The sequence below is a fragment of the Chryseobacterium lathyri genome (genome assembly GCF_019970085.1).
Taxonomy (GTDB): domain Bacteria; phylum Bacteroidota; class Bacteroidia; order Flavobacteriales; family Weeksellaceae; genus Chryseobacterium; species Chryseobacterium lathyri.
Map to the genome: position 1 here is coordinate 461,374 of NZ_JAHXYG010000004.1, position 115,343 is coordinate 576,716.

The 115,343-nt window shown below is 38.0% G+C and carries 77 protein-coding genes (2 of these 77 only partly in view); 16 read left to right on the plus strand and 61 right to left on the minus strand.

The annotated features are described in order from the left end of the window. From LC418_RS15205 to LC418_RS15325, 25 genes are all read right to left on the minus strand, one after another. Window positions 1-1,396: the 5' portion of a sodium:solute symporter family transporter gene (locus LC418_RS15205; RefSeq protein WP_223559749.1), read on the minus strand. It extends 332 nt beyond the left edge of the window; the window shows 1,396 of its 1,728 coding nt (coding positions 1-1,396); its start codon is at window positions 1,394-1,396; its stop codon lies beyond the left edge, outside the window. Between the two features lie 3 nt (window positions 1,397-1,399). Continuing rightward, entirely contained in the window at window positions 1,400-2,560 is a 1,161-nt protein-coding gene (locus tag LC418_RS15210) for an aldose epimerase family protein (protein WP_223559750.1), read from the minus strand. Window positions 2,561-2,581: 21 nt separating this feature from the next. Then, window positions 2,582-4,078: an L-arabinose isomerase gene (araA, locus tag LC418_RS15215; RefSeq protein ID WP_223559751.1), complete on the minus strand. Its 1,497-nt coding sequence runs from the start codon at window positions 4,076-4,078 to the stop codon at window positions 2,582-2,584. Window positions 4,079-4,241: 163 nt separating this feature from the next. Then, window positions 4,242-4,940 (minus strand): L-ribulose-5-phosphate 4-epimerase, encoded by a 699-nt coding sequence (locus tag LC418_RS15220; RefSeq protein ID WP_223559752.1) that lies wholly within the window; start codon window positions 4,938-4,940, stop codon window positions 4,242-4,244. A gap of 228 nt (window positions 4,941-5,168) precedes the next feature. After that, on the minus strand, window positions 5,169-6,866 hold the full coding sequence (locus tag LC418_RS15225) for a ribulokinase (RefSeq protein ID WP_223559753.1): 1,698 nt from the start codon (window positions 6,864-6,866) through the stop codon (window positions 5,169-5,171). Between the two features lie 248 nt (window positions 6,867-7,114). After that, entirely contained in the window at window positions 7,115-9,088 is a 1,974-nt protein-coding gene (locus LC418_RS15230) for an alpha-L-arabinofuranosidase C-terminal domain-containing protein (RefSeq protein WP_223559754.1), read from the minus strand. 151 nt (window positions 9,089-9,239) lie between these two features. Then, window positions 9,240-11,867 (minus strand): glycoside hydrolase family 3 C-terminal domain-containing protein, encoded by a 2,628-nt coding sequence (locus LC418_RS15235; RefSeq protein WP_223559755.1) that lies wholly within the window; start codon window positions 11,865-11,867, stop codon window positions 9,240-9,242. 193 nt (window positions 11,868-12,060) lie between these two features. Then, window positions 12,061-14,799 carry a T9SS type A sorting domain-containing protein gene (locus tag LC418_RS15240; RefSeq protein WP_223559756.1) on the minus strand — a complete coding sequence of 913 codons (2,739 nt, stop codon included), beginning with the start codon at window positions 14,797-14,799 and terminating at the stop codon, window positions 12,061-12,063. A gap of 137 nt (window positions 14,800-14,936) precedes the next feature. Then, entirely contained in the window at window positions 14,937-17,468 is a 2,532-nt protein-coding gene (locus LC418_RS15245) for a glycosyl hydrolase 115 family protein (RefSeq protein ID WP_223559757.1), read from the minus strand. Window positions 17,469-17,629: 161 nt separating this feature from the next. Continuing rightward, window positions 17,630-19,573 carry a glycoside hydrolase family 97 protein gene (locus tag LC418_RS15250; RefSeq protein WP_223559758.1) on the minus strand — a complete coding sequence of 648 codons (1,944 nt, stop codon included), beginning with the start codon at window positions 19,571-19,573 and terminating at the stop codon, window positions 17,630-17,632. Window positions 19,574-19,579: 6 nt separating this feature from the next. Continuing rightward, on the minus strand, window positions 19,580-20,947 hold the full coding sequence (locus LC418_RS15255; RefSeq protein ID WP_223559759.1) for a glycoside hydrolase family 43 protein: 1,368 nt from the start codon (window positions 20,945-20,947) through the stop codon (window positions 19,580-19,582). A 15-nt stretch (window positions 20,948-20,962) separates the two neighbouring features. Further along, window positions 20,963-21,850 (minus strand): alpha/beta hydrolase, encoded by an 888-nt coding sequence (locus LC418_RS15260; RefSeq protein WP_223559760.1) that lies wholly within the window; start codon window positions 21,848-21,850, stop codon window positions 20,963-20,965. 88 nt (window positions 21,851-21,938) lie between these two features. Continuing rightward, on the minus strand, window positions 21,939-23,564 hold the full coding sequence (locus LC418_RS15265) for a glycoside hydrolase family 43 protein (RefSeq protein ID WP_223559761.1): 1,626 nt from the start codon (window positions 23,562-23,564) through the stop codon (window positions 21,939-21,941). A gap of 113 nt (window positions 23,565-23,677) precedes the next feature. Then, window positions 23,678-25,396 carry a glycoside hydrolase family 43 protein gene (locus LC418_RS15270; RefSeq protein WP_223559762.1) on the minus strand — a complete coding sequence of 573 codons (1,719 nt, stop codon included), beginning with the start codon at window positions 25,394-25,396 and terminating at the stop codon, window positions 23,678-23,680. Between the two features lie 68 nt (window positions 25,397-25,464). Further along, entirely contained in the window at window positions 25,465-26,739 is a 1,275-nt protein-coding gene (locus LC418_RS15275; protein WP_223559763.1) for an MFS transporter, read from the minus strand. Beyond that, the gene (locus LC418_RS15280; protein ID WP_223559764.1) at window positions 26,740-27,366 is read right to left on the minus strand and encodes a bifunctional 4-hydroxy-2-oxoglutarate aldolase/2-dehydro-3-deoxy-phosphogluconate aldolase; all 627 of its coding nucleotides are present in this window, start codon (window positions 27,364-27,366) and stop codon (window positions 26,740-26,742) included. 5 nt (window positions 27,367-27,371) lie between these two features. Further along, window positions 27,372-28,379, minus strand: a complete 1,008-nt coding sequence (locus LC418_RS15285; RefSeq protein WP_223559765.1) for a sugar kinase — start codon at window positions 28,377-28,379, stop codon at window positions 27,372-27,374. 4 nt (window positions 28,380-28,383) lie between these two features. Continuing rightward, on the minus strand, window positions 28,384-29,802 hold the full coding sequence (gene uxaC, locus LC418_RS15290; RefSeq protein WP_223559766.1) for a glucuronate isomerase: 1,419 nt from the start codon (window positions 29,800-29,802) through the stop codon (window positions 28,384-28,386). Between the two features lie 117 nt (window positions 29,803-29,919). Then, window positions 29,920-30,735 (minus strand): SDR family oxidoreductase, encoded by an 816-nt coding sequence (locus tag LC418_RS15295; RefSeq protein WP_111952746.1) that lies wholly within the window; start codon window positions 30,733-30,735, stop codon window positions 29,920-29,922. Between the two features lie 37 nt (window positions 30,736-30,772). Next, the gene (gene uxuA, locus LC418_RS15300) at window positions 30,773-31,948 is read right to left on the minus strand and encodes a mannonate dehydratase (RefSeq protein ID WP_223559767.1); all 1,176 of its coding nucleotides are present in this window, start codon (window positions 31,946-31,948) and stop codon (window positions 30,773-30,775) included. A gap of 80 nt (window positions 31,949-32,028) precedes the next feature. Further along, complete coding sequence (locus LC418_RS15305; RefSeq protein WP_223559768.1) at window positions 32,029-33,978, minus strand: RagB/SusD family nutrient uptake outer membrane protein; 1,950 nt, start codon at window positions 33,976-33,978, stop codon at window positions 32,029-32,031. An 11-nt stretch (window positions 33,979-33,989) separates the two neighbouring features. After that, window positions 33,990-36,848: a SusC/RagA family TonB-linked outer membrane protein gene (locus tag LC418_RS15310; protein WP_111952740.1), complete on the minus strand. Its 2,859-nt coding sequence runs from the start codon at window positions 36,846-36,848 to the stop codon at window positions 33,990-33,992. 79 nt (window positions 36,849-36,927) lie between these two features. After that, complete coding sequence (gene xylA, locus LC418_RS15315; protein ID WP_223559769.1) at window positions 36,928-38,256, minus strand: xylose isomerase; 1,329 nt, start codon at window positions 38,254-38,256, stop codon at window positions 36,928-36,930. Window positions 38,257-38,364: 108 nt separating this feature from the next. Beyond that, window positions 38,365-39,849 carry a xylulokinase gene (locus LC418_RS15320; RefSeq protein ID WP_223559770.1) on the minus strand — a complete coding sequence of 495 codons (1,485 nt, stop codon included), beginning with the start codon at window positions 39,847-39,849 and terminating at the stop codon, window positions 38,365-38,367. A 17-nt stretch (window positions 39,850-39,866) separates the two neighbouring features. Further along, the gene (locus LC418_RS15325) at window positions 39,867-40,592 is read right to left on the minus strand and encodes an NUDIX hydrolase (RefSeq protein WP_111952731.1); all 726 of its coding nucleotides are present in this window, start codon (window positions 40,590-40,592) and stop codon (window positions 39,867-39,869) included. A 607-nt stretch (window positions 40,593-41,199) separates the two neighbouring features. Here LC418_RS15325 and LC418_RS15330 point away from each other — a divergent pair. Beyond that, the gene (locus LC418_RS15330) at window positions 41,200-42,795 is read left to right on the plus strand and encodes a sigma-54 interaction domain-containing protein (protein WP_223559771.1); all 1,596 of its coding nucleotides are present in this window, start codon (window positions 41,200-41,202) and stop codon (window positions 42,793-42,795) included. Between the two features lie 20 nt (window positions 42,796-42,815). Here LC418_RS15330 and LC418_RS15335 read toward each other — a convergent pair whose 3' ends face one another. The 14 genes from LC418_RS15335 to LC418_RS15400 all read right to left on the minus strand — a co-directional run bounded on the left by LC418_RS15335 (window position 42,816) and on the right by LC418_RS15400 (window position 57,132). Next, complete coding sequence (locus LC418_RS15335; RefSeq protein WP_223559772.1) at window positions 42,816-43,442, minus strand: TMEM175 family protein; 627 nt, start codon at window positions 43,440-43,442, stop codon at window positions 42,816-42,818. A 114-nt stretch (window positions 43,443-43,556) separates the two neighbouring features. Then, window positions 43,557-44,909 (minus strand): sigma-54-dependent transcriptional regulator, encoded by a 1,353-nt coding sequence (locus LC418_RS15340; RefSeq protein ID WP_223559773.1) that lies wholly within the window; start codon window positions 44,907-44,909, stop codon window positions 43,557-43,559. A gap of 21 nt (window positions 44,910-44,930) precedes the next feature. Further along, window positions 44,931-47,201 carry a histidine kinase dimerization/phosphoacceptor domain -containing protein gene (locus tag LC418_RS15345; RefSeq protein ID WP_223559774.1) on the minus strand — a complete coding sequence of 757 codons (2,271 nt, stop codon included), beginning with the start codon at window positions 47,199-47,201 and terminating at the stop codon, window positions 44,931-44,933. 46 nt (window positions 47,202-47,247) lie between these two features. Further along, the gene (locus tag LC418_RS15350; RefSeq protein WP_111960327.1) at window positions 47,248-47,913 is read right to left on the minus strand and encodes a YoaK family protein; all 666 of its coding nucleotides are present in this window, start codon (window positions 47,911-47,913) and stop codon (window positions 47,248-47,250) included. A 6-nt stretch (window positions 47,914-47,919) separates the two neighbouring features. After that, window positions 47,920-48,393: a Dps family protein gene (locus tag LC418_RS15355; protein WP_111960325.1), complete on the minus strand. Its 474-nt coding sequence runs from the start codon at window positions 48,391-48,393 to the stop codon at window positions 47,920-47,922. A 1-nt stretch (window position 48,394) separates the two neighbouring features. Further along, window positions 48,395-48,820: a DoxX family protein gene (locus tag LC418_RS15360; protein WP_223559775.1), complete on the minus strand. Its 426-nt coding sequence runs from the start codon at window positions 48,818-48,820 to the stop codon at window positions 48,395-48,397. A gap of 12 nt (window positions 48,821-48,832) precedes the next feature. Beyond that, on the minus strand, window positions 48,833-50,722 hold the full coding sequence (locus LC418_RS15365) for an amidohydrolase (RefSeq protein ID WP_223559776.1): 1,890 nt from the start codon (window positions 50,720-50,722) through the stop codon (window positions 48,833-48,835). A 5-nt stretch (window positions 50,723-50,727) separates the two neighbouring features. After that, the gene (locus LC418_RS15370) at window positions 50,728-51,474 is read right to left on the minus strand and encodes a M17 family peptidase N-terminal domain-containing protein (RefSeq protein WP_223559777.1); all 747 of its coding nucleotides are present in this window, start codon (window positions 51,472-51,474) and stop codon (window positions 50,728-50,730) included. 21 nt (window positions 51,475-51,495) lie between these two features. Beyond that, on the minus strand, window positions 51,496-52,884 hold the full coding sequence (locus tag LC418_RS15375) for an alginate export family protein (RefSeq protein ID WP_223559778.1): 1,389 nt from the start codon (window positions 52,882-52,884) through the stop codon (window positions 51,496-51,498). 20 nt (window positions 52,885-52,904) lie between these two features. Beyond that, on the minus strand, window positions 52,905-53,537 hold the full coding sequence (locus LC418_RS15380) for a hydrolase (protein ID WP_223559779.1): 633 nt from the start codon (window positions 53,535-53,537) through the stop codon (window positions 52,905-52,907). Between the two features lie 62 nt (window positions 53,538-53,599). Beyond that, on the minus strand, window positions 53,600-54,523 hold the full coding sequence (locus LC418_RS15385) for an alpha/beta fold hydrolase (protein ID WP_223559780.1): 924 nt from the start codon (window positions 54,521-54,523) through the stop codon (window positions 53,600-53,602). Window positions 54,524-54,701: 178 nt separating this feature from the next. Continuing rightward, complete coding sequence (locus tag LC418_RS15390) at window positions 54,702-55,190, minus strand: MaoC family dehydratase (protein WP_223559781.1); 489 nt, start codon at window positions 55,188-55,190, stop codon at window positions 54,702-54,704. 50 nt (window positions 55,191-55,240) lie between these two features. After that, window positions 55,241-56,062, minus strand: coding sequence for an alpha/beta fold hydrolase (locus LC418_RS15395; RefSeq protein WP_223559782.1), 822 nt, complete (start codon window positions 56,060-56,062; stop codon window positions 55,241-55,243). Window positions 56,063-56,379: 317 nt separating this feature from the next. Further along, complete coding sequence (locus LC418_RS15400) at window positions 56,380-57,132, minus strand: SDR family oxidoreductase (protein ID WP_223559783.1); 753 nt, start codon at window positions 57,130-57,132, stop codon at window positions 56,380-56,382. A 393-nt stretch (window positions 57,133-57,525) separates the two neighbouring features. Here LC418_RS15400 and LC418_RS15405 point away from each other — a divergent pair, with 393 nt between their 5' ends. The 5 genes from LC418_RS15405 (at window position 57,526) to LC418_RS15425 (ending at window position 61,762) form a co-directional block, all read left to right on the plus strand. Then, complete coding sequence (locus LC418_RS15405) at window positions 57,526-57,882, plus strand: winged helix-turn-helix transcriptional regulator (protein ID WP_223559784.1); 357 nt, start codon at window positions 57,526-57,528, stop codon at window positions 57,880-57,882. 198 nt (window positions 57,883-58,080) lie between these two features. After that, a complete protein-coding gene (locus LC418_RS15410) occupies window positions 58,081-58,836 on the plus strand; it encodes an alpha/beta hydrolase (RefSeq protein ID WP_223559785.1) in 756 nt (251 codons plus the stop codon). Window positions 58,837-58,839: 3 nt separating this feature from the next. Further along, the gene (locus LC418_RS15415; protein ID WP_223559786.1) at window positions 58,840-59,751 is read left to right on the plus strand and encodes a helix-turn-helix domain-containing protein; all 912 of its coding nucleotides are present in this window, start codon (window positions 58,840-58,842) and stop codon (window positions 59,749-59,751) included. Window positions 59,752-59,964: 213 nt separating this feature from the next. After that, on the plus strand, window positions 59,965-60,858 hold the full coding sequence (locus LC418_RS15420) for a helix-turn-helix domain-containing protein (RefSeq protein ID WP_223559787.1): 894 nt from the start codon (window positions 59,965-59,967) through the stop codon (window positions 60,856-60,858). A gap of 157 nt (window positions 60,859-61,015) precedes the next feature. Further along, entirely contained in the window at window positions 61,016-61,762 is a 747-nt protein-coding gene (locus tag LC418_RS15425) for a glucose 1-dehydrogenase (RefSeq protein ID WP_111960299.1), read from the plus strand. A gap of 38 nt (window positions 61,763-61,800) precedes the next feature. On the opposite strand, the gene LC418_RS21150 is transcribed toward LC418_RS15425, so the two are convergent. Next, complete coding sequence (locus tag LC418_RS21150) at window positions 61,801-61,923, minus strand: AraC family transcriptional regulator (protein WP_223559866.1); 123 nt, start codon at window positions 61,921-61,923, stop codon at window positions 61,801-61,803. A 256-nt stretch (window positions 61,924-62,179) separates the two neighbouring features. Between LC418_RS21150 and LC418_RS15435 the strand changes: the two genes are divergently transcribed. The 6 genes from LC418_RS15435 (at window position 62,180) to LC418_RS15460 (ending at window position 72,408) form a co-directional block, all read left to right on the plus strand. Beyond that, the gene (locus LC418_RS15435) at window positions 62,180-63,583 is read left to right on the plus strand and encodes a glycoside hydrolase family 28 protein (protein WP_223559788.1); all 1,404 of its coding nucleotides are present in this window, start codon (window positions 62,180-62,182) and stop codon (window positions 63,581-63,583) included. Between the two features lies 1 nt (window position 63,584). Next, window positions 63,585-67,148, plus strand: a complete 3,564-nt coding sequence (locus LC418_RS15440) for a DUF4450 domain-containing protein (RefSeq protein ID WP_223559789.1) — start codon at window positions 63,585-63,587, stop codon at window positions 67,146-67,148. Window positions 67,149-67,154: 6 nt separating this feature from the next. Continuing rightward, window positions 67,155-69,293: a hypothetical protein gene (locus LC418_RS15445; RefSeq protein ID WP_223559790.1), complete on the plus strand. Its 2,139-nt coding sequence runs from the start codon at window positions 67,155-67,157 to the stop codon at window positions 69,291-69,293. A gap of 184 nt (window positions 69,294-69,477) precedes the next feature. Then, window positions 69,478-70,569 carry a glycoside hydrolase family protein gene (locus tag LC418_RS15450; RefSeq protein ID WP_223559791.1) on the plus strand — a complete coding sequence of 364 codons (1,092 nt, stop codon included), beginning with the start codon at window positions 69,478-69,480 and terminating at the stop codon, window positions 70,567-70,569. A gap of 292 nt (window positions 70,570-70,861) precedes the next feature. After that, a complete protein-coding gene (locus LC418_RS15455; RefSeq protein ID WP_111960287.1) occupies window positions 70,862-71,908 on the plus strand; it encodes a GntR family transcriptional regulator in 1,047 nt (348 codons plus the stop codon). Window positions 71,909-71,964: 56 nt separating this feature from the next. Beyond that, a complete protein-coding gene (locus LC418_RS15460; protein ID WP_223559792.1) occupies window positions 71,965-72,408 on the plus strand; it encodes a nuclear transport factor 2 family protein in 444 nt (147 codons plus the stop codon). A gap of 146 nt (window positions 72,409-72,554) precedes the next feature. Here LC418_RS15460 and LC418_RS15465 read toward each other — a convergent pair whose 3' ends face one another. The 13 genes from LC418_RS15465 to LC418_RS15525 form a co-directional block, all read right to left on the minus strand. Next, entirely contained in the window at window positions 72,555-73,703 is a 1,149-nt protein-coding gene (locus LC418_RS15465; RefSeq protein ID WP_223559793.1) for an alpha-hydroxy acid oxidase, read from the minus strand. Window positions 73,704-73,706: 3 nt separating this feature from the next. Next, window positions 73,707-75,092: an FGGY-family carbohydrate kinase gene (locus LC418_RS15470; protein ID WP_223559794.1), complete on the minus strand. Its 1,386-nt coding sequence runs from the start codon at window positions 75,090-75,092 to the stop codon at window positions 73,707-73,709. A 340-nt stretch (window positions 75,093-75,432) separates the two neighbouring features. Then, window positions 75,433-76,713, minus strand: coding sequence for a sugar isomerase (locus LC418_RS15475; RefSeq protein ID WP_223559795.1), 1,281 nt, complete (start codon window positions 76,711-76,713; stop codon window positions 75,433-75,435). A 224-nt stretch (window positions 76,714-76,937) separates the two neighbouring features. After that, window positions 76,938-79,040, minus strand: coding sequence for a bifunctional aldolase/short-chain dehydrogenase (locus tag LC418_RS15480; RefSeq protein WP_223559796.1), 2,103 nt, complete (start codon window positions 79,038-79,040; stop codon window positions 76,938-76,940). 310 nt (window positions 79,041-79,350) lie between these two features. After that, window positions 79,351-81,429: a RagB/SusD family nutrient uptake outer membrane protein gene (locus tag LC418_RS15485; protein WP_223559797.1), complete on the minus strand. Its 2,079-nt coding sequence runs from the start codon at window positions 81,427-81,429 to the stop codon at window positions 79,351-79,353. Window positions 81,430-81,446: 17 nt separating this feature from the next. Continuing rightward, entirely contained in the window at window positions 81,447-84,488 is a 3,042-nt protein-coding gene (locus LC418_RS15490; RefSeq protein ID WP_111960273.1) for a SusC/RagA family TonB-linked outer membrane protein, read from the minus strand. A 328-nt stretch (window positions 84,489-84,816) separates the two neighbouring features. Continuing rightward, window positions 84,817-85,905, minus strand: coding sequence for an L-rhamnose/proton symporter RhaT (rhaT, locus tag LC418_RS15495; RefSeq protein ID WP_223559798.1), 1,089 nt, complete (start codon window positions 85,903-85,905; stop codon window positions 84,817-84,819). A gap of 129 nt (window positions 85,906-86,034) precedes the next feature. Then, window positions 86,035-87,198 (minus strand): glycoside hydrolase family 88/105 protein, encoded by a 1,164-nt coding sequence (locus LC418_RS15500; protein ID WP_223559799.1) that lies wholly within the window; start codon window positions 87,196-87,198, stop codon window positions 86,035-86,037. Window positions 87,199-87,266: 68 nt separating this feature from the next. Next, window positions 87,267-89,072, minus strand: coding sequence for a rhamnogalacturonan lyase (locus LC418_RS15505; RefSeq protein ID WP_262901803.1), 1,806 nt, complete (start codon window positions 89,070-89,072; stop codon window positions 87,267-87,269). Between the two features lie 146 nt (window positions 89,073-89,218). Further along, on the minus strand, window positions 89,219-91,996 hold the full coding sequence (locus LC418_RS15510; protein ID WP_223559801.1) for a glycosyl hydrolase: 2,778 nt from the start codon (window positions 91,994-91,996) through the stop codon (window positions 89,219-89,221). Window positions 91,997-92,007: 11 nt separating this feature from the next. Beyond that, window positions 92,008-93,330: a rhamnogalacturonan acetylesterase gene (locus LC418_RS15515; protein WP_223559802.1), complete on the minus strand. Its 1,323-nt coding sequence runs from the start codon at window positions 93,328-93,330 to the stop codon at window positions 92,008-92,010. Between the two features lie 2 nt (window positions 93,331-93,332). Continuing rightward, window positions 93,333-96,137, minus strand: coding sequence for a glycoside hydrolase family 2 TIM barrel-domain containing protein (locus LC418_RS15520; protein ID WP_223559803.1), 2,805 nt, complete (start codon window positions 96,135-96,137; stop codon window positions 93,333-93,335). Between the two features lie 47 nt (window positions 96,138-96,184). Continuing rightward, window positions 96,185-97,564 (minus strand): rhamnogalacturonidase, encoded by a 1,380-nt coding sequence (locus tag LC418_RS15525; RefSeq protein ID WP_223559804.1) that lies wholly within the window; start codon window positions 97,562-97,564, stop codon window positions 96,185-96,187. Window positions 97,565-98,061: 497 nt separating this feature from the next. On the opposite strand from LC418_RS15525, the gene LC418_RS15530 reads away from it, so the two are divergent. Continuing rightward, entirely contained in the window at window positions 98,062-99,090 is a 1,029-nt protein-coding gene (locus tag LC418_RS15530) for a LacI family DNA-binding transcriptional regulator (RefSeq protein ID WP_223559805.1), read from the plus strand. Between the two features lie 241 nt (window positions 99,091-99,331). Here LC418_RS15530 and LC418_RS15535 read toward each other — a convergent pair whose 3' ends face one another. The 8 genes from LC418_RS15535 to kduI form a co-directional block, all read right to left on the minus strand. Further along, window positions 99,332-100,945 carry a UxaA family hydrolase gene (locus LC418_RS15535; RefSeq protein WP_111960261.1) on the minus strand — a complete coding sequence of 538 codons (1,614 nt, stop codon included), beginning with the start codon at window positions 100,943-100,945 and terminating at the stop codon, window positions 99,332-99,334. A gap of 6 nt (window positions 100,946-100,951) precedes the next feature. Beyond that, on the minus strand, window positions 100,952-102,415 hold the full coding sequence (locus LC418_RS15540) for a tagaturonate reductase (RefSeq protein WP_223559867.1): 1,464 nt from the start codon (window positions 102,413-102,415) through the stop codon (window positions 100,952-100,954). Window positions 102,416-102,417: 2 nt separating this feature from the next. Further along, entirely contained in the window at window positions 102,418-103,947 is a 1,530-nt protein-coding gene (locus LC418_RS15545; RefSeq protein WP_223559806.1) for an MFS transporter, read from the minus strand. A gap of 15 nt (window positions 103,948-103,962) precedes the next feature. Next, window positions 103,963-104,628, minus strand: coding sequence for a beta/alpha barrel domain-containing protein (locus LC418_RS15550; protein ID WP_223559807.1), 666 nt, complete (start codon window positions 104,626-104,628; stop codon window positions 103,963-103,965). A 79-nt stretch (window positions 104,629-104,707) separates the two neighbouring features. Next, window positions 104,708-105,715: a sugar kinase gene (locus tag LC418_RS15555; protein WP_223559808.1), complete on the minus strand. Its 1,008-nt coding sequence runs from the start codon at window positions 105,713-105,715 to the stop codon at window positions 104,708-104,710. A gap of 271 nt (window positions 105,716-105,986) precedes the next feature. After that, the gene (uxaC, locus tag LC418_RS15560; RefSeq protein ID WP_223559809.1) at window positions 105,987-107,384 is read right to left on the minus strand and encodes a glucuronate isomerase; all 1,398 of its coding nucleotides are present in this window, start codon (window positions 107,382-107,384) and stop codon (window positions 105,987-105,989) included. Window positions 107,385-107,402: 18 nt separating this feature from the next. Continuing rightward, window positions 107,403-108,185 carry a gluconate 5-dehydrogenase gene (locus tag LC418_RS15565; protein WP_223559810.1) on the minus strand — a complete coding sequence of 261 codons (783 nt, stop codon included), beginning with the start codon at window positions 108,183-108,185 and terminating at the stop codon, window positions 107,403-107,405. 8 nt (window positions 108,186-108,193) lie between these two features. Then, window positions 108,194-109,030, minus strand: coding sequence for a 5-dehydro-4-deoxy-D-glucuronate isomerase (gene kduI / locus LC418_RS15570; RefSeq protein WP_223559811.1), 837 nt, complete (start codon window positions 109,028-109,030; stop codon window positions 108,194-108,196). 948 nt (window positions 109,031-109,978) lie between these two features. Between kduI and LC418_RS15575 the strand changes: the two genes are divergently transcribed. From LC418_RS15575 to LC418_RS15585, 3 genes are all read left to right on the plus strand, one after another. Then, window positions 109,979-112,936 carry a SusC/RagA family TonB-linked outer membrane protein gene (locus LC418_RS15575; protein WP_223559812.1) on the plus strand — a complete coding sequence of 986 codons (2,958 nt, stop codon included), beginning with the start codon at window positions 109,979-109,981 and terminating at the stop codon, window positions 112,934-112,936. Window positions 112,937-112,948: 12 nt separating this feature from the next. Next, window positions 112,949-114,763, plus strand: a complete 1,815-nt coding sequence (locus LC418_RS15580; protein ID WP_223559813.1) for a RagB/SusD family nutrient uptake outer membrane protein — start codon at window positions 112,949-112,951, stop codon at window positions 114,761-114,763. 81 nt (window positions 114,764-114,844) lie between these two features. Next, window positions 114,845-115,343, plus strand: partial view of a pectinesterase family protein gene (locus tag LC418_RS15585; RefSeq protein WP_223559814.1) — the 5' end (the start) only. 524 nt of this gene lie beyond the right edge of the window; the window shows 499 of its 1,023 coding nt (coding positions 1-499); the start codon lies at window positions 114,845-114,847; the stop codon falls past the right edge of the window.

Below are 115,343 nucleotides of genomic sequence, written 5' to 3' on the forward strand. Positions count from 1 at the left end.
CTACCAAAGCTGCCGTTCCTGTTGTTCTTTTCCAGAACATTCCCAAAAGGAACATAGCAAAAACTCCGGGACTGATAAATCCGGTATATTTCTGGATGAATGTGAAACCACCTTCTCCTCCAATTCCCAGGACATCTGTCCATGTAAATGCCAGAGCTACAAACATTGCGATAATGATTGCCCAGCGTCCTGTTCTTACCATCTGGATTTCAGTCGCATCTGCTTTCAGGTATTTTTTATAGATATCCAAAGTAAAAATGGTCGAAATACTGTTTACTTTTCCTGCCAAAGATGCTACAATTGCTGCAGTAAGCGCTGCAACCGCAAGGCCTTTCAGCCCTGTTGGCAAGAAGCCTAAAATGGCTGAATAGGCGCCATCTTTTACACCGTTGAAACCTGGCAGATGCCCTTTCGTATATAAAACATAGGCTGCAATTCCCGGAAGCATCACGATAATCGGCATAAATAATTTTAAAAATCCCGCGAACAAAATTCCGGTTCTTGCCGTTTTTAGGTCTGCTCCCAAAGCACGCTGCGTAATGTACTGGTTACATCCCCAATAATTCAGGTTAACAATCCACTGACCAGCAAAGTACATTGCCAATCCAGGTAAAACCACATATTTCTGAACATTCACGTTCTCCGGCATTGCCAGAGTTGTGGTGGTTGTAGTCGGTTTATCAAGAATGAGCTTAAAATGCTGTGGTGCTTCTTTAATTAATGTCTGGAAACCTGCGAAAGCATTTCCTACAGCGGCTCCGTTAATTCTCTGGTCAACAATCTGAAGAGCCATATAAACCGTGGCAAAACCTCCGATAATTAAAACCGCTACCTGAATAACGTCGGTGTACCCGATTACTTTCATTCCTCCCAGACCAATCAGCAAGGCCATGAGCAGTAACCCAATCATAATGATATGAAGATTATCTCCGCCCAGCAATGTATCAATGGCCAAAGCTCCCAGATAAAGAATAGAGGTCAGGTTTACAATCACATACAGAAACAGCCAGAAAACCGCCATAATCAGTGAAACCGATTTGTTGTAACGGGTTTCAAGGAATTGGGGCATCGTATAAATCTTATTTTTAAGGTAAATAGGAATGAACCAGACCGCAATAATAATCAATGCAATGGCTGCAATCCATTCGTAAGCTGCGACAGCAATGCCTACGAAGAATCCTTCGCCACTCATTCCTATAAACTGTTCGGCCGAAATATTGGACGCAATCAGGCTGGCACCAATCGCCCACCAGGTAAGTGAACCTTCTGCCAGGAAATAATCTTTACTGCCTGTAGCTGCAGATTTTTTCCTGTTGTAGATCCAAATTCCGTAACCGGCTACCACCACAAAATAAATCAGAAATATGATGATATCAATAGTTGCTAAGTTTCCCATAATTTATTTTTTAACTGAGAATTTATAAATCGTTTTAGTCTGATATTTCTGTCCCGGCTTAAGTTCTGTTGAAGGGAAAGAAGGTTGATTTGGAGAATCCGGAAAATGTTGGGTTTCTAAACAAAAGCCTGTTCGGAATTCATTTTTCCCTCCTGTTTTCGTATCAAACTTTCCATCAAGAAAATTTCCGGAATAGAACTGAACACCCGGTTCATCCGTAAGAACTTCCATCACTCTTCCTGACTCAGGATGATAGACTTTTGCGATGCTCCTCATTCCGTTTCCATTCAGAATCCAGTTATGGTCGTAACCTTTTCCTTTTTTCAGCTGATCATCATTTGTAACATTGATGTCTTTTCCGATTGGTTTTGAAACCGTGAAATCAAACGGACTTCCCTTTACAGGTTTTTGTTCACCTGTTGGAATCAGCGTTTCACTGACAGGTAAAAATTTATCTGCATTAATTTGCAGTTCGTGATCAGTAATCGTTTTTGTAAAATTCCCTGAAAGGTTGAAATATGAATGTTGAGTAAGGTTAACAAATGTTGCTTTATCCGTCGTTGCTTCGTAAGAAATCTCCAAAGCATTGTCGTCTGTCAACGTGTAGAATACCGTGGTAGATAATTTTCCCGGATAGCCTTCTTCGCCGTCTACACTCGTGTAAGTCAGCTTTATAGTTGGAAATTTCGCATCTTTAACAGGTTCAATGTTCCAGAATTTGGTGTGAAAACCTTCTTTTCCACCGTGAAGACTGTTGGGTCCGTCATTTTTATCAATATCATAGGTTTTGCCTTCCAAAATGAATTTCGCGTTGGCTATTCTATTTCCAAAACGTCCGATCAATGCTCCGAAATAATACGGATTTCCGTTGAAATAGTCTTCAGGCTTTGTAAAGCCCAAAACGACATCTTCATAGTGACCATCTTTATCAGGAGCTGTCAATGAGGTGATAATTCCTCCAAAATTGATGACTTCCACTTTCATCCCGTTTTTATTGGTTAAGGTGTATTTTTTAATGGAATCGCCTTTTGCAGTCACTCCATAATCTGAAACCTGTATCTTTTCCATATTTTCTTTTTGAGGCTGATTAATGTTTTCTTTTTTGCTGCATCCGAGAATACATAAAACTGCAACAATAATCAGATTATAGTTTATTATTTTCATAGTTTGAATAATATTGCAAGATTAACGATAATAAATTTCATTCCAGCGAAGACTGTTCTTAAAATCACGGATTTTTGTATCTTCATCAATAACCAGGGATTCAATTCCTGCAATCTCCGCAAAATCTTCCAACTGCTCTGCACTGATGTTTTCACTATAGCACGTATGATGTGCTCCACCAGCCAGAATCCATGCTTCTGCAGCTGTATACAAATCCGGAAGTGGTTTCCAAAGAACTCTTGCTACAGGAAGTTTTGGTAATTCTTCGGTAATTTCCAATGCTTTTGTTTTATTGATTAACAGTCTGAAATGATTTCCGAAATCCATAAGAGCAGCATTCAGAGAATCAATATTTCCTCTGGAATTGAAAACCAGACGGACCGGATCTGATTTGCCTCCAATTCCCAACGGATGAATTTCGCAGGATGGTTTATCAACCGCTAAAACAGGGTCAACTTCCAGCATATGAGAGCCTAAAACTGAAGGATTTGCAGGATTGAGATGATAAGTATAGTCTTCCATAAATGCGTTTCCGCCTTCCAGACCCTGTCCCATTGTTTTCATTGCACGGACTAAAGCTGCTGTTTTCCAATCGCCTTCTCCAGCAAAACCGTAGCCTTTTTCCATTAACCTTTGAACAGCAATTCCAGGAAGCTGCTCCAATCCGTGAAGGTCTTCAAAAGTATCTGAAAAACCTTTGAAATTTCCGTCTTTCAGGAACTTTTCCAGTCCTAATTCTATCCTCGCAGCAGTTTCAAGTGATTTTCTGTTGCTTCCTCCCGAAAGCAGAGAATCTGCCATTTTGTAAGAAGCTTCATATTCTTCAATTAAAGTTTTAACTTCACCTTCACCAATAGCATTGACAACGCTCACTAAATCTCCGATTCCCCAGGTATTTACTGAAAATCCGAATTTCGTTTCCGCTTCTACTTTGTCACCATCTGTAACGGCTACATACCTCATATTGTCTCCAAAACGGGCAAATTTCGCTCCCTGCCAATCGTCCCAGCCTGCTGCAACACGGCTCCAGTCTCCGATTTGTTTCTGAACTCTTTCCTCTGCCCAGTGTCCTACAACTACTTTCCTGTTTTTACGAAGACGGCTTACCATAAACCCAAATTCACGGTCACCGTGAGCAGCCTGGTTCAGGTTCATAAAATACATATCCATTGTAGACCAGGGAATATCCTGATTGAACTGTGTATGTAGATGCAGCATTGGCTTTTGTAAAGCCGTCAATCCGCGAATCCACATTTTTGCAGGTGAAAATGTGTGCATCCAGGTCACTATTCCAATACAATCTTTTGCAAAATTGGCAGCTGTAAGCGTTTCAAAAATTTCTTCTGTAGTTTTTACGGTTGGCTTCAGAACCACTTTTACAGTAATTGATGAAGATTTATTGAGCGCTTCAACAATTTTTCTTGAGTGTTCAGAAACCTGAGCTAATGTTTCAGGTCCGTATAAATGCTGGCTTCCGGTGATGAACCAGATTTCTTTGGTATTGAGAGGTGTTAACATATAATATAAATGATAATTGATAAATAATTGTTATATATTTTACCATAGGTTTTACCTACGGCTATTGATATTAAACCCTTCGGGTTCTGTTTAAATAATTTGTTTTATTAAACCTTATAGGTTTGCTTTCCGTTAATAAAAAAATTTTCATAACTCATGTCATTTACTGTCCGTAGTAGGCATTTTTTCCGTGTTTTCGTTCGTAATGTTTTTTGATGAGGGAATCTTTCAGCCGGGCTGCATTGGGATTGATCTGCCGGGTGAGATAAGCCATTTCCGCAACTGTTTCCAGAACTTTACTGTTATAAACCGCTTTATCAGCATTTTTGCCCCAGGTAAAAGGTCCGTGGTTTCCAACGAGTACCATTTCCACTTCTTCGTAAGACAATTTTTTTTCTTTGAAGCAATCGAGAATCTGGATTCCGGTATTGTATTCGTAATTTCCCTCGATCAAATCATCGTGCATTGGCGGTGCACAGGGAATATCTGCCGTTAAATGATCTGCATGTGTAGTTCCGAAAATCGGAATATCCAGCTGTGCCTGGGCCCAGGCTACCGAATAGATCGCGTGAGTATGAGAAATTCCGCCAATGCTTTCCCAGTTTTGGTAGAGATAAGCGTGGGTTTTGGTATCGGATGACGGCCTTAATTTTCCTTCCACCACATTGGCATCGTAATCTACAATCACAATGTCTTCAGGCTTTAGAATCTCATAAGGAACACCGCTTGGTTTGATCGCAAAAATTCCTTTTTCACGGTCAACGGCACTTACATTTCCGAAGGTATAAACGACAAGCTTCAAAGCATCCAACTGCATATTGGCTTCGTAACACTCTCTCTGAAGTTCTTTATAGATGCTCATTTTATTTTTATTAAATGATTAAATAATTTTAAAATTACAGGTCTTTGTTTCGGGCTAAAGCCCATTCCTATTGATTTCCGTTATCCTTGTCAAGGTTTTGAACCTTGACAAGGATGTCCTGTTGAATTATCCCTTATTTATTTTTATTTGAATCGATGAATCTAGTTCCTCGTTTCACGCAGTGCACTCCTACGGAGCTACTAAATCCGGGTTGAAAATTTCTATCAACTATACACTGCCAGCGATCACCTTCTTTTTTGATTTCATATTGTTTTCAGTAAAGTCGGCGAGAATCTGATACTGGCTCATTAATTCTGCATACTTTTCAACCTGATCTGCCTGAGGAAAATATTCAGCTTCGAAATCGGAGCCCATTTTACGGCTTGCTTCCTGAACAGTCGGATAAATACCTGCCGAAACTGCCGCATAAATCGCTGCTCCCAAAGCCGGAGCCTGGTCAGATGCCGCTATGACGATCGGCATATTCAGGACATTTGCCAATGTCTGCATAATAAATGGGGATTTTCTGGCAACGCCACCAATTCCGATTACTTTATTGATCTTAACGCCTTCTTCTTCAAAACGGTCGACAATTTTTTTGGATCCGAAACAAATGGCATTAACCAAAGCCTTGAAAATATGAGGTGCTTTTGTTCCCAAAGAGAGCCCGGAAATTGCTGATTTCAACTGCTGATCCGCATCTGGTGTTCTTCTTCCGTTGATCCAATCCAGGGCAACAGGAATTGTTTCGGAAAGTGGAATTTTTTCAGCTTCCAAAGTAAGATTGCGGATGAGATTATTTTCTATTTCTTCTTTTAAGCGCTGCTTTTGATCTTCATCGATACTATCAGAATCCATAAGCACATTATGAATTGGCCAAGTGAGAATGTCTTTATACCATGCCAAAAGATCTCCGAATGCGGACTGACCGGCTTCCAGACCAATCAGTCCTGGAATAACAGAACCGTTCACCTGTCCGCAAATACCTTTTACGGTTTTATCCCGGATGATTTCATTGGGTGCAACCATAATATCACAGGTGGACGTGCCCATAATCCTAATGAGGGTGTTCTCTTCAACTTTTGCCCCGACGGCTCCTGAATGGGCATCGAAAGTCCCTACGGCAATCACAGTATTGGTTGTCAGTCCTAACTTAGCCGCCCATTCTTCGTTTAAACTGCCTGCAATCTCATCGGAAGTATAGGTTTTATCATATAATCTGTCCCGAAGCTCAGCTAAAGACGGATCCAGCTGCCCAAGGAAATCCTTAGACGGAAGTCCGTTCCATGACTCGTGCCACATTGCTTTATGCCCCGCTGCGCAACGGCTTCTTTTGAATGTTTCCAGATCCTGATGACCGGAAAGCAGAAAAGTAATATAATCACAGTGTTCCATCCAGCTGTAAGCGGAATTTTTCACTTTTTCATCCTGTCTGTTGATATGCAGAATTTTTGCCCAAAACCATTCGGAAGAGTAAATTCCGCCCTCGAATCTGGTGTAATCTTCGCCGCCCCAGTTTCTTGCCAAATGATTAATTTCTTCAGCCTCATGAATAGAGGTATGATCTTTCCATAAAACCATCATTGCATTGGGATTTTCTTCAAATCCGGGTATTAAAGCCAGTGCTATTCCTTCTTTGTTTACAGGAAGTGGTGATGAACCTGTAGTATCAATGCAGATGCTTACAACAGTTTCCGGTGCCACTCCGCTTTCTTTTACTACATTAGAAATGGTTTGTTCCAAACCTTCAATATGGTCTAAAGGATGTTGGCGAAACTGATTTTTTTCCGGCAAACAGAATTTTCCCTGCTTCCATCGTTGATAGTAGCTGACTGATGTAGACAGTTCTGCACCGTTTTCTGTATCAATCAGTACAGCACGAACGGAATCTGTACCATAATCCAGTCCGATAACATATTTCTTCATTTATATAATGAGTTAAGTTTTTAACAATATTTTGATAGACCCCTTCGACAAGCTCTGGGTGAGATTTCTAATGCTAAATGTTTAAGCTTAGGTTTAATTTGATGACTAAAAAGAATCATTTTTAATTAAGCCTTAATAAATCCATTACATTTCTGTTCTTGAGATAAAACAAATATAAGATTCTATTTTAAATAAATGTATAAAATACACTTAATTTTATTTTTTATTTCTATGTTTGTATCTGAGGCTTATTTAATCTTTAAAACAACCAGCGAATAGGCAGGAATTTCCATTGAAAATATCCTTTTTTTTATGACTGAATTATCTTCAACAGGCTGTATATTTTCTGTTTTAAAATTATTCTCGGCAGAAAGTGTAGGAGCTTTTAAGACCGTTTTTGTCAGTTTTTGTCCCAGTTTTATATTTTTAGGATTAATTTCTATTAATGCTGTCTTGCTGTCTGTATTGACAATTTTAATGATCACCTCATTATTTTTACTGTCTTTTACTGCAGTTGCATAGAGTTTATCCTGTCCACTGACCGGAGTCTTATTGTGGTAAATCTTCAGTAAATCAGTCCCTTTATTATTCGAAAATAACTTCTGAACATAATAATTGGGAGTTGCGTATGACTGCAGATTATTGAACCAAATCAAATCCGGAGTCCATTGCCAGCCATCGGCGTGTGCAAAAAGCGGCGCATAAGAAGTCATGGTTACCACATCTGCATTTCTTTCCAGCCCTGTCATAAAAGCAGCTTCCGAAAGTGCCGATTCCCAGTTATTTTTATTGTCCGGACTTACTGTTTTTACTGACTGAACTGCATATTCACCTGCAAAAACTTTAGGCCCGTTTCTATCATATTTATCATATCTCGCTGCATTTTCCTGAAACCATTTTGCAGGATTGTAATAATGCTCATCGACAATCTGTGCATTGAGCTTTTTAAGCTCTTTCCAGCCGTATTCGAAAAATTCTCCGTCAGGCAATGGTCCGCTTCCGGAAATGATTGTAATATCGGGGTATTTTGAATGAATGGCTTTTTCAAAAATTTTGTACCGTTCGATATAGTCTTCACCCCACTGTTCGTTTCCGACGCCAATATATTTCATATTAAAAGCCTTGGGATGTCCCATTTCTACACGTATTCTTCCCCATTTAGTATTGGCATCTCCGTTAGCAAATTCAATTAAATCCAAAGCATCCTGAACAAAAGGGTTTAATTCTTCAAGGTTTACCAGCTCACCTGTGTTAAACTGGCAGGCCATTCCACAGCTAAGAATCGGTAAAGGCTCGGCTCCCAAATCTTCGGAAAGCTGGAAATATTCATAAAAACCTAATCCGAACGATTGGTAATAATCGGGAGTCAGGCGATGCGGGAAACCCGAACTCCATTTGTTGATGAGATATTCTCTGTCTGCTACATTTCCCAATGTTTTTTTCCACTGATACCTTTCGGCAAGTGTTCTGCCTTCCACAATGCAACCTCCCGGAAAACGCAGAAATCCAGGCTGTAGATCGTATAATTTCTGAACTAAATCTTTTCTTAAGCCACCTTTTCTTCCTTTCCAGGTATCTTGCGGGAAGAGGGAAATCATATCCATATTTATAACGCCGTTTCCTGTAAAAGTGATCTGCAGTTTTGCTTTTTCTACCGTTCCTAAAGGAGAAAAAACAGCCGAATATTTGTGCCATCCTTTTCCTTTGATGATTATCGGAACTGTAGAAATTACCACTCCTTTTTCGTCAACCAAGCTTGCATTGACCGCAGAAATATTTCCAGATACATTTTCTAAATCAAAGCTGAAATCATATTTAGCATCTTTATGAAGTCCAATTCCCCGGAAGCCTTCATTTTCAAGTATATACTTTTTATCGTTGTGAACGGTAATTCTAGCGTAGTTTTTATTGGTTTGGGAATGATCAGAATAAATGGTCAAAAACCCGGAATCCAGATTATGAGAAAGGGTTTGTGTATTTTGCTGTTTCCAGCCCGTCAAGGGTTCATCGAATTCAAAGCTTCGGTTTTTGATTAATTCGGCATAAATACCACCATCGGCTGCAAAATTGATATCTTCAAAGAAAATCCCATACATTGTCGGCTGGATTTTAATGTTGGTAGGAGTTCCATCAAGATCTAAAGTGAATTTTGAGTTTTGCGCTGATGAAAATGCAACGCAACTTGAAAGAAAAAAGGTAAAGATTTTATTTTTAGTTTTCATTGATACTATTTTTGATTGTCCAGATAAACACTTCGACTACAGTCAGTGTGGCATCTATAATCGTGAACTTTTAAATTGAATCTATTATTCTTCTATTTATTGATAAACCTTAGGTTTTAAAAATCTATAAGGTTCCTACATTGAGAATAGTTTACTTGACTTTCAACTGAATACTTTTTAAATCTGAGTTTTTTGAAGTTCCTCCGTAGAAAATGGTATAATCTCCTGATTTTGAAACTAAATCATCTGCTTTTTCATCATAAAATTTAAAAGACTCTTCAGAGATGTTTAGCTGGATGTTTTTTGTTTCTTTAGATTTAATCAATTTTTTTTCAAAAGCTCTCAGCGTTTTTACGGGTGCTAAAGGATCATTATTTCTTTTCACATATATCTGCACCACTTCTTCGCCATCTCTTTCCGAAATATTGGTAACCGGAATTGTTATCGTGATTTTCTCATTAGAATTAATGCTGTTTTTGCTCAATTTAGCATTGCCATAGGCAAATTTTGAATAGCTTAAACCATGTCCAAATGCATATAAAGGATCTTCGGTCATATAGCGATAGGTTCTGCCTTTCATATCATAATTCTCAAAACCCTGATGCTTACTCGTTGTCGAAAGTGCATTATCCAATTGCTCAAGATTCCTGTAAAAAGTAATTGGTAATTTTCCGGAAGGGTTGTAATCTCCCGCTAAAACATCGGCAACAGCGGTTCCACTGGATTGACCGCCGTACCAGGCATTCAGCAGAGCGTCATAATTTTTTTCATCCTGCTCCAAACCGAGCGCACTTCCCGTGCACAGTACGAACACAACAGGTTTTCCTGTTTTTCTTAATTCTGCTAACAGTTCACGCTGAACTTTCGGAAGCTCTATTGAAGTTTTATCACCACCTTTAAAACCTTCTGCATTAACCATCATTTCTTCCCCTTCAAGGCTCGGGGACAATCCGCCGACAAAAACAATTACCTCAGCGTCTTTTACTTTTTCTTTTACTGAATTAAAATTCACCGGATCTTTTCGGTACACTTCGAAATCAATGCTTACATATTTTCCTTTCTGGCTGTGTCGAAATTCTATCTGATACTCCTTCCCTTTCTCCATTTTCACCGGAAATTCAGAAGGATGTCTTGCATCCGGCCCTTTTCTGGTAGCGATCTCTTTATCGTCAATCAAAAGCGTATAAATATCCGATGTTGCAGCAGAAAATATCACTTCACCAGAATAACTGCTTTTAAAAATACCTGATATTTTTGCTGACGTATTTTCTCTGGCAACTCCCGGCGCAAGTTGAGTCCCCCCAAAACTGCTGTAGGAAATCCTCGTTGTATTGACCGAAGTATTGACCGGTTTTTCTTTGAATTCATTATTATTAAAAAATTCAACCTTCATTCCCTTCTCACCGTTTTTCTGGCTTACAAAATTCTGGTAAAGAGTTGTTCTGGACGATGGGTCTGCCACCTCGGTTCCTTTTTCGTAAATGATTTCAGCATTTGGAAATTTTGTTTTAATTCCACTTAAAATGGTCACCGTTGAAGAAGGTGTTCCGTTGTAATTTCCGAGCTGCATAATTCCATCATCGGCATTGGGACCGACAACAGCAATTTTTTTAATATTCTTATTTAAAGGCAGAACATTTTTCTCATTTTTCATCAGTACAATAGACTTTTGAGCCATTTTCAACGCCTGTTCTTTATGTTCTTTAGAATCTACCGTAGAATAAGGAATATTGTTCCAGTGAACAGACGATTTGGGATCAAGCATCCCTAATTCAAACCACCCTTTGAGGATTCTGCGCATCGAAATGTCGAGGTCTTTTTCGGTAATTAATCCGCTTGCCAGAGATTTGTTAAGATTATTGTAAGTATCTCCACATTCCAAATCTGTTGAATGTTTTAATGCATCTGCAGCGGTTGTTTTTTCGTCAGGATGTGTTCCGTGGTATTTTTCCTGATAGAAATCGGCCAAAGCCCAACAATCTGAAACCACCATTCCGTCGTATTTCCATTTACCACGAAGAATTTCATTAAGCAACGTATTGTTGGCACAACAAGGCTGTCCGTCAAAAGCATTATAGGCACACATTACTTCTCTCACATTTCCTTCCAAAACCAGTGCTTTAAAAGCCGGAAGATAGGTTTCATAAAGATCTCTCCTGGAAATTTCAGCATTATAGGAATGCCGGTTCCATTCCGGACCGCTGTGAACGGCAAAATGCTTGGCACAGGCATGGGTTTTAAAGTATTTAGGATCATTTCCTTGCAAACCTTTTACAGCAGCAACGCCCAAAACAGAGGTTAAATAAGGATCTTCTCCATAGGTTTCCTGACCTCTTCCCCATCTCGGATCTCTGAAAATATTGATATTGGGGGTCCAGAATGTAAGACCTTCATAACGTCCGGTTTTATGAGCTTCATCGAAAGATTTATTGTATTTTGCCCTGGCTTCGTCAGAAATCATTTCAAAAGTTTTGAAATGCTCTGAAACATCCCATGTTGCCGCCATACCGATTGCCTGTGGGAAAACAGTAGCCGTTCCTGCTCTGGCAACACCGTGAAGCGCCTCGTTCCACCAACCGTAAGCGGGAATTTCAAGTCTTGGGACAGCCCTGGAATTATCCATCATCATTCCAATCTTTTCGTCAACCGTTAATAACCCTAAAAGATTTTCAATCCTTTGCTCAACCGGAAGACTGGGATTTCGAAACGGATATTTGAAATTCTGAGCATGACTAAAGGTACAGACTACAACTGACAGGGTTAATAAAATTTTGTTCATATGGTTAATTTTAAAGCAGTCTTCTGTTAAAACATTTTGATTATTACCATTGAATATTGCTTTCCAATGTGATAAAGACAAAGATAAGATTCTATTTTAATAAATGTATATAATACACTTAATTTAAAGTAAAAAGGTTACCTGAAAAGGCGGTAACCTTTTTAAAGGAATTTTTAATATAATCTCTTTGGGATTATTGTTTTATAAATTTACTTTTAATGCTTTTTCCTGAGTCGGATATTTCAATAAAATAAAGCCCTGCCGGAAGTTTTGAAACATCAATTCTGTTTCTTCCTTTGGTTAGCTTTACCTTATTAGTTATGCTTCCCCTCGAATTATTGATAGAATAGAATGCATCATCCGATTTCCAGTCAATGAAAATTTCTGTTTTGGCAGGATTTGGATAGAGGAAAATCTCGTCCTTTGCTGTAATTACGTCATCAGTCTTAAGTGTAGCAAAACTTAACGGAAGAACGTTGTTGGTATAGGTATTATTTTCAGTAAGATATCCCTGGAAAGGACTGACTGAGAGCTCGTTACCCGCCGTTACCTTATAAAAACCTGTCACTCCGCTTTCTGTTTTCAGCACATATCCTCCTGCAGCTACTTTTACAGACTGATAAACGCCGTTTATCTGGTTGACCGTAATTGCTTTTGGTGTAGATACAGCACCTGATCCTGTGAATGTCTTGCTTCCTGTAGCATTGATCAATACAGGAGTATTTGCAGGAATTATCCCGTTGGAAATCTGTGAACAAACCACATTTCCGGAACCGGGCTGCATCATGTATGCGGTAACTCCGGAAGGAATGGCTGACTGGAAAGGTAAAAGAAGGATCCCGTACCCATTAAAAGTTCTTGTGTACGTAGCAGAACTTGCTGTAAAGCCAAAAGGCACCTGAAAATCTTTACCCAAATCCGAAAGAGTCAGGTTCTGACAGGAATTGCCTGAAATTACATTTATATTATTATTGCTGACGCTTCCGTTAACATAAAAAATACTGTTCCGGTTGGCAGAAGCATTGCTCCAGGTGTCTGTAGAAGTATTTCCTGTAACGTCTCTGAAATCAATAGATGTATAATATTCATTTTCGAGGGCATCCATAAGACTGCTGTCTGTAAGAGAGTAAGCCGCTGCAAATTTTGAAGCTCTTTCATTACCAACATTGAAATAAACATCACCCAAAGTCAGGGTGAGAATTGAGCTGTAATTTCCGCTTCGAAGCCCGATAATCCCTTTGCAGCCATACGGAAGAACCGTTCTGGAAATATCAAATACCAGATTGAAACTTCCGGAACCCGGAGCAGGAAATGCTACACTGCCATAATTATGAGATCTTACCGTTCCGTTGCTATCAACATAATACAATGTCGTATTGGATGAAGTCGGCAAGTTGCTTGTTGTATAATTTAGTACATTAAAAATTAACTTGTTGTAACGGTCATCCAAATTTAAATATCCGCTGTTGGCATCTGTATTTGAGCTTATCAACGGTGTAGAATTATAGAAGGTAACTGTTTTTCCGCTCAGTTGATAATTAGTACCAAACGATGAATTGGTTGGAACCTGAGTTTCAATTTTATTATAATGAACATCACCTCCCGTCATGAATGATACCGGTCTGTCGCCACTTTTATTAAATACAAAAGTCATTACACTCGAAGGGCTCACCTGAACTGTGGGGCGGAAACTCGCTGTACTGAAAGAGAAAGGTGATGAAGCTATATTCACAGATTGTGAAGTGGTTGTCTGTACTCCTGAAGTTGTAAAGAATGGCAGATCAACTTTAAGATCATATGTGCTGGAAGAAGAATTGATAACAACAAGGGTGATCTGGTTTCCGTCCAGCGAAATATAAGAAGAACCTTCCAAAGTTCCGCTTGAGGTTTCCCATTTGGCATCAATTCTGGTTTTTCCCGTAGTATTTTTGGCATATTGGGATAAAATATATCCTCTTTTGGTCATATCTCCGTCAACGGTTCCGTATGAGCCATCCCCCATCAGCCCATAAAATCTTTTTGAGGCATAATGAATCCACGCATTTACATTTCCAAGCAATGCATTATTTACACTTCTTGCAAAAGTGAAACCATCCGTATTCCAGACGAAATCCCGTGGAGCCGAACTACTTGATGAATTCCAGTTGATCAGATATTCTGTCTGCCATATTTCTTTATTATAATTCTGAAACTGCTTGTACACAGACTGCATCGAACCGTATTGATGTCCTCCGTACACCTCAAAATTCGCCATTACCGCGGGATCTAAGAATGCATTGGCAAAATTATCTGTAAAACCAACACTTTCGGGTGCTATTACCTTGCAATTGATAAGGTGGCCGTAATTTTTAACAAAGGTGGCTATTTGTGTTGGCGTCCAGATACACCCTTGATACTGCGCCATTTCATCGGGTTCATTTTGTATAGATATGTAATCTAATGTTACCCCATTATTTTGCATATAAGTTACAAAACTGTTTAGATACAAAGCATAATCCTGATAATTTTCAGGTTTCAGATAGCCGATTTGCTGAACACCGTTCGTATCAGTATACACAGCATTGACATGGTTATTGGTTTTCCATGCTGCCGGCATTGTCCATGGACTGGCAAATAGGGTAAGACCCATTGATTTAGCCAGCTGAGCCGTTGCAAGAGCCGTGCTCCAATTACTGCTTTGCTCGGGAATATAAAGGCGCATGATATTATACCCTCCTTCACTGCCTGCACCCCAAAGTTTTTGGATCTCTGTGGTAGTCATATGGTTGTATCCAAACTGTGGACTGCAGACAAAGCCGCCGAAGCCTGTTATTTTCTGATAAGCAATATTCTTATCAATTTTTACTTTTGCCTGTAGATTTTGTGCATTCAGCTGTACTGAAATTGCAATACCCGTAATCATTACAAGTATTAATTTGAAGATTTTTTTCATAGTAATAAGTTTTAATTCTGATGTTAAATGTGTCTAATGAATAGATTTATGATGGTCGCTAAGTAGTTATTTCAGCTCTGAAAATTATCTCTTCATAAAATTCACCATCATCAATTTTCAACAATTACCCTCTTCATTTATTTTTCTGAATAATCACTTTGAGGAGCTCCCAGATAACTTGGTTTAAGGCCTCCCGTATCAATTAGTATTTTCTCTAAAACAATTCCCGGCTCCAGAATCCTGAATCTTAACGTATGTTTGCCTGGTTGTGAAATCTGATGCTTTGTCACCGATTTAATGATGTGTTCCGACTGCCATTTTCCCAATTCTCCACGGTAATGTCCATTGAAATTGACAGTCTCAGGTTTTCCTCCATCGAAGGAAATCTCATAACGCAATCCTTTGTTATGGTTGAAATTTAAAGTCGGAGCTAAAAGCAGCTGAACTTCAACTTCACCTTTAGATTTAAAATTAATATCATATTCCAGATAGATATTTTCATCGGATTTCGGGTAGGCATTCTGGGGAAAAGTCGTTATCCCGGATTTTGTTTTCCCGAAATCAGGAATCACTTCCCAATGAATCCTGTCCGAATTATTCATTCTCGCAAAATTTTCCGCTTCAATGGAAACATAGCCGTTTTCTTCTGCAAATATTTTATCTTTCGGAGTGGCAGTTGCTTCGGAGATATAGATTACGTCAGGCAATACATTTACTTTTCCGTCGAACCAGGCTTTGTACCCTATCTTCATTTGATCCATCATATGCGTCCATTTTCCTTTGGCAATTTCATTGTTATATTTATTGTCGAGATAAGCATTTCTTTCAAAACATTCCTTCACTTTATCAGCATAATAATTGGCTTGAATATTTTTTTTGGCAGCCAGTTCTTTATTTTTAGCCACTGCATAATACATTTCATATAAATTGCTGCACGCGTCGATTGGGTATAGAACCAACTGATAATAGACATCCTGATATTCTGCCGGAATCTGGTCTTTTAAACGTAAAGCATCGACTGCTAATGATCTGTAGTCATTCAGTACTGTTTCAAATTCATGATAGTTTTCGAGGCTGAATGTTTTGCTGTCAAGCGTTTCAGGAGTAACTCTTCGATTATATTTGGCATAGAGATTAATCATTCGGCCAATTTCCTTTGAATGTTTCTCGCCAAACTGCTGTGCAGCCCATTTTTCGGTATATTCCAGAAGATTTTTAGCGTTAAACTGTTTGGGATTCCAGGCCATTTCAAGGAAAAAACTGATCGGAAATTCCATCGGCTTTAGATCGCCCACATTGACTACCCAGACTTTATCGACTTTATGTTCGTACGAAAGATTCATCTGCTCCCAAACTCTCTGTATGGGACTGATATTAATCCATTTAGAATTTCTCGGCCCACCTACGTAATCAAAATGATAATACATTCCGTAACCGCCTTTATGCAAGGGTTTTGAAAGATCCGGAAGTTTTCTCACATTGCCCCAGTTATCATCGCAAAACAGCAAAATAACATCGTCGGGAACCCTCATGCCTTTATCGTAATAATCCTGAACCTCTTTGTACAAAGCCCAAATCTGAGGTGTTTTATCCGCTTTTTTACCGGTTACCTCAGCAATAATTTTGCGTTGATCTTTTACGATTTTTTCAAGTAAAGAAATATTGGTTCCCTCTCCCATTGCTTCATCACCATCGCCACGCATTCCAACAGTAATGAGTTTTTCCCAGCTTTTGCTTCTCACAATTCCTGCTTTCCAGAATTCCTGCAAAACTTTAGAATTTTTGGAATAATCCCAGACATTCGGGAGGTTATTTCTTTTGATATACCGGTGCCAATCGGTCTGCGCCTGCGCCATCGGCTCGTGATGAGAAGTTCCCATTACGAGTCCCATTTCGTTGGCTAATGGTCCGCTCAAAGCATCATCGTCATAAAATGCTTTTCCCCACATGGCTGGCCAAAGGTAGTTGCCTTTCAGACGAAGGATCAATTCAAAAACCTTTTCGTAAAATTTTGAATTGATGCCGCCAAAAGTGGCTCTAGCCCAACCGCCAAGAGATGGTTCTTCGTCATTCAGGAAAATCCCGCGGTACTCTACAGCAGGTTCTCCATCGGTATATATTCCTTTTTTGAAATATAAATTTTCTTTCGTTTCAACCGGAACATCTGCCCAGTAATACCAGGGTGAAACACCAATCTGCTGCGAAACTTCATAAATTCCGTAGATGGTTCCTCTTTTATCACTTCCGGCAATCACAATAGCTTCCGAAACTCCGGGAAATGGATTGCTGATATTCTGGATGACGTATTTTTCTGTTTTCCCGATTAATGATTTCCCGTCGATCTTTTTTTGTCTGATTAAATCATCGATCACAGATTTTGTTCCGACTGTTCCGATGATAATTAAAGGAGAAGTCGTTCCGGAAATCTGATTCAGAATGTTGGGTTGTTCACCTGTGACTTTCTGAAAATCTGTTTGGAGGTTCTTTACGGCTCTCATAATTCCTGCATCCATCTGAGCATCTGCATACAGGGAAATTCTGACTGATTTGTCTTTCAGAAGAATAACATCATTGGTTTTTTCTGCCGTGATAAACCGTTCGGTTGCCTGTACATTACCAAAAGTACCAAACAACAGTACAAAGAAAAATAGTATAGGGAATCTGTTCATAATCTTATCTTTATCTGATTGAAACCTTCAAGGTTTAAGTTTAACATTTATCAGTTGCGAATCGCACGCAGCCCGACCTGAGTGGAGCTCTTTTTGTGGAGCGAAGCGGAACAAAAAAGCGGGAACGGAGGGCGGATAAAGCTGCCCAAATTATTCATGCATTAATTCTTCAACACAAAACCGCCATTCGGCTGAATTTCAATTTCATAGACTCCTTTTTTACTAATGGAAATATGTTTTGTAAATGTGGTTCCCGATTTATCATCATTGATAAGGTCGACATTTTTGCCTGCCAACATCGGGAGATTAAGTTTAAGTTTCTTAACCGTTTTTTCTGCATTCACCCCAGCAACATACCATTTATCCTGATGCCTTCTTGCAATGACAGAATATTTCCCGGGATAGCCGTCGATAAAAACCGTCTCATCCCAAAGTGTCGGAACATCTTTCATAAAATCAATCTGAAATTTTGGAGCATCAGCCAGGTTATTCGGCATTACTGCAAACATCTGAACGGGATTTTGAAATAACACGGCAGTAGCCAGCTGGAAACCGTCTGTTGTATGTCTTTTATTTTTATCCTTGTTTGATTGGGTTAAAAATTTATTGAGAAAAGTGCCGCCAAACTCCATACTTCCGACCGTATTCCTGATAAACGGATGCAAGGTTGCAAAGAACGCTTCCTGCTTACGGACATCTTCTGAGAAATAGAGCATTTCCGAAGCTAAAACGGCTTCACTTCCCGCATAATTCGGGTACATCACTTCCCAGCCTCTTGGTAAAGTGGCGCCATGGAAAATAATCGTTAATCCGAAATCATTAGCATCAGACAAAATATCTTCGTACAGACGCATGGTTTCCTGTTTGTCTCCGCCGAAGAAATCGACTTTCAGACCTTTTACGCCAGTTTCCTTTAGCCATTTCATTTCTTTTTTCCTTTCTACGGCATTGCTCATTTTGTTTCTTGGGCCCATCGGTGCATCGTTGGCAGCTCCGTTGGAATTGTACCAAAGCATAACACCCACATTTTTGGATTTCGCATACTGAACGAGTTGTTTCATCCGCTCTTTCCCTATATTTTTATCCCAAAGTGCATCGATCAAAATAAATTCATATTGTAAAGAAGAGGCAAGATCTATGAATTTCACCTGATCATCATAGTTCATGCTTGCATCCTGCCATAATATCCAGCTCCAGGTAGAACGCCCAAACTGATATTCCTGCGAAGGCTCGTAAAGCGGTTCTACCACATCAAAAGGAATCGTAGTTTCTACGATCGGTTTCAACGAATCTCCAATGCTAATGGTTCTCCACGGTGTTTTTCCCGGAAGTGAAATCGCTGCTCCGGAACTTCCGAAACCGTTGTTTTCCGCCATATCTGGATACGCTACCTGATAAAGATTTTTTTCTGAGGTGGTGCTGAGATGTGAAGCGCAGTACAAACTCGTCACGCCAGTCTCCGAAAGCAAAACCCAGCCGTCATTTCCGATATGAAAAAGTCCTGGGAAAACATAACCATAGTCGGCTTTTGTTCCTAATTCTGCATCCGCTTTGTATCCGCTTTCGTAGCTTGGCGCTGTTCGGGCGAAACCGGTCATCGGCTTCATCATCGGTGAGAGAAAAGTTGTCGTTTGAGCTGGAAACCGGTATCCGGTAACTTCCGATTCTACCACCGCACTGAAACGATCCTTCATTGACGGAATCTCATAACGGAAAGCAATATTATTATCGCTAACCTGAAACTCAATTTCAAGATCGAACTGATCTGCATTCATAAAGCTGACCATCAAAGTATTGGCTTTATACTCAACTTCAGATTTTTTTATTTTTTTGTTGCTGTATTTTTTAGAAACAACATCTTTTTTACTATTGATGAATTTTAAATTCTTAGAAAAATCAGATTCATTGGTGATCAACCCCAACGGAGACTTGTCGAGCATTGTTTCTCCCTGAAAACTTACAGAGTATAATGCTTTTCCTTCTTCTGAAAATACATTCAGCTTCAATTTGCCATCCGGACTGGAAATTTCAGCAATTTGTGCTTTAACTTCTGATAAAAGACAGAAAATTATTAATGACAGAAATATAAGTGTTACTTTTTTCATTTTAAATTATTTTGAAAACATCCAATAATCGAAAAACATAATATCTTTTTCCGCTTTACCATTACACACGAAATAAAGATTGTGAATGCCTGTAATTTTGTTGGATAGATTAGTCGTAACTGTCTCGAATCGATCGTCTCCACCGGTAAGAGGAACTTTTATGGTGGCAGCAACCGGCCCGTTTAAACCGTCTAAATGAACATCCATTGTGACACCGCTGTTATGCGTAGTTCCAACACGGGCAGAAAAAGATGATGCGCCATCTTTTCCAAAATCAACATTCTTTACACTGGTGTAAGCGCCATTTTTCTTTGCTTTAATGAAAACTCCCGCTGCTTTGTTCTGATAAGATTTTACGTTCTCTGACCACGCAATCATTTCTGCCTGATTGAATGCGTAAGGATTGACGTTTGCAATGGCATCCGTAATACCGTTGGTCATTTTAAAAGGCGAAATAGAGCCGTCTTTATTAAAATTAAGTTCCTGCACGCTTACCGATCTTGTAAATCCACTTCCGCCCGGCAATGCACCGTTGTGGTAGAAGAAATACGTTTTCCCTCTGAAATCAATAACTCCGGGATGATTGGTAAAGGATTTTCCTTCCGCAGGCATTATGATTCCACCGTATTTCCAAGGACCTTGTGGACTTTTGCTTGTCGAATAGCCGATAAATTCGGGAAGCGGACCGCCCGGCCAGAAAAGATAATATAAATTTTTGCGTTTGTACAGCCACGGACCTTCTTCATATTTGGTGGGTCTTTCGGGATTTCCTTCTCTTTTACCAAAAGATTCTTCGGTCATTGGAACCTCAACAATATCGCCGGAATAGGAAATCATATTTTCATTTAATTTTACATATTTAAGCTTCGGATTCCCCCAGTACATATGGGTCTGACCATTGTCATCAATAAAAACCGTAGGATCGATATCCCCCCATTCGCTCTGAACCAATGGCTTTCCCAACGGATCATGAAACGGACCAAAGGGACTGTCGGCAACAGCAACTCCAATTGCGCCTTTGTTATTGGTCTTAGAAATCATCGGTACATACATAAAAAACTTTCCGTTTCTTTCGATGCACTGTGCTGCCCATGCATCACGTTTTGCCCAATCAAAATCATTGTAGGAAAGGATAACGCCGTGGTCTGTCCAGTTGACCATGTCATTAGTAGAAAATACCTTCCAGTTGTTCATGGTAAACCATGTAGAATCATCTTCATCGTGACTGGTGTAAACATATAAACGGTCATTGAACACCATCGGAGCCGGGTCCGCGGTATAGGCAGTCTGAACGATGGGATTTTGGGCAGAGAGCGATAATCCTGTTAAAACTAATCCGATATTCAGAACATACTTTAAAACCTTTTCCTTCATGACTTTGATTTTAGATTAGTTCTTTACTGATTGGGGCACAATGGTAAACTCAGAAAATTTGCTTTTGTCAACAGGCTTAAACAACAACTGCGAAAAAATATATAAATCATTTTTCCAGACTTTGAAATCGTGACCACCCGGTTCTACATAAAAAATGTGAGGAATATTATTTTGCGTCAGATAATCACTTGTCCTTTTACTAAAAGGCATCAGCCTGTCCTGATCGCCACAGGAAATCCAAAGCAATTTTAATTCTTTAGCTTTGGCAGGATCTGGAAGCAGCTGTTGAGGTTCTTTGGTATTCGGAGCGGAAGAAAAACTGCCTACCCAAGCAAATTTGTCTATATTTCCTAATCCAAAATTCAGGGATTGTCCACCACCCATGGACAGTCCGGCTATTGCTCTGTTTTCTCTGTCCTTTTTTACAGGATATTTTTTTTCAATGAAAGGAATAAGATCGTTCAGCAAATCTTTTTCAAATGTTGCAAAAGCTTCGACTTTATCTTTTGCCATAATATCACCCGTGGCTCTGTCGTCTTTCATCGCCCGCCCATTGGGTAAAACAACGATCATTGGAGTCAACTTTCCCTGTGCATACAGATTGTCAAGAATAATCTGGGGTGTTCCGTTCCTGAACCATTCTTTTTCATCTCCACCAATGCCGTGGAGTAGATACAAAACCGGATATTGAGCTTTTTTTTCAAAACCCGGAGGTGTATATACCAAAGCTTTTCTTTGGGTTCCTACCGTTTTTGATTCATAGGTTACGGTATCAATTTTCCCGTGAGAAATTTCTTTCTTTTCAATATCAAAACCTTGCGATGCCTGTTTATCAAAAGTTTGTGCAGAAATAAATATTCCTGACAAGATAAAACCTAAGGCTAATACAACTGATTTATTCATGAATTTTTTATTTGTATTTTTAACACTTATTAATTGGGATAAAAAAATATTACGATTAGTAATTATTTCACCATTTATGTGATCTTATCTAACGTATATATTTTATGTTTAATGAATCCGTTATCCTGAAAAAATCAACATCTACAAAACCTCCTGTACTTTTTGTGGCATAATTAAAAACCGCGAATTTAGAACCCATAAATAATCTTCTGTAATCGAAAATCATTTTATATTCTTTTTCCATAACCGTCCAGTTTTTTTGATCGGTGCTGTAAGAAAAATCCGCCAGATCTTTTCCAAGATTAAAATCAGCTTCAATACGAAGATAAACGGTATCTGAAGTGAGAGGAAAACGCTTCTTTTCTTCTTTTCTCGCTCCTAAAATGGCTTTTGTTTTGTTATCAAGACTGACATCACTGGTAGAAAATGTGATAAATTTCTGATTGCCTTCTTTTATAACTGAAAGCAAGCCGGAATCGCCGTTAAATGCACTGAAACCTGTAACATCACCATCCTTCATTCCTCTTAAATCTAAAGCAACCACAGCGCTGGATTTCGGACCTGTCATTCTTTGCGTTAATGTATTCGGAGCAGCGTAAACATTATCCACTACCCGACTCGTTTTCAACCTTATAAATCCTTTTCTTTCGGATAAAGACCAGGCTTCGTTTACAGGATTATGGTTCCACTGCCACTGGATTTTCAATTTTTCACCAGAAAATTCGTCACTTTCTACGATGTTATTTTTAGGCTTAAACGGAGGAAACGGAACTTCACCATTCAAAGGGATTTTTCCATTATTTCCCAAAACCGGCCAGTCGTTTTCCCATTGTACAGGAATCAAAATCGGGACACGCCCCACTCCACCTCTGTCCTGAAAAATAAGCGAATACCAGTTACCGTTCTTATCATCGATCAAAGCCCCTTGTCCGGCATATGAAAATCCTAAAAAATTATCTTCCAGAATGATTTTTTTCTCATAAGGTCCGGTCACTTTATCTGCTCTGTAAACTTCCTGACGGCGCTTTTCACCTTTAGGCCAGGAAATCATCATCATATAATATTTTCCGTTTCTTTTAATAATCTGATTACCTTCTAAAAGTCCGGTTTCCGTAGAGTCTTTCTGAAAAACAACAGTTCCGTCAGAATTTCCGATGACTTCTTTAAAATCAGGACTTAATTCAAAAACTTTATTGGAAGTAAAAACATATACCTTGTCATCATCAAAAAACAAAGAAGCATCGTGAAAATGTCGGGTTCTGGTAATGAGTTTCCAATTGCCTTTTTCAGGATTATCTGTTACATAGAAATAGGATTTGAAAGGCTCATCATTCGGAGAAAACAAAACGTAATATTTCCCTTTGTGATAGCGGATGGAAGAAGCCCATTGCCCTCGACCGTAAACTGTTCCGTTAAGTAAATCATACTTAGAATTATCATTCAGCGTATTAAAAACATAGCTTGCCATTTCCCAATGCACAAGATCTTGGGAATGCATGACCGGAGCTCCCGGCATCAGGTGCATGGTGGTACTGATAAGATAAAAATCATCCCCGTTTCTGGTCACTGATAAATCCGGAGCGTCTGCCCAGATAATGGGATTGGTAAATGCTGTCGTCTGCGGCTTCTGAGCAGGATTTACCTGGGCTGAACAATAATTCAGCCCGATAAACCCCAAAAAAGAAACTATATAAAACGATTTTTTAGTTTTCAAAACTTTAATAATTTTGCTTGGTTATTTAAATTTTTTCTCTCGCCGATTTTATGGATTTGGTAGATGATTGTGTTATTAAAATCGGCTTAATCCGGAGCTTATCATTTTTAATGTTAATTAGGTACAATATCATTAGACGAAGTGCTGTACAAACCAATCAAACTTCCGGTAAATCCGCCTGCAACATCGGTAGAAAGAATATCTCCGGAAACCGGACCTCCAAGGTTTTTGAAGTTTTTGCCATCCAAAGAATAATTAAATTGATGTTCATCTTTTTCACCAACGACTTGTAATCTGACCGTTTTAGAAAGCGAAATCTTTTCGCTGGCCACCAGTTTTGATTCTCCTTTTTCTGTTCTTTCCAAAACAATGTAAAAATCTTTGTCTTTTTTTGTGATTCCGAATACATAGTTAAATCGTTCACTTTGGTAACAGGTAATTCCTGATAATTCTTTTTCTGATTTCGGCTTGAAATCCAGCGTTACAGAAGTTTCAAAATCTTCGTGCTGTAGTCTGTGAAATAATGCCGAAACCGGAGCGAGAGCTTTGATATTCGTTTCAAAAGGATTTATTTTTACTCCGTTTTTAGAAATATTGATAAAATTCTCACGGGGTCCGCGCATCGCAATCCATCTGTAATCCAGTTTTTTTTCGGTCAGTTTATCATTATACGTGAAGTTTCCGTTCGGGAAAAATCCATTTTGTCCGGTCTGATTTTCTACACCTTCCGGCAATTTTAATTTTGGTTTCATTGGTACCAGTCCGTTTTGGAAAACAGGATATGTTCCGCTCCAGTCAACAGGAAGAATGAAAGTTTCGCGGCCACTGTTCACCCTGTTATTTACATTCGGACGAATAGCTAAAAAGACACCGTAATATTTACCATCCGGAGTTTCCACCAAATCGGCATGGCCCGCCCAATCCACTTTATCTTTTCTGTCTTTCGGAAAATACCGCTGTGTCAGAATGGGATTATTCATTGCAGGAACAAATGGGCCTTTCGGAGAATCTGACATAAAAATAACTTCGCTGTGGTTACCGCCTGTTCCACCTTCTGCACACATCAGAAAATATTTTCCATTCTTTTTATATAAATGTGGCCCTTCTATCCAGATCGGTTTTTGGGAAAGATCAACGCCTCCATTCACAATAATTTTATCTGAACCCGCTACAACCTGGTCTTTTTCCAGATCGTAATCCCACATTTTGATCACACGGTGACCGTTGTACTGCTCAGTTCCTTTCGGCGGTGCATCATTGTGGACGATATAAGCTTTGCCATCATCATCAAAGAAAATCGAAGGATCGATACCATCAAAATTCAACTTTTGCACCTCACTCCAGCCTTTTGCAGGATCTTTGGTTTTCACAACCATATTTCCGATTCCACTGGCAATCTGCGTGGTGATCATATAAAAAGTATCGTTGTGCTTATTATATTTGATATCCGGAGCATAAATTCCTTGTGAAACACCTGATTTTTCCACTTTCAATTGGGAAGGTCTGTCCAAAACGTGCCCTAACTGTTTCCAGTTGACCAAATCTTTTGAAGTGAAAATAGGAACTCCGGGAAACATTGAAAATGAAGAATTGACCAAATAATAATTGTCTCCTTTTCTGGTAATACTCGGGTCGGGATAGCACCCCTGAAGAATCGGAGAATAAAATTCATTTTCTTTCAGTGGGTTGTTTGTGTAAATTTTATCATTTCCACGATAGGAAAAGTCTGAGAAAGTCTGTGCTGAAACGTTGGCAAAAGATAATAAGGCAACAGCAGCCATCAACGTTGTTTTCTTTTTCAAAAATATCGGATTCATTGTTCTCTGTCTCATAGTATATTTTTTAGTTTATTATTTAGTTTTTAATGTGTTACGTTTTTTTCCAAAATGAATTTTGATCTTTATACTGGTTTTCTTCTGTTGATCAACCAGATAATTCCCCAAGCCGCAACGTAAGAAACACCGGCAATAAAAAATATGATGTTGTATCCGCCGTTGATGTTTCCTGCTTTTTTGAAGGTATCCAAGACAATTCCGATGAAAAGCGGAAAAATAATTCCTGCTGTTGAACCGAGCATTCCGCCAAAACCGATAACCGAACTTACATAGTTATTAGGTAATTTATCTCCAACTGTGGTCATCAGATTGGCTCCCCAACCTTGGTGCGCTGCAGTGGCGAAAGCAATGATGATGGTAATCAGCCACATATTGTCTACATATTTTGAGAACATCACCGGAACGACCATCAACGCAAACAAGAGCATTGTCAAACTTCTGGCTCTTCCGATGGCCCAGCCTTTTTTAATCAAAAATGAGGAAAGATAGCCACCCCCGATGCTTCCAATCGTGGTTCCGCTGTAAATGATAATCAACGGAATGGAAGGTTTTGTCATATCCATCTTGAATACGTCTGAAAAATAAGCCGGCAGCCAGAACATAAAGAAATACCAGATTGGATCGGTCAGAATTTTTCCGATGGCAAATGACCAGGTGACTTTGTATTTTAATATTTCAGACAACGGAACTTTGGACTGTTCCTGTGTTTTTCCGTCCTGATCACTTTTAATATACTGTAATTCTTCCTTGCTCAGCTTTTTTGTTTTTTCCGGAATGCTGTAGAATCTCCACCAAAGGACAATCCATAACAAACCTAAAGCCCCGATCCAGACGAAGGTTTCCCGCCATCCGTAATGTCCCAGAATGAACGGCACAAGAAGCGGTGCTAAAATGGCTCCAACCGTTGCTCCGGAGTTGAAAATCCCCGTTGCCAAGGCTCTTTCTTTTTTCGGAAACCATTCTGCAACAGATTTTATCGCTGCCGGAAAATTTCCTGCCTCACTGATTCCGAGTGTACTTCTCGCAATGATAAATCCAACGGTGCTTTTCACAAAACCGTGTCCTATGGAAGCCAGACTCCAGACAATCAACGAAACGGCATACCCTATTTTGGTTCCTACCCTGTCTATAAATCTTCCCATCGCAAGATATCCGATGGCATAAGTAGTCGTGAATGCCATTACAATGTAGCTGTAATCTTTTTCGTCCCAGATGAACTCTTTTTCAAGAACAGGTTTCAGTAAACCCATTACCTGACGGTCAAGATAATTGATCGTGGTGGCGAGAAAGACCAAAGACAGCATCAACCATCTTATGTTACGGTTTTTAGGAGCCTGCATTTAGTTTTGATTAAGTTGTTGCAATAAGTTCTGAACTTTTTCTGTGAGCTGTTCTGATGTAAAATCTGTTCTGACGAGTGAACTTCCTAAACCGACAGCAACGGCGCCACCTTTCATCCATTCTGTAATGTCAGCAAAGTCAGCATTGATGCCTCCGGTCGGCATAAAATTCATTCCCGGAAAAACAGGTTGAATGGATCTGATATAATTTTTGCCTAAAGCATCTGTCGGGAAAATCTTCACTAACCGAAGTCCGCTCTGAAAGGCTACATTGACATCGGAAGGAGTAAAACATCCTGGAATTAAATTGATATTTTTTGCAACAGAATGTTTTACCAGTTCTTCGTTAATAACAGGTGTAATGATGAAATCTGCTTTTGCATCGGCATAATCATCCATTTCCTTTATATTTTTCACGGTTCCGATTCCCAGTAAAAGTTCTGGAAATTCGTTGGCTGAGATTTCTTTTAATTTAGTAAAATTCTCCAGTGCCTGAATACCTCGGTTGGTATATTCTATCACACGGATTCCTGCTTTGTACAAAGCTTTTACGGTATTTTTTGAAACCTCAAACGATTCATTGTAAAACAACGGAACTATTTTCTGGTCTTTTATTTTTTGTAGCATTACACTCATAATTTTTCAATATTAATACTGTCATTAATGGTATCGCCCTTTACAAAAAGTTTTTTGAAAGCGACTTTTGTAGCATCTTCTAAAATCTGCTGTAAGGAATTTCCTTTTAAAGTTCCGTGAATCAAAGCAGCCATAAAGGAGTCGCCGCTTCCTATTCTTTCCTCAATTGTTGTTGAATGATAATGTTCAGAAATCAAAAGTTTTTCATCAGCAAATAAAGTCGCAAAATAATTAACCTCTTCACCCTTCGTAAACCGAAATGTATTGGCAATCATCTTTACATTTGGATATATTTTCTGAATTTCTAATGCTGATTTTTCAGCCTGTTTCAGAAGATTTCTGTCGTCAAAATTCCCATTTAATTCATATTCAATCGGAATTTCCAAAAATTGTTGAATGGACCAGATATTTCCCATCAGAACATTGACAAAAGGCATCAATGCAATAATTTTTGCAGACGGATTTCTGTTCTGCCAAAGGGCGGAACGGTAGTTCAAATCAAGAGAAACCGTGATGTTTCTGGTCGCTGCCTCTTTCATTAAATCCATACATTTCTGATAGGCATTTTCGCTCAATGCCGGCGTAATGGTGCTGATGTGAAGCCACTTTACCTCTGAAAATATTTCATCGAAACTAAATGTTTTAAAATCCGACTGTGTGAAAACCGAAGGAAAACGGTCGTAAACCACCGAAGCATTCTGCATATCGCCATCCGAAGAGAGGTAAAACGTTCCGATTCTGCCGTTACTTTTCTCAGCAAGCATCTCAATTCCTTTATTTTTGAGCTGTGATTCCAATTGGTTTCCCAGAAAATTTTCAGGCAAAGCTGAAAGAAGTTTTACAGGATTGTTCCATTGTGCAAGAGCTGCAGCTACATTATATTCTGCACCGCCCACGAAAATCTTCAGAGATTGGTCATTGAGCCAGTTTCCTTCGGAATCCGGAGCGAAATGCAAAAGCAATTCTCCGAAACATACTATTTTATTGGAAAATGAATCTTGCATTCTATTAAATTTCAAAATAATTTTTCGTGTTGTGATAACAGATGTCCTGAATAATCTTCCCTACCCATTCTTCGTCATTGGGAAGCAATCCTCTTTCCATCTCGCTACCAAACATATTGCACAAAAGCCTTCTGAAATAATCGTGTCTTGAGAATGACAGGAGACTTCGGGAATCGGTCAGCATCCCGACAAAAGTGCTGATGAGACCAATGTTGGAAAGTGTGTTCATCTGCTTTTTCATTCCGTCTAATTGGTCGAGAAACCACCAGGCTGCACCAAACTGTACTTTGGACTTCATTCCACCTTCATTAAAATTTCCTGCAAGTGTCGCTAAAACTTCATTGAAGGTGGGATTAAGATTGTAAATAATGGTTTTGGTAAGTTGTCCGGTAGAATTCAGTTCGTCCAGAAGCATGCTCAATCTTTGTGCAAAATATTGTTCGCCGATTGCGTCATAACCTGCATTGATGCCAATTTTACTAAGCATTAAAGAATTATTATTTCTGGTTGCTCCCACGTGAAACTGCTGTACCCAGTCTTTTTCAGCGTACATTTTGCAAAGCTCTTTTAGTAAGTAGCCACACAACGCTTCCGGATTGGAGAATGTTGGATTATTTCCTTTTAAAAATTCTGAAAATTCGTTTTCTAATTCTATATCCCATTTTGTGGTATCGGGAAAATATTCAAACCCGTGATCGGCAACCTTGGCTCCTACTTCTGCAAAATAATTAATTCTGGATTGAAGCGCATTTAATAAATCGGAAACTGATTCGATTGAAATTCCACAAACATTTTCAAGTTTTTTTATTCCTGAAAGATATTGTTCCGGATTGTTGATATTGATGTAAGAATCCGGTCGGAAAGCAGGTAAAACCTGGGCTTTAAAACGGCTATTCTTTAATGCTTTATGATAAGCCAAATCATCAGCAGGATCATCAGTTGTGCAAAGTGCTTCCACTTTGAAATTCTGAATGATGGATTGTGGCAAAAAATCTGAAGTCTGCAAACTTTCATTCATCTGTTGATAAACAGAATCTGCATTTTTCGGGGAAAGATATTCTTTGATTCCGAATGGATTTTTAAGTTCCAGATGGGTCCAGTGAAATAAAGGATTTCGAAGGGTGTACGGTACCACTTCCGACCATTTTCTGAACTTTTCCAAGTCTGAAGCTTTGCCGGAAATGAATTCCTCATCAATCCCAAAATTTCTCATTGCCCGCCATTTGTAATGATCATCATCCAGCCAAATTGCTGTCGGGGAACGGAAATTCTGATTATTTGAAATCACGTCAGACTCAAGATGATTATGATAATCAATAATCGGCATTTCTTTCGCAAAGCCGAAATAGAGATTTTCTGCCTTTGCCGATTCCAGCAAAAACGATTCTCCGAAAACGTCTTTATTTTTAAGGGAATGAGTCATTATTCAATTTAAAAGTGATTTGATTTTGTGAAAATCTTTAAAAACAAGACCTTAATTGAAATCTATAAAATCATCTAAGGCCTTGTAACTACTGTATGAAGAAAAATAATATTAATCTTAAACACCACTGAATGCACTGAAACCACCGTCAATAGGCAATAATGCACCCGTGATAAAACTTGCGGCATCTGAACAAAGGAACTGGACGGCTCCGTTGAGTTCATCTGCATTTCCAAAGCGTCCCATTGGCGTTTTGGCGATGACTTTTTTGCTTCGATCAGTTAAAGAACCATCCGGATTCAATAAAATCGCCCGGTTCTGATCTCCTATAAAAAATCCGGGAGCGATTGCGTTGACACGGATTTTATCGCCAAATTTCAACGCTACATCCGAAGCGAGCCATTGGGTAAAATTGGTAATTGCAGATTTTGCTGCTGAATAACCAGCAACTCTTGTGATTGCAGAATAAGCTGCCATTGAGGAGATATTCACAATACTTCCATTTCCCTGCTCTGCCATCACTTTTCCGAAAACATAGCTTGGATAAACGGTTCCGTTGATATTCAAATCGGTTACTTCGTTCCAGGCTTCCATTTTCAGGTCGAAAAAAGATTGGTCGGGAGCTAATGTTGCAGAAGGTATATTTCCTCCGGCAATATTGAGCAAAATATCAATTCTACCGTATTTTTCAAGGATTGTCTTTGAAGCAGCTTCAAGACTTTCCACATTCATTACATTGGCTTCTACGGCAAATGCATCACCACCCGATTCTGTCAGTTCTTTAACACGAGCGTCCAGAGTTTCCTGGTTTCTTCCCAATGCTACAACTTTGGCTCCGGCTTCTATGAAACTTTTAGCCAGACTTCCACCCAACACCCCTGAGGCGCCTGTAATTACGGCTACTTTATCTTTTATGCTGAATATTTCGTTCATTTTTACTTTTTATAATAATTTATTGCAAACCTTAGATTTAATTTCTTTGCAATTCTGACTGTACAGTAGCCATTACTCCTTCGATTTGCCCTAATGCAAGCATTCTTCCGAGAAATGAATATCCTGGATTGTAACCTTTATCAATATCGTCTGTCAGTAATCTTCCATGATCTATACGCATGGGCAAGTCCGGATTTTCTTTTTCAAATATCCGGATAACCTCTATCAATTTTCCTCTTCCACCCAAGTGATGGGCTTCGATGAAATCCCCGTTTTCAAAAACATTAGTGCTTCTTAAATGGACAAATTTTGTGCGGTGAGCATATTTTTGGGCAAGTTTCGGAACATCATTCTGAAGCCCTGCACTTAAAGAACCTGTACAGAATGTAAGCCCGTTGTGAGGATTGTCGACAGCATTTAAGAGCCAGTCGATATCTTCTTCATTGGTTACGATTCTTGGTAGACCTAACAATGAAAATGGCGGGTCATCGGGATGTACACACATCTGGATATTCCATTTTTCGCAAACGGGCATTATTTTTTCAAGGAAATATTTCATATTCTGACGGAGCTGGTTTTTATCAATCCCATCGTATAATGCCAGTAAACTTTTGAAAATAGCTACCGGATTCTGGTCTCCTTCCTTAATGTTTCCATTAACAAAACCCTGTGTTTTTACAATGATCGAGTCTATCAGATCATTGTTATCTTCTTCCGTTAAAGTATTTTTTAATTGTTCTACTTTTTGAAGAATCTCTGAATTATAATCGTTTTCTGCACCTTTTCTTTGCAGAATATGAATTTCAAAATAAGCAAATTTAGCTTTATCAAAATATAATGATGACGAGCCGTCTTCCCACTGATAAAACAAATCTGTACGGGCCCAGTCTAGAACCGGCATAAAGTTGTAGCAAACTGTTGTTACTCCAGATTTTCCCAGGTTTTCAAGACTCTGGATATAATTTTCTATTAATTGATCTCTGTTTTCGCCTCCGTATTTTATGGCCTCACTTACAGCCAGACTTTCTACAACAGACCAGCGAAGTCCGAAACTTTCTATATAATTTTTATAATCATTAATCGCGGCCAACGGCCAGATTTCTCCGTTCGGAATATCGTGAAGTGCAGAAACAATACCTTCTACCCCAATTTGACGGAGCATATCTAATTTTATTTTGTCTTTTTTACCGAACCAACGCCAGGTTTTTTCCATAAATTTTATTTTTTTCATTAAAGCAAAGCAGGTGTAATAGAACACCTACTTTGCTTCTGTTAACATGAATGCATATAATATTAATTGTAACCAGGATTCTGATATTTGTCCTTGATATCTGCAGAGACTTCCATAGCATCCAATTGCCCCCGAGGGATTGGTCTCAGATAATGAAATTTCTGAATATTACGCGTTACAGTCTGCGGGGTATGATCTCCGTAAGCAGTTCCTGCAATTTTATAAGTAGCTGCATATTCTTCCCACTTCTGTGTACGTACCAGATCATACCATCTGTATCCTTCACCATAATACTCACGGGATCTTTCTGCCAGAATGTAATCTATGGTAATGGTATTGGGTGTAGCAGCAATCATTGCAGCACTGTTATCCTGTACTTTTGCAACATTTCCGCTAACACTCCAAACCCATTTTCCTGCTCTGGCTCTGATTACATTGATAAGATCTCTAGGGCTCATAGATCCGGAAGCTCCTTTAACTGCTGCCTCAGCTGCCAGGAAATAAAATTCTGAAAATTTAGCGGCTACAAACGGACGGGTTAAACTTGGATTTGGATAGCCTAAACCGTTACCGTTATCTGTACGGTAAGTTCCTATTTTCCATATACCAGGATATACCACTCTGCTGATTCCATTTGGTGCCACTACCCAGTCTGCTCTTCCCGGAAGCGTTCCTGCTCCAATATTACTATTCCCTGCATTGGAACTATAAGCCGGCACTGCAGAATCATCATTGAGAAACGTTAAAATAGGGTCACCAGGATGTACGGGAAGACTATTGGCATTATACAGGGTAGTCTGAGTCATCCCTGCTTTGTCCCAGTTACCACGGTAGGTCGTAACGAATGTACCGTCATATCTGGAATCATTGGTTTTATCAGCAAACGTATTTTTAATAACTTCAATGGTAGGAGCCATACGTGTCCAGGGACGCCCTAGATCTTGTGTAGCTGCTCTTTGTACAGAACTGACAGCAGACCAGGATGTACTGGAAGTACTGCTTCTGATATTAGGGTAATTCCAGGTCATCATCCAGGCAGCAAAATTATTTGGAGACCAGCCATCGCCGTAACTTGCCTGAATAACCCCTTCATTATAATAAGCACTTGTCTCTGTATGATCTGCATACAGCATACATTCCTTGTTACGGTCATTTGATCCTACATTTAAATTATAATAGGTAGGCTGTAAAGCATACGGTCCGGGACTGTTGATCCCGTCTAATGCAATATCATAAGCTTTTTGGAAGTACCATTGTGCATTGTGACCATCAGGATCTGTTCTTGTTGCCTCCGGATAGGTTGGAATGTTGTTTGGATTTTGCAGCCACCATGCATACGTTAAATAGGCTTTTGAAAGATATAATCTCGCAACATTTTTAGTAACACCGCCGGTTACTCTTGGGCTTGCAGGAAGATTTTCAATGGCTTTGATCAAATCAGGGAAAATGGCCTTTGTGTAAACTTCTGAAACCGTATTTCTAACTGAAGTGGTGGTTGGCGAAATATTGAAGGCCAGTTCTCCTGAACCTAAATCAAGTGGTGCGCCACCGTACGTCTGAACCAGTAAGAAATAATAAAATGACCTGAAAAATCTTGCTTCTGAAATCAGTGATTCGGATACATTAATTAACGGACCATTTTGTATAACTCCATTTGCAGAATTGATGGCAGGAAAGACAGATCCCCACACCATACTTGTTGGGAAAGTTGAACTGTCAATATTCCCATTATTGGACATATCCATAGCTTTAAAGTTGCCATCGGCATCTTTTCCCCAGGTTGCCTCATCAGTACCCGTCATGGTAGAATTTAAGAAGTAGCCGTTTCCATACAGCATTCTCAGTTGTCTATACAAAGACGTAACCCCTTGTGTAATTCCTCTTTCTGTAGTAAAATCTTCCGGTGTATAAATACCTCTTGGCTGTTCATCCAATATCTCATTACATCCTGTACTGAATGTTAATGATGCTAAAAACAGAGCAGCGATAAATTTTTTATTTAAATTGATCATGATTTTTTCTTTTAAAAGGTTAGATTTAGCCCCATCATATAGTTTCTTGTAGAAGGATTATTCGTACCAATTACCAGCTGATTGCTTTTGTATGAGTTTACAGCCTGATTTTCATTCCCTCTCGAATTCGGTTCAGGATCCATCCCTGATTCTCTGTAATAAGGAGAACCGAAAACAAATGGATTCTGTACTGTTACATATAGTCTCAGACTGCTTACGCCTAAATCATCCAGGGTATTTTTATTAAAATTGTACCCTAATGTGATGGTTCTTATTTTTACGTATGAGCCATCAAATAAGCCTAAAGTTGAACCGTATTTCGGGTTATCTCCGCTCATCATTCCACCTGGTTTCGGATAGCGCACGTCTGGATTTTCTTCAGTCCAGTAATCAACATCCACGTTATTTCCTCTTCCCGATAATCTGTTGAGATACCCTGAAGAGCCGTATAGTGTACTGATTAACACTCCCCCTTTCTGAAATGCTCCAACCACACTAAGATCAATATTTTTATATGCTAACCTTGTATTGAAACCTCCCATAAAATCCGGATTGGTATCGATAATCTGTCTGTCAGCTGGCCCGATAGCTCTGGTCGGAGTTCCGTCTGCATTGTATCCACCTGTATATAAAACTTTGATCATTCCCACATTTCCTCCAGGTTCCAATACGCTCAGATAAGGATCTCCATGCTGCCACAAACCTATATACTGGTAATCATATAATGCGTTGATATTATGACCAACAAACCATAAATTCCCCTCGTTTCTGTCAGTTCCGGAAGCTAATGCTGTAATTTTATTTCTGTTGGCATATAAATTACCTCCAACTTCCCAGCTAAATCCATCAGGATTATTAAAAATAGTACCATTAAGAGATATTTCGAAACCCTTATTCTCTGATGCTCCCACGTTCTCGGTCACTGATCCCAAACCGCTGGATGATGGCAACCCTTTACTTAACAATAACTGTTCTGTCTTCGTAACATAATATTCTACGGTACCGCTGATGATTCTGTTGAATAAAGTAAAATCTAATCCATAATTCCAGGTTTTTGAAAACTCCCAGCCCAAATTTGCATTTGAAGCTGTATTTACATAATTCCCGATGACAAATTCATTTCCAAAATTATAAGGCACCGTACTTAAACTCCCAAAAGTGGTATAAGGCCCGACAGACTGGTTGGAAGTCTGTCCAAAACCGGCTCTCAGCTTAAGCACATTGATATATTTTGAATCTTTAAGAAAGTTTTCATTGGCAATATTCCAACCCACAGAAATTGCAGGATAGGTATGCCACTGGTGCCCTTTCGCTAAAACTGAGGCTCCGTCTGAACGGACAGTAGCCGTAAGCATATAACGGTTATCATATTGATATAAGGCTCTTCCCATAAAAGACATAAGGCCTCTTTTATAATATCCCTGATTATTTGGATCAATGGTTACCTCACCTTGTGCATGGCCTAAATTAAAGTATTGAAAGGCATCGATAGGAACATCTCTCGCTGATATGTAAGAGCTGTTATACTTGGTCTGTTCCGCAGAATATAATGCCGTTGCACTAATTTTGTGTTTACCAAAGGTTCGGTCATAAGACAGGATATTTTCCAAAACCCACTGCGTCGTCAACGAGTTTCCGATTCCAGCCGAAGACTCAGTAGCAGGATTTACATTGAGTATACCGGTTCCTGTATAGGTTCCGCTATTTGAATTTCTATAGGTAAGACCAACATTAAGCCTGTATTTAAGACCTTCAACTCCTGGTATTTTTAATTCTCCATAAAGGTTATTGTATGAGCTAAAAGCATTCGTACGGTCAGCATAGGTATCACCTAGATTTTCGAGAATACCTCTGGTCTGGAGAGCCGTCTGATCGATGGCACTATACATGACAGTTTTAGGACTCCCGTCAGCCTTATAGGGACTAACCAATGGCGAATACCCTAACATAGGGGCACCGCTAACGCCGTTAAAGTCGTTGATAGAAAAGTTTGAGTTGGTAGAGAAGCCTATTTTTATGAACTTACTTACTTCCTGATCTAAGGAACCCCTAATAGAAAGTCTTTTATAACTTTGCAAAGGGACAACTCCATTTTGCTGAAAATACGCGACACCAAAGTTGTAATTCCCTTTTTCGCTTCCTCCTGTAACCCCTACATCATGGTTCATCATCAGCCCCACACCGTAATATTTATCCTGCCAGTCTGTATTTATATCATTGAATTCATCTTGCGCGTTGGTAAACATTTTGGCATCTGCACGTAATTTGGCAAACTTAGGCCCATCCATCACCGGATATTTAGAGAAAATAGTCTGAAATCCAGTATATCCGTTATAGGTAAATCTTGCTTTCTGACCTTTTGATCCTCTGTTTGTTGTTATTAAAATGACTCCGTTTGCACCACGTGATCCATAAATCGCTGTGGCAGAAGCATCTTTAAGAATATCCAAGCTTTTAATATCTGATGGGCTGATATCTCCTAAAGAACCTACAAAAGGAATTCCATCCAATACAATCAAGGGGTCATTAGAGCCTGTTAATGAACGTTCTCCTCTAATACGGATCTGTTGTACAGCGCCGGGTTTTGTAGAGGTTCTGCCAATATCAACTCCCGGAAGACGTCCCTGTATCGCATCGGTTATATTGGCTGAAGGAACTTCTTTGAGAGCAGTACCACCCAGGGACGATACTGACCCGGTAACCGCTTCTTTTTTCTGTGTCCCATATCCAATTACAATAACTTCTTCTATCTTATTTTCTTTGGCAACAGTATCTTTTTTACTTTGAGAATAAGCTAAGCTTGACGGTAACAGAGCCATGGCGAAAAATATCGCAGCCCTGTTGGTTTTAGCAAAATGAAATCTGTTCATAATTATTATTTTTAATATTACATTAATAGAAAGGCTATTAATAAATCCTTAGTGTTATCATGAAAGCCTTCTATAATTATTAGATATACATGTTCACGATTGCTTCAAACAATTCCTGTTTTCCGCTTTTGGCCTGAGGTTCTCCCACCTCATGAGCAATTCTCTGAAGGTCTTCCAGTGTAAGATTCCCTTCTTCGAAAGCTTTTCCGTTACCGCTATCAAAAGAAGCATAGCGCTCTGTCCGTAATTTTTTATAATCAGAGTTTTCCAGTATATCTGCAGCAACTAATAATCCTTTGGCAAAAACATCCATTCCAGAAATATGGGAGATAAATAAATCTTCAGGATCGGTAGAATTTCTTCTGATTTTCGCATCAAAATTAACTCCGCCATTTCCTAATCCTCCTGCAGGAAGAAGTACCAGCCAAGCCTGAGCCAGGTCACGATAATCCACAGGGAACTGGTCTGTATCCCATCCGTTTTGGTAATCTCCCCTATTGGCATCAATACTTCCTAATAATCCTGCGTCAACTGCTACCTGAAGTTCATGCTCGAAGGTATGCCCCGCCAGGGTAGCGTGATTAACTTCAATATTAAGTTTAAAATCTTTGTCTAAGCCGTAATGTCTCAGGAAGCCAATCACTGTTTCAGAATCATAATCGTACTGATGTTTAGTTGGCTCCATTGGTTTTGGCTCAATAAGGAATGTTCCCTTGAAGCCCTGACTACGGGCATAATCACGGGACATTGAAAGGAAGCGGGCCAGATGGTCTTTTTCTCTTTTCATTTCAGTATTCAGCAGACTCATATAACCTTCTCTACCGCCCCAGAACACATAGTTTTCGCCACCGAGAGCAATCGTTGCATCAATAGAATTTTTCACCTGAGTTCCTGCACAGGCTACCACATCAAAATTTGGATTGGTTGAAGCTCCGTTCATGTATCTTTCATGCGTGAAAACATTGGCTGTTCCCCACAGAAGCTTAATCCCAGATTCTTTTTGCTTTTCTTTGGCATATTCCACAACAGCCTGAAGGTTTTTTTCATAGTCTTTCCAGTTATCTGCCGGAGCAACTAAGTCTACATCATGAAAACAGTAATATTGGAATCCAATTTTAGACATGAATTCAAAACCTGCATCCATTTTATGTTTAGCTCTGGAAACCGCATCATTACCAATATCCCAAGGATGGTGGATCGTTGCTCCGCCAAACGGATCACTTCCGTCTGCACACAGAGTATGCCACCATGCCATTGCAAAACGCATCCATTCTTTCATTGGTTTTCCCATCACGATCCTATCTGCATCATAATAACGGAATGCCATAGGGTTTCTACTTTCTTTACCTTCGAATCTGATGTTTTCAATACCTGGAAAAAATGCTTTTGTTTCTGTTAAAATGTTCATATTATTTGATTTTATTTTTAATTTGTTCTTTATAATTTAATACAGGAATCCCCTGCCTGCTGATTTAATAGGTCCGCAGGTACAATGAATAGCTTCGTTGCAGGATGATTAAATGATTTCGTTAAGATGCTGTTTCCACCTTGAGTATGCTTCTAAATATTGTTCTCTTTTTTCTGTTTCAGGTTCTATAACTGCTATTTTTTCGAGGAATGAAAATGCCTCTGTTGAATCTGCATAAAAACCTATTCCCATTCCGGCAGCTCTGGCAGCTCCTACCGCTCCGTCTGTGTCGTAAAGCTCAATCACTGCATTGCTTACACTGGCAAGCGACTGTCGGAAAATTGAACTTAAAAACATATTGGCATTGCCTGCCCGGATTACCTGGATGTCCATTCCCATATTTCTCATAATATCCATTCCATATTCATATGAAAAGACAATTCCTTCCTGTGCCGCACGCAGAATATCTCCTTTTGTATGGATGTTGAAATTAATTCCGTGCATAGAACAGCTGGTATCTTTGTTTTCCAAGACTCTTTCTGCCCCGTTTCCAAAAGGGATGATACTTAATCCTTTTGATCCTATCGGGGAAAGTGATGCCAGATCATTCATATCACCATAGGAAGACAGTGAGGTTGCAAAATTGTGCTTTAGCCAGGAATTTAAAATTCCTGTTCCGTTAATACACAGCAAAACTCCCAATCTGGTTTGCTCAGGACTGTAGTTGACATGGGCAAATGTATTTACCCGTGACAGGGTATCATATTCCAATTTATCCAACACCCCATATACCACTCCCGAAGTGCCGGCTGTCGAAGCAATTTCTCCGGGATTGAAAACATTCAGAGAGAGCGCATTATTGGGTTGATCTCCTGCCCTGTATGAAATTGGGGTTCCTTCTTTTAATCCTAATTCCTGAGCTGCCGGTGCAGAAACCGTTGACTGGATACCGAAAGTAGGAATGATTTCAGGAAAAAAGCTTTTAGGGATTCCATAATAATTAATCACGTCCTCAGAAATGCAGTTGTTTTTAAAGTCCCAGAATATGCCTTCAGAAAGTCCTTCAATCGTCATTCCTATTTCACCGGAAAGCCTCATGGCAATATAATCTCCCGGCAGCATTATTTTATCAATCTTTTCAAAAATTTCAGGTTCATTTTCCTTTACCCAGGCTAGTTTTGATGCTGTGAAATTTCCGGGAGAATTAAGAAGATGGGATAAACATTTCTCAGTTCCAATTTCCTGAAAAGCTTTTTCACCATAAGGCACAGCACGGCTGTCACACCAGATAATCGAAGGACGAAGCAAATTTTGGTCTTTATCGACCAGGATCAGTCCATGCATCTGCCAGGTAATACCAATTCCTTTGATATCTTCAGGATTGATTCCGGATTCATGCATTACAGATTCATGTGCCAGCTTTAGGTTCAGCCACCATTCTGCAGGGTTCTGTTCTGCCCAGCCTGGGTTGACTGCCATGATTTTCATTTCCTTTTTTGGAGAAAAGTCTGATGCAATAATTTTTCCACTGGATGCCTCAATGAGACAAACTTTAACAGAAGAACTGCCTATGTCATATCCTAGCAAATACATAATTTGAAAAGGGGGATTTATTTAATTAGTTTAGTGTTGTTTTTCTTATAGATCTTGGCATCGAACCGATAGTATCTTGCTGCCCTGTGCGATACATTTTGCTCTATCTCTTCTAAAGGAATGATATAATTAAATGATGAAATTTTTTTATGAAAATTCTTGATATCGATCTGTTTTTCACTTAATGCGCTGTACAGCTGGTACAGCTGTCTTATTGTAAATTTTTTCGGCAGCAATTCAAAAATAATAGAAAAATCGGTCTCAATCCATCTTCTTATTTCTGTTAAAGATTCATTAATGATCTTATTATGATCAAAGGGTAATGCCGGGACCTGATCTACAGGATACCAGTCGACTGTTTCATATTTGGTGCTGTTAATTTTATGATCGATTTTACATAGAGAAAGGTAGGCCACCGTAATAATCCTGTCAATATTATGCATATACTCGGTCCCCATCCACTTGATATCAATCTGATTGCTTGCGCGAAATGGATCAGCAAAGCATTTGAACTGCTTGAGAACCATTTTTTTTATTCCTGTTAACTCATGAAGAACCCTATGGGCTGCATCATCCACATCTTCATTACTGAAAATCAAGCTACCCGGCAATTTTCTTTGCCTATCCACTGGTACATCGTCTACATGACGTTGCACAAGTAAGATATTGAGTCTGTTGTCATGGTCAAATCCAAATACTACACAATCAACAGAAACATAGGTATGAATAAAATCCTGGTTCATCTTTTATTAACATTAGCGTAACATCACAAATATAAAAATTCAATTGAGAAAAAAAAATAAAATCTACATTACAGGCTATATATCAATAGATTATATATCATTTTTTTATGATAAGAATGATGTAAAAAATATGATAAGGTTATCATCAATTTCATGATTATTATTTCAGAATACCTTAATATATAGCTATTTAAATGTTAAATTGACACTTAAAAAATTAATATTTATTTTTATCTAATTTATGATAAGAAAATTTTAAATTTTATTGATATTTTTTAAAAAAGTTATAAGAAAAACGTCCATTTTCTGTTTAAACCCATATATTTAAGACGTGTATTTTTTACAATTATTCAACCTAAAAGGTAAAAAATTATCATATCATAGGATTTTTCTATACACAGCTAGGGAATTTCTAAACTTTTTCAGGAGGGTTTAAAAAGGGTTTTCATTATACATCTATAAAAACGTACAGATGATTTACTTTAAAAAGATTTACAGGGATAAACTTTTCATAAAACCTGTGCTTAAAAAATTATATTAATTAATCTATACTATTCCAAAATAGTACTGTTTTCTCTATCTTTATCCTTTCAATCAATAGATCTTTATGAATAAACAGTCTGATCAAAATGTTGATGTAATGAGGGCCCGGCTTCAGGAAATGCAGAAGGATCATCTGGTGATTTCATCTATTAATACTGCCTTTGCCAAAGTTTTAGATAAAAAACATTTTAGTATTGTTTTAAATCAGTCCTTTAAAAATGAATTTCTATGTGATGGCATTATGATCCTTACAGCAAAGGATCATAAGCAGCATATTTTTTACAGTTCTTTAATTACCGGAGCGTATGATGATAGCTCTTCCGATTCACTGGATATTTGTTTTGAGCAATGCATGCAATCGCCGGAACCTGTTACTTTTTACCTTAAGGATTTCTCTGAAAGGAAAGCATCAGTACCATATTTTACCCGTGCAAAAAAACTGGGAATGCATATGGCAGTGGGATTTTGCTTACCATCCATAGGAGATCATAAAAACGTGATTTTCCTTTTGTATAAAAATTTCACTGAATTCAATGGCCGGTTAGAAAGGCTATTGGGAGGCATCTCTACGCAGCTGTCAATTACCATCAGAAACATTCTGTTCTCGGAAATGCTGGATACTTTTCAAACTTCAGCACCTGATTCTCAAAAAGATATAAAGCCTGTCAGAAAAGATGAGGTAAGAAATCAAGAAGGGTTTAACGGAATCATTGGAAATAGCGAAGCCATGCAGCATATTTATCAGCAAATCTCCCAGGTAGCTTCTTCATTATCCAGTGTGATCATCTATGGCGAGACCGGAACGGGAAAAGAGCTGATAGCACAGGCTATCCATGAACTCTCCTCTTCGTCTCATCACTCAATGATCAGGATTAACTGCGCATCCATTCCTGCCAATCTTATAGAAAGTGAACTTTTCGGGCACGAAAAAAGCAGTTTTACGGGTGCTACGGAACAGCGTAAAGGAAAATTTGAACAAGCGAATAACAGCACTATTTTCCTGGATGAAATTGGGGAGCTCCCTTTAGCTCTTCAGGGAAGATTACTGAGAGTTTTACAGGAGAAAGAAATTGAAAGAATCGGCGGGAATAACACCATTAAAGTTAATGTCAGGATTATTGCTGCCACTAACCGGATTCTGGAAAAAGAGGTTGCTGAAGGGAGATTCAGGAGGGATCTGTTCTACCGTCTTAATGTTTTCCCCATTCATTTGCCTGCATTGCGGGACAGAAAAGAAGACATCCCGCTACTGGCCGATTATTTTCTAAAAAAAATCAATCTGAAAACAGGCAAAAAGATCAGTGGATTTTCTCAAAAAGTAATCCATGCAATGAGTGAAAATGCATGGCCGGGAAATATCCGTGAGCTCGAAAACATGATCGAAAGAAGTATTCTTACGGCAAAAGACAGTACCATCAGAAAAATGGATTTACCGGAGATTTTCGGACAAAAAACAGCTGATCAGGATTTTCAGATTAAAACATTACACCAGGTGGAAAAAGAGCATATCCTAAAGACCGTTGAAAAATGTAAGGGACGAATTTTTGGGCCACAGGGAGCGGCTTTATTATTAGGATTACCGGCTACCACATTGATTTCAAAAATGCAAAAATTAGGAATACAGAAAGGGCATTATTTTAATAAGAGCAATGAAACTTAAAATTACTGTGAAACCGCTAATCATTCTGATTCCTTCATACTCATTTCAATTTTTCCTGAAGATAAAGCCCAGAAGATCCACAAGCCTAAAATCATTATTAAGGAAACCGCAGGAATCCAAAACGAGAACATCAATGCAATGAGATAGATGGGAAAACCATAAAGGTAATTATTGCGGATTTTTTTAATCGCAGCATCCGTAATTCCCGGACGCAAAAGCTTTTTATTGCGGCTGGCTACAAACCAAAGCAAATTATAGGCAAAATTGATCAGAACAAAAGTTCCCGTATATATGGCTACAACCATAGAAGATGCCTCCCCATTGAAATATCTGGCCAGCAAAGCAGTAGGATAAGAAACTGCAGAAACTAAAAAGAGAATCAGCCCGTTGGCAAACATAATAGCTGAATTACGGCTGTAGATTTGTTTGAAAATCTTATGATGATTCACCCACATTATAAAAATGCTGAAAAAAGAAAGGATAAAGGCTAAAAATACAGGCCATTGACTCTTCATAAAGGTGAAAAGATCATTTCCGTTTTTTATTACATGTTCTTCCGGTAAGTGAAGATCCAAAACCAGCAGTGTTACGGCAATCGCAAAAACAGCATCACTGAACCCTTCTATTCTGACGGTTTCTTTTTCCATATTGTTGGCCATTTTTTAAACTTAATTAGGTTGAAAATTGCATGAAAATGCTTCACTTATCCATAAGTGACTTCAACAAGATTAAATGTGTAAATTATTTTTCTTTATTCAGGTTTATTTATACCCCTTATCAATTCCCAGCTTCTTCATTTTAGAATAAAGTGTTTGAGGCTGTATTTTCAATAATTCAGCAGCGCCTCCTATTCCAGAAACTTTCCCGCCGGAATTTTGCAGGGCATTCAGAATATGATCTCTTTCCATTTCCTCCATCGATTTTAACTGGCCCTGAGGTTGATCAGAAGGCTTTTCTATGATATTGGGAAGGTCAAAATTTTCAATTTCCGCTGTTTTTGCCAGGAGAACACTTCTTTCTATAAGATGTTCCAATTCCCTTATATTTCCCGGCCAGTTGTAATTATGAAGCTGATCTAAAGCTTTTGCACTTATCGAAGTAATATTTCGTCTTGAAGCTGATGCATATTTGGTCAGGAAAAAATGAGCTAACAATTCAATATCTTCTTTTCGTTCTCTTAATGGCGGCAGTTCTATGGGGAAAACATTTAACCGGTAATATAAATCCAGCCTGAATCTTCCTTCCGCCACTTCTTTTTCTAAAGACCGGTTGGTTGCCGCCACAATCCTGACATTGACTTTAATGGTTTTATTTCCACCCAATCTTTCGATTTCTTTTTCCTGCAGCACACGCAGGAGTTTTACCTGTGAGTCTAAGGGTAATTCACCGATTTCATCCAGGAAAATAGTTCCTCCGTCTGCCTGTTCAAACTTTCCGATTCGCATGGTATTGGCCCCCGTAAAGCTTCCTTTCTCATGACCGAAAAGTTCAGATTCAATGAGAGAATGAGGCAATGCTGCACAGTTCACCACCACAATAGGCTGATCCTTTCGTTCTGAAAGTTCGTGTACAGAATGGGCTACTTTTTCTTTTCCGGTTCCGCTTTCTCCCACCACAAGTACGGAAGTATGGGTAGGTGCAACCACTCTTATTTTTTCAATAACATCCTGAAGGGAATTGCTTTTTCCGATAATTCCTTCAATAGTCTCATTATCAATATTTTTCACAAACACACCTCCTTCCTCAATACCGAAACGGTATTTGGCAATATCAAGCATGACGATCAGATCCCGCTCGCGGAAAGGTTTAACCATAAATCCATAAGGCTGGGTTTCTTTTACCGCTTCCAGCGTTGACTGGTTGGTGTTGGCCGAAATGTATAGAAATGGCAGGTTGATTTCACGCAACTCCCAGGCAAGATCTATTCCTGTAAGATCGCCTTTGAGCATAATATCAAGAAGGACCCAATTGGGTTTATTTTCTGCAATTAATTTCCTGGCCTGAACTACCGAAGAGGCAATTCCGGTGATCTGGTAACCTGCCTTTATCAGCATAATCTTAAGATCATTGGCCACGATGAATTCGTCTTCTACAATTAAAATTTTTTCTTTCATTCTGATTTAAATTTCAACGTCTTATTTTGAAATATCAATTTCTGTTTTTTTCCTAAATGTGATGATGATCTTTAAACCATTTTTATTTTCCAGGAGAAAAGTTCCGTCGAGCTGGTCAGTTAATCCTCTCATGAGATTCATGCCTAGAGATTCGCTTTCATCAATGTTAAAGTCTTCCGGAAGCCCTACTCCATTATCGGAAACAATCAATTCGAAATAGTCTTTTCCGATACTTTTAAAAGTGACGATAACCTCTCCTTTCCGGTTTTCAGGAAATGCATATTTAACGGTATTATTGATCGCTTCGTTGACAATGAGTCCCATGGGTACAGCCTGCGAAACGTCCAGAAAAACCTTGTCAATATCCATCGTAAAGCTGACCTTCTTTTCTGATGAATAGCATTCTCTGATGTAACTGATCAATTCATAAATATACCACGACATATCTATCATTGACAGGTTATCCGATTGATACAGTTTCTGATGAATCAAAGACATGGCGTGCATCCTGTGCTGGCTATTCTGAATGGCCATTAAAGCATCTTCATTCTCCAAATACGCTGACTGTGTATTCAAAAGGCTGATCACGATCTGCAGGTTGTTCTTTACTCTGTGATGAATTTCCTTCAGCAGCCATTCTTTTTCGGACAGCAGTTTTTTCAGCTGCTCATTCTGTTCATCGATCTGCCTACGTTTCAGCTCAAGCGTTTTATTGGCATTACTTTTCAGTCTTGACCGGTTGTAAAGCAAGGCTGCAAAGATAATCAGCACCAGAATGCTTCCTATAAAAATGTACTTTACAAAAGTATCATTGGTAATCTGAATTTCCTGAACTTTTCCTTTCTGGGTAAGCAATTGGATGTTTTTATCTTTCTGATCTGTTTCAAACTGGATTTTCAGGCTGTTGATCTGTTTGCTTTTTTCGCCGTTAAAAACAGAATCTGAGAGCTTTTTATACAGCTGGTAATGTTCAATTGCGTCAAGATATTTTCCCCGGGCAGAATCTGCTTTAAACCAAATCAAATGATTTTCAGAACGCAGCATATCATTCCCGTTTTTTTTAGCTATTGAATCAAAAAGCTTTGCCTCACGATACATTGCATTATAATTCCTGGTCTGGTAATGATAAAAAACAAAGCTTCTCAACAGTGAAATCTGCTTGTTATTCTTCTCTCCGTTTTCACCATAATAATCCACCAGTATCTTATAATACATTTCAGCATTACTGAATTTTTTAAGAATGGTATACGTACTGAAGAGAATATAATTTTCAGTCATTTCAAATTCCTGGTCTGTAATCGGGTACCGGGCTTTATATTCTTTTATCATGGCAATTGCTTCCTCAAATTTCTTTTGTCTAATCAACATGGTAGAAATATTGTTAGCCACTGTGCGTACGTATGAATTATCATTGTTTTTTTTGGCAATGGTTAATGCTTTTCTCCAATATTTTAGGGCATCGTCATTTTGGCGCAGATAATAGTAAACCATTCCTACATGGTTGCATATGGAACTCATCTGCAAAGAATTATCATCAAGGCTCTCGGCTGTTTTTTCAGCTAAAAGTCCGTAACGTAAAGCCTCCTCGTAATCTGCTTTCTGAACTTCAGCCTGAGAAAGGAAATTATAAACACCCTGCAATTCTTTAAATTTAACCGATTGATAAACGGATAAAGCTTCTTTAAGCAATGGTATCGACTTATCCGGATTTTCCATTATGTTATACAGCTCACCCAGATCTTTTAAAACAGATCCCTGCTTCAGCTTTGCTCCTGAATTTTTATAAAGCAGAAGAGCTTTCTCTTTAAGCTTTATTTTGATATCGATATTTTTAGGATCATTATCATACATAAAAGAAAGCTCCTCATATCCTTCTCCTGCCTGTTCGGTCATTTTATGGGTTTCAAAATAATTGACAGCCTGTTTCATTTTTGAAAAGGCAACTGTTTTATTCCCTCTTTCTTTATCGATCTTTGCCTCCAGAAACATTGATTTTCCTTTGTTCAGCTTATCTCCGGTTTTTACACTCAGCAGGTTTGCTTCCTTGTTAAGGATGGCCGCACTGTCAAGATCTTTTTTAACTTCTCCCTGTTTGGTTATATAAAAATCGCTCAATCTCAGCAATAAAGCTGTTTTCTGCGTATCATTTTTTGAAGAAGAGATCTGCTTTCTCAGCAGCACAGGATTTTCCCTGGTTTGAGCTCTTAATGAGATACTTAAAAACAATAAAACCAATGAAAAATAAAATATCTTTAGTGGATTTCTATTAATAAAATAAAGGATAAAATTCATTTTTTAAAGATAATTCATTCTTCAATTATTTACCAGTCTTTACAGACTAAATTTTACGGTGATAAAGATAGCAGATGATCATTGCCAACCCCGGTAAAGCCAGTGTTACTAGCCCGAACTGTTTCCCAGCAAAAGCCCCTAAAAAACATCCGGTCAAAAAACCTAAAATAGTAACCAGTTGTTTTTTTAAACTGGCCAGGGCATCCACATCATTAAAACCGTTTTTCATTAAATTTCCAACGTCTAAAGATGCCTGGGTGACATTTCCGGTCATCATCGTAGTGGGCCCGTGCGTTTCTTTAGCATATAATTTTCCGAAAGCATTCTGCAGTCCCATCGCAAAAACAGCGACCATAGCAACGGCATACATCATCCATTCTGTAAAAATACCGGCATAGCTCAGTATGGCTACGGTAATTCCACTTAATAATAGCAAAAGTCCTTCGCAAAACAGAATGGTATAGTGATTCGTCACCCTGTAAGCAATCCGCCCTCCTGTGATGACCGCCAGGATAAATACGGGAAAAGTAAGCAGCTTTACCCATGCGTGAACATCGGAACCTTTCACCAACTGATAGGCAAATACAATAAAGTTTCCCGTAACGTGCGCTGAAAAAACAGCATCCGCCGATACAAAAGTTACGGTATCACAATATCCCGCGATCATGGTTAAAAGTAAGGTGACAAAGCCTATATTATTTTTTACTTCCATCCTTTTTTATTTTAAATGTGAACGCAGCATCCAAGCCATTTTTTCGTGGGTTTCCAATAATCCGGTGATATAATCGCTGGTTCCTGCATCATGAAATTCAACAGCAAAGTTTTCTATATGTTCACGAAGATGAATCAAAATACTTTCATGATCAGAAAGGAGTTCTTTCATATAGGTGAGGCTGTCATTCGATTCCAAGTGATGCTCAGACAAATGAGTCAGGGCAAGATATTCTCTTAACGTAGCCGGTGCATAATGTCCCAATGTTCTGATTCTTTCGGCAAGATTATCGATAATCTCATCCAGCTGCCCGTATTGAGCCTCAAAAAACAGATGTTTGTTGTAGAAATCTGCTCCTTCCACATTCCAGTGGGCTTTTTTTGTTTTGGTATAGAGTACAAATTCATCTGCTAATGTCTGAACCAATACCTCAGCGACTTTCGCTAAGTTTTCATTTTTTATTCCTATTGAAGTTTTCATTTTAAAGTAGATTTAATAAATAATAATCGAGTGAATATTTTCCTGCACCCAGAGCAAGAATTAACAGTAAAGACAAGGTGTACATATAAGGTACATCCCGCACTTCGGGAGAATCTTTTCTGTGAACGATGAAATAGCCGATCGCCGTTACGCCAATTGTGGGTAATATGACGAGTCTGGTTCCCAGACCTAAAATGATTAAAAAAGGAACAACCAAATCGGCATACGAAGCCACCAAAGCATTCATTTTTTCCGGAAGTCCGAGAGGATTCGGAATGATTTCCTTCTGCCCGTTTTCCAGCCTGAACTTTTTCAGTCCGTGAACCCTGAATAACTGGATGGCAAAGAGTACCCGAAAGATCAGAAAAGCAAAATCATTATAAGATGATCCTAAATCGGACACAAGGATCTGTTTCAAAATTTCCATAATTTTCAATGTTTAAAAGGCAAAACAGGAGCATCCCAACGCACCCCAGAATGAATGGTAATTATTAACAGGGACAGAACTCATTCTCGCTGCATCGTGGCTGTGATGATGTATATCGCAACTTCCGGCACAGCTGTGCACCTGTGAAGTAAGAGGGGTTTTTAAGTTTGCTTTTGCATTTTTTTCAATATCTTTCTGTACATGTCCGCCCACAGGATAATAACCATTGTACAAATTGACCGGTGACCAGTCCGGAAGAACAGGGATGGACGGTGGTGCGAATGAAGAAAAGTCTCCTTTTGCATAGACAATTTTACCGTTCACAATAGTCATTTCCGATTCTATACTTTTGATTTCTTCATCTTCTATCGTGAAGTAATCCTTATCAAGCACTGCCAGATCAGCAAACATTCCTACCTGGATATCTCCTTTTTTCTGCTGTTCCTGAGAAAACCATGCGCTTCCCCTGGTATACAACTCCAGGGCAACTGCTCTGTCCAGCCTTGTTTCGTGATACAGCTGAAGCCCGCCAACCGTTTTTCCCACAGTAAGCCAATACATAGACACCCAGGGATTGTAACTACTGACTCTTGTTGCGTCTGAACCACCACCAACAGGCACTTCCATTTCAAGCATTTTCTTTATGGGAGGTGTATTTTCTGCTGCTGCTGAACCGTAACGGTCTGTAAAGTATTCTCCCTGGTAGGCCATTCTGCTTTGGATGGCAATTCCGCCACCGAGCATTTTTACTCTTTCAATATTTCTTTCATCAATGGTTTCAGCGTGATCAAAAATCCACGGAAGCCCGTTGAAAGGAATATCCTGGTTTACCTTTTCGAAAACATTTAAGAATCTTGTGATGCTTTCATTATAAGTGGCATGAAGTCTGAAGGGCCACCGGTTTTCCACTAATAATCGGACTACTTTTTCGAGGTCAGCTTCCATATTTTCGGGAAGGTCCGGTCTTGGCTGTAAAAAATCCTCGAAATCTGCGGCAGAGAAAACCAGCATTTCCCCAGCTCCGTTATGACGGTACATATCATCACCCTGATAAAGCTTTACGGTGTCAATCCATTCGCTGAAATCTTCAAACTCATTCTTTGGCTTTTGAGTAAATAAATTATAGGCAATCCTTACCGTTAACTGCTTATTTTCATTCAGTTCATTGACCACCTGATAATCATCCGGGAAATTTTGAAAACCACCACCTGCATCTATGACACTTGTGATCCCAAACCGGTTCAGCTCTTTCATAAAATGTCTGGTAGAATTTAGCTGATGTTCGTAGGATAATTTTGGACCTTTTGCCAATGTTGAATATAAAATCATTGCATTAGGTGTTGCAATAATAAGCCCTGTCGGTTCACCATTTGAATCTCTTTCAATATGACCGCCCGGAGGTGCCGGAGTATTTTTGGTATACCCAACTGCTTTTAGTGCTGCTCTGTTCATTAATGCCCTGTCATATAAATGCAGGATAAAAACAGGGGTTTCCGGAGCAATAGCATTGATTTCTTCTAACGTAGGCATTCTTCTTTCCGCAAACTGAAACTCTGACCATCCGCCCACAACACGTACCCATTGGGGTGAAGGTGTGCGGTCAACCTGCTCCTTAAGCATGCGGAGAGCGTCGGCTAACGAAGGAACACCATCCCATCTTAATTCAAGATTATAATTCAATCCTCCCCGGATCAGGTGAATATGGGAATCATTAATTCCAGGAACAACTCTTTTCTTTTTAAGATCGATAATCTCTGTGGCTGCATCTGCAAACTGGTCTACCAACCCGTCATTTCCCAGAGCAATAATTTCACCTTCCTTCATGGCAACAGCTGAAATATCCGTTATTTCTTTACTGAAGCTGTGAATCTTTCCGTTATATAAAATAAGGTCTGCTTTCATAGGAATTATTGGGCATTCAGTTTTGAAACAGCTTCTTTAATTCCTTCTCCTGCAACACTGAAAAATGACGGACCTGCAAGCAATATCAGTTTCTGTAACTCCATTTTTTCAGATAAATGCTGAGTATTTAAATACGACTGTGTACGGTAGGCATCAAATGCTCCTAAAACCACATTTCCTGCAACCAAAGCTGTGGGAGAATCTATTCCGGCATCTTTAATATCGCTGGCAAAAGAAACTGTTTTTACGTTCAGCCTCAAAGCTTCTCTCATTGCAACGCTTCCTACTTTTTTCATTAATCCGGCATCGAAAGAATTTCTGTCGCCCAATCCTATCAGTAACAGTTTCTTAGAGGCTAAACTTCCTTTTGGTGGTGTTATGAGTAATGTTTCCAAAGCATAGCCTTTGAACTGACCTTTTTTTCTGACTTCTGTAATGATTCCTTTTAATGCTTCATCCAGGTGAACCATTCCGTTCAGTTCGGCAGGAAGTGCAGGGGGATTGAAAATATCACCTTCCGTATACTCGAAAACGCAGGCAATCTGAAGGTCTGCCACAGCTGCAGATGGTCCCTGTACAAGGCCAACAACGGAAACCCCGTCTACTTTCCCCCACGTGGTGGTGGTTCCTACCGCTGCTTTTGTTTCAGTTAATGTCTGCGCTGAAACAAACTGGATTCCTGAACTTGTAAGAATCAATGCGGCAAAAACCGCTTTGGACCAATTAAAATATTTTGATATTGAATTTTGCATAATAAATGATTTTAGTAATGATTAAAATTTGAATCCTAACCGGATATTGTAGAAAACGCCACTTTTAGCATCAGGAATAATATCTTCAATAAAAGCTCCTTTTCTGAAGTACTGAATTCCGCTCACTAAAGAGAAATAACGATTAAAACTGTAGGTAAAATTGGTTAAATAGGCTGTTCCGATATATCTTTTATCAGAACTGCTGCCTGGCCGATTGAGCACCCCACTTGGTCTGTACACCCCATCCTGAAGAGCGTACCGCCAGTTGAAAACAACATCCATCTGCATTCTGAGTTTAGAAGTTAAGTCCAGGGTTATATAAGGATGAATATCTATAAGATTCACCGGTCCGATCTGTGGGCTGAAGCCGAAATATCCGCCTTTTGGATAGAGAGGATTAAATGTCTGAAGTTTTCCATCATCTTTCGAGTGATCTCCGGAAATATAATCATTCCTCAGGTTGATGCTGGGTCTGAATCTTACATTTTCAAACAGATAGCCAATATCCACGGAACCTGTCCAGGCACTGATATGCTGATCTCCAAAACTTCCAAACTGATACGCGGCTTCAAGATTATAGATCAATCCGCCGCCATATTTCCAAAATCTCCCTCCGATCGTGTGGCGTTTTTCTTTTGCCACTCCAGCTTCAAAAACGGATTCGTCTCTTCGTATCCCGATATAATACAGATCAAGGTTTCCGGCTTGCGGAAAAATTATTTTAGAATAAGCGCCCCACAGATTGAGCTGTTTTGAAATCCTATTATCAAAAATTCCTGCATTGATACTATCTGCCATCATGGCAAAAGCATCTACAAAAACATTCTTATGGGAATACATTATTTTAGCTCCGGTAAAAGAAAGTCTTGCATTGGGACCTTCTCTTACAGAGATTAATCTTCCCGAGCCATAGTCAAGTTCCTGCCGGCCCAGCCTGAAAGTCAGTTTCTGAGCTGTTTTATTGATCAGGTTAATATCAATAAAAAGGTTTTGAATGCTTAACTGATCTTCATCAATACCTCTTGATCCGTTTTTTCTTCCGTTCTGTAAAGCACTTCTGATCTGTGAAAAGACCCTGATATTTTCTCCCAAATGCATATCTGCGTGAAGATCATACCGCTGCAGAAAAAAGTTGTTGTGTCCTATATCCAGTCTTCCCCAATCTTCATTGTTGAAATCTACATATTCATAGCGTGCCTCGCCTCCAAAAGACAGATAGTTATCTTTCTTTTCATTAAGGGGAAGAAATTTTACCCTGTTATAAAAAGTATCTGAAGAATCTTTTAAATATTCATAATTCTCATCGTAACGCAGGAGCTTGAAACTCTGGGCAGATAAGTTTTCTGAAAATAAAAAAAGCAGAAAGATGACCGTTTTTAAAGACCATATGTAATGTGCAGATCTCAACATTGAAAATTTTTATATAAATATTAATGGTTCAGCATATGATGAGCATAATGAATTCCCAATCCATAAGAACCCCCATATTTTTTCATTAAATCAGTCACAGGAATATAGGTTTCCTGACGTGCCCAATCTCTCTGAAGCTCTAAAATATACTGGATGGAGGTCATTGGTTTTACTCCTGCATGAATCATTCTCTGAATCGCTCTTTCGTGGGCTTCATCACTTACATCACCACAGGCATCAGTAATAACATACACATCATAGTTTTCTTCAAGAGCGGACAAGGCAGGCCCTACGATGCATACACCGGTCCATAATCCTGCGAAAACCAACTTCTGTTTCTGAGTAGCTACAATTGCTTTATAAGCTGCTTCATCTTCCCATGTATTCATTGTTGTTCTGTCAATGTATCCTGAAGTTGCCATAGGATATGCTTCTTCGATTTCAGGAAATACCGGACCTGAAAAGCTTTCTTCGGCTACCGTTGTTACAATTGTCGGCACATTAAATATTTTGGACGCCCCGCAGACTACAGCGACATTATTACGCAGTTCATTCATTGAGATGCTTTTCGTAGCAAATGCCATTTGACCTTCAAAATCGATCAATACAAGCGCATGATTATCCGGAGAAAGTAGTTTGGTTGATGGTTTCATAAAATTTATTTGTTTGTTATTATGTATTTATTCGGGTTAAGCGGAATAAGTATTGACCGTACTTATTGTTTCAAAAACATGATGAATTCTGCATTAAACTTATCTTTCTCTTCCAGGAATGAAGCGTGTCCGCTTTTGTCAAAAGGAACCAATTGAGATCCTGAAATACCTTTATGCATTTGTTCCGCCAATGCAAAAGACACAATTTTGTCTTCTTTCGCGTGGAGAATTAAAGTGGGAATTTTAATTTTTGGAAGATCACCGCGCAAATCCTCATCTCTTAAAGCAATTAATGCCTGTTCCATTGCATATGGGGACGACTGCATTTCGATACTGCCCAGCCAGGCTCCAATTCCGGGAGAAACAGAAGTCGGGGAATACACAAATTTTTCACCGATGGCTGCCAATAATGCAGGTCTGTCCGTATTGTTTAATTCAACCCACTTCGAGATGTCTTCTTTGGTAAAAAACGGATAAGGATAATCAGCTTTTTTAGTATGGCAGGGAGCGGCGGCTGAAAATAAGGCCAATTTGCTTACGTGGGCACTGTTATATTTTGCCACATAATGCAGGGCAATCGCACCACCCATGGAATGTCCGCCCAGGGTAGCATCCTTGATGTCTAATTGATCAAGAACAGCCTTGATGTCGGCCGCAAATTGATCGTAATTATATTTTCCATAAGGTTTATCGGACTGCCCGAAACCTCTCAGGGTAATTCCAATTACCCGGTAACCTTCTTTTACCAGAGCATGGTATTGATATTCCCATGAAGCGTCACTCAAAGGATAGCCGTGGATCAGAACAACCGGCTTTCCTTCGCCCAGATCGGTAACATGCAGTTTTACATTGGGCTCAACTTCGATATATTCAGCTCTTGCTGTAGCTGTTTTGTCAGTGCTTTTTTCCGATTTATCTTTCGTGCTGCACGAAACGAATAATGTGGTTAATACAATAACCGCACTGATCATTGGTTTAATTTTCATGATATAAAGTATTTAGAGATGTATTTAAAAAATCACATCTGACGAATAAGTATTGTGATGATTGATAGAGATTTCTTCAAATCCGCTACTCCACGTTCAAAAGATGATACCCTTATGAAAAATGAGGCAGAGGATTTGAAAAAAACATCAGCTATTAACTGTTGTAATAGGTTGTAATTTATCGCTTCAATAAGTATTTATGCTGACCTTCCAGCACAAGTTCTGATTTCTGGTTGTATACCGTTACTTTGGTCGTCACAATCCCTTTATCTCCCTGCGGACTCAAATCCGTAATCGTGAGCGAAGAATATAAGGTATCTCCGGAATGGACTTCCTTCAGGAAATTACATGAAAGTTCCAAAAAGCTGATGAAAACCTTCCCGAAATAATGCGGCAGCAAGGTTGCCCCCGGCGCAGTAAAGGCCAAAACCTGTAAACCATGAACTACTGGTGCCTCATGCCCCTGTCTTTTGGCATATTCTGCATCATAATGTATGGGATGGTTATCACATGATACGGTTTGAAAAGCTGAAGCATGAGCATCTGTCAATGTTCTGCTTGGAGCTCTAAATACCTCGCCTACTGCCAGTTCATCGAAACTGCGAGCCGGTACAATTGAAAAATCTTCAGGATTAAATGCTGGTTGTTTGGTATTTGAATTTTCCATAAAAACTTTCTGAATTAGAATAAATTACTATTTCACACCCAATAAAAAGCTTACTTTTTTATAAATGCCAGTATATCATTATTAATGGTTTCTGCTTCCGTAGTTGGCATTCCGTGGGGGAATCCAGGATAAGTAATCAATGTGCCGTTTTTCAGCAATTTGGCAGATTTTACACCCGCATTCTGATAAGGCACAATCTGGTCATCTTCTCCGTGTAACACTAAAACAGGAATATCAACAGACTTTAAATCTTCCGTAAAATCGGTTTCTGAGAATGCTTTTACACATTCATAATGTGCAAGGATACTTCCCATCATTCCCTGTCTCCACCAATTTCTCTGCACCCCTTCTTTTATCACAGCACCTTCTCTGTTGTATCCGTAAAAAGGAATCGTCAAATCGATATAAAACTGCTGTCTGTTGGTAAGAGTTTGGTTTCTGATGTCGTCGAAAACTTCCATGGGAACCCCATCAGGATTATTTTCACTTTTTACCATCACAGGCGGAACAGCACTGATTAAAACCGCTTTGGCAACTCTGTCTTTACCATATTTGTTTACGTAACGGATCACCTCACCTCCCCCGGTTGAGTGTCCTACGTGGACCGCATCTTTTAAATCCAGATATTCTGTCAGTTCAGCAACATCAGCGGCATAAGTTTCCATCTCGTGTCCGGTAGTGGTCTGGCTTGAACGTCCGTGCCCTCTTCTGTCGAAGGCAATTACCCGATATCCCTTTTGCAGGAAGAACATGATCTGGGCATCCCAGTCATCAGATGATAAAGGCCATCCATGGTGAAACACAACAGGCTGTCCTGTTCCAAAATCTTTGTAAAAAATTTCCGTTCCGTCTTTTAATTTTAGTGTACTCATTGTTTGTAGATTATTTTTGATTGATAATTAAATTCATAAAAATTAATTACAAGAAGCGCACTAGAAATATAAAACTCTGTAATTCAAATATTTAAAAACATGCCAAATAAAAATAAACTACGATATATCGTAGTTTTATGAGACTGTTATTTAAATATCAGAAAAAATAAGGATCAGTAAATACGTAATTGAATATCCATAAGCCAATGTGCATAGATATTTTTCACTGGAAATAAAAATCATTACGGAACTAAATTTAAAAATTTAGTTCCGTAATGATTTCCTTGGCTATCGCGCTTAAAGCTATCTTTTTTGAATTATTTAGCCAGATAGGTCATCCCTCCATCAACAAGAAGTTCAGCCCCAAGCATGAATGAAGAATCATCAGAGGCCAGGAATACTGCGGTTTTACCAATGTCAGATGGCTGGCCTATTCTGCCTGTTGGCATTACACTTGCAAAGTGCGCTTTTACACCTTCGATTTGTTCTGCAGGAACAAACTTTTCAAATGCCGGTGTATCTGTTGTACCCGGTGTTATTACATTTGCCCTGATCTTTCTTTCTAAAAGATCGTTTGAAAATCCTTTTGCAAAAAAGATTACGGCCGCTTTTGCAGCACCATAAAGCGTAAAATTCGCATATGCCCGATGTGCAGCATTTGACCCGATCAAAATAATAGAACTACCATCATTCATATAAGGCAATGCTTTTTGAACAGTGAAGTAAACACTTTTCAGGTTCAGATCAATTGTTTTGTCAAAGTCGATTTCACTTAAATTTGCCACAGTTCCTACAGTTCCAGCACCCGCATTGACTACAATCACATCTATTTTACCAAATTTTTCTGCAGTTGCTACAAACACTCTTTCCAGGTCGGCAATATTAGTTACGTCGGCATTGATACCTATAAAATTATCGCCAAGCTTAGCCACAGCATTATTTAAAGTATCATGATTTCTGCCTACAATAGCACCAACAGCTCCTTCATTTTTAAATGCTTCTGCAATACCAAACCCGATACCGCTATTGCCACCTGTAATCACGGCAACCTTATTTTTTAATTTATCCATTATTTCTTTTATTTAATGTTTGAGCAACAAAGGTAGATCAACCAAGTTATTTTTAGTAACTTTGTACTTAAAGATAACAGTAACATAGAGGTAACACAGTAACATTGTAACGTATCAGATTAAAGATTTTCAACAGGAAAACAAGAAAAAAGGTTCGGTCAAAGTTTAATGGGATACGAAGGAAGGTATAGTTTTCTCCGCACCTGAAAAAACTGAGAACAGAATATTGAAAAAGACATCCGGACAGTATTAATACCTCAATGAAAGGGGATAAAAAAATCTGTATTGCATTAAACAATAGTGATTTCGACTTTTCATTTAAACAAAAGTAAATTTCAGCTTTGTACAGATAAATAATAAATAACATTAACATACAGTATAACTAATTAATAAATGAAGTGTGCAATAACAGAATTCCAGCAGGAACAAAAGAAAAGAATGAGATCCGTTCAGGATGCCATGGATGCGTTGAGCGGAAAATGGAAGATCGCTATTATCTCGTCGATCTGCTGTTACAGTAAAAGAAGATTTTCAGACATTCTGAATGATGTTGAAGGTGTTTCCAACAGAATGCTGAGCAAAGAATTGAAAGAACTGGAACTCAACCAGCTGGTCAAAAGAACGGTTTTACCTACACAACCTATAACAGTTGAATATGAATTGACAGAACACGGCAATACGCTGCAAAGGATTATCAGCGAACTTTCAGATTGGGGAACTGTACATCGGAATAAAATTATCGGAAAATAATGTTCGTTACTTGTTATTTTCCAAGTAGCGTATCAAAATATAGATAAAGGAGCCATAATGTGAACACAAAATTTGTACTCGGCCAAATCTGTTGACACTTATGATCAACAGGCATTTTGACTAAAACAAAGTGCAATCAGGCTAAATTGCTTCCTACATTACTGCATAAATTTGCTTTAAGAATTAAACAATAAAAAGATGAGAGCAGCAATTTTTATACTGACAAGCATGATGTTTTCCATGATGGTATTTGGCCAGCAACATCAGCCCCGGACTTTTTTATTTGTTCCGGGTGCCTGGGATGGCGGTTGGGATTATGCTAAGGTAGATTCTATCTTAAGCAAAAAAGGAGATATTGTCTATCGTCCCACTTTAACAGGTCTGGGAGAGAGAGTTCATCTATCGAATGCAAACATAAATCTTACAACTTATGTTACAGATATCGTAAATGTGATCAGGTTCGAGAACCTGCATAACGTTATCCTTGTTGGCCACAGTTATGGAGGAATGGTTATCTCCGGGGTAGCAGAACAGGTCCCCGACCGTATCAGCAACCTGATTTATCTGGATGCTATGGTTCCTAACGATGGCGAAAGCGCCAAAGACGTCTGTGGGGATCTATGGGATAAAGTGATGGTTCCGTTTATAAAGGATACTGTTATGCTTTATCCATTCGGTCCAACAAAAAATATTTATCCCACCGATGTCCCCCAGCCATTAAAAACTTTTACTGAACCTTTGAAGATAAGGAATCCATTGGTGAAAAATATCCCGGCTGTTTATATCTCAATGACAAAAAATGGCAAACCTGCGAATGAAAAAATGGGGTACAGCAGAGCAAAAGCAAGGAACTGGAAAATTTATAACTTGAAAGGTGGTCATTACGCTATGCGTGAACAGCCCGCAAACCTCGTGAAAAAACTTGAAGAGGTTCTACAAGATCAAAATCGCTAAATTATGGAAAACAATCTGCCCCTCAGGATCGAAACGGTCAGTAAATATCATAAGGTGATGGGACTTCCCAATCCTGAGCATCCTCTGATCAGTGTTATAGATTATAGTACCATTATAATGCCTTGTATGGCGAATGTCAGTCTGATCTTTGATTTTTATACTGTGTTACTTGACCGGGATTTCAGAGGCAGGATGAAATACGGACAGCAGCAAAGTGATTTTGAGCAGGGCGTCCTGTTTATGATGTCTCCAAATCAAGTGTTTGAAATTGATGTAGAAGAAATGACAAACCGTTCAGGGCTATTATTGCTTATCCATCCTGATCTATTGTGGAACACATCTTTATCAAAAAAGATAAGGGAATATGAATTTTTTGATTATTCTATTAATGAAGCATTATTTCTTTCAGACAAAGAAGAGGAGTCTATTGTTAGGATATTTCAGGATATTGCAATCGAATATCAGCACAAAATCGATAAGTTCAGCCAGACAGTCATTATTGCTCAATTAGAGCTGCTTCTAACCTATACGGATAGGTTTTATCAGCGTCAGTTTATCACACGTCAGAAGAGCAATCATCAAATTTTAAGCCGTCTGGAAGATCTGCTTTCGAGCTATTTTAACAGTGATAACTTAGTGATAGAGGGTATTCCAACTGTACAGTACGTTGCTGGGGAACTTAATATTTCACCGAAATATTTAAGCAGTTTGCTGCGCGTGCTGACAGGGCGAAATACTCAGCAGCATATCCATGACAAATTGATTGAAAAAGCCAAAGAAAAACTATCTACTACAAATTTGACGGTAAGTGAAATTGCGTATGAACTGGGTTTTGAACATTTGCAGTCATTCAGTAAATTATTTAAGGCCAAGACAAAAGTTTCGCCCCTGAATTTCAGACAGTCGTTTAGCTAAATACCTGCCCTCTTTCAGGTTATTTGGATCGCATTCCACCGTTAGAGGATCGGGCCATCCTATAATTTTGCTTTTAAGACTCTTAAAAACATATCTTTCTTCAACAAATAAATAATTTGACAAAAGTTTAAAGATATGTGCAAAAATTGCATTCAAAATGATCATCTTCATTGACCTATTAATTTAATAACTATTTATACAATTATTTTTCCAATGGACTCATACTCGATTAAAAATATCATCACATTTCGTGAACTAAAATGGAATTATACCGAGGACTTTTTATTTCTGACCGATATACCTGAGTCTTTTGAACCATTTATCCTGACACCTGATTATTTCTCATATGGAATCATTAATAAAGGGCAACTTGTTGTGGAACTTGATGGAGAATTACTTCATATAGATAATAAGAAGCGTTCTTTTTTCATATATCGCCCTCATCAGAATCTCAAGATCGTTGAAATTTCTCCTGGTACACAAGGTGCTTTTGTCCTGTTTAATAAAAAATTTATCCAAACCCTTGATAATCATTTTTTATCCATAACAGAAAAAACTTTTCTTGAACGCCGTTTCGGGACATATTATAGTTTAAAGTCTAAAGATTTCAATCGCTTACAAGATCTCTTTTCAAAGATCTTTGATCTCCTTTCCTTTATAAATTCGGAACTGTGGGAGCAAACGGCTAAGAACTTGATGTTAGTTCTTATCAGTGAGACCGATCTGGTAATAAGTAAATATAGACCTTCATCCAAACAATTCACTTTTAATAGAAGTCATCATCTTGTAGAAAGCTTTATGCGGTTGGTCAGTGAAAACTATCTGCATGAACAAAATCTTGACTATTATGCATTTCAGCTTAATATCACTGTAAATTATCTGCATAAAATCGTGCAAAACTCTCTGAACATTACTCCCAGCAAAATAATACAAAATGCAATATTAGACCAGTCTATCCTATTACTTAAGAATTCTGATAATAACATTGGCGAAATTGCAGAAAAATTATCATTCAAAGATATTTACTCATTCAGTAAGTTCTTTAAAAAAAATATGAATGTTTCTCCAAAAAAGTATCGAAATCAACTGGCAGCAGAATTACAATAGTAGAGAATTAGGTAAATAATGTAAAGATTTGGACATTTCAAATCCTGTTGATTTTTGGTAATATTGATTTTTATGTTGATATGAAAGCATGATCGAATTTTAGAACGGACCATGGTGTTATGCATATCAATATTTTTATTAATCAAATGAAATCAATATGAAAAGATTAAATGGCAAAGTGGCCATCATTACAGGTGGCTCACAGGGCATGGGAGAATCCCATGTAAGAACCTTCGTAGCTGAAGGTGCGAAAGTGATCTTTACTGACCTTAATGAAGAGAAAGGCCAAAAGATCGCAAATGAATTAGGAGAGAATGCTGTTTTTGTAAAACAAGATGTTACCAGTGTAGAGGACTGGAAAAAAGTAATATCAGAGGCGGAAAGTAGATTTGGACCGGTCAATGTCCTGGTAAACAATGCAGGAATACTTGGACCTATAAAAACGATAACCGAAATTTCTGAGGAAGAATATCAGAAAGTTGTTGACATCAATCAAAATGGTGTCTTTTACGGAATGAAATATACAATCCCATCAATGCAGAAAGCTGGTATAGGTTCCATTATCAACATTTCATCAATAGCAGGGATCATTGCAATTCCAGGCTATCCCAGCTTAGCATATATGGGAAGTAAGTTTGCTGTACGTGGAATGACCAAAGCTGCTGCAGTTGAGTATGGGAAGGAAAATATCCGCGCCAACTCAGTACATCCTGGCTACATAAAGACACCAATGATGGTAGAAGCTACAGACGAAGATGGCAGTGGCGCTGCCGATGCTATTCCATTGGGAAGGATGGCGGATGCAAAAGAGGTAAGCGACCTTGTTATATTCCTCGCTTCCGACGAATCTTCTTTTCTTACTGGTACAGAACAGATTATTGATGGCGGAATGAGTATCCAATAGAATAAATATTTATAATCATTAAAAAAGGATTAATTATTTTAATCCTTTTTTTTCAATTTAAGACTTCGATATTCCAATGGCGTTTGTCCTGTTCTGGCTTTAAAGTATCTCCCGAAAAAAGAGGCATTGGAAAAATGAAACTCATCAGCAACTTGTGCAATAGTTAGGTTTTAGCTTTTCAACATTCCTTTAACTGCCAATAACACGATTTCATCAATCCATTCTCCTGCAGTTTTTCCACTTGTGTCCTTCAACACATGAAAAGTCTTCTTCCCATCACAAAATATCCCAGGAAACAATTAATGAATTTTATACCGACAGTGCAGGATAATTTTTAATCATAATTATTTTAGATTGCGATAAAGAAAGAGATTTTAATATTAATGCTCCTTCTTCAACTAATATTTCTCTAACATTATGAAAAAATATGCTTTAATACTTTTCGCATTAATCATGTCAATTCCCGTTTCGGCGCAATACAAACCCTGGACTTCCTCAGAACAACCTTTAAAGGAAATCAAGACATTAAAAAAACAAATTGTAAAGCCAAACTTCAGAAAACAAGACTATATAATTACCGATTTTGGGGCCATTGGCGATGGAAAGACAAAAAATACGGAAGCCTTTAAAAAAGCCATCGAAAAATGCAATGCAGAAGGCGGAGGAAGGGTTGTTGTTCCAAAAGGAATCTTTTTGACAGGGGCTATTTATTTAAAAAGCAATGTGGATTTACATGTTAGTGAACATGCAACGATCTTATTCAGTCAGGACAGTAATGATTATCCTATTGTTTTCACAAGATGGGAAGGAATGGAATGCATGAATTATTCATCGTTGATCTATGCTTACGAAGAAGAAAATATTGCTATAACCGGAAAAGGAACACTGGACGGAAACTCTGACAACGACCATTGGTGGTTTTGGTGTGGTGCAAAAAAATATGGCTGGAACGAATCCCGTCCGGGAAGACAAAATCCTGCCCGTGCAAAACTGCATGAATACATGGCTCAAAAGAAAAATCCGAGAGAAAGAATATTTGGTGACGGATATTATCTGAGACCTAATTTCGTTCAGCCTTATAAGAGTAAAAATTTCTATATGGCGGATGTTTTGGTGAAAAATTCTCCAATGTGGAACCTTAATCCCGTATTGTGTGAAAATGTTTTGATTGAAAGAGTAAAAGTAATCAGTCATGGTCCTAATAACGATGGTTTCGATCCTGAAGCGTGTAAGAATGTGTGGATCAAAGATTCATATTTTGATACGGGAGATGATTGTATTGCCATAAAATCCGGAAGAGATGAAGACGGAAGAGGCATCGGGAAACCAGCGGAAAACCATATCATCGAAAACTGTGAAATGAAAGATGGACACGGCGGTGTAGTGATCGGAAGCGAAATTGCAGGCGGGGCAAAAAATATTTATGCCATAGGAAATGTCATGGACAGTAAAAATCTTGACAGGGCACTTCGCATTAAAACCAGTTCAAGCCGTGGCGGAATTATTGAAAATGTATTCTTCTACAATACAAAAGTAGGCGCTTATAAAGAAGCTGCGGTCCGTTTCAATATGCATTATGAAAAACCGGGCAACTTCATCCCTACTATCAGAAACATCTGGGTAGAAAATCTGACCGTAAAAAAAGGCGGAAAATATGCCATTCTTTCTGATGCCTACGAATCTTCTCCGGTAACAGATTTTACAATGGTTAATGCTAAAATTAACGGTGTTGAAATTCCTTATAATGTTGATTTTTTAAAGAATGTCACCCTGAAAAATGTCACTGTTAACGGAAAGCCATTAACCGATTTAAAAAAATAAAATGCAAAAAACATCCATTTTAGCAGGCTTTATCATTTTGTCTGCATTCTCACATTCTTTCGCCCAATCCAGACATTGGCAGAAAAATGAGAGGGAGCTGCATTACAAAGAAGACAAAGGGGATTTTTTGTTGGTTAATGGGAAATACCGTTTCAACCGTGCTTTATATGGCAACAACCGTGCTTCAAGAGTGGAAGCCGGAGATTTGCCGGAATTTGCATTGTATCTTCCCGGAATGGGTGGTAATCTTCAGTTTGTCATTCAGAAAGGAAATTCATTTAAAAAATTAATTCTGGCCGATAGCATTGAAACCCGTTATCGTCCTGGCCTGATGCTTTATACCATTAAAGATCAGATTCTTGGAAATGGAAATTTAAAACTGGTGGTTTTAGCACAATCTAAAGAAGAAGGCTTGATTTTAAAAATGGAAATGGAGAATGTTGATCCTGCATCAAAGATCTACGCTGTTTATGGTGGAGCAAGCGGAAAAACATTCAGCAGAAATGGCGACATCGGTGCAGACCCGGAATCAGGTTTTTATTTGCTTCCGGAATATTGTGAAGCCAATCAGTTTCAAATCAATAAAAACCAATTTGAGCTTACTTATTTAAACAAGAAAAAAGAAAATCAGTATATTAATGGAAGTTTTTCAAGCACCAATTCATTACAATTGGCCGATGCAAAAACATTGGAAAAACTATCTGATTTTACACAATATAAAGCAGAAAAATCTCCAATAATTTACGCAACGTATTCAACACAAAAAAATCCTGTTTATATTCAAATTAAAAAAGGAAAAGCAGAGAAAAATCTTTCAGATGAACAGCTAACAAGTATTTTTGACGAAGCCGAAAAATCCCGGTTATCATTAATCAACCGTGTTCAGTTAAAAACGCCGGATCCGGATTTAAATAATTTCGGAGCAACTCTTGCCATCGCCGCAGACGGCGTTTGGGAAAGCCCTACGTTTCTTCATGGCGCCGTTGCCTGGAGGATGAGGCTAAATGCCTGGCGAGGAGCTTATGCAGCTGATGTTCTCAGTTGGCACGACCGTGCAAAAGAACACTTTGAAAGCTATTCCAATTCTCAGGTTTTAAAACCCGATTCTGCCCCCGTTGAGATGGATACGCTTTTGCATCTGGCAAGACACAAAGAAAAAATGGGAACTTCGGTGTTCTCAAGCGGATATATTTCCAGAAATCCCAATGACAATTCAAAACCGCATCATTATGATATGAATCTGGTTTTCTTTGATCAGATGTTTTCTCATTTCAACTACACAGGAGATGTGGATTTTTTGAAAAAAATGTGGCCAACAATGGTCCGTCATATGGATTGGGAAAAACGGAATTTCAAACGGGACGGCCTTTATGATGCATATGCTGCAATTTGGGCAAGTGATGCTTTGCAGTATTCAGGTGGAAAAGTGACCCACACTTCTGCCTATAATTACAGAGCCAACCGTGAAATGGCAAAACTGGCAAAAATTATTGGCGAAGATTCCACCCCTTACGAAAAAGAAGCTGAAACCATTTTTAAAGCCATGAAAAACCAGCTTTGGATTAAAAGTAAAGGTTATTTTGCTGAATATAAAGATGCCCTGGGTAATAAAATTCTTCACGACAAGCCTGGAATATGGTCAATTTATCATGTTTCGGATGCTTATATTTTAAATGAATTTGAAGATTATCAAAACACGCAATACATCAACAATCATATTCCGAAGATTCCCGTAACAGTAAAAGGTGAAATTAATAAAAATTATTACACACTTTCCACCACCAACTGGCAGCCTTATGATTGGTCGATCAACAATGTGGCGTTGGCCGAGAATTTACAAACTGCTTTAGCGTATTGGCAGGCAGGAAGAAATGATGATGCCTATCGACTTTGGAAAGGCAATTTGGTCGAAAGTATGTATTATGGAATCAGTCCGGGGAATTTTGAGCAATTATCCCACTATGATGCCTTTCGTGGAGAATTGTACCGTGATTTTGCCGATCCGATTGGTGTAGCTGCGAGAACTTTAACAGAAGGACTTTTCGGAATTTATCCAAAATTACTAGAAAATAAGATCAACATAAAACCAGGATTTCCCAAAGACTGGAATTTCGCAGAACTGAAACTTCCGGATTGGGAATTTAAGTTTAACAGAAACTCTAAAAAAACAAATTATTGGCTTAAATCAAATTATGTGAACCCGGTTTCGCTTGATGTACTGATTCCTGTGAATCATACCAAAATAAAATCGGTGACAGTAAATGGTAAAAAAGCAGATTGGAGGATACAACCCAATTCTATTTTACAGCCTTTTGTAAAGTTGGAAACAGAAAAAGGAAAAGAATTCAACATTGAAATTACATATTCGGGAGAAGAATTAAAAACCGAAAAGACAGATTACATCAATTATATCTCTGAAAATCTCCAGCTCCATTTAGATTCAAAAAAGAAGATTCAACAAATCTACGATCCGCAGGCATTAATTAAAAAACGAAACGGCAATCAATTTAATTTGGTGAAAGAAGAAAGAAAAGGAACTTTTTTCGTTCAATTGGAACAAAATGGAACGCAATGGTGGCAACCTGTGAATGTCGATATTCAATATCCTTTAGAAATAAAATGGGTGAATAAAAAACTGCAAATTCAGTCTAAATCATCCAATACAATCAATGGAAAATTGAATATTGATAATTTAAATACAACTTTTTCAATTCAAAAAAATCAAAATACATCAATTGAAATTCCAACAAATAATCTAAGCAAGGGAACCAACTTCATTCAGCTTGAGTACGATGGAATCAAACAAAATGTAGAAATAACAGATTGGGAAATCGAAAATAAAGGAGAGTTCAGTCCTGTTTTATTAGCCTTAAAATATAATGAAAGAGTAACCGAAATTTTTAATCAGAAATATCTTTCACCACGGCCCAATGTCCCTACCCTGCAGCTTCCATGGCAAGGAATCGGAAACTGGTGCTATCCGTTGACTACTGCTCAAATTGATGACAGCGGACTGATGAAAAAACGAAAAGACGGAAAGCTTGAGTTCTTAGGAATTCCTTTTTTAATTAATAACGAAGAGAAAAATATTGTCTTTACAAGTCAATGGGATAATTTTCCGGAATCGGTTGAAATCCCTGTTACAGGAAAAGGACGAAAAGTCTATTTTCTGATGGCTGGTTCAACCAACCCGATGCAGTCACAAATTACCAACGGAACGGTTACGGTTCAATATTCAGACGGTTCGAGTACAGAATTAGAACTAAAAAACCCCGTGAACTGGTGGCCTATCGAGCAGGATTTGTTTGACGATAATTTTGCTTTTGAAATTCCGGATGATAAAATTCCGTACCGGGTTCAGCTGAAAACCGGGGAATTGTACAAAGGAGGAAGTTTAACAAAGTATTCGGAAATTAAAGGAGTGAGCAGTCGGTCTGTTGAAGGAGGTGCCGCAACCATTCTGGATCTGCCGATTGACCCAAACAGAGAATTAAAATCAATAAAATTAACAGCAGTGAGCAACGATGTCGTTATCGGATTGATGAGTGCCACTATTCTTAAATAAAAAAATATGAGTAAAAAATTAGCAGTATATCTTGGTATTTTTCTGATAGGCTTTTCTTCATTAACTGCTCAGAAAATAGACCGAAAAAAGGTAGTCCAGCGTCACAATGTGGTTAATACAAAAGTGGATACCTTATCTACTTTAACTGTCGGAAACGGAAAATTTGCTTACACGGTCGACATCACCGGAATGCAGTCGTTCCCCGAATATTACAAAAACGGTGTTTCTTTGGGAACGCAGTCTGAGTGGGGCTGGAACAGCTTTCTAAATACTAAAGATTATAAATTTGAAGAAACATTAAAGGCATACGATTTCAACAATGAAGGACGTAAAGCACTGTACAGTGTGCAACTGAAAGAGCCTGAGCGAAATAAAGGAGCCGTTGAGTATTTCAGAGTTAACAAACATCGTCTGCAATTAGGAAATATAGGTATTGAACTGCTTAAAAAAGATGGTCAGAAAGCAAAAATTTCAGATCTGACAAACATTAATCAAAAAATTGATCTTTGGACAGGAGTTATAACAAGTGAATTCTCACTGGACGGAATACCTGTAAAAGTATGGACGGCTTCTTTTCAGAATTCTGATAAAATCGGAATTAAAATTGAGTCTGATTTAATTGCTCAAAACAGGTTGAAAGTTTTCGCACGCTACCCTTCTCCTACCGGACAGTTTTTAGATGATGCCGCTTTTTATGGCAATGAAAATGATCATACGACAAAAATTGTCTCTTCACAATCAACGCAAGGCTTAATTCGTCACCAGTTGCAGAGTGCAGATTATTATACTCAGTTTTATTTTACAGAAGGGAAATTACGTGACGCGGGAAAACATTATTTTGTATTCGAACCGTCTTCAAAAAACAAAAAAATAGAATTAAGCGTTGAGTTTTCAGCTAAAAATCCGAAAAGCAGTAAAACATTATTTGCTGATGCAGAAAAAGAAAGCACTTCAGGATGGGAATCTTTCTGGAAAAGCGGTGCAGCAGTTGATTTCGAAGGAAGTACAGACCCAAGAGCGAACGAATTGGAACGCCGGGTTGTTCTATCAGAGTATTTAACCAAAGTACAATGCGGAGGGAGCAATCCGCCACAGGAAACAGGGTTAACTTTCAACAGCTGGTACGGAAAACCACACACAGAAATGCATTGGTGGCATGGTGTTCACTACGCTTTATGGGGAAGACCTGAGATCTTGGAAAAACAATTGGATTATTATTTCAGGACTTTTGAAAAAGCAAAAAAATTAGCAGAAAGACAAGGCTACAAAGGCATAAGATGGATTAAAATGTCTGATAATGAAGGAAATGAAAGTCCGTCTTCTGTAGCAGCATTCCTTATCTGGGAACAGCCGCATATCATCTATATGACCGAACTTCTGTACCGCGACAAACAGGACAAGAAAGTTTTGGAAAAATATAAGGACCTGATTTTTGCAACCGCTGAATTTATGGCAGATTATGCTCATTATGATAAAGAGAAGAACCGCTATAATCTCGGAAAAGGCGTCATTCCGGCACAGGAAGTTTTCCCTGCAAAAGATACATATAACCCGACTTATGAAGTAGCTTATTGGGATTGGGCGCTGAAGGTTGCTCAGCAATGGAAAGAAAGATTGGGACAGCCGAGAGATAAAAAATGGGATGAAGTTATTGCAAAATTGGCCCCGCTACCTGTTCAGGATGGTGTTTATTTGTCAACCGAATCCGCAAAAGATTCTTTCACTTTTCCCAAATGGATGACTGATCACCCTGCTGTTTTGGGAGCATTAGGAATGGTTCCCGAATCTCCGAAATTGGATAAAAAAATCATGAAAAACACACTGGACATCGTTTGGGAAAGATGGAACTGGGAACATACGTGGGGTTGGGATTTCCCAATGACAGCCATGAATGCCGCAAGACTGGGACTTCCAAATAAAGCTCTGGATGCGCTTTTCATGAACATTCAGACTAATACCTATCTTAAAAACGGTCATAATTTCCAGGATAAGCGTCTCCGTATTTATCTTCCCGGAAACGGAGGGGTATTAACGACTGTTGCCATGATGCTTGAAGGTTGGGACAGCTCCAAAGGAGAATTTCCGGGCTTTCCAAAAGACGGTTCATGGAAAATAAAAGCGGAAGGTTTCAAAAAGATGCCTTAAATTTCAGATTCATATAGTAGTAGTTAGAGTCTGCCTTTAGGCAGGCTTTTTTATGCCCTGATTTTAATTTTTCAAAACCAAAACCAAATAACCAAAGACAGATAAGTTCATATTAAACAGTTCACCGAAAGTACAGGACAGTCTACTTATATGTTTATACTAAATTAGCAGTAAATCAGATGAGATGGACAAGCCCGGACACTTTACACGCAGAGATTTTTTACAGACTTCAGCCCTTGGGATCACAGCTGTGGTTCTGGGGCTGTCATTTACAGATTCATCGTCTTCCGACACACCTTATTTCAATTTAAAACCAATTGGGCGGACCTTTTCATTGGAGAACTATTACATTTGGTGTAATTCTCCAATTTGGGGCGAGGACGGTAAGGTTCATCTTTTTTATTCCAGATGGAAAAAAGAAAAAGGAATGGGCGGCTGGCTCAACGGTTCTGAAATTTGCCGTGCAGAAGCCGAGTCTCCCTATGGAGAATTCAAGCATAAACAAGTTATTCTTTCCCCCAGAGGTGGCGAATTTTGGGATGCCACAACTTGTCATAATCCTTTAATTACCAAAGTGAAAGACGAGTATTATCTTTTCTATATGGGTAACCACAACGGAAAAACAAATACCAAAAGAATAGGGCTTGCCACTTCAAAAAGTCTTGACGGAAATTGGATAAGGCCAGAAACACCTCTGCTGCTTCCCGGAGAAAAAGGCTCATGGGACGACCATTGCACTACAAACCCAGCTTTTGTAAAAGGAAATGATGGCAAATTCTGGCTTTTTTATAAATCCTGGAACACTGAAGAATATGAAAATCAGAAAGGCCCGGTAAGAGGAAACAGAAAATATGGACTGGCAAAGGCGAACCACCCTTCAGGTCCTTATGAGAAAGTAAAGGAAAATCCTGTCATTGATTTTTCATTGTTACCTGGCAATGCCCAGCTGGAAGATGCTTTTATCTGGAGACAAAACGGAAAATTCCATATAGTAGCCCGTGATATGGGATTTTTTAACCATGAATTCGGCCTACATTTAACTTCCAGAGACGGACTTAGCTGGTCCAAACCGAAAATCGCCTATCTTAATATGAAGAGTTATATTAAGGAGCCTGCAGCGCCCAATCATTTAAAACGGTTCGGGAGATTAGAACGCCCCATGATTTTAATGGACAAAGACGGTAAGACCCCCCAATTCCTTTTCGGAGCAACACAGGGGGGAAAATTCGAAACTTCTACATCTTTTGTCTTTGAAATTATAAACACCAAAATTTAATTCTCAAATCCATTTTTCTTTTTTTTGCTTTACCAGACATCAACTTCAGGTTACACAAAATCAAACAGCTTTATTAAGTTTTTATACATTGTGCTTAACTTTGTATACTAAAATCGTATTTTTCCGTTATAGTTTATACCGGAACAATCACAATTATAATTAATATTTAAACATTTACTATCATTAAAAGCATATCAAAAAAGTTATCATAAATTTTTGTAACTTGCTTTGCACCGTTCGTTAACCTTGAGTTATTTTATAAACTGAAATAAATATCTCCTATCTCAACATCATGGCCGAAACATTTGAAATAATAATCAATGAGCATTCCAGAGTTCCTAAATACAAACAGATTGTAGATTCTATTCTTAACGGAATTGATAGTGGAGAAATTAAGATTGGAGAAAAAATTCCTTCCATAAACGAACTCAGCGAGTCCTGCTTTCTTTCAAGAGATACTGTAGAAAAAGCTTATAAAGAGCTCCGGAAAAGGCAAATCATCGAATCTGTAAAGGGAAAAGGCTATTACATCTCACGTGTTAATAAAAACGATGTGATCAACATTTTCTTCCTGATCAACAAACCGAGTACCTATAAAATGATGATCTACAATTATTTCGTCAATGCAATCGGTACCAAAGGCAATGTTGAGATGTATATTTATCACTGTGACGAAACTCTTTTCATTAATTCGTTAAAAAAGAACCTGGGCGGATTTGATTATTATGTGATCATGCCCCATTTTCGTGATGAACAGTCTAAACATACCAGTTCAACACAGCAGGTTTTAGATATGATTGAACAAATTCCGAAAAACAAATTGTTGCTGTTAGACAATACCAAGCCTAATATTTCCGGAGAATACGGTTCTATTTTTCAGGATTTCGAACATGATATTTACAATGCTTTAAAAGAAGGTTTAGACAAAATAAAAAAATACGAAAAGATCATTTTAGTATATCCCGATAAATCCATTCACCCCTATCCTTTCCGCATTGTACGCGGTTTTGAAAAATTCTGTAAGGATTTTAAACTCGATTATGAAATTCTTGACGAGATTTATCCCGACATGGAATTGCAGGATAAAGATATTTTCATCACGATTCGGGAACGGGATCTGGTGAATCTGGTTAAGCAAATCCGACAGAAAAATCTTGAGCTGGGCAAAGACATCGGAATTATTTCCTATAACGAAACGCCTCTTAAAGAACTACTTGGAATTACCGTAATTACTACAGATTTTAAAGCTATGGGAGAATCTGCAGCTTATATGATTCTGAAAAATAAAAAAGAATCTGTGAATAACGTCTTTAAATTTATTCAGAGGGATTCATTGTAGAATTTTTTTAATACTCAAAGCGCAATCGATTACACACTCCAATTAAAAATATATGTATGATTAAGAAATTGATTTTATCCATTAGTGTTCTGATAGCAATCACTGTATCCGGGCAGAAGAAAAATGATAAAGATGCTGTTATTGATGTTGCTGAAAGGCTAAGATTAGCCATGATAAGCGGTGACAAAACAAGTCTAGAAGCTTTGATTTTACCTGAACTAACTTATGGACATTCGGGTGGGCATATAGACGACGCTGCAGAATTTGTAGACAAATTAGTCACTAAAAAATCAGATTTTGTAACGATTGATATTACGAACCAAAACATCAATATCATTGGAAACACAGCGATTGTCCGCCACCATTTTTATGCAACGACTGCTGATCTTGGAAAAACTCCGGGCGATGTAACTTTGGATATATTATTGGTTTGGGCAAAAGTGAAAAACGACTGGAAATTACTAGCCAGACAAGCCGTAAAATCTGAAAAGAAAAAATAAATTATCAAGATTTTGATAAACAAAAATTCGCAAGCTAGCTTGCGAATTTTTTAGTGTAGGTTTTTGACTAAAGCCAAATGTAGAATTTCTTATTGAAAACGGACTAAAGCCTATTTCTATTGAATAGTAACAAAACCTGAAAAATTTTATTTCACTCTAAAGTTTTGTAAATCTTCCGGTTTTTCACAGCAAACCTGCTCCAGAACCTGTCTGAACTGCATTTTAAGCATTTCAATGATATGATCACCGCCTTTTTCACCTAAAGCTCCCACTGCATACATAAAAGTCCTTCCCATAAAGGTAAATTCTGCACCACAACTTAAAGCACGGGCAACATCAGGACCGGTTCTTACGCCGCTATCCATCATTATTTTGATCTGACCTTTATATTTTTCGCTGATTTCTTTCACTACGGCAATCGTAGATTCTCCGGCATCGAGCTGTCTTCCGCCGTGATTGGAGATGATCATTCCATCAAATCCTAATCGTACAGCTTCTGCAGCATCTTCGTCTGAAGCGACCCCTTTGATGACCAGCTTTCCTTTCCATTTATCACGGATAGCCTTGATTCTGTCCGGATTCAATCTTCCGGAAAACGTAGAATTCATGAACTGTCCCAGCTGTTTCACATTCATGTTTTTATCCATATACTTTTCCATTGTTTTAAAGCTCGGAACGCCATGTTTCAGCATCTCTAAACACCATTGTGACTTTACCAAAGCCTGGGAAACGTTTCGGAAATTCAATTGAGGAGGCATGGCCAACCCATTCCGGATTTCTTTTGCCCTGTATCCGAAAGTGGGAACATCTGCTAAAACGACAAGTACATCATAACCTGAAGCTTCACAGCGGTCAAGAATATCGTCGCGCAACCACTCTTCTCTTGGATGATATAATTGATACCAGGCTTTTCCTTCTGTTAATTCGGAAATTCTTTCAAGGCTGCTTGTCGTTACAGTACTTAATATGAAAGGAATATTATGTTTAAAAGCTGCTTTGGCTAAAATTTCCGGTGCATTTGGCCACATTAATCCTTGTAAACCTACAGGAGAAATCCCGAATGGCGCAGAATATTTTACTCCAAATAATTCAGTTTCCATGCTGGTTTCGCTGTAATTATTCAGATAACGTGGACGAAGCAAAACTTCTCTTAATTCACTCGTATTTCTGTCTCGGTTGATGTTTTCATTACAACCTCCGTCCAGATATTCGAAAGCGAAGCGAGGCATTCTTTTTTTTGCCTTTTCAATTAAAAGTTCAAGTGAAGCGTAACGGGTATCAAATGGAAATGACATGATTTATAAATTAAGAATTAACGGTTGAAGCACTTTCATCTGATAATGCTGCTGTAAAAAAGTTTCGTCTATTTTCTTGTTGGAAATCACCATGGAAGCTCCCAAAGCAGAACCCAACGGAGAATGTGTAGACATCACATTATAATGCTGGAAATGATGAGACATTAGTTTCATAAATACATCATTACCGGTGAATCCGCCATCGATGTAAATGTTTTCAATATCTGAATTTCCGATTGCATTTGTAATCGTATGAATCTGTAAATCCATCAGTTCGATCATCAATTGGTGATACGCTTCTTCGAAAGTTGCAAATGATTTTAAATCTGTTTCACTGATCATTTTTCGTTTTAAAATAATTCCTTCAAAGCGAAAATAAATATTTTTATTTTTCATTAAACGCAAATACAAATCCTGATCAAACTGTACTTCTCTGTGGAAACCATATTCTTTTCCGTAATAAGCACATAATTTTTCAACCTGAATTTTGTATTCATTTCCCATGAAAAAACGGGATGCTTTTACACGTTTCCCATCTATCCGCATATAATTCAGGCAATTATTTTCTATATCTTCATCAGTAAGGCTTTCATCATTAAACGGATTCAGAGAAATACTCCAGGTTCCTGTAGAAAGCAGTAAAAAAGGATCTTTTTTGCTTAAAATATAAGGCAGCAACGCGGAAGAACTGTCGTGGATTCCAACACCAATTTTAATTTTTTTATTTCTGTAAGATGTATTGATGCTTGCCGAAGTCGGTACAATGGGTGGCAATAAAGCATCTATTTCTTCTTCATACACCCATTCGTGGTAATCAGCTTTGTCATAATCCCATAGGTTGGTGTGACAGCCTATTGACGTAAATTCTGATACACCAATTCCGGTAAACAAATATGATAGGTACTGGGGTAAATGTAGACTGTAACGGATTTTTTTGAATATTTCAGGATGCTTATATTTCAACCAAAACAATTGCAGACCTGAATTCAACATTCCTGCCTGAGGCGATGCTGTTTCGCGGGCAATTTTCAGCTTGCTTCCATGTTTTTCATAAAATAAATCAAGAATTTCCTGATCCATCGGTTTGGTGTAATTGTACAGTGGAGTCAGAACATTTCCTTTCTGATCCAGGTGCACGAAACTTGCTCCATATGTGGAAAAATTGATTGCTTTTACTTCATATTTTTCATTATCAAGAATGGCATTAAAATTATCTTTTATCCAGTTTTGCAGGGCTGCAAGATCTTCTGTGGGATAACCATCTTCATCAGTGGTGAGCGGTAATTCTGTATATTCCCGAACGACTTCTTTATAATTTTTATCGAATAAAAAAAACTTTTTATTGGTTTTTCCAATATCAAATACTATGGTTACCTTTTTTTTAGACATTCTTGGGATGAATTTTTATTTTTTGTCATTGCGAGGAGCAAAGCGACAAAGCAATCTATTTTTTTAACGCAGAGTCCACAAAGTTTCATTTGACTACTGTACGTTTTTAAGTTCGCAAGGGCGTTTCACTCAGCAAAGCATACTAATTTTGTTTTAAACACCATTAAGGAGTGTTCAGATGGTAAGATGTATTAAGAAAAAATCCACTTATTTCTTAAGCAGCAAAGCTAAACCATACATCCAAACACTTTCAACCTTAATGATAAAAAAATAAGGATACATATAATAAAAACTTTCGATTGCACTCAAAAGTTGAAATTATCAATTTTAAAACAGGATTTTATAATCCCGTTGCTTTGGTTTCTAAGCCTCTTTCGGTAATTAAATTTTCTCTTACCTTTAAATTTCTGTAAGCTGCGATCGGATCTAAAGCCGCCCCTGTCTGCAACCTTGCAGCTCTTAATAACGGACGAACATCTGTTCTGTAGGCATTCTGCAGAATATCCTGAGCACCAACGACATCATTGTTTAATTGGGCTGTTTTTAATGCTTTCTGATCAACCAAAAGTGCCTGTGCATAAGCAATTAAAATGGCCTCCAATGACTGTAACAAATCTTCCAATGGGTCTTTAATGTTGTGACTTGCATCGATCATCCAAGCCGGATAAGGATTTTGAGGATTATTTTCTATTCCATATACCAATTCGTTGAAAATCAAGAACAAAGCATAGGGTTTAATGGAACCTACCGTCAAATCATCATCTCCATATTTGCTGTCGTTGAAGTGAAAACCTCCTAATTTCCCTTTGTACATTAAGGTTGCAACGATCTGCTCAATATTGGTATTCGGTAAATGATGTCCTAAATCTACCAATGTGTAAGCTCTTTCTCCACAAGCATCGGCCAGCATAAACGAAGTTCCCCAATCCTGAATGGTTGTTGAATAAAAATTCGGCTCGTAAGGTTTATATTCTATGAAAAGCTTCCAATCTTCAGGCATTCCTGCATAGATTTCTTTTAGGCTTTTTTCAGTATTCGACAAAGCCGTCTGGAAATTCAATTGTCCAGGAAAACTTGCTCCGTCCGCCAACCAAACGGTTAAGCTTTTGGAACCTAATTCTTTTCCGATTCTGATCACTTCTTTGTTGTGCTCTACGGCATAAGCCCGAGAATCTTCATTCACAGAGTTCAGAGAACCAAATTTATAAGATTGTTTAGCTCCTGCCTGATCTTGAAAAGTGTTGGAATTCATGGCATCAAAAACAAGTCCGTGAGATGCAGCTTTTTCTTTAATGGCTTTCACATCACTCGGGATATCCCAAGGAATATGCAACGAAACAGCTCCTGCAGAATGCGTTAAAGCATGAATCAATCCTACATCATCTAATTTCTGTTCTAAAGAGGAAGGTTCGCCACCGTAAGAAAATCTCCCAAACCTTGTTCCTCCGGCTCCTAAAGCCCAACTCGGAATGGCTACTTGAAAATCAGCAATTTTATTGACAATCTCAGCAACATCTGCTCCTGATTTTGTTAATTTATTGTGTAGAAAATCGAAATCTGCAGTAAAGTTTTCAATTTCTGTTGTATTGTATTGTTCAATGATATCTTTTCCTATAATCATAATTTGATTTTTTGAATTGATTTATAGACACAAAAGCTTCTTATTTTTAAACACTTTGGAACACTTAAGCTTTAAAAAAATTTAAATCAATGAAAATAAAAAGTTCACATAAGAAGAAAATCAAAGATTTTCAAAAAAGACTTAGGTGCTCTTTTTTACATTTTACAGTTAACTTAATCAACTTAAGTGTCAAAAAAGGCTTTTGTGTTAATTTTTTTAATCTATTATCTTGGAAATGCATTTGCCATTCCTCCATCTACATTGATGATGTTTCCTGTCGTTTTATCTAATATTGCGATACAGGCGAAAACTCCGTTGGCAATGTCTTCAGGAAGAATAATTTCATTTAATAAATTTCTTTTTGCGTAAAATGCAGGCAGTTCTTCAATAGTAACTCCGTTTGCTTTTGCGCGGCCTTCTGCCCAGGCTCCTTCCCAGATTTTGCTGCCTACGATTACACCGTCAGGATTTACCACATTGACGCGAATTTTATCCGTTGCCAATTCTGCTGCCAATAATCTTGTCATGTGTTGTTGGGCTGCTTTTGCAGTTCCGTAAGCTACATTATTCGGTCCGGCAACCAATCCGTTTTTACTTGCAATATTAACGATATCTCCTCCTAAACCTTGCTTTTTCATGATTTCCACACCATTTTTCACTATCAAAAACTGACCTTTTACCAAAACATTTTCTAATAAATCCCAATCTTTTGTTGTAGTATCTTCCAAAGATTTAGAAATCGCTAAACCAGCAGAATGAACGATGATATCTACTCCACCAAATGCTAAAATTGTATCTTTAAAAGCATTGACAATCGCTTCTTCATTGGTCACGTCACAAGTTACGGCTACAGCCTGATCTTTGCTGTATTTTTCTGTAACAGAATCTAAAGCTTCCTGATTCAGGTCTGTGAAAACAACTACTGCGCCCTCCTGAACCATTTTGTCTGCAATAGCCTGTCCGATTCCACCTCCGGCTCCGGTTACGATTGCAATTTTTCTTGACAATGGCTTTTCTTTGGGCATTCTCTGAAGTTTCGCTTCTTCAAGCAACCAGTATTCAATGTCAAATGCTTCCTGTCTCGGTAAAGAAGTGTATTCAGAAATGGCTTCTGCACCACGCATTACGTTGATTGCATTTACGTAAAATTCGTTTGCAACACGCGTTGTCTGCTTATCTTTTGAGAAACTGAACATCCCCACTCCCGGGTAAATGATGATCACAGGGTTCGGATCACGCATTGCAGGGCTGTTTGGGTGCTTGCAGGTTTCGTAATATTCTTTGTATTCTTGTCTGTATTGTTCAAAAAGAGGATTTAATTTTTCTAAAACAGCTTTAGAATCAGTTAAATCTTCATTTTTGTCTAAAGTTAAAACTAAAGGCTGAATTTTCGTACGTAAAAAATGATCCGGACAAGAAGTTCCCAGTGGTGCTAAACGCTCCAAATCATTACTGTTGATGTACTCTAACACAACATCGCTGTCTGTAAAATGGCCAATCATTCTGCTTTCAGATGAAGCTAAACCGCGTAACAATGGCATCAATTGAGCTGCTTTATTCTTACGCTCGTTAGCTGGAAGAGATTCCACTTTTTGTCCGCCAAAAACCTGCCCTTTTTCTTCGATTTTTTTAGCAATATATTCAGAAGCCATTTCGATAACTTCCAAACTGTTGATGTAACATTCGTAAGAAGTATCCCCCCAGGTAAATAATCCGTGGCTGCCCAAAACAATTCCTCGGATTCCAGGATTATCGTTTAAACATTTTTCCAATTGCAATCCTAAGTCGAAACCCGGACGCTGCCATGGAACCCAGCCCATTGTATCGCCCCAGATTTCTTTTGTAATTCTTTCGCTGTCTTTTGCAGCAGCTACCGCAATTAAAGCATCCGGATGAAGGTGATCGATATGTCTGAATGGAAGTAAACCATGTAAAGGCGTATCAATAGAGGGCGCTTTGCTGTCCAGATCAAAAATACAGTGATTGAATAAGCCTACCATTCTGTCTTCATCTGCCAAGCCCTGGTACACATTTTTCAGATTTCTCAGTCTTTCTGTGTATAATCCGGCAATTCCTTTTCTAGTTAAAGTTCCGATGTCACCACCTGAACCTTTTACCCACATTATCTCAACTTCTTCGTTGGTTAACGGGTCTTTTTCAATGGTTTTGCAACTTGTGTTCCCTCCTCCATAATTGGTAATTCTTAAATCTGCCCCTAATATGTTTGAGCGGTATAAAAATAAAGCCACCTGATCATTTCCTAAAGATGCCGCTTTGTTTTCATCCCATAAATAGTCTACGTATTTAAATGCTTTTACTTTTTCCATTTGTTATCTTATATTTCTAAATTTTAACCAAAATTAGATCGTAATATTTTTTATAGCATCCCGTACTATACTGCTAAATGCTTTATTTAAAGATAAATTAACGTTTAAATAAATGAATTCTATATCAATCTGATTCCGGTTATTTTGATTAATAATTTTGTGGTTATTGGTTGTTTTTATTGTAACCATTAAGAAATGTAGAAGGTTAAGATCTATTAAGGAACGTCCAAAATGTTTTTGAAGCATAACATTTTAGCTTAAACCCTTAAATCATACATTCTAAATTTCTTAATGTTAAATTTTATTTGAATTAATATCCGGGCAATTGACTCAGATTTGGATTATCAACCAACGGATGGCCTGCCGACTGTGCAGCAAAAGGAAGCAATTCTGTTTTATTCGGTACAAATCCGTAGAAAAGACCGTCTCCCCCGCCTTCTATCCAATTGGGATATGTTCCTCCGTTTTCTGCTGAGCCTGTTGGCTTGGTGTAGATGATACTCCCGATCTGAAGCTGGCCTGCAGCAGCTCCTATAAATCCGGCTGTCCTTTTTGCATTGCTGTTAAATGTACTGTTATAAGCCTGGAACATATTTGCAGGATACCATTTGTCATCCGTTGTTGTGGCTTGTCCGTGTGCTACTGCAATAGCTCTTAATGCGGTCTGATAATTCGCGAAGCCTGTAGAACTCGTGGGAACATTAGTAATTACTGCAACTTCTGCAGAACTCGTAATATCAATATATTTTAATGCCAAAAACGGATCACCATAAACCTGTGCATTTTTTTCAAGTTTATAAAGTCGGTAAACAGGTGTATTTGCATAGGCTCCCGTTTTGTTTGACAAGTTTTTCATCGCCTGCCTTGTCGCATCAATTTCGCTTGCCAAACGATTCATTCTGATCAAATCTGTACGAAGATTAAACTCTCCTGCAAATTCCCATTTACGCTCCTGAACAATAGCGGCTTCAAATGCCTGCTGACCAGACGGAACCGGTATAGCCCCGATTCCTGCACGGTTTCTTACCTGCATTAAAGCAGAAGTTCCCGCAGCAGTAGGCCCTCCGTTTAAATAGTTCTGGGTTTCTGCATACATTAATAAAACATCTGCATATCTTAAAATAGGAATATTTAAATTACGTGCATCTGCCGCCTGAGGCGCAACACACCATCCCATCCTGAATTTACCTGACAGAATGCAGGAAAATGTAGTTCCGGCATTCACCCAGGTATCCCCTGCTGAACCGTTATTTAAGAAGTATACACTGTAAGAAGTACAAGAAACATCTCTACGTGTATCTCCCTGGTTAAAAGACAGATAATAACTAGGAAGAATGAATTGTAGTGCCTTTCTTGATCCATACGTTCCTCCACGGGAACCTTCGTTGGCGTACACTCCAAAAGCTGAGTTTGTATTTGCCCCATATTCAGCAACTTGCCAAAGAATTTCTGAGTTTGTCACTGAAAATTTTCTCTGGCAGAAATTGAACCACAGCGCTTCAAAACCACTTTTGCCTCCCTGGGCCTGAACCAAAGTATTTGTCCCTCCGTTGATAATAGCAGCACAGGCATTGTCTGCAATCTGGTATAATTGCTGAACTCTGCTGTTATCACTACGACGCGACATCATTGCCCCGCTTCCGGTATTCAGGTCCCAACGAAGGGAATACCCTGCTGCATAAAGGGCAATTCTCGCCAATAATGCATTGGCTCCCTGTTTCGTTAAACGTTCTGTTGTTGCATATCCACTTTGTCCAAAATTTGGAATGTTTACTACAGATTCCTGAAGATCAGCAATGATGCGATCGTAAATCTCATCCCTTGAAGTACGTTTTGGATATAATGTATTCGGGTCATTCGGATCCATCTCATCCAGAGGTTTAAAAACCGAAGGAACGTCTCCGTAAACGCGAATTAAATTATAATAACAAAATGCACGAATAGCCTTCACTTCAGCCAATAAAGCATCACGTTTTGTGCTTGCTTCCATTTTGCTTAATCCGCTCACTGCAATATTTGTTCTTTCAATAACCGCATACATCGCAGAGTAAATCCCTGTAACTGTATTCGGGGTATAGGCATCATATTGATAGTTGGCAATATTATATTTGGAATTATTTGTAGAACCATCTTCTGAAGAGTGGGTTACGGTGTCTCCTGCCCCCAGCTGGTAATACATTTCAGTTGGAACTATACCTCTGTAACACCCCAGGACAAACATCTCTGCAGTATCTATATTTTTAAATACAGATTCTGTATCCAATGAATTGTAAGCGGGCTGATCCAGAAAATCTTCGCTGCATGAATTCATTGCTAAAACGGCGACGAAAATTGAGGGAAGAATGACTAGTTTTCTTAGAAATATGGGAGTATTATATATATTTTTCATGATTTAAATATTACATATTAGAAAGTTAAATTAAGACCAAGAACATAGCTTCTTGAACGAGGATATGTAGAACTGTCATATCCAGGTGTAACAGTCACTCCGCTTGCCGCCGTAACTTCAGGATCATACCCTGAATACCCTGTAATTGTAGCCAAATTATTAACTGTAAAATAAATACGGGCATTAGACAGCATCACTTTATTTAAAAACTCTTTGGGAAAAGAATATCCTAATGTTACCTGGGAAATTCTCAGATAAGAACCGTCTTCTACATAATATGATGATGGATAAGCAATATTTACAGTATTTGCATTGCTCAGACTCCAAAGTCTTGAATTTTCATCCGGGTTTAGCTCTTTAAGCCTGATGAGATTAGTTGTTGCCTGTCCCGTATTAGGATCAATCAAATGATAATAATTGTTTCCGAATTCTGAAGGAACATTCTGGAACATTGCATATGGACTTAAACTTTGTTTAGTAGCATTGTAAATATCATTCCCAACGCTGAATTTCATAAATACGGCCAGGTCAAAGCCTTTGTAAGAGAAATTATTACTGATTCCCCCGATAAAATCCGGAGTACCGTTTCCGATCTTCTGCATTTTTCTTGTAAACTGGTCTCCTGCCTCATTATCAGCAGCAAATTTCATATCTCCCGGTTTAGGAGTTCCGGTTGAAGGTTTTACAACTCCCGGTTTTAAGGTTAATGATCCGTCCGGATTTTGAGTAAAATCATCCGTAGTATATACTCCCTGATAAATATATCCGTACATATCTCCTAATTCCTCTCCTACAGTTGCATAGTAAGTCACCATTCCCGTTCTGCTGCCTCCTACGCTGAATGTTTTATTCAGTTGTCCGTTTTCAAGAGAAAGAACTTTAGATTTATTGAAAGAGATATTAAGATCTGTTGTCCATCTGAAATTTTCTGATCTTAAATTCACCGTATTTAGTGTGAATTCCATCCCCCTGTTTCTCATAGAACCGATATTCTGGTATTGTCTTGAATATCCTGAAGAAACGGGAAGTACACTTTCGAAAAGCATTTTGCTTACGTTATTATTATACCATTCGGAGGTTAATTTAATTCTGTTTTTAAAAAAAGCTAAATCTACACCAATATTGGTTGTTCTCAGCTCTTCCCACTGAAGATCACGATTTCCCCAGTTTGTACTTGTAACGTATGCCGGATATCCCTGAGTATTGTTCATTGGATAATCTGTAAGTAAAACATTGGTTCTCCATAAGTTATTAGCAACTCCATTGTTACCCGTAACCCCATATTCAATTCTTAATTTAAAATCATTAACGATTTTATCGATCTTATGACCCTGCCAGAAATTTTCCTGAGAAACACGCCATGCACCTGCTACAGACGGAAAATATCCCCAGCGAGAACCTTCTGCAAATTTTGAAGAACCATCTGCACGTATTGTTCCTGTAATTAAATAACGATTATCATAGTTGTAATTCACACGGGCAAAATAGGAAAGTAAGCTGTTGCTTGATCTATCTGTATTTTTATCGGCAACCGTTGCGTTGGCAATATCATCCAATCCGAAATTAGGATATGGGAATTTTGTAAGCCTCATGCTGCTTCCTTCGGATTCTTCATACCAGATTTCGTTCCCGATTAAAGCATTTACTTTATGTTTTTCACCAAAAGTTTTATTATAATTCAAAGTATTGGTGATCTGATAACGGAATGTTTCCGCATTGGCAATATTTCCGTTAATCCCTGTGTTGATAGGATCTGTAAGAAAGGCACGGGAATTCTGATCTGAAAATGATGTTGATTTACTGTTTGTCCAGCTGTATTGTCCGGCGGTTCTCCATGTGAAGTTTTTCAGAAAGTCAAATTCGATACCTGCATTGGCTACGAATGTTCTTGTACGTTTGTTCGAAGTAGATGCCTGGGTTTCTATGAATGGGTTTTCTGTATCGAACCCAGAATCTAAAGCTGAAAAATCCGGGAAAGTCTGAGTGTTGAACAACTGATCCTGAGTAAATAATGTTCCCCCGGTGATAGGCTGAAGAAGAATTTTTTTCATTCCTGAATAAGCACCTCCCCCGTTTACAGAATTGTTCGTAAACATGGTGTTGAAATCTACTCTTACCCCTTTATACAACTCTGAAGTGATATTGGCACGTAATGAATTTCTTGTTTCGCTATAATTTTGAAGCAAACCCTCCTGCTTATTGTAATTATAACTAATGAATGCCTGTGTTTTATCGTTTCCGGCAGAAACGTTTACGTTGTGGTTCTGAGTTAAACCTGTTCCTCCCAACATTTTTTCCTGCCAGTCTAATGCAGAAGCAGATCCGTAGCGATTGGCAATTCTCTGATAGGCTCCTGAATAAAATCCTGGTGAATCTGTACCCAAATTATTGTCAAAAACATTACTCCACGCTGATGGTTTGGACTGAAGCACTCCCAATTCGTATTGATATTTTACATATTGTTCTGGATTTGAAAGCATATCCAGTTTTTTTGAAAGCATATCAAATGACATGAAAGTATTGTAGTTGACAACCGTTCTTCCTTTTTTCCCGCTTTTAGTTTTAATAACAATAATACCGTTGGAACCTCGGGCACCATAAATGGCAATGGCAGAAGCTCCTTTTAGTACATCTATACTTTCAATATCATTAGGATTAATCACATTCAAAGCGTTATCCAATTGAAAACCGTCTACAATATAAAGCGGATCAGAACTCTGAGTAATGGAAGAACCTCCCCTGATTGTAACATTTGCGCTGGCTCCCGGAGCACCACCCGCTGTCACAATATTTAGACCTGCAGCTCTTCCCTGGAGTGCCTGTAAAGCATTCATTGCCGGTGTAGCTGCTAAGTCTTTTGCAGAAACTGAAGAAACAGATCCTGTTAAGTCCGACTTCTTAACTTTACCATAACCAATAACGACCACTTCCTCAATATCTTTTATACCATTCTTCACAGTATCATTTACTGCCTTTTGCCCCCAGACAAAACTTGTTGAAAGCATAAATGCCGGAAACACTATTCGCTTTATATTTTTGTGTTTAACTATCAAAGACATATGTTAATTTTTATGTTACCAAAATACACCGTTACAAAAATTCGGGCATCCTGCAATATCCTGTATTAAAACATTCATAATTTATCATGATTAACCAGAAATATTTAAATTATATTTCAAATAAATAATAAAACAACCGTAAATTATCAATTATTCAGTACAATACTTAACTAAACCGTGAATTAAAAGTTCCTTTTTAAATAGACACTCCTTTTTTAGAGTTAAATTATTTTTAATAAAAAGACACTGAAAAAATCAGTGCCTCTAAAGGAGTTAGAATTCTAACTCTGAAACTATACAAATGATAATGTAAAACCGTAAATGAAGCTTATCTCAAAGAGTTTCCGTATCCTACCATCAAAATAGAAATAAACATGACGATCATTCCAACAGCAATGGTAGTAATGGTTCTTTTAGAAACTCCTTTCCACTCTTTGATGATAATTCCCCATAAATTAGCTATAAAAATGATAAATGCCATGTGTAAAATCCACGAACTGGCGCCATTGCCCATTTTACTTTCGCCCATACCGTAAAAGAAAAACTGTAAAAACCACATAGTTCCGGCAAGCGCGCAGAAAATCAGGTTTCGTAAAACCGGTACGTTTCTTTTGGTATAATCGGTATATGATTTATTTTTAATGGCTAAATACAAACAGCCTACAAGGTTGACTGCCATTCCGCCCCAAAGCACAACAACATACGTTACATTATTTTGAAAAAGGAATTCTCCCTGTCCCGGGTTAGAATTTTTCCATAATTCATTGGCTACGATTGCCATTGGCTTTCCGGCCTCCAGTCCGAAGTTGAAGCACGCACTTAAAACTCCGGAAATGATGGAAACAATTAATCCCAATCCGAATTTATACTCCGTTTTTACTTCCATACCATGAGGATCTGTTGAATCGGTTTGCAGTTCTTTTTCCTTCATCATCCCCGCTTTTCCGCTGATAATGATTCCAACTACACAAACCAGAAGCCCTAATAGAACAAACTGGCCCCATTTGCTGGAAAACAATAAACCGATATTGTCTTTTCCTGTTTGCGGAGAAAATTCATAATAAATAGAAGGAACCAGCGAGCCAAACACCATGCAAAGCCCCAAAATAATGCTGCTTCCGAGTGCTACTCCCAAATACCGAACCCCCAAACCATAAGTAAAACCTCCAATTCCCCACAAAGCACCAAACAAAAACGTCAGCCCCAATATGGAAGAACTTTCATTCAGGATAATTTCCCAAAAATTAGGGATGGTAAGAAATGCCGCAAGCGGCGGAACGATGATCCAGGAAAAAACTCCTCCTATCAACCAATAGGTTTCCCAGGACCAGCCTTTTACTTTCTTATAGGGCAAGTAAAAACTCCCCGAAGAAAAACCTCCTAAGAAGTGAAAAAAAACTCCTAATAATGCATTCATAATTTTATCTTATGGATTGAATTTGAAAATTAATACTATGAAATCGATTGCGCATCTTGTAGTGTCATGCTGTAATAATAATTGTTTGTCTTGAAATCAAAGATTCTATGTAATCAAACAAATGTTGGTTTACTTTAACTTATAAACTTCGCTTCCTGCAAGCAACAGACAGCCTAATCCATAATCTTCAAAATCAGGCTGTTTGTCAATGGCAAGTGGCTGACCGTCTTTGGGTTCTTTTCCTGTTCCCTGTACCCAACCCAAAAATCCATTAGGCTGAACAGAATCTTTTACAATAGCGTTCCAGGCTTTTATAACAACGGGTAAATACGTTTTTTTATCAATCAGGCCTTTATTAATACCATATGCCATTCCGTATACAAACAGAGCGGTTCCCGTCATTTCTTTGCCTCCGAAATTGTTAGGGTCATGTAAACTTGCATTCCAAAAACCATCTTCTCTTTGGATTGGAAGCAAAGCTGATAACAGATCTTTATAATCTTGTAAATATTCCTGATAATGCGGGTCGGATTTTGGTGTATCTTCCAGTGTACGAGCCAAAGCAGCAACTACCCATCCATTTCCGCGGCTCCAGTAGCAATCTTCGCCGTTGGGTTCTGTGTAAGGCGGAACAAAGCTTTTGTCTCTCCACCAAAGTTTATCTTTTGGATTATATAAACCATTTCCACCGTGCTTATATTTCGTAAAGGCATACATTTCGTAATTTTTATCGAAATATTTTTGTTCACCTGTAATCCTGCCCAGTTTCGTAAAAATTGGCATCCCCATTTGGAGAGCGTCGATCCACCACCAGTCATCTGATTTTTTGGAAGCAATCATACTGTCCATCGAAGCTTTCACGAATTTTATTCTCTCCGGATTTTTTCTTCCGTCTATTTCATAAAGGTCCAGATATGTTTGTCCGCAAGCCTGATTGTCGGCATTACGGGTATATGTATCACGCATCATGTCCCAGTTGTGTTTTTGAGACCAGTCGATGGCGTAATCATAATATTCTTTTTTAGGATCTATTTTATACAAAGCCATTAATCCTTCGTAGTAAACAGCTCTCGTCCACAGATTGCTTGGCCATACTTTTTTGCCGACGACTTCTTTTCCCGGATCTGGCCATTTGTTCATGAAATATTGATTTGCCCTCCGTGAAACTTCCAAAACTTCTTTTTTATCCCGAAGACTAACATTCTTTGCATTCGCTTGTTTTTGAACTGAGCAAGAGGATAAAATTCCGAAAATCAACGCAAAAAAAGCGCCTCTCATTAGTACTTTCTTCATAATTATATCTATTTTTTTACAATGTATTTGTTTAAATATTTGTTTAATTATAAACCATCAAGACCTATTTAAGGCTTAATGGTATAAATATCCGGCGCAGGAACCTTTGAAACGGATTCATCCAGATAATAATCAGTATGAGGAGGCTGGTTGTAGCCTACATTTTGCCAAACAATACTCAATCTGTATTGCGGATTATGCATCAATGTGTACAAACGGTGATTCGTCGGAATTGTCGAACTAAAAATCCGAAGTTCCTGATTATCTGAGGTTCTGTAAATCACTTCTTCCCGCCAGTCTCCAAATAAATCGGCAACCAAAGAAGGGTTTTTCTTGGTCCCGTTGTTTGATTCACACTGAAAATCTTTAGCGTCAAAAATTATATTTGTTTTTTCTTTATTCCAATCCCATTTTGACACGGAAGTTCCATCCAAAATTTCGCTTAAAAAATCTCCGTCCCAATAAATCCCCATATTGCAGGCAGGATTTTTATCGCCGATCTTATTTCCTTTAGTATCGTAAATGCCTTTCAGCCCGGCTCCGGCAGCCCAGGATTCCGAACCTTGATAACGGGGATCTATGTTTAAAGATAATCCTCTTCCGGGACCTTGGAATTTGCCTTGCTTGCTGTACACTAAAGATGGTAGTTTCCATAAAACCTTTCCCGTTGCACCCGCTCTGAAGTGTGCACCCGCATCATCAAATCTCTCCTGAATATCAAAAATTTCCAGTCCGGGATGAGAAGGATCCAGATCACCAACATGCAAAGCATCACCGTGACCAAAGCCTGTGCTGTTCAGTACTTTTCCGTTGTCATCAACCGTCATTGCTCCAAAGACAATTTCATCTTTCCCATCGTTATCAACATCGGCAATGCTCAAATTATGGTTTCCCTGACCACGAAATTTTTTATTTTCTTCCGAGCTTTCCGTATCAAACAGCCATCTCAAACTGAGCTTTTTATCTTTATAATCCCAGGCTGCGATTGCTGTTCGTGTATAATACCCTCTAGAAATAATAATGCTCGGCGTTTTGCCATCCAGATAAGCAACTGCGCCCAAAAACCGGTCTACACGGTTCCCTTTCGCATCGCCCCAGGTTTCTGTAAGCTGTTCGGGAGTAGGATTTAAGCTGCCTTGAAATCTGGGAACAATATAATTAACGGTATTAATTTCCTCGCCTGTTTCTCCATTAAAAACAGTCAGAAATTCAGGGCCTGAAAGGATAAATCCGTTTTCATTTCTATAATCTTTTGCAGGATCTCCAATACATTTCCCCTTACTGTCTTTGCTTCCGTCTGCAGTTTTCATGACCACTTCTGCTTTACCATCCTGGTCTAAATCGTACACTAAAAACTGTGTGTAATGTGCGCCTTCCCTAATATTTTTCCCTAAATTAATTTCCCATAAAAATTTACCATTCAATTTATAGGCCTGAATAATCGGTTCATCTGTAAAACCTTTCTGGCTGTTGTCTTTGGATTGCCCGGTTTGATGAAGGATGATTTCATATTCACCGTCACCGTCCAGATCCGCAACAGAAACATCGTTTGGCGTATATCCAACCGGAGTTTTTAACGGAATTGAAAAATAAGGTTTCTGACTAGCTACATATTTCGCAGAATCCTGATCAATCTCCTGATTCTTGGTGCTGGATTTCACGAAATAAGTGTAATTCTTTGTTTTATCTGCCGTTTTATCTAAAAAGCTGGTTTCGTTAACCAATGGTTTTTCATTCAGTTTTTTGCTTTTGTTATTTTCGATACGGTATAAATCAAACGGGATATTTTGAGGTTCTGTGCCCAGCAAACGCCAGCTCACAAAAACCCCTGATCCGGAAGGTATTGCAACAATTCCTCTTTTTAAAAACTCCATTTGCCTTTGTGCTGAAAGGAGCTGTGAAAAAAGAATTATCAGTAAAATAAAGTTATATTTTATATTCATAATTCTCAATGATTTAAATTAACACAATTCAATCGATTGCGCAAATTATTTTAATATACTCTGTTTCATGTTTTATTCTATTTCGAATAGTATAATGGAAATAACTGAACTTGTCCATCCAAGCCGGAAGGCTGAACTTTCCAGTTGGAAGCATCAAAAGCTTTATAATCAATATTTACAAAATTGATTTCGTTATAATTACGCCACTGAATTTTATTCTGATCCATATATCGGATTCTATTGGCCATTAAATTGCAAACTTCAATGCTGATGGTATTTTTTCCTTTTTTCAGATATTTCCCAATGTTAATTTCAAAAGGAATACTCCAGACAATTCCTGCTTCCTGACCGTTTACGATTACTTTGGCACTTTCATACAATTTATCAAATTTCAAAAGATAATCGTCTGCCTTTTTATTTTTTAAATTTAATTCCGTTGTATAAACACCAGTTCCCGAAAAACTCTGTGTTAAGGAATCTTGTGAAAAATTCGTCCAGGGTTCCAGTTTTTTTAAGTTTCTTGATTTTGGAAGTTCGGGGCCGCCTTCTTTGAAAGTCAGTTGCCAATTTTGATTTAAATTGATGGGAGAATCTGTCTTTTCAATATATTTCCATTTTGGAATTGAGTGATCTGTGGTTTCATTATTTTTTAGAATTAAAGACTGCCCGGATTTCAGCTGAATTCTCACGGAATTATTTTGTGTTTCCGCCACTCCGAAATCTCCGTTTTCCGGATTCATGATCACCGTTTGATTCCCTGTATCATTTAGAGGAATAAATTGACTGATTTCCTTTGCAGTATGGTTAACAACGAAATAGTATTTTCCGCCATCAAACTGTCTTCTCACAAATTTTAATCCGGTTTCCGTTAATTTTTCTCTCTCTATTTTTAAATATTCCAACCCTTTCTCAACATCGGAGTTTAATACAATTTTACCTTTTCCAAATGGGGCAATTTTCATATTTTCTCCTTGATTCTGAAACGGAATCTGGGCCCACAAAGATTTTAATGTTGCTCTCCTTTTTTCGATTTCAAAATATCCGGGAATATCTTTTGGTTCGTTTTGAAAAATAACTGAAGCACCGCTTTGAGCTAATTTAAGAATATTAATTAACGTAGTTTCCGGCAAATAAGTTAATTCAGGAATGATTAAAACCTGATAGGAAGATCCTCCCTCTGCAATCTGGATTTTCCGGTTTTCCGATTCCGATTCTCCTATCATTTTATCAGAAATCATATCAAGAGAATAGCCCATTTTGTTCAGCTTCGTCAAATTCTCATACATCGGAGCTGGCTGCAGCCATTTTTCCACGTTATGAACTTTAAAGGTTACATCCTTCCCTTTCGGACTGGCCCATTGGTCATAAATTGGCCAGTACATCAACAGCTCATTATCAGATTTCCCACTCTGCAAAACACTTTGTGTACGTGCAACATAAGAATTTAATCCCGTCAAATGGGGCCACAAACTATTTTCCGGGACAAAATTAACTGAAGCATAAAACAGCCATCCCGGAAAAGGAACATCCGCCGGCGTATAGGTTGTACCGTGATAAAAAACGTGATTAATCCCGGATAAAAAAACCTGCTCAACCTCCGGTTTAGCCTGTGACCAGGATGTTTTAAAATGTTCAGTAAGCCAGGTAAAAGTTTCGTTTGAAATTAATTGCTTTCCGGTAATATTTGCAGCCGATGAAGCAAACTTCAGCATATTGAAATCAGGAATATCTGACTTTTGAATATCTGCACTGTCTCTTCTCAATCCAGGAATTTTAAAAATAGAGCTTCCGAAAGTTTCAGATTCAGGAATATCAACTGCTGCGTACAAATCCAGTAAATTTCCGGGCGAACCATGTGCCTGATTGGTATTTTTTGAGTTTTTGGAATGAGCCCAGCTTGTAAAATTTTTGGTAAAATTGTTCAAAATCAATTCACTCAGGGTTTCTCTATAATCTGATTTGATTCTACTCGTTATCTCATTTTCTTCGTTACTGACAAGATATTTGATGTATGGACTTAAGTCGTATCCTCTCCTTTTTTTAAATTCATCTTTAAAATGCGGAGTCCAGTCGGCATTATAAACTTCGTAACTGTCATTGAAAAAAGAACGGATTCCGTAGTTTGAATTTCCAAAAGCCTGATCGAAAGTTTTAAGATAATCTTTCGTTGCATCAGGTGAAAAATGATCTAGGGTAAAGCCTTCACCGCCCGGAGCTGCGCGTTTCACTTTTTGAAGTGTTTTCCCCGTAAAAACTGCATAGATGGTCCACTTTCCGGAATCCGGTTTCCAATTGAGAGAGCCGTCGTTTGAAATTTTATCGGTTAAGACAACCGCTTCATTTTTTTCGCTGTAAGCAGTTACAATATCTAATTTTATTGTTTTTAAATTCTTCTGTTTCTCATCTTTCAAGGCAATTTTTCCTGAAAATTTTTCGCCTGATGAAATCATGTACGTCTGAACCATCATTTTTGTGGCTGCATCTTCTTCATCAACCTGAGGGCCACCGATTGGCCAGCCTGTTCCGACGGCCATATCAACTCCCATATTCAAGCTTTTTGCTTTGTTTGTAGTGAATTGAAGCATTTTCATCCACTCCGGAGAAAGATAATTGATGTATTGATTTTCAAAGCCTTTTGCTCCATAAATGGGAACAATTTCTACGCCTCCAAAACCTGCTTTATTTAAAGTGGTCAGCTGTTGATTCAATCCTTCTTCATCGACTGCATTTCCCATCCACCACCATCGTGTCCACGGTTTTGCCGTTTCGGTGGTGGTTGGCCAGGGGTTTTGTGCGGAAAGATTTCCAAACGCAAAACAAAATACACTTATTTTTATGATAGACTGAATATTCATTTTCTTACTTTTTAATTTCCATCAGGTTTTAAAGCTTCCATAAAGACACTTTCCGGCCAATGAAATGTTTCGACAGCATCAGGTTTTTGGGGATCAAATTTTATATAATTTTTTGAAACAAATTTACTCAAAGGCAATTTTTGCTCGACAATACTTTTAACAACACATTTCGCCAATTCATAAGCACCATATGTATTAAAATGCGTGTCATCCGCCAAAGCATCCGGTTGATTGGGATAAGAATTTGCAGGATAATAGACAAATGCTTTTTTAGAGTTTTCCGCTCCCATCGCTTCAAACAACGTTTGGCTAATCAGATTCAAATCAATCAAGAATACATTTTCTTCCTTTGCTATTTCACGCATTGCCGTTGGATAATCGTCCAAAGTATTCACTATTTTATTGTTTTCATCAAAAACCCGGCGGTTCATAGAAGTAACCAAAACTGGAACTGCACCCAATTGCTTAGCTTTCTGAATCCATTCTTTTAATTTTTTTCTATATCCGGATTTCGTACTGTTTCCGGATTTCTGGTCGTTATGTCCAAACTGGATAAACAAATAATCTCCTGATTTTATTTTATTCCAGATTTTATCGATTCTGTGGCGGTCTACAAATGCTTTTAGGGTTTCTCCGCTTTCAGCATAATTGGCAATCACCACCTCTTTCGGAACAAAAAAATACGGCAGCATTTGTCCCCACGATGCCCACGGTTCGTAAAGCGCATCTACGACAGTAGAATCACCGGTGAGATAAATCGTTTTCACTGTTTTGTTGGGTTGGATGGTCATTGCACAAACTTTTGGAGCTTTATCATTAAATTCAATCGTCAGTAAATTATCCCAATGTAAATATTTTCTTTCTCTCGGTTTTAATTTTACAGTCCCAATTTCAATTCCATTTTGGTTACGAATAATACTGTCTTTAATGTGAACGGTTATCAATTTTTCGACAACTTCACCTTCTTTTGTTTTCACATCGTCCAGCATCAGACGGCGGTTTTCTACACGAACTGTTGTTTCAGAAGTTCTTTTAGAATCGCCTAGGTTTAGCTTAATATCATAATTTCCTTCCGGAATTATCACCGAAAAATAGAAAGGTTTGTCGCTGGTGATATAATCTCCCGTCAATGCATTTCCTCCATTGTCAACGGACTTCAAGCCGGAAATATCCATAAATCCATAACCCATTTTTTTGTCGAATTTAGAATGTTCCGTAATGGGAATATAACCATCCTGAGCTCTGCCTCCTCCAAAATCAAATTTAAAATTGGTTTGTTGCGCAAACATCGATGAACAAATAAAAACGGTTATAATTCCTATCCAGTTTTTCATAATCAATCGGTTAAAATATTGACTTCCGGCATTGTAAACTGCTTCTTTTCATCTCCTAAATCAGGTAAACCGAAATAGAAATACAGTGTTCTTTTAAACTTTCCGGTCAGATGATTCAGTTCACTTTCCGGTCCTAAAGATTCAGTTTTATCATTAATATTAAAAGCCAGAACAGTTCCCAACGGCGGAATTGCATCTAAAAATGAAATATTTCCCGTTGGCAATTTCGGATAACCTTCTGCCCCATAAATTCCGTAAAAATCAAAGAGTCTTACAAACATCTTTTCTTCTTTTGTCCCTATGGTGATTTTCCCTTCTGCAGTGTCTAACTGCAGCCACGAAATATCATCGTAATATCCTTTAAATTCAGGATAAATCCAAGGTGAAGAACCCGTTCGTGTTGAGTTTTTCAAATTCTGCCAAACATTATAGGTCTGTCCCTGAGTTCTATTTTTCCAAACATGATAAGGCCCTTTTCCGAGCCATTTTGCACTCATTACATAATTTTCAGGATAATCAAAACTTACGCCTGTAAACGGATAATCTCCTGAAAGGGAATATTCATAATTTAGTTCTAAAATTCCGTTGGAATTCAATTTCCAGTAAATTTTCTTCCCGTCTTTGCCGGAAGCTTCAACAACTTGATTTTTCCTTTCTGCAAATGATTTTATTGAAGATAATTCCATTTTTCCATCCACAAAAATGGGCCCGTTCCTGAAGGTTGTTTTCTTTCCTTTTTTGTCGATGATAACTGATTTCAGTAATCCGTCTTTTTTACCAATTGAGAATTCTTTTTCTTCTAATTTTAAAATAAATAAAGAATCATTTTCTACCACAGAAACCGGAAATTCTTTGATTAAAGATTTTGAAAACTGTTTTGAAATTTCATCATTAGAAGCAATTTTCCATGTCCAGGTATAAATTTCTTTTCCAAAAGGATCGGTTGCCATTAATAATAAACCTTCATTTTCTTTCCAGTTTGAAGGAAGATTGAGATTGATATTTCCTTTTTCAGCTGGTTTTATATTTGGTAATGTTGCTTTTCCTTTTTGAATTACTTCAAATCCTGATTCGGAAGAAAAAGGTGTCTTAAATTTCACCAATTTCCACTCAAAATTACATTCACTTAAATTCGTAAAATGATATCGGTTTTCAATTGAAATGCTTCCATTAAAATCATCCGGAAGCGCTTTCAAATCAATTTTTACAGGACTATAAATTTCCCGAATGGCATAAAAACTTCCTTCTTTTTCCCGATGCGGACCAACAACTCCATCCGGAGCATTGATGGCATTTACATCAATTTGATTATTGAAATCCGTCCGCACCAAACCTTCATCCGCAAAAGCCCAGAGAAAACCTCCCGCTCCTCTTTTGGAATTCCAGTGAAGTTCCCAATAATCGGCTAAGGAAGTTCCGCCACCGCCATCATCCTGTGCATGCAAAAACTCAGTCGGCATATAAATATTTTCTCCTTCAAGGATTTTTTTTGTGCTGTAATAATCTTCATAATGATTGCAATCTATCCCGTTAAAAGCATTTCCGGGTTTATGATGGGCGTGAATGACCGGACGATTTGACAAATCATATTTTGCAAATTCTGCATCCAAATCGAAATTATGTCCACCTTCATTTCCATTGCTCCAAAAAATAATTGAGGGGTGATTAACATCTCTTATAGTCATTTCTCTGACTAGCTTTTTCCCAACTTCCGTACTGTATTTTTTTTGCCAGCCAGCCAATTCATCCAAAACATACAAACCTAACGAATCGCAAATCTGAAGGAATGATTTATTCGGTGGATAATGGGAGCAGCGAACGGCGTTCATATTCATTTCTTTAATGAGCTGAACATCCATCAAATCAATATTTTTATTTACAGAACGTCCGGTTTCAGGCCACCAAACGTGTCGATTGATGCCTTTCATTTTAATTTTTGTTCCGTTGATGTAAATTCCGTCGCCTTTTTTGATTTCAATGGTTCTGAATCCGAATTTTTCTTCAGTTTCGTAGATGCTTTTTTTATTTTTCTTTAAACTGAATTTCGCTTTATATAAGTTGGGCGTTTCTGCTGTCCAGAGTTTTGGATTTTTAACGGAGAATTGAATCTGTTCTAAAGTATCTCCTTTTCCGATTTTAACCTGAGATTCGCCAACGAGAATGTTTTTAGCATCAAATATTTCAACTTTTAATTGATTGACTGACTCAATTCCTTTTAAGTAAATATTTGAGCGAAAAGTTCCGTCTGCTTTGGCTTCTATAGCTGTCCAGGAAATATTTTCCTTAGAACTTGCTTCCAGATAAACAGGCCTGAAAATCCCTCCCAAAATCCAATAATCTGCAAGACGTTCTGCGTTGTTAACGGATTTATCAGCAGATATCTTGGAAACTTTGACTTCAAGAATATTTTCTTTTCCGAATTTTAATTTGTCTGAAATATCATATTTAAATTCATAAAAAGCGCCCTGATGAATTTCACCGGCGAGCTGCCCGTTAATCTTCACTTCGGTATCGGTCATTGAACCTTCGAAAACGATATTAACCGATTTTCCTTTCCAAGAATCTGGAACCAGAAATTTATGTTTGTATAAGCCTATTTCGTCGTTAAATTTAAAATGTTTACCATACGTCACATAATCTCTTCCGTAATTGTAGGAGCCAAATCCCTGCTGTTCCCATTGTGAAGGAACTTGAATTTTGTTCCAGTTTCCGGATTTCCTCCCACCATTGATCCAAAAATCCCATTCTTTTGTATGCTCAGAATCGGTCCCGCTCAGAAACTGAATTTCCTTAGATTGAGAATGCAATAATTGAGAGCATAAACATATCAGAACAAATATTTTGGAAAAACAACTCATTTTGCGGCAATGTCGGAATCGTCTTTTTTGTCGTATGACTTATTTAAAGAAGCTACTTGGGTAACGTTTACTTTAATTTTTTTCAAATTTTTAATCGTATCCAAATTTTCCTCTTTGGGTTTTAACGCTTTTATATTCAGGTTTTCCAACGTGAAGTCTGTCAAATCATACAAATCAGATTTTTCAACATCGAATGCCGTTTCACAACTGATGTCAATATTTTTTATCAGAATGTTGTTTGCTAAAGATTTTTTAGGTTTTTCTTCTCCTTTCAAATCGAAAAACTGATTCCAGCCTTTTACATACAGGAAAGTTTTTACGTTTCCGGTTATATTCTCAACCGTAATGTATTCGTAATGTTGAGGCGTATCCGGTCTCATTTTAAGATGTAACAGTCTTGAAGCATCTTTCACTTTTGAGTTACGCAGAATTACGTTGTAATTGTGGATAGATTCGCTGCCACAAGTCAGAACACTATGGCAAAATCCAAAGCTGTTGTCTTCGATGATGATGTTTCTATTTTCGCCATTTTCAGGAGCTTTATCGGCTTTCGGACCTTTTCCGCCTTTCAATGCAATCGCATCGTCGTTGACCGACATATAGCAATTTTTAATCAGGAAATTTGTGCAGCCATCGATGTCAACGGCATCTGTACTTGGTGCTTTCACCGGTTCTTTCGGTGCTAAAATTGTCAGATTTAATAATTTTACAAATTCACTCTTATAATAGTGAGTGCTCCAGAAAGGGGAATTTTTCACAGTAATCCCTTCAACCTGAATGTTTTTAGAATTGGATATATAAATGATTCTTGGCCTCATTTCGTCCATATTCGTGCATTTAGGATTCCATTCGCGCCTTTTCCAGAATGCTTTCCAAAAGCGCAATCCATTTCCATCCAGCGTTCCTTTTCCTGAGATGGTAAAGCCATCCAGCCCGTCTGCGTTGATTAATGCCGGAAAATATTTTACAGTCTGCCCCTCCATTCTTGTTTCTACAACCGGAAAATCACTAATATCATCGCTTCCTTTTAATTTCGCGCCGTTCTCCAGATATAAATGCGTTCCCTGTTTAAAAAAAACGGAACTAATCAGAAATGTTCCTTTGGGCACAATGATTACCCCGCCACCATTTTTAGCCGCCAGATCAATAACTGCCTGAACCTGTTTGGTCTGAAGAACCGTACTGTCATTTTTCACTCCATTATCGGTAAGAATATATTTTTTTCCTAATTTATTGATGTCTGTAGGTGTATTTTCTTTAAACCATTTGGGAATTTTGGTGCCGTCGGGGAATTTATCCTGGCTTTTTACCCCTGATGAAAACAATAAGAGCACAAACAGAGTTAATAAGAAGTTTGAGGTATTTTGAGATTTCATAATTAATTTTTTATTGTAGAACCTGATTTTTTATTAATAAAAATTTAGTACTCAAAAGAATGACAAAATAAAGGAATATCATTTTAAATAAAATTATTCCGTTTCTTTTCATAAAAATCAGTCAATAATTTTCGACGGTTTAACGAAAATTATCCTTTTATTTCATTTTCATAAAAATATACATTTTGGAAGCGTACACTATCCTGCTCTTTCATGTTGATGGATTTTTATTACACTTAGAGATTTACAATTATGAATAAATAATCAATGAGATTTATAAACTCAAGGCTTCCGGAGTACAATTACATTGGGTAACATCAACCTGTTTTCCAAAAAAGTTAATCAATTCAAATATATTTTAGATTTAATCTGATTTTAATCACTCATAATCTTGTATAAAATCATAATATTTCCTTTTTGATAGACATAATTTGATTAAATTTACGATTATAATGTATGTCATTTTGAACATACTGAAAACTTCAGAAAAAGCATGTATGAATAAGAAAAATGCCACAATATATGACATCTCGAAAAAGCTTAACGTAAGTGTGGCAACTGTTTCCAGAGCATTGAACGACCATCCGAGAATAAGCCAGGCAACGAAAGATTTGGTGAAGAAAACCGCCAAAGAAATGAACTACAAGCAAAATAACCTTGCCAAAGCTCTGAAAAGCGGGGAAACAAAAAACGTAGGAATTATCGTGCCTTACATTAATACCAATTTCTTTTCATCTGTAATCCGCGGAATTGAGGAAGAACTCTCTCCGCATGGTTATCATGTGATTATCTGCCAGAGCCATGAGGATGTAAATATTGAGAAAAGGCACTTAAACACCTTACTTAATGCCCAGGTTGACGGAATTTTCATGTCGGTTTCTAAGACAACTGTTGATACAACACATATTCAGAATATTTTGGATACAACCAACACTCCTATTATATTTTTTGACCGTAAAAAAGACATTTCAGGCATCAGTACGGTAACTATAGACGACTATCGCGGCGGCTACATAGCAACGGAACACCTGATTAATGAAGGCTACAGAAATATTTGCCATTTTTCCGGAGATCTTAATCTCGAAATTTATGAAAAACGTCTGAATGGGTACAAACAGGCTTTAATTGATCATAATTTAAGTGTAAAAGAGGAAAACATTATCACAACCGGAAGTTCGATCGATGAAGGAATTGATGCGGTAAAAAAACTTTGGGATAAAAAATCCGTTCCGGATGCCATCTTTTCATCAAGTGATTTTGCAGCGTTGGGTGCTTGTCAGGAATTGAAAAAACGTAAGATCAAAATACCTCAGGAAGTTGCCATTATTGGCTTTTCTAACGAACCTTTCACTCAGTTTATGGAGCTTCCGATGAGTTCTGTTGACCAAACTCCTGTGACGATGGGGAAAATGGCGGGACAGGTTTTCATTGAAAATGTAAAGGAAAATGGTTCCGGGGTTTCTATTGAGAAAAAGGTTGTGCTGGCTCCGCAGCTTTATATTAGGAAGTCTTCAAAAAGGAGATGATTTTTCTTTTGTCTTGATTTCTGAAAAGAATCTAAACTTATCTTTTTGCATTTAAATTTTGGCTAAAGCCATTGATTCTAATTATTTTTGAAAACGGGCTAAAGCCCGTTCCTATTGATATAGGCTTTGCATTTATTTGTGAAGATTTTGTACTATTTATTTTTAAATTTACTCCAAAAGAAAATGCTTCCCACAAACGTAGAAAGCATTTTCAACCCTAATATTTATATAATTAAAACAATTATAAACTTACTCCCCGTCTCCAGGGAATAAAATCGTTTTGATTCAAAATTGCAGCTTTTGTTTTTACCTCTCCGCTTGCGACTTCGATGATAAATTCTAAAAGTTCTTCTGCTTTTTCGTCGATTGTTTTTTCACCTGTAATTACGTCTCCTGTGTTAAAATCAATGATGTCGGGCATTCTTTGTGACAAAGAAGTATTTGATGAAATTTTCACAACGGGAACAACCGGATTTCCTGTCGGAGTTCCTAAGCCTGTTGTGAATAAAACTACGTTTGAGCCCGAACCGACTAAGGCAGTTGTACATTCCACGTCATTTCCAGGGGTACATAATAAATTTAAACCCGGTTCTTTAATGTATTCCGTGAAATCTAACACATCATTTATCGGTGATGAACCCCCTTTTTTAGCCGCTCCTGCAGATTTCATGGCGTCGGTTATTAGTCCATCTTTAATATTCCCCGGTGACGGATTCATATCAAAACCTGAGCCTGCTGCAACGACAGATTTTTCAAAATCTTTCATTAACTGTAAAAATCTTTCGGCATCTTCTTCGTTGACGCAACGGTTCACCAATTCCTGCTCTACTCCACATAATTCCGGGAATTCTGAAAGGATGGTTGAACCTCCGATTCCTGCCATTAAATCTGATAATTGTCCTAAAACCGGATTGGCAGAAATTCCTGAGAAACCGTCTGAACCGCCACATTCCAATCCTAAAACTAACTTTGAAATCGGGGCCGGTTTTCTTTCAATTTCATTGGCTTTTTTGATGGCTTCATAAGAATCTTTGATAATTCCGTTGAGCATTTCGTCAACCGTTCCGGATTTTTGCTGTTCGTAAACGATGATCGGTTTTTTATTGTTCGGACTGATTTTTTGCAATGCATCTGTAAAAATCTGAACCTGTAAATTCTGACATCCCAAGCTCAAAACCGTTGCTCCGGCAACATTCGGATTATTCACATAACCTGCCAATAACCTTCCCAACGCTTCCGCATCCTGACGAATACCGCCACAACCGCCTTGGTGAGTGATGAATTTAACTTCAATATTTTTAAAAACTCTTGAATCCTGATCTTCTTCAACAGCGGTTTCCGTTTCAGAATTATTGATTAATGATCTTAATAATAACTGATGTTTTGTTACTTTTTCAAATAACAATTCTTTTTCAAAAATATCTTTTAAAATCTCAACATTTCTGTTTTCACAAAAGACTAAAGGAAAGAATAACCAAACGTTTTCTGTTCCGACCTGTCCGTCTTCTCTATGATACCCCATGAAAGTTTTATCTTTCCATTTGTCAACATTTGGAGCAGTCCAAGCCGTTGTTTCTGTTTTGCCTTCTACTTTTGCACTTTGGTGCTTAACGTTTTCAGTCGTGATAACCTCTCCTTTCCGGATCGGCTGACTCGCTTTCCCCACCAAAACACCGTACATAATAATCTCATCTCCAACCGCAAGATCTTCGGTCACGAATTTGTGTTTCGCCTTCGTGTCTTTTATAATATCATACGTAAGATCACCCAAAGTAACAGTTTCTCCCTGCGTCAGGTCAACCAATGCCACTGCTACATTATCTTTGGGATTTACTTTCAGTACTTTCTTTTGCATAATTTTTTAAGAATAAAATTGTATAAAGTTGTGGTATGCAGTTTCGATATCATTATGGTTTATTTCCCACAATGCTTTTGCTACTGCAGATTTCAAACCGTTAACCTTTGTAAGGTCTGTGTCCCAGAAAATGGTTTCGCTTAACGCCAATTCTGCGACTTTTTCATAATCTTCGTTGCCCCAGATTTCTTTAAATCTGTTTACTATTGCTTCCTCGTCATTTAAAGGCAGAGCTTTTTCACCCAAATTCCCTTGATAGAATCGGATTAAACTTGCCAATGAAAAGGTTAAGTTAAGCGGTAATTTATGGTTAATTTCAACATATTTCAATAAACTCGGAAGAATCCTCACTTTAAATTTAGAAACAAAATACAATGCAATACTTGCCTGATAATGTTTGATAAAAGGGTTTCTGAATCTGTCGAAAACTTCTTCAGCAAAATATTTCAATTCACTTTCATCCAAACCTAATGTAGGATTAATCTCATTGAAAATCGTTTCACTTAAGAATTTACCTAAAAATTGATCATCAATAGATTCTTTTACCGTTTCTTTTCCTGATAAAATTGCCGGAGCCAACATTAATGTGTGGCCACCGTTCAAAATTCTCACTTTTCTCAAACGGTATGGCTGAATATCATCAACAACCAAAATTTGCTCGTCAATTGTATCGAAAGGAATTCTTTCTTTTAAATTTGCCGCGTCCTGAATCACAAAAAACAAAAACACTTCTGAAACCACCATCATTTGATCTTCGTAATTCAATTGGTCCTCGTAGGATCCTGCATCATCTTTCGGATAACCCGGAACAATTCTGTCTACCAATGTATTGTGGAAATAATTGCTTTGTTCAATCCATTGCACAAAGTTATCATCTAAATTCCAAAGTTGGGCATATTTTAGGATAATTTCTTTTAAAGCCAAAGCATTGTCTTCGATCAATTCGCAAGGAATAATTCTCAACCCTTTGTCTTCTGCTCCATTGAAGTGTTTGAATCTTTCATGCAATAAAACCGTTAGTTTCGCAGGAAAATTCTTGTGCGGACCGACGTAATTTTTTTCTGATTCATCGTAAGCAATTCCCGTTTCTGTCGTATTGGAAAAGATAAATTCTAATTCTTCCTCTTCCGCCAACGCTAAGAATTTATCGTAATTGGTATATGGATTAATTGATTTTTGAATCGCAGAAATCACCTGTTTTGTATCAATGATCTCACCTTTTTTAATTCCTCTTGAGAAAAGTGTGTATAAATTATCCTGCTCTTCCAGTTTATGAACCGAACCGCCTGCCGTAGGCTGAACGTTTACAATTCCTGCCTTAAATCCTGCTTCTTTATTTAATTTATCAATCACATAATCTGTGAATCCTCTCATGAAGTTCCCGCCTCCAAACTGTACAATTTTGATTGGAAGCTTTTCCTGAGAACCGTGTAATTCACGATTTAATTTCTGTTTTATCTGATTTTCCATCATTATTTACTTATAACTTTATATTTTGGAACCAATGATTTCATCACCGTCCATGCAATTAGATATGCAACTGCACAGATTGAAAAAATGATCATGTATCCTTTGTCAATTCCGTCTGAAATAACCGCTCCTGACTTTTCTAATTGTTCAAAAAAGCCTTCCGGCAAACGATCGTTGATGTATTGAGGATATTTTTCCAATAGAGGAATTCCGTCAACGGTTGTCCAAGCTTTATGAGCGTAATCAAACAATAATCCTGAAGATTTATTGATTAAAAATGAACCGATTCCGCCTGCCATTCCTCCAATTCCCGTAATAGTTGCAATGGCTTTTTTAGGAAACATATCGCCAACTGTCGAGAAAATATTTGCAGACCAAGCCTGGTGCGCTGCTCCAGCAATTCCGATAATCAATACCGGAATCCAATAGGTAATCGTACCTAAAGGTTGTGCGAAAAGTGCTAGCAGAGGGAAAAATGCAAAAATTAACATTGCTTTCATTCTTCCTGTGTACGCGTTCATTCCTCTTTTTTCAACAAAATATTTTGGAAGCCAACCTCCGATGATTGACAATAAAGTGATCATATAAAGGACGAATAATGGTAATGCACTTTGCGTGGAATCCATTTTGTAGACTGAACTTAAATAAGCCGGTGTCCAGAATAAAAAGAACCACCAAATCCCGTCTGTCATGAATTTTCCGAACGCAAAAGCCCAAGTCTGTCTGTAGCTGAAACATTCTCTGAATGTAAATTTCTTTTCCGGGATGCTTGTATCTTCATTGGGCATATCGTCCTGATCCTGCTGAATATACATTAATTCATGTTCGTTAACTTTATGATGTTCGTGAGGTTTTTTATAGTAGAAAACCCAAAGTCCCATCCACACAAATCCCAACGCCCCAATGATAATAAATGCCCATTCCCAACCCATAGCTTTCGCGATAAAAGGAATGGTAACCGGCGCTGCCAAAGCCCCAACTGTCGCTCCTGCATTAAAAATACTGGTAGCCAAAGCCCTGTCTTTTTTAGGGAAATATTCCGCCGTAGTTTTGATCGCTGCCGGAAAATTTCCAGCTTCACCAACCGCCAATACAAAACGTGCAAAAATAAACAAAGTAACACTCGTACTGATGATTGAGCCGACGTTATCAACCCGGCTGATAATTTCTTTAGATTCTACAAAACCTACCAGCCAATTTCCCGTTAAAACTCCTGAAGTTGCAATTCCGCAGAAAGCATGTAAAACCGCACCAACAGACCAAATAGCAATCGCCCAAAGGAAACCTTTTTTGGTATCCATCCAGTCCACAAATTTTCCTGCGAAAAGCATACTTACCGCATAGAAAATTGAAAATAATGCCGTGATATTTCCATAATCATTATTGTTCCAGTGAAATTCGGGTGCAATAAAGTCTTTCCATGTCAATGATAAAACCTGACGATCCAAATAATTAATGGTCGTGGCAATGAACAGCAAAAAGCATATCGTCCATCTGAATGTACTCGGTTTAAGAGACTTAACTGAGCTCATATTAATAGTAAGAATTTAGTTATTATTTAAAGCCTGAATAATTTCCAGCACTTTTTTTGTTTCATTTTCTATAGTTGCATAGTCTTTAGCAAGCATTAATTCTTTGCTTACCAATTTGCTTCCCATTCCCACTGCAGAAACACCGGCTTTGAACCAGCTTTCAATGCTTTCCTTTGTCGTATCAACACCACCTGTCGGCATAAATTTCAGATTCGGGAAAACATCTTTAATAGCGCTCATAAATCCAGGTCCTAAAACGTTTCCGGGAAATAATTTAATGAAAGTCACTCCCAAATTTTCAGCTTCTATAATTTCTGTCGGAGTCATACAACCCGGACTGTACAACAGGTCTTTTGGAATTAAAAATTCGGCAACTTCAGGCACAAAACCTGGGCTGATAAAGAAATCTGCACCCACTTTATAATATTCTTCGGCTTGTTGTACATTCTTGATTGTTCCGATTCCCAAAAGCATTTCCGGTATTTCCGCATTACGGATTTCTAGCATCTTCGTGAAATTACTCAAGGCAGATTCACCACGGCTTGTATATTCCACCGCACGGATTCCTGCTTTGTAAAGCGATCTCAATATTTCCAGAGTTACCATTTCATCAGCATTATAGTATAGAGGCAAAACTCCCTGGTTGATGATGGTATTTGTAACTAATTGAATTTTTGTCATGTTTTTTGACTTTTGTATTAAGACTTCGACAAGCTCAGCCTGACAATGTTTTATAGTTTAGTTAATGGCCAAAAGCCATTTACCTTTTTATTCTTCCTCCTGAATCTCCGTTCATTACTTCCAAAATATCTTCTGCACTGCAGTAATTGATGTCTCCAGGAATCGTATGCTTGATTGCGCAGGCTGCGTTGGCAAATTTCAATGCTTTTTCGTTATCAAAATTGATTAAACCATAAATCAAACCTGCTGCAAAAGCATCTCCTGTTCCAATTCTGTCAACTACAGGATTCACTTCCAGAAGTTCTGTTTCAAAATAATTTTCTTCAACCAAAGCTCTTCCCTGCGTCTGCTGAGAACTTGCTGTAACGCCGATTCTTATTTTGTCGAAAATCTTATGAATAGAAGGAATTTGCTGTTTTAATTCTTTACAGGCTTTGATGAAACCTTCTTGATCTGATGAAAACTGGGTTCCGAGAATTTCATTAATTTCATTCACTCCACCGATGAAAATTGTTGAATATGAAACCAATTCTTTCAAAACTTCGTTCCCGTTTTTCCCATATTTCCAAAGATTTGAGCGGTAAGCCGGATCAGATGTAACTTCAATTCCTAGTTCACGGGCTATTTGTAAACCTTGTTTCAAACTTTCATAAGCAGATTCGGAAATTCCGGGGCTGATGCCTGTCCAGTGGAAATATTTGCAGCCTTCAAGGGCTTTTTTCCAGTCAATTTGTTCAGATTTTATGTTTGCAAAAGAACCGTTTAATCTGTTGTAAGCAATTCTGCTTGCACGAACTGAAGAGCCTACTTCCAAAAAATACAAACCTAAAGGGTATTCATTTTTGTTGATGAAAGTCGTGTCGATTCCAAAACTTTTGGTGAAAGAAACCGCCGATTCACCCACAAAATCATCGGAAACACTACTGATATGTCTCACATCACAACCCATTGTCGCCAATGAAGCCGCTACATTAAGCTCTGTTCCGCCGAAAAAGAATTCCATTTCATGGCTTTGCTTCATGGTTCTGTTTCCGGGTGGTGACAGTCGCATGATGACTTCCCCGAATGTGACTATTTTGTTACTCATAGTTTTAATTAACCTTTTAAGGTAAATTTTCTTTTATTTTTTAACCATTAAAATTTATTTAAGGAGTTTAGAAAAGTTAAGTTTGGCCTTGCCTTAAGACTATTTAAAATCAATTTGAGTCTTCTTAATAATCTTAACTTCTTATATTTTCTTAATGGTTTAAAATTTTATTTTTATCTCTCGCAGATTTTGCAAATTTTACAGATGATTATGTTAAAAAAGTTCTGCGTAATCAGCTCAATCTGCGGGAGATTTTTATTTAATTTGAAATTTAAAAATCAAAATAATTTTTAGCATTATGATAACAAATATCTGAAATTGTTTTACCAATGAGCTCGATATCATCAGGTAATTCCCCGTTTTTCATTTCTTCTCCGAAAAGGTTACACAATACTCTTCTGAAATATTCGTGTCTAGGATACGAAAGGAAACTTCTGGAATCCGTCAGCATTCCGACGAAACAACTGATCAATCCCATATTGGAAAGAGCATTCATCTGCTTGATCATTCCGTCTTTCTGATCTAGGAACCACCACCCTGAACCGAACTGTACTTTTCCTTTGATACTGCCGTCGTTGAAATTCCCGATCATAGTCGCGAAAATTTCGTTGTCAGCAGGATTTAAATTATATAAAATTGTTTTTGTTAATTTATCTTTTCCGTCTAAAGTGTTTAATAATTTAGACAAAGTTTCAGCCTGAACGAAGTCACCGATAGAATCCCAACCTGTATCCGGGCCTAGAATTCTGTGCATTCTTTCATTATTATTTCTCAAAGCTCCCAAATGGAACTGCTGAACCCATCCAAATTTGTGATAAGCTTCACCTAAGAATAATAAAATGGCTGTTTTGAACTGATTTACCTGTTTTTCTGCGATTACTTTTCCTGATAATTTATCATTGAAAATCGTGCTTACTTCTGCTTCTGTAAATTCTTCGAAAGAAATATTATTCAATCCATGGTCGCACAGTCTGCATCCGTTTTCATGGAAATATTCAATTCTTTTTAGTAAAGCATCGCACAATGTCTGGTAAGAATTAATTTCAATTCCGGCCGATTCGCCTAATTTTGAAACATAATCCGCGAAGTTGTGGTTTTCAATTAAAATCGCTTTATCCGGGCGGAAGGCTGTACTTACTTTAATACTAAAATCGCTTTTCGCCAAATCCTGGTGATAATTCAATAGATCTGTAGGATCTTCTGTTGTGCACAGAGATTCCACATTCATCATTTTTAATAAGCCTCGTGTCGATTTTTCAGGAGTCTGAAGCTGAGCGGTGATGTTTTCATAAATTTCAGATGCATTGTCTGCATCTAATAATTCATCAATTCCGAAATATCTTTTTAATTCTAAATGCGTCCAGTGATACAAAGGATTTCTCAATGTATAAGGAACCGTTTTTGCCCAAGCTTCAAATTTTTCCTTGTCTGAAGCATCTCCCGTGATGAATTTTTCGTTCACGCCCATGGTACGCATCGCTCTCCATTTGTAATGGTCGCCTGCAATCCAAACCTTTGAGATATTTTCGAAGACAGTGTCTTCTGCAATATCTTTAGGAATCAAATGATTATGATAATCAATAATGGGTTGCTTTTCTGCATACTTGAAATATAATTCTTCAGCGTATTTATTTTGTAGTAAAAATTGATCTGTAATAAAAGTTTTCATTCTAATCTAATTCTGTTGTTATTCATTAGCAGGTTTTCCGATGGTCGCTAAAATTCCACCATCAACGTAAATAATTTGTCCGTTGATGAATCGGCTTGCGTCCGAAGCTAGGAAAATAGCCGTTCCGGCAAGGTCTTCAGGATTTCCCCATCTTCCTTCCGGAGTTCTGCTGATGATAAAATCGTTGAAAGGATGCCCATCCACTCGGATCGGTTCGGTTTGAGAAGTTGCAAAATATCCGGGCCCGATTCCGTTCACCTGAATATTGTATTTTGCCCATTCTGTCGCCAGATTTTTGGTAAGCATTTTCAGGCCGCCTTTTGCAGAAGCATAAGCGACTACATTGTCACGACCAAGCTCACTCATCATTGAGCAGATGTTGATGATCTTCCCTGATTTTCTTTTGATCATATATTTACCAACTAATTTCGACATAATGAAAGGTCCCGTAAGATCCACATCAATTACTTTTCTAAAGTCTTCAACCTCCATTTCAATCGCCGGAATACGTTTGATGATTCCTGCATTGTTGACGAGGATGTCTATTTTTCCATGAGTAGCCTCCATTAAAGCTACTTTCTGAGCAGCTTCCAATTCGTCCGTCACATCAAAAAGATAACCTGTCGCTTTATAACCTTTATCGTGATAATAGTTTAAAGCTTCCTCTAATTTTGATGGTGTCGTACTTGTGATCGCCAGTTCAGCACCTGCAGCGGCAAGACCTTCTGCCATTGCCATTCCTAATCCGTGAGTACCGCCCGTAACGACCGCTACTTTGCCGGATAAATCAAATAAATTCATTGGAAAAATTACTTTAGTTCGTTAGTTTTGATCCCGTCCATATCGCCGTAATCCATATTTTCCCCGGCCATACCCCAGATAAAAGTATAATTGGAAGTTCCTACTCCTGAGTGGATAGACCATTCCGGAGATAATACAGCTTCACGGTTTTTCATAAAAATATGACGCGTTTCCTGAGGCTGCCCTAAGAAATGACTGATTGCCTGTCCTTCTTCCAAATCAAAATAGAAATAGGCTTCCATTCTTCTGGTATGGGTATGTGAAGGCATTGTATTCCAGACACTTCCGGGATGAAGCTCTGTCATTCCCATTTGAAGCTGGCAAGTTTCAAGTACAGAATTGACAATCAGTTTGTTGATTGTACGCTTGTTGGCATATTTTTCTTCTCCTAATTCTACAATTTCGGCTTCGTTTTTCGTGATCTTTTTTGTCGGATAAGTATGATGTGCCGGAGCTGAATTGATGTAAAAATAAGGTTGTGCATTACCCGATTTTTCAAAAATTACTTCTTTTGCCCCTTTACCAATATATAAAGCTTCTTTATTGGCAAGCTCATATACTTCTCCGTCTACCGTTACTTTTCCGGCACCACCTACGTTGATGATTCCTAATTCTCTCCTGTCAAGGAAGTTTTCGGCTTTCAAATCGTCTGTCGGTTCCAGTTTTAGGGCTTTTGCTGAAGGCATAATACCTCCTACAATCAGCCTGTCATACATTGTATAGACTAATTTTATCTTATCTTCATTAAATAAATCATTGATTAGAAACTCCCTTCTAAGATCTTCCGTAGTATACTTTTTGGCATCTTCAGGATGATGGGCGTAACGAAATTCTGATTGTGTCATACTGCTTGATTTTTATTCTTTTCTTTTTGCGGTTTTATCAAAACCTGTTAAATATTGCGTAATCGATTGCATAAAATTACACTAAAATTTTGTAGAAATACTTGTTGCTAAATATATAATTATTCTTTAATTAGTTAATAAAAAATTAATTTAAATTTATAAATAACTGAATTACAGACTAATATTTTTAAAATAATGTGGGAAAGCAAGAAGATTTTAAAGAAATTATATAGATAATATTAACCCAAATTAATATTCAAATCCTGCTTAAATATTAAATCATACCAAAATAAAACAATAAAACAGAGATATTGATTTGATAACAATATATTAAAACTAATATACATATTTCACACAATAAGAGCAATTAGTATCAAGTATAAAAACCAATTAAAATATTAATCTGAAAAGATGACAAAAGTCAGGAAAAATATAAAAAAATTAATATTGACTGTCATTTTTGGGAAATTTTTAAGGATAAAAACAGTCAGATTTTAAGCAAATTTTAAGTTTTAAATTAATAAAGAATAAAGAAAAATTGATTTTTTTCACTTCATATTTAAGCTAATTTTAAGCTAACAAATTATTAATTTTCAACACTTTACATAATTATAAACATCAATTATTCTGTACGTTTGATCCTCATTCAACAATCGAATTAATGAAAAAATAATATTTTTTTCTTTGCGTATTGAAAAATAATATTAGTTTAGAAGCCAAGATATTTATTATGAAAATTTACGCAATCGATTGCACTTTAAAATGTGTAAATCTTTCAGAAAAATATTTGCCACTAAAATCAGTAGAATACTTACAAATCCACACAAAACAAAAACGATTGAGAAAACTTTCAACCAAAAATTAAAACTATAAGGATACAAAATGGATAAAAAAGTACAATCAATAAAATGGTTATATCTAACTTTCTTTTTATTTCCTGTCCTGACAATGGCTCAAGAAAAGGAGACGAAAAAGGATAAAGAAACCAATATCGATGAAGTGGTTTTGGTAGGCTATTCCAAGGTTTCCAAAAAAGATGTCACCAATGCCGTTGGCTCAGTAAAGGCTGACGAAGTAAAAGATATGCCCGTAAACAGCGCTGCAGAGGCCATCCAAGGCAGAGTTGCCGGGGTACAGATTATGGCAAGCGAAGGGTCTCCCGGCGCTGACGTGGAAATTAAAGTAAGAGGAGGTACATCGATTACACAGAGCAATGCCCCACTCTATATCGTAGACGGAATCCAGATGGATAATGCACTTACTGTTATTTCTCCCAAAGAAATTGAATCAATTGAAGTTCTGAAAGACGCCGCTTCTACTTCCATCTACGGATCGAGAGGTGCCAACGGAGTTGTTTTGATCACAACAAAAGGAGGCCGTAAAAAAGCTGCAATGACCATCAATTACAACGGTTATACAGGTGTTCGTAAAATTATGAATACTATTCCGGTGCTTGATCCTTACCAATTTGTAATGTATCAATATGAGCTTTACAATAAAGGAGGAGATTTGGCTGACCAGACAACATTCAGCACGAGATATGGTACGTTTGATGAATTGGCTACAAAATATGGAAATATTAAGAAAAGAGATTGGCAGGATGAGCTTTTTGGAAAAGAAGCATTCAACTTTACACATAACTTAAGCTTAATGGGAGGTTCAGACAAGTCTGCATTCTCATTGACTTTAAACCATGTGGAAGAAGATGGAATTATGCTCAATTCAGGTTTCAGAAGAAGTATGGCCAACTTTAAATATGATTTTGACATTTCTAAAAAATTAAAAGCCGGATTCAATGCAAGGTACAGCCGCCAATTGATTTCCGGAGCGGGAACTTCCGCGTCAGGTTCTCAGGGGACAAACCGACTGAGAAATGCGGTAAGATATCAGCCCTTTGAAGGGGGAAGCAATGTACCGATTGATGACTTTGACCCTAATTATTCAACGTTAACCAATCTTGTTAATCCACTTATTTTAAATGATAACGAGGTAAAAGAAAACAGAACCAACGATTTATTATTAAACGGATATTTGAATTATAATATTACGAAAGACTTAACTTTCAGAAGTGTAGTCGGTTATGTTCAAAGGGATAATGCTGTAAATCAGTTTTGGGGAACCGTAACGAGTGACGCGAGGGCCAACAACAATCAGCCGATTGTACAGCTTACAAGGTCTCAGACCAGAAGAATTACCAATACCAATACTTTAAACTATACAAAGAAATTCGGGAACCATAAACTTGATTTATTGATTGGTGAAGAAACTGTACAGACAGACGGAGAAACTTCAAATATCTACACAAAATGGCTGCCCGTTTCTATCAGTCCAAATGAAGCTTTTGCCAATATTCAGTCTGCAATTCCGCCATCAGGGATGATTCAGGATGCGCCCAGAACGGCGGCATTACCACCAGAAAGGCTGTTTTCATTATTTGGCAGAGCCAATTATATTTATGCCAACAAATACATTTTAACAGCTTCCATAAGAGCGGATGCTTCAAGTATTTTCAGACCTGGTAGTAACCAATGGGGAACTTTCCCGGCAGTTTCGGTAGCATGGAAAATAAAAGAAGAAAATTTCCTTAAAAATAAAGAATGGCTGGATGAATTGAAATTACGTTTCGGATACGGCCTTGCAGGAAACAACAGAATTCCGGCTTTTCTCTATGATACGTTTTTTACAACTTCTACAGATTACGGATATACCTTCGGAAGCGGTGTAACGCCGGGAGCCACTACGGGAAACACTTTGGCCAACAAAAATGTAACCTGGGAAGCTACAGTTTCTAAAAACCTAGGATTGGATTTCGGATTCTTCAACGGAAGATTATACGGAAGTTTGGATACGTACATCACCGACACAAAAGATCTTTTGATACTGGCAAAAATTCCTCAGACATCAGGATATGAATATCAGTATCAAAATTCAGGGAAAACACAGAACAAAGGAATCGAAGTTTCGCTGGGAGGTATTATCGTCAACAAAGAAAACTTCACATGGAAAACAGATTTCAACATATCAGCTAACAAAAACATCATCAAAAGCTTAGGAGCAGGTGTTTCCGGAGGCAACGATTATTACCTTGTAGCTTCGGGGTGGGTAAATAATCTATATGATTTCATTGCCAAAGTCGGCAATCCGGTAGGAACTTACTACGGATACGAAACGGAGGGAAGATATGAAATCGGCGATTTTGATTTTAACCCCACAACTCAGGCTTATACTTTAAAGGCTGGTGTTCCCAACGCAAGCGCTGTCGCGAATGGTTCAAAGCCAATCCAGCCGGGGGATCTTAAATTAAGAGATTTAAATGGCGACGGTCAGATCACCACAGCCGATCAAACCGAACTAGGGAGTGCTCAGCCGAAGTTCTACGGAGGGTTTAACCAGACTTTCAGATACAGAAACTGGGATATGAGCTTATTTTTCAATTTCTCTGTAGGAAATAAGGTTTATAATGCCAATAAAATCGAGTTTACCACTCAATATTTATACAGAGACAACAACATGGCTGCAGAAGTTGCAGACAGATGGAGATGGTTTAATGACCAAGGCGTAAAAGTAACAGATCCTGCCGCTCTTGCTGCATTGAACGCCAATACAACCATGTGGACGCCTCCGCAAGGAAACTACATTCTGCATTCATATGCAATCGAAGATGGTTCTTTCTTAAGATTAAATAATGTGACAATAGGTTACAGCCTTCCAAAAGATTCATTAGAAGTGCTTGGTATTAAGAATTTCAGGTTATATGCAACCGTAAATAACTTATTTACCATCACCGGTTACGACGGTTACGATCCGGAAGCAAGTACGAGAAGAAACCCTTTGACTCCGGGTGTTGATTATGCTGCATACCCTAGAAGCAGATTTATTTTAACAGGTATTGATATAACCTTTTAATTAAACTTAAACGTGAAAAAGACAATAATTATATTAAGCTGTATCCTTTCGCTTAACACAATAAATTCATGCAGCGATTATCTGGATCCTGAAAATTTTTCAAGTGTTGCGGAAGCACAGCAATTCGATAGTACTTCAGATACTTTCACCGCTTTGGTGGGTGTTTATAACCAGTTGGCAGGTGATGATGGGTATGGACAGAGATTAGCCTTAATTTATCCTCATTCCAGTGACGATTTCAGGACTTCAGGGGACTACAACTGTAATGACAGAAGAGGAATCTCAACTTTCGGAGCCTGCCCTACCAATACAGAATTAAACAAACCTTTCTTGAAACTATACTCAGGAATCGAAAGAGCGAATCTTTGCATTAAAAACATTCCGATCTCCCCTGTTTACCAGACGGGTTCCGATGCTGATAAAAAGATGATGGATCGCTACCTTGGTGAAGCTTTAACATTAAGAGCTCAGTTTTACTATGAATTAATAAGAAACTGGGGTGATGTTCCTTTTCAGGACAAGCCATCCGTGGATTATGACAATCTTTATCTTCCAAAAACAGATAGAGATGTTATTTATGAAAAAATCATTGCAGATCTGGCCCAAGCTTCTGCTTTAGTTCCTTGGAGATCAGAAGGAAGCACTACAAATGCCAGAATTTCCAAAGGTTTTATTAAAGGTTTAAGAGCAAGAATAGCATTGGCAAGAGCGGGATATTCATTGAGAAGAAGTCCACAACAGATGGCACAGGGTTCAAATCCTCAAGCCTATTATCAGATTGCTTATGATGAATGTAAAGACATCATGAACCATGCGGGAGAACACAGCTTAAATCCAAGCTACGAAGCAGTTTTCAGAGCTTTGCATACCAATACGCAGGATGCTACCAACGAAATTATTTTCTGTGTGGGAGCTTTCGGTGGTAATGCAAGGACAGACAGTAAGATCGGTTATTACAACGGCTTAAAGCATGACGATAATTCCAACTGGAAAGGCGGCGGCGGGATCAACGCGCTTCCGGTTTATTTCTACGAGTTTACTAAATATGATTTAAGAAGAGATATGAATGTAGGAATTTTTAAAGTTAATAATTCCAATCAGGCGGAAATAGTGACTGCTATTTCTTTCACAGATTCAAAATACAGAAAATCATGGACGAACATTACGGGACCTTCTCAAAACCTTGCGGTTGACTGGCCTTTATTACGTTTTTCAGATGTTTTGCTAATGTTCGCAGAAGCAGATAACGAACTTCATAGTGCTCCTTCCCAGGAAGCCATTAATGCGGTAAAACTTGTAAGAAACAGGGCTTACGCCGGAAATCTGGGCCAGGTTGGAACAATTCCTACAGACAAAGTGGGATTCTTCAATTATATTGTTCAAGAAAGATTATTAGAGCTGGGTTCAGAAGGAATCAGGAAATATGATCTTATCCGTTGGAATCTACTAGATGCCAAAATTACGGAAACAAGACAGAAACTGACAGCTTTTGCAAACGGAACCGGACCATACGCAAACGTACCGCTAAATCTTTATTATAAAAAATCGGTTTACGATCCTACAAAATCTGCACAGCAAAATGTTAATGATATCGACATTTTCTTCACCGGCGGCGACAAATCTCAGGTATTTTACATGCCTTCTCAGGATGCAACGCCGGCAGGTTATACCAAAATTGCGTGGAGGGCCGCTGTTTTGCCAACATACATCATTGATCCGGTAAAAGGTTTTGCACAATATTTCCAACCCAATAAAAAAGAATTGTTACCTATTTATAGTGACATTATTCAATCGAATTACAATCTTACACAAGATTACGGTTATTAGATAAAAAGTTTCATATTCATATCAAAGAATACAGGCTTCTTCCCATAAAGAGAAGTCTGTATTTAACTCAAAATTTATTTAATGAAAACTTCTTCTTTAATTAAAAATTTTAAAACATTTTCAATATTTTCAATCATATTGGTATGTCTTCTTTCTTTTAAAACCAATGATAAAATTATCGTAGTTTCAAAAGACGGAAAAGGCAATTTTATTACAGTACAACAAGCCATCGATGCCGTTGAAAATGGTTCTGAGACAAGAACAAAAATTTTAATTAAAGCCGGAGTTTACAAAGAAAAAATTACCGTTCCCGAATCGAAAGGGACGATATTACTGGAAGGTGAAAATCCCGAAAATACCATCATCACTTACGATGATTTTGCTTCAAAAAAGAATCCGGAAGGAAAAGATATCGGAACAACAGGTTCTTCAACAATTTTTATTTATTCAAATAACTTTACAGCAAAAAATATTTCGTTTGAAAACAGCTCAGGAAAAGTTGGGCAAGCCGTTGCTGTTTTAACTTCTGGGGATAGAATTGCCTTTGAAAACTGCAGGTTTTTAGGAAATCAGGATACTT

Excerpts from the sequence above, each read along its gene's own strand:
- LC418_RS15210 (WP_223559750.1), bottom strand. The coding sequence starts at position 2,560 with ATGAAAATAATAAACTATAATCTGATTATTGTTGCAGTTTTATGTATT.
- araA (WP_223559751.1), bottom strand. The coding sequence starts at position 4,078 with ATGTTAACACCTCTCAATACCAAAGAAATCTGGTTCATCACCGGAAGC.
- LC418_RS15220 (WP_223559752.1), bottom strand. The coding sequence starts at position 4,940 with ATGAGCATCTATAAAGAACTTCAGAGAGAGTGTTACGAAGCCAATATG.
- LC418_RS15225 (WP_223559753.1), bottom strand. The coding sequence starts at position 6,866 with ATGAAGAAATATGTTATCGGACTGGATTATGGTACAGATTCCGTTCGT.
- LC418_RS15230 (WP_223559754.1), bottom strand. The coding sequence starts at position 9,088 with ATGAAAACTAAAAATAAAATCTTTACCTTTTTTCTTTCAAGTTGCGTT.
- LC418_RS15235 (WP_223559755.1), bottom strand. The coding sequence starts at position 11,867 with ATGAACAAAATTTTATTAACCCTGTCAGTTGTAGTCTGTACCTTTAGT.
- LC418_RS15240 (WP_223559756.1), bottom strand. The coding sequence starts at position 14,799 with ATGAAAAAAATCTTCAAATTAATACTTGTAATGATTACGGGTATTGCA.
- LC418_RS15245 (WP_223559757.1), bottom strand. The coding sequence starts at position 17,468 with ATGAACAGATTCCCTATACTATTTTTCTTTGTACTGTTGTTTGGTACT.
- LC418_RS15250 (WP_223559758.1), bottom strand. The coding sequence starts at position 19,573 with ATGAAAAAAGTAACACTTATATTTCTGTCATTAATAATTTTCTGTCTT.
- LC418_RS15255 (WP_223559759.1), bottom strand. The coding sequence starts at position 20,947 with ATGAAGGAAAAGGTTTTAAAGTATGTTCTGAATATCGGATTAGTTTTA.
- LC418_RS15260 (WP_223559760.1), bottom strand. The coding sequence starts at position 21,850 with ATGAATAAATCAGTTGTATTAGCCTTAGGTTTTATCTTGTCAGGAATA.
- LC418_RS15270 (WP_223559762.1), bottom strand. The coding sequence starts at position 25,396 with ATGAGACAGAGAACAATGAATCCGATATTTTTGAAAAAGAAAACAACG.
- LC418_RS15275 (WP_223559763.1), bottom strand. The coding sequence starts at position 26,739 with ATGCAGGCTCCTAAAAACCGTAACATAAGATGGTTGATGCTGTCTTTG.
- LC418_RS15280 (WP_223559764.1), bottom strand. The coding sequence starts at position 27,366 with ATGCTACAAAAAATAAAAGACCAGAAAATAGTTCCGTTGTTTTACAAT.
- LC418_RS15285 (WP_223559765.1), bottom strand. The coding sequence starts at position 28,379 with ATGCAAGATTCATTTTCCAATAAAATAGTATGTTTCGGAGAATTGCTT.
- uxaC (WP_223559766.1), bottom strand. The coding sequence starts at position 29,802 with ATGACTCATTCCCTTAAAAATAAAGACGTTTTCGGAGAATCGTTTTTG.
- LC418_RS15295 (WP_111952746.1), bottom strand. The coding sequence starts at position 30,735 with ATGAACGAAATATTCAGCATAAAAGATAAAGTAGCCGTAATTACAGGC.
- uxuA (WP_223559767.1), bottom strand. The coding sequence starts at position 31,948 with ATGGAAAAAACCTGGCGTTGGTTCGGTAAAAAAGACAAAATAAAATTA.
- LC418_RS15305 (WP_223559768.1), bottom strand. The coding sequence starts at position 33,978 with ATGATCAATTTAAATAAAAAATTTATCGCTGCTCTGTTTTTAGCATCA.
- LC418_RS15310 (WP_111952740.1), bottom strand. The coding sequence starts at position 36,848 with ATGAACAGATTTCATTTTGCTAAAACCAACAGGGCTGCGATATTTTTC.
- xylA (WP_223559769.1), bottom strand. The coding sequence starts at position 38,256 with ATGAACATTTTAACAGAAACAAAAGCATTTTTTCCAGGTATTGAAAAC.
- LC418_RS15320 (WP_223559770.1), bottom strand. The coding sequence starts at position 39,849 with ATGTATTTGCTAGGATATGACATAGGCAGTTCTTCTGTTAAAGTTTGT.
- LC418_RS15325 (WP_111952731.1), bottom strand. The coding sequence starts at position 40,592 with ATGAACCAGGATTTTATTCATACCTATGTTTCTGTTGATTGTGTAGTA.
- LC418_RS15330 (WP_223559771.1), top strand. The coding sequence starts at position 41,200 with ATGAATAAACAGTCTGATCAAAATGTTGATGTAATGAGGGCCCGGCTT.
- LC418_RS15335 (WP_223559772.1), bottom strand. The coding sequence starts at position 43,442 with ATGGAAAAAGAAACCGTCAGAATAGAAGGGTTCAGTGATGCTGTTTTT.
- LC418_RS15340 (WP_223559773.1), bottom strand. The coding sequence starts at position 44,909 with ATGAAAGAAAAAATTTTAATTGTAGAAGACGAATTCATCGTGGCCAAT.
- LC418_RS15345 (WP_223559774.1), bottom strand. The coding sequence starts at position 47,201 with ATGAATTTTATCCTTTATTTTATTAATAGAAATCCACTAAAGATATTT.
- LC418_RS15350 (WP_111960327.1), bottom strand. The coding sequence starts at position 47,913 with ATGGAAGTAAAAAATAATATAGGCTTTGTCACCTTACTTTTAACCATG.
- LC418_RS15355 (WP_111960325.1), bottom strand. The coding sequence starts at position 48,393 with ATGAAAACTTCAATAGGAATAAAAAATGAAAACTTAGCGAAAGTCGCT.
- LC418_RS15360 (WP_223559775.1), bottom strand. The coding sequence starts at position 48,820 with ATGGAAATTTTGAAACAGATCCTTGTGTCCGATTTAGGATCATCTTAT.
- LC418_RS15365 (WP_223559776.1), bottom strand. The coding sequence starts at position 50,722 with ATGAAAGCAGACCTTATTTTATATAACGGAAAGATTCACAGCTTCAGT.
- LC418_RS15370 (WP_223559777.1), bottom strand. The coding sequence starts at position 51,474 with ATGCAAAATTCAATATCAAAATATTTTAATTGGTCCAAAGCGGTTTTT.
- LC418_RS15375 (WP_223559778.1), bottom strand. The coding sequence starts at position 52,884 with ATGTTGAGATCTGCACATTACATATGGTCTTTAAAAACGGTCATCTTT.
- LC418_RS15380 (WP_223559779.1), bottom strand. The coding sequence starts at position 53,537 with ATGAAACCATCAACCAAACTACTTTCTCCGGATAATCATGCGCTTGTA.
- LC418_RS15385 (WP_223559780.1), bottom strand. The coding sequence starts at position 54,523 with ATGAAAATTAAACCAATGATCAGTGCGGTTATTGTATTAACCACATTA.
- LC418_RS15390 (WP_223559781.1), bottom strand. The coding sequence starts at position 55,190 with ATGGAAAATTCAAATACCAAACAACCAGCATTTAATCCTGAAGATTTT.
- LC418_RS15395 (WP_223559782.1), bottom strand. The coding sequence starts at position 56,062 with ATGAGTACACTAAAATTAAAAGACGGAACGGAAATTTTTTACAAAGAT.
- LC418_RS15400 (WP_223559783.1), bottom strand. The coding sequence starts at position 57,132 with ATGGATAAATTAAAAAATAAGGTTGCCGTGATTACAGGTGGCAATAGC.
- LC418_RS15405 (WP_223559784.1), top strand. The coding sequence starts at position 57,526 with ATGAAGTGTGCAATAACAGAATTCCAGCAGGAACAAAAGAAAAGAATG.
- LC418_RS15410 (WP_223559785.1), top strand. The coding sequence starts at position 58,081 with ATGAGAGCAGCAATTTTTATACTGACAAGCATGATGTTTTCCATGATG.
- LC418_RS15415 (WP_223559786.1), top strand. The coding sequence starts at position 58,840 with ATGGAAAACAATCTGCCCCTCAGGATCGAAACGGTCAGTAAATATCAT.
- LC418_RS15420 (WP_223559787.1), top strand. The coding sequence starts at position 59,965 with ATGGACTCATACTCGATTAAAAATATCATCACATTTCGTGAACTAAAA.
- LC418_RS15425 (WP_111960299.1), top strand. The coding sequence starts at position 61,016 with ATGAAAAGATTAAATGGCAAAGTGGCCATCATTACAGGTGGCTCACAG.
- LC418_RS15435 (WP_223559788.1), top strand. The coding sequence starts at position 62,180 with ATGAAAAAATATGCTTTAATACTTTTCGCATTAATCATGTCAATTCCC.
- LC418_RS15440 (WP_223559789.1), top strand. The coding sequence starts at position 63,585 with ATGCAAAAAACATCCATTTTAGCAGGCTTTATCATTTTGTCTGCATTC.
- LC418_RS15445 (WP_223559790.1), top strand. The coding sequence starts at position 67,155 with ATGAGTAAAAAATTAGCAGTATATCTTGGTATTTTTCTGATAGGCTTT.
- LC418_RS15450 (WP_223559791.1), top strand. The coding sequence starts at position 69,478 with ATGGACAAGCCCGGACACTTTACACGCAGAGATTTTTTACAGACTTCA.
- LC418_RS15455 (WP_111960287.1), top strand. The coding sequence starts at position 70,862 with ATGGCCGAAACATTTGAAATAATAATCAATGAGCATTCCAGAGTTCCT.
- LC418_RS15460 (WP_223559792.1), top strand. The coding sequence starts at position 71,965 with ATGATTAAGAAATTGATTTTATCCATTAGTGTTCTGATAGCAATCACT.
- LC418_RS15465 (WP_223559793.1), bottom strand. The coding sequence starts at position 73,703 with ATGTCATTTCCATTTGATACCCGTTACGCTTCACTTGAACTTTTAATT.
- LC418_RS15470 (WP_223559794.1), bottom strand. The coding sequence starts at position 75,092 with ATGTCTAAAAAAAAGGTAACCATAGTATTTGATATTGGAAAAACCAAT.
- LC418_RS15475 (WP_223559795.1), bottom strand. The coding sequence starts at position 76,713 with ATGATTATAGGAAAAGATATCATTGAACAATACAATACAACAGAAATT.
- LC418_RS15480 (WP_223559796.1), bottom strand. The coding sequence starts at position 79,040 with ATGGAAAAAGTAAAAGCATTTAAATACGTAGACTATTTATGGGATGAA.
- LC418_RS15485 (WP_223559797.1), bottom strand. The coding sequence starts at position 81,429 with ATGAAAAATATATATAATACTCCCATATTTCTAAGAAAACTAGTCATT.
- LC418_RS15490 (WP_111960273.1), bottom strand. The coding sequence starts at position 84,488 with ATGTCTTTGATAGTTAAACACAAAAATATAAAGCGAATAGTGTTTCCG.
- rhaT (WP_223559798.1), bottom strand. The coding sequence starts at position 85,905 with ATGAATGCATTATTAGGAGTTTTTTTTCACTTCTTAGGAGGTTTTTCT.
- LC418_RS15500 (WP_223559799.1), bottom strand. The coding sequence starts at position 87,198 with ATGAAGAAAGTACTAATGAGAGGCGCTTTTTTTGCGTTGATTTTCGGA.
- LC418_RS15505 (WP_262901803.1), bottom strand. The coding sequence starts at position 89,072 with ATGGAGTTTTTAAAAAGAGGAATTGTTGCAATACCTTCCGGATCAGGG.
- LC418_RS15510 (WP_223559801.1), bottom strand. The coding sequence starts at position 91,996 with ATGAATATTCAGTCTATCATAAAAATAAGTGTATTTTGTTTTGCGTTT.
- LC418_RS15515 (WP_223559802.1), bottom strand. The coding sequence starts at position 93,330 with ATGAAAAACTGGATAGGAATTATAACCGTTTTTATTTGTTCATCGATG.
- LC418_RS15525 (WP_223559804.1), bottom strand. The coding sequence starts at position 97,564 with ATGAAATCTCAAAATACCTCAAACTTCTTATTAACTCTGTTTGTGCTC.
- LC418_RS15530 (WP_223559805.1), top strand. The coding sequence starts at position 98,062 with ATGAATAAGAAAAATGCCACAATATATGACATCTCGAAAAAGCTTAAC.
- LC418_RS15535 (WP_111960261.1), bottom strand. The coding sequence starts at position 100,945 with ATGCAAAAGAAAGTACTGAAAGTAAATCCCAAAGATAATGTAGCAGTG.
- LC418_RS15540 (WP_223559867.1), bottom strand. The coding sequence starts at position 102,415 with ATGGAAAATCAGATAAAACAGAAATTAAATCGTGAATTACACGGTTCT.
- LC418_RS15545 (WP_223559806.1), bottom strand. The coding sequence starts at position 103,947 with ATGAGCTCAGTTAAGTCTCTTAAACCGAGTACATTCAGATGGACGATA.
- LC418_RS15550 (WP_223559807.1), bottom strand. The coding sequence starts at position 104,628 with ATGACAAAAATTCAATTAGTTACAAATACCATCATCAACCAGGGAGTT.
- LC418_RS15555 (WP_223559808.1), bottom strand. The coding sequence starts at position 105,715 with ATGAGTAACAAAATAGTCACATTCGGGGAAGTCATCATGCGACTGTCA.
- uxaC (WP_223559809.1), bottom strand. The coding sequence starts at position 107,384 with ATGAAAACTTTTATTACAGATCAATTTTTACTACAAAATAAATACGCT.
- LC418_RS15565 (WP_223559810.1), bottom strand. The coding sequence starts at position 108,185 with ATGAATTTATTTGATTTATCCGGCAAAGTAGCGGTCGTTACGGGCGGT.
- kduI (WP_223559811.1), bottom strand. The coding sequence starts at position 109,030 with ATGACACAATCAGAATTTCGTTACGCCCATCATCCTGAAGATGCCAAA.
- LC418_RS15575 (WP_223559812.1), top strand. The coding sequence starts at position 109,979 with ATGGCTCAAGAAAAGGAGACGAAAAAGGATAAAGAAACCAATATCGAT.